117 protein-coding genes and 1 pseudogene (1 of these 118 only partly in view) are annotated in these 115,343 nt (G+C 49.0%); 78 read left to right on the top strand and 40 right to left on the bottom strand.

Annotation, left to right across the window (positions count from 1 at the left end; translation table 11 throughout):
* Positions 1-1,311: the 5' portion of a hypothetical protein gene (locus FVF72_RS00785; RefSeq protein ID WP_013295567.1), read on the bottom strand. 774 nt of this gene lie to the left of the window's left edge; only the first 1,311 of its 2,085 coding nucleotides appear in the window; the start codon lies at positions 1,309-1,311; its stop codon lies off the left edge, out of view.
* A gap of 240 nt (positions 1,312-1,551) precedes the next feature.
* Here FVF72_RS00785 and FVF72_RS00780 point away from each other — a divergent pair, with 240 nt between their 5' ends.
* Genes FVF72_RS00780 through FVF72_RS00770 form a run of 3 tightly spaced genes read left to right on the top strand, consistent with a single transcriptional unit; the run spans position 1,552 to position 5,626 of the window.
* Positions 1,552-2,226, top strand: coding sequence for a hypothetical protein (locus FVF72_RS00780; protein WP_231855317.1), 675 nt, complete (start codon positions 1,552-1,554; stop codon positions 2,224-2,226).
* Positions 2,227-2,236: 10 nt separating this feature from the next.
* Positions 2,237-3,478: a BREX system ATP-binding domain-containing protein gene (locus FVF72_RS00775; RefSeq protein WP_147670948.1), complete on the top strand. Its 1,242-nt coding sequence runs from the start codon at positions 2,237-2,239 to the stop codon at positions 3,476-3,478.
* Between the two features lie 15 nt (positions 3,479-3,493).
* The gene (locus FVF72_RS00770; RefSeq protein WP_147670947.1) at positions 3,494-5,626 is read left to right on the top strand and encodes a DEAD/DEAH box helicase; all 2,133 of its coding nucleotides are present in this window, start codon (positions 3,494-3,496) and stop codon (positions 5,624-5,626) included.
* 48 nt (positions 5,627-5,674) lie between these two features.
* On the opposite strand, the gene FVF72_RS00765 is transcribed toward FVF72_RS00770, so the two are convergent.
* Positions 5,675-5,899 (bottom strand): type II toxin-antitoxin system HicB family antitoxin, encoded by a 225-nt coding sequence (locus tag FVF72_RS00765; protein WP_147670946.1) that lies wholly within the window; start codon positions 5,897-5,899, stop codon positions 5,675-5,677.
* A gap of 134 nt (positions 5,900-6,033) precedes the next feature.
* Between FVF72_RS00765 and FVF72_RS00760 the strand changes: the two genes are divergently transcribed.
* Positions 6,034-6,480 carry a MarR family transcriptional regulator gene (locus tag FVF72_RS00760; RefSeq protein WP_147670945.1) on the top strand — a complete coding sequence of 149 codons (447 nt, stop codon included), beginning with the start codon at positions 6,034-6,036 and terminating at the stop codon, positions 6,478-6,480.
* On the top strand, positions 6,473-7,825 hold the full coding sequence (locus FVF72_RS00755; protein WP_147670944.1) for an MATE family efflux transporter: 1,353 nt from the start codon (positions 6,473-6,475) through the stop codon (positions 7,823-7,825). The genes FVF72_RS00760 and FVF72_RS00755 overlap by 8 nt, the downstream gene beginning before the upstream one ends.
* A 19-nt stretch (positions 7,826-7,844) precedes the next feature.
* On the opposite strand, the gene FVF72_RS00750 is transcribed toward FVF72_RS00755, so the two are convergent.
* The 11 genes from FVF72_RS00750 to FVF72_RS00705 form a co-directional block, all read right to left on the bottom strand.
* Entirely contained in the window at positions 7,845-8,003 is a 159-nt protein-coding gene (locus FVF72_RS00750; RefSeq protein ID WP_147670943.1) for a DUF3467 domain-containing protein, read from the bottom strand.
* Positions 8,004-8,190: 187 nt separating this feature from the next.
* Positions 8,191-8,370 (bottom strand): hypothetical protein, encoded by a 180-nt coding sequence (locus FVF72_RS00745; protein WP_147670942.1) that lies wholly within the window; start codon positions 8,368-8,370, stop codon positions 8,191-8,193.
* 177 nt (positions 8,371-8,547) lie between these two features.
* Positions 8,548-8,679, bottom strand: a complete 132-nt coding sequence (locus FVF72_RS09345; RefSeq protein ID WP_255503752.1) for a hypothetical protein — start codon at positions 8,677-8,679, stop codon at positions 8,548-8,550.
* A gap of 40 nt (positions 8,680-8,719) precedes the next feature.
* Complete coding sequence (locus tag FVF72_RS00740; protein ID WP_147670941.1) at positions 8,720-9,109, bottom strand: hypothetical protein; 390 nt, start codon at positions 9,107-9,109, stop codon at positions 8,720-8,722.
* Between the two features lie 212 nt (positions 9,110-9,321).
* On the bottom strand, positions 9,322-10,206 hold the full coding sequence (locus FVF72_RS00735; protein ID WP_255503751.1) for a hypothetical protein: 885 nt from the start codon (positions 10,204-10,206) through the stop codon (positions 9,322-9,324).
* On the bottom strand, positions 10,190-10,546 hold the full coding sequence (locus FVF72_RS00730; RefSeq protein ID WP_255503750.1) for a hypothetical protein: 357 nt from the start codon (positions 10,544-10,546) through the stop codon (positions 10,190-10,192). Before FVF72_RS00730 ends, FVF72_RS00735 begins: the two co-directional genes overlap by 17 nt.
* Positions 10,533-11,303: an RAMP superfamily CRISPR-associated protein gene (locus tag FVF72_RS00725; RefSeq protein WP_255503749.1), complete on the bottom strand. Its 771-nt coding sequence runs from the start codon at positions 11,301-11,303 to the stop codon at positions 10,533-10,535. The genes FVF72_RS00730 and FVF72_RS00725 overlap by 14 nt, the downstream gene beginning before the upstream one ends.
* Complete coding sequence (locus tag FVF72_RS00720) at positions 11,293-14,292, bottom strand: CRISPR-associated protein Csx11 (protein ID WP_147670939.1); 3,000 nt, start codon at positions 14,290-14,292, stop codon at positions 11,293-11,295. The genes FVF72_RS00725 and FVF72_RS00720 overlap by 11 nt, the downstream gene beginning before the upstream one ends.
* Positions 14,285-15,070, bottom strand: a complete 786-nt coding sequence (locus FVF72_RS00715; RefSeq protein WP_242451176.1) for an RAMP superfamily CRISPR-associated protein — start codon at positions 15,068-15,070, stop codon at positions 14,285-14,287. The genes FVF72_RS00720 and FVF72_RS00715 overlap by 8 nt, the downstream gene beginning before the upstream one ends.
* A gap of 240 nt (positions 15,071-15,310) precedes the next feature.
* On the bottom strand, positions 15,311-15,802 hold the full coding sequence (cmr1, locus tag FVF72_RS00710; RefSeq protein ID WP_187239650.1) for a type III-B CRISPR module RAMP protein Cmr1: 492 nt from the start codon (positions 15,800-15,802) through the stop codon (positions 15,311-15,313).
* Between the two features lie 109 nt (positions 15,803-15,911).
* The gene (locus FVF72_RS00705) at positions 15,912-16,403 is read right to left on the bottom strand and encodes a hypothetical protein (RefSeq protein WP_147670937.1); all 492 of its coding nucleotides are present in this window, start codon (positions 16,401-16,403) and stop codon (positions 15,912-15,914) included.
* A 178-nt stretch (positions 16,404-16,581) separates the two neighbouring features.
* Between FVF72_RS00705 and FVF72_RS09505 the strand changes: the two genes are divergently transcribed.
* The 4 genes from FVF72_RS09505 to FVF72_RS09490 all read left to right on the top strand — a co-directional run bounded on the left by FVF72_RS09505 (position 16,582) and on the right by FVF72_RS09490 (position 17,583).
* On the top strand, positions 16,582-16,752 hold the full coding sequence (locus FVF72_RS09505) for a hypothetical protein (protein WP_305054850.1): 171 nt from the start codon (positions 16,582-16,584) through the stop codon (positions 16,750-16,752).
* Positions 16,728-16,871: a hypothetical protein gene (locus tag FVF72_RS09500; RefSeq protein WP_305054849.1), complete on the top strand. Its 144-nt coding sequence runs from the start codon at positions 16,728-16,730 to the stop codon at positions 16,869-16,871. The genes FVF72_RS09505 and FVF72_RS09500 overlap by 25 nt, the downstream gene beginning before the upstream one ends.
* Positions 16,872-16,887: 16 nt before the next feature.
* The gene (locus tag FVF72_RS09495) at positions 16,888-17,292 is read left to right on the top strand and encodes an arsenic resistance protein (RefSeq protein WP_305054851.1); all 405 of its coding nucleotides are present in this window, start codon (positions 16,888-16,890) and stop codon (positions 17,290-17,292) included.
* Positions 17,293-17,364: 72 nt separating this feature from the next.
* A complete protein-coding gene (locus FVF72_RS09490; RefSeq protein ID WP_305054848.1) occupies positions 17,365-17,583 on the top strand; it encodes a hypothetical protein in 219 nt (72 codons plus the stop codon).
* Between the two features lie 43 nt (positions 17,584-17,626).
* On the opposite strand, the gene FVF72_RS00695 is transcribed toward FVF72_RS09490, so the two are convergent.
* Entirely contained in the window at positions 17,627-18,790 is a 1,164-nt protein-coding gene (locus FVF72_RS00695; RefSeq protein ID WP_255503748.1) for a D-glucuronyl C5-epimerase family protein, read from the bottom strand.
* A gap of 195 nt (positions 18,791-18,985) precedes the next feature.
* Between FVF72_RS00695 and FVF72_RS00690 the strand changes: the two genes are divergently transcribed.
* The 7 genes from FVF72_RS00690 to FVF72_RS00660 are packed head-to-tail and all read left to right on the top strand — an operon-like array spanning position 18,986 to position 27,008.
* On the top strand, positions 18,986-19,642 hold the full coding sequence (locus tag FVF72_RS00690; RefSeq protein ID WP_255503747.1) for a glycosyltransferase family 2 protein: 657 nt from the start codon (positions 18,986-18,988) through the stop codon (positions 19,640-19,642).
* Positions 19,643-19,652: 10 nt separating this feature from the next.
* On the top strand, positions 19,653-20,786 hold the full coding sequence (locus tag FVF72_RS00685; RefSeq protein WP_147670935.1) for a glycosyltransferase family 4 protein: 1,134 nt from the start codon (positions 19,653-19,655) through the stop codon (positions 20,784-20,786).
* Between the two features lie 4 nt (positions 20,787-20,790).
* Complete coding sequence (locus FVF72_RS00680) at positions 20,791-21,948, top strand: glycosyltransferase family 4 protein (protein ID WP_147670934.1); 1,158 nt, start codon at positions 20,791-20,793, stop codon at positions 21,946-21,948.
* Positions 21,949-21,960: 12 nt separating this feature from the next.
* A complete protein-coding gene (locus FVF72_RS00675; RefSeq protein ID WP_147670933.1) occupies positions 21,961-23,160 on the top strand; it encodes a glycosyltransferase family 4 protein in 1,200 nt (399 codons plus the stop codon).
* A gap of 26 nt (positions 23,161-23,186) precedes the next feature.
* The gene (locus FVF72_RS00670) at positions 23,187-25,280 is read left to right on the top strand and encodes a DUF2206 domain-containing protein (protein WP_187239649.1); all 2,094 of its coding nucleotides are present in this window, start codon (positions 23,187-23,189) and stop codon (positions 25,278-25,280) included.
* Positions 25,280-25,948, top strand: a complete 669-nt coding sequence (locus tag FVF72_RS00665; protein WP_147670931.1) for a bifunctional 2-polyprenyl-6-hydroxyphenol methylase/3-demethylubiquinol 3-O-methyltransferase UbiG — start codon at positions 25,280-25,282, stop codon at positions 25,946-25,948. Before FVF72_RS00670 ends, FVF72_RS00665 begins: the two co-directional genes overlap by 1 nt.
* Complete coding sequence (locus tag FVF72_RS00660; RefSeq protein WP_147670930.1) at positions 25,941-27,008, top strand: Gfo/Idh/MocA family protein; 1,068 nt, start codon at positions 25,941-25,943, stop codon at positions 27,006-27,008. The genes FVF72_RS00665 and FVF72_RS00660 overlap by 8 nt, the downstream gene beginning before the upstream one ends.
* On the opposite strand, the gene FVF72_RS00655 is transcribed toward FVF72_RS00660, so the two are convergent.
* From FVF72_RS00655 to FVF72_RS00630, 6 genes are read right to left on the bottom strand one after another with little or no spacing between them, the layout of a single operon-like run.
* Positions 26,995-27,933, bottom strand: coding sequence for a nucleotide-diphospho-sugar transferase (locus FVF72_RS00655; protein WP_147670929.1), 939 nt, complete (start codon positions 27,931-27,933; stop codon positions 26,995-26,997). The two genes, FVF72_RS00660 and FVF72_RS00655, sit on opposite strands and share 14 nt — an antisense overlap.
* Positions 27,934-27,981: 48 nt before the next feature.
* Entirely contained in the window at positions 27,982-29,007 is a 1,026-nt protein-coding gene (locus FVF72_RS00650) for a glycosyltransferase family 2 protein (RefSeq protein WP_255503746.1), read from the bottom strand.
* On the bottom strand, positions 29,007-30,146 hold the full coding sequence (gene glf, locus FVF72_RS00645) for a UDP-galactopyranose mutase (RefSeq protein ID WP_147670928.1): 1,140 nt from the start codon (positions 30,144-30,146) through the stop codon (positions 29,007-29,009). Before glf ends, FVF72_RS00650 begins: the two co-directional genes overlap by 1 nt.
* A 9-nt stretch (positions 30,147-30,155) precedes the next feature.
* Positions 30,156-31,016, bottom strand: coding sequence for a glycyl-radical enzyme activating protein (locus FVF72_RS00640; protein WP_147670927.1), 861 nt, complete (start codon positions 31,014-31,016; stop codon positions 30,156-30,158).
* Entirely contained in the window at positions 31,009-32,925 is a 1,917-nt protein-coding gene (locus FVF72_RS00635) for a pyruvate formate lyase family protein (RefSeq protein ID WP_147670926.1), read from the bottom strand. Before FVF72_RS00635 ends, FVF72_RS00640 begins: the two co-directional genes overlap by 8 nt.
* The gene (locus FVF72_RS00630) at positions 32,922-34,181 is read right to left on the bottom strand and encodes a flippase (protein ID WP_147670925.1); all 1,260 of its coding nucleotides are present in this window, start codon (positions 34,179-34,181) and stop codon (positions 32,922-32,924) included. Before FVF72_RS00630 ends, FVF72_RS00635 begins: the two co-directional genes overlap by 4 nt.
* 103 nt (positions 34,182-34,284) lie before the next feature.
* Here FVF72_RS00630 and FVF72_RS00625 point away from each other — a divergent pair, with 103 nt between their 5' ends.
* The 8 genes and pseudogenes from FVF72_RS00625 to FVF72_RS00590 all read left to right on the top strand — a co-directional run bounded on the left by FVF72_RS00625 (position 34,285) and on the right by FVF72_RS00590 (position 44,287).
* On the top strand, positions 34,285-34,881 hold the full coding sequence (locus FVF72_RS00625) for a hypothetical protein (protein ID WP_147670924.1): 597 nt from the start codon (positions 34,285-34,287) through the stop codon (positions 34,879-34,881).
* Positions 34,882-34,887: 6 nt separating this feature from the next.
* Positions 34,888-35,472 carry a metal-dependent hydrolase gene (locus FVF72_RS00620; protein ID WP_147670923.1) on the top strand — a complete coding sequence of 195 codons (585 nt, stop codon included), beginning with the start codon at positions 34,888-34,890 and terminating at the stop codon, positions 35,470-35,472.
* Positions 35,473-35,574: 102 nt separating this feature from the next.
* Positions 35,575-37,608, top strand: coding sequence for a cobaltochelatase subunit CobN (locus FVF72_RS00615; protein ID WP_147670922.1), 2,034 nt, complete (start codon positions 35,575-35,577; stop codon positions 37,606-37,608).
* Between the two features lies 1 nt (position 37,609).
* Positions 37,610-40,122: pseudogene (locus tag FVF72_RS00605) on the top strand (cobaltochelatase subunit CobN).
* Positions 40,119-40,247: a hypothetical protein gene (locus tag FVF72_RS09340; protein WP_255503745.1), complete on the top strand. Its 129-nt coding sequence runs from the start codon at positions 40,119-40,121 to the stop codon at positions 40,245-40,247. Before FVF72_RS00605 ends, FVF72_RS09340 begins: the two are co-directional and overlap by 4 nt.
* Positions 40,248-40,659: 412 nt before the next feature.
* Positions 40,660-41,970 carry a nitrous oxide reductase family maturation protein NosD gene (locus FVF72_RS00600; protein ID WP_147670919.1) on the top strand — a complete coding sequence of 437 codons (1,311 nt, stop codon included), beginning with the start codon at positions 40,660-40,662 and terminating at the stop codon, positions 41,968-41,970.
* 17 nt (positions 41,971-41,987) lie between these two features.
* Entirely contained in the window at positions 41,988-44,108 is a 2,121-nt protein-coding gene (locus FVF72_RS00595) for a CARDB domain-containing protein (protein WP_147670918.1), read from the top strand.
* Positions 44,087-44,287: a pseudomurein-binding repeat-containing protein gene (locus FVF72_RS00590; protein WP_147670917.1), complete on the top strand. Its 201-nt coding sequence runs from the start codon at positions 44,087-44,089 to the stop codon at positions 44,285-44,287. Before FVF72_RS00595 ends, FVF72_RS00590 begins: the two co-directional genes overlap by 22 nt.
* 72 nt (positions 44,288-44,359) lie before the next feature.
* Here the strand turns inward: FVF72_RS00590 and FVF72_RS00585 are convergent, their stop codons facing one another.
* The 4 genes from FVF72_RS00585 to FVF72_RS09230 form a co-directional block, all read right to left on the bottom strand.
* Positions 44,360-44,737, bottom strand: coding sequence for a cupin domain-containing protein (locus FVF72_RS00585; protein ID WP_147671955.1), 378 nt, complete (start codon positions 44,735-44,737; stop codon positions 44,360-44,362).
* A gap of 12 nt (positions 44,738-44,749) precedes the next feature.
* Complete coding sequence (locus FVF72_RS00580) at positions 44,750-45,367, bottom strand: hypothetical protein (protein ID WP_147670916.1); 618 nt, start codon at positions 45,365-45,367, stop codon at positions 44,750-44,752.
* Positions 45,368-45,379: 12 nt separating this feature from the next.
* Positions 45,380-46,258 (bottom strand): S9 family peptidase, encoded by an 879-nt coding sequence (locus FVF72_RS00575; protein ID WP_147670915.1) that lies wholly within the window; start codon positions 46,256-46,258, stop codon positions 45,380-45,382.
* Positions 46,259-46,398: 140 nt separating this feature from the next.
* Positions 46,399-46,536 carry a hypothetical protein gene (locus FVF72_RS09230; RefSeq protein ID WP_187239647.1) on the bottom strand — a complete coding sequence of 46 codons (138 nt, stop codon included), beginning with the start codon at positions 46,534-46,536 and terminating at the stop codon, positions 46,399-46,401.
* 239 nt (positions 46,537-46,775) lie between these two features.
* Here FVF72_RS09230 and FVF72_RS00570 point away from each other — a divergent pair, with 239 nt between their 5' ends.
* Positions 46,776-48,479 carry a sensor histidine kinase gene (locus tag FVF72_RS00570; protein WP_147670914.1) on the top strand — a complete coding sequence of 568 codons (1,704 nt, stop codon included), beginning with the start codon at positions 46,776-46,778 and terminating at the stop codon, positions 48,477-48,479.
* 126 nt (positions 48,480-48,605) lie between these two features.
* Here FVF72_RS00570 and FVF72_RS00565 read toward each other — a convergent pair whose 3' ends face one another.
* The 4 genes from FVF72_RS00565 to FVF72_RS00550 all read right to left on the bottom strand — a co-directional run bounded on the left by FVF72_RS00565 (position 48,606) and on the right by FVF72_RS00550 (position 56,997).
* Positions 48,606-50,744 (bottom strand): pseudomurein-binding repeat-containing protein, encoded by a 2,139-nt coding sequence (locus tag FVF72_RS00565; protein ID WP_147670913.1) that lies wholly within the window; start codon positions 50,742-50,744, stop codon positions 48,606-48,608.
* Between the two features lie 388 nt (positions 50,745-51,132).
* Positions 51,133-52,770 carry a cation:proton antiporter gene (locus FVF72_RS00560; protein WP_147670912.1) on the bottom strand — a complete coding sequence of 546 codons (1,638 nt, stop codon included), beginning with the start codon at positions 52,768-52,770 and terminating at the stop codon, positions 51,133-51,135.
* Between the two features lie 175 nt (positions 52,771-52,945).
* Entirely contained in the window at positions 52,946-54,604 is a 1,659-nt protein-coding gene (locus FVF72_RS00555; protein WP_255503743.1) for a pseudomurein-binding repeat-containing protein, read from the bottom strand.
* A 284-nt stretch (positions 54,605-54,888) separates the two neighbouring features.
* Positions 54,889-56,997, bottom strand: coding sequence for a histidine kinase dimerization/phosphoacceptor domain -containing protein (locus tag FVF72_RS00550; RefSeq protein WP_147670911.1), 2,109 nt, complete (start codon positions 56,995-56,997; stop codon positions 54,889-54,891).
* Between the two features lie 326 nt (positions 56,998-57,323).
* Between FVF72_RS00550 and FVF72_RS00545 the strand changes: the two genes are divergently transcribed.
* From FVF72_RS00545 to FVF72_RS00495, 11 genes are all read left to right on the top strand, one after another.
* Positions 57,324-58,421, top strand: coding sequence for a polysaccharide pyruvyl transferase family protein (locus FVF72_RS00545; RefSeq protein WP_147670910.1), 1,098 nt, complete (start codon positions 57,324-57,326; stop codon positions 58,419-58,421).
* A gap of 30 nt (positions 58,422-58,451) precedes the next feature.
* Positions 58,452-59,597 (top strand): glycosyltransferase family 4 protein, encoded by a 1,146-nt coding sequence (locus FVF72_RS00540; RefSeq protein ID WP_147670909.1) that lies wholly within the window; start codon positions 58,452-58,454, stop codon positions 59,595-59,597.
* Positions 59,598-60,109: 512 nt separating this feature from the next.
* On the top strand, positions 60,110-60,493 hold the full coding sequence (locus FVF72_RS00535) for a glycosyltransferase (RefSeq protein WP_147670908.1): 384 nt from the start codon (positions 60,110-60,112) through the stop codon (positions 60,491-60,493).
* Positions 60,490-61,041, top strand: a complete 552-nt coding sequence (locus tag FVF72_RS00530) for a glycosyltransferase (protein WP_147670907.1) — start codon at positions 60,490-60,492, stop codon at positions 61,039-61,041. The genes FVF72_RS00535 and FVF72_RS00530 overlap by 4 nt, the downstream gene beginning before the upstream one ends.
* A 308-nt stretch (positions 61,042-61,349) precedes the next feature.
* Entirely contained in the window at positions 61,350-62,963 is a 1,614-nt protein-coding gene (locus FVF72_RS00525) for a glycosyltransferase family 39 protein (protein ID WP_147670906.1), read from the top strand.
* Positions 62,964-63,151: 188 nt separating this feature from the next.
* A complete protein-coding gene (locus tag FVF72_RS00520) occupies positions 63,152-64,093 on the top strand; it encodes an NAD(P)-dependent oxidoreductase (RefSeq protein ID WP_147670905.1) in 942 nt (313 codons plus the stop codon).
* 2 nt (positions 64,094-64,095) lie between these two features.
* Positions 64,096-64,971: a glycosyltransferase family 2 protein gene (locus tag FVF72_RS00515; protein ID WP_147670904.1), complete on the top strand. Its 876-nt coding sequence runs from the start codon at positions 64,096-64,098 to the stop codon at positions 64,969-64,971.
* A 35-nt stretch (positions 64,972-65,006) separates the two neighbouring features.
* Positions 65,007-65,999, top strand: coding sequence for an NAD-dependent epimerase/dehydratase family protein (locus FVF72_RS00510; RefSeq protein WP_147670903.1), 993 nt, complete (start codon positions 65,007-65,009; stop codon positions 65,997-65,999).
* 30 nt (positions 66,000-66,029) lie between these two features.
* Entirely contained in the window at positions 66,030-67,217 is a 1,188-nt protein-coding gene (locus tag FVF72_RS00505) for a glycosyltransferase (protein WP_147670902.1), read from the top strand.
* Positions 67,218-67,247: 30 nt separating this feature from the next.
* The gene (locus tag FVF72_RS00500; RefSeq protein WP_147670901.1) at positions 67,248-67,928 is read left to right on the top strand and encodes a glycosyltransferase family 2 protein; all 681 of its coding nucleotides are present in this window, start codon (positions 67,248-67,250) and stop codon (positions 67,926-67,928) included.
* Positions 67,929-67,943: 15 nt separating this feature from the next.
* Positions 67,944-68,939: a UPF0104 family protein gene (locus tag FVF72_RS00495; RefSeq protein WP_255503741.1), complete on the top strand. Its 996-nt coding sequence runs from the start codon at positions 67,944-67,946 to the stop codon at positions 68,937-68,939.
* A 45-nt stretch (positions 68,940-68,984) separates the two neighbouring features.
* On the opposite strand, the gene FVF72_RS00490 is transcribed toward FVF72_RS00495, so the two are convergent.
* From FVF72_RS00490 to FVF72_RS00470, 5 genes are all read right to left on the bottom strand, one after another.
* Positions 68,985-70,403 carry a flippase gene (locus FVF72_RS00490; protein WP_147670899.1) on the bottom strand — a complete coding sequence of 473 codons (1,419 nt, stop codon included), beginning with the start codon at positions 70,401-70,403 and terminating at the stop codon, positions 68,985-68,987.
* Position 70,404: 1 nt separating this feature from the next.
* Positions 70,405-71,361, bottom strand: a complete 957-nt coding sequence (locus FVF72_RS00485) for an SDR family oxidoreductase (RefSeq protein WP_147670898.1) — start codon at positions 71,359-71,361, stop codon at positions 70,405-70,407.
* Between the two features lie 115 nt (positions 71,362-71,476).
* Positions 71,477-73,285, bottom strand: a complete 1,809-nt coding sequence (locus tag FVF72_RS09300) for a DUF1616 domain-containing protein (RefSeq protein WP_147670897.1) — start codon at positions 73,283-73,285, stop codon at positions 71,477-71,479.
* A 128-nt stretch (positions 73,286-73,413) separates the two neighbouring features.
* Positions 73,414-73,923 carry a hypothetical protein gene (locus tag FVF72_RS00475; RefSeq protein WP_147670896.1) on the bottom strand — a complete coding sequence of 170 codons (510 nt, stop codon included), beginning with the start codon at positions 73,921-73,923 and terminating at the stop codon, positions 73,414-73,416.
* Positions 73,924-74,152: 229 nt separating this feature from the next.
* Complete coding sequence (locus FVF72_RS00470; protein ID WP_147670895.1) at positions 74,153-74,674, bottom strand: hypothetical protein; 522 nt, start codon at positions 74,672-74,674, stop codon at positions 74,153-74,155.
* 236 nt (positions 74,675-74,910) lie between these two features.
* On the opposite strand from FVF72_RS00470, the gene FVF72_RS00465 reads away from it, so the two are divergent.
* From FVF72_RS00465 to FVF72_RS00355, 23 genes are all read left to right on the top strand, one after another.
* On the top strand, positions 74,911-75,207 hold the full coding sequence (locus FVF72_RS00465) for an energy-converting hydrogenase A subunit A EhaA (RefSeq protein ID WP_255503739.1): 297 nt from the start codon (positions 74,911-74,913) through the stop codon (positions 75,205-75,207).
* Positions 75,207-75,710, top strand: coding sequence for a hypothetical protein (locus tag FVF72_RS00460; RefSeq protein WP_147670893.1), 504 nt, complete (start codon positions 75,207-75,209; stop codon positions 75,708-75,710). Before FVF72_RS00465 ends, FVF72_RS00460 begins: the two co-directional genes overlap by 1 nt.
* A gap of 12 nt (positions 75,711-75,722) precedes the next feature.
* Complete coding sequence (locus tag FVF72_RS00455; RefSeq protein ID WP_147670892.1) at positions 75,723-75,974, top strand: DUF2109 family protein; 252 nt, start codon at positions 75,723-75,725, stop codon at positions 75,972-75,974.
* A 25-nt stretch (positions 75,975-75,999) separates the two neighbouring features.
* Entirely contained in the window at positions 76,000-76,272 is a 273-nt protein-coding gene (locus FVF72_RS00450) for a DUF2108 domain-containing protein (protein WP_147670891.1), read from the top strand.
* A gap of 32 nt (positions 76,273-76,304) precedes the next feature.
* Complete coding sequence (locus FVF72_RS00445; RefSeq protein ID WP_013295607.1) at positions 76,305-76,565, top strand: EhaE family protein; 261 nt, start codon at positions 76,305-76,307, stop codon at positions 76,563-76,565.
* Positions 76,562-77,041, top strand: coding sequence for an EhaF family protein (locus FVF72_RS00440; protein WP_147670890.1), 480 nt, complete (start codon positions 76,562-76,564; stop codon positions 77,039-77,041). The genes FVF72_RS00445 and FVF72_RS00440 overlap by 4 nt, the downstream gene beginning before the upstream one ends.
* Positions 77,038-77,700, top strand: coding sequence for an EhaG family protein (locus tag FVF72_RS00435; protein ID WP_147670889.1), 663 nt, complete (start codon positions 77,038-77,040; stop codon positions 77,698-77,700). The genes FVF72_RS00440 and FVF72_RS00435 overlap by 4 nt, the downstream gene beginning before the upstream one ends.
* Positions 77,700-78,371 (top strand): proton-conducting transporter membrane subunit, encoded by a 672-nt coding sequence (locus FVF72_RS00430; protein WP_013295610.1) that lies wholly within the window; start codon positions 77,700-77,702, stop codon positions 78,369-78,371. The genes FVF72_RS00435 and FVF72_RS00430 overlap by 1 nt, the downstream gene beginning before the upstream one ends.
* A 10-nt stretch (positions 78,372-78,381) precedes the next feature.
* Positions 78,382-78,597: a hypothetical protein gene (locus tag FVF72_RS00425; RefSeq protein ID WP_013295611.1), complete on the top strand. Its 216-nt coding sequence runs from the start codon at positions 78,382-78,384 to the stop codon at positions 78,595-78,597.
* Positions 78,598-78,628: 31 nt separating this feature from the next.
* Positions 78,629-79,492: a respiratory chain complex I subunit 1 family protein gene (locus FVF72_RS00420; protein WP_013295612.1), complete on the top strand. Its 864-nt coding sequence runs from the start codon at positions 78,629-78,631 to the stop codon at positions 79,490-79,492.
* A gap of 23 nt (positions 79,493-79,515) precedes the next feature.
* The gene (locus FVF72_RS00415; RefSeq protein ID WP_147670888.1) at positions 79,516-79,767 is read left to right on the top strand and encodes an energy-converting hydrogenase A, subunit K; all 252 of its coding nucleotides are present in this window, start codon (positions 79,516-79,518) and stop codon (positions 79,765-79,767) included.
* Between the two features lie 12 nt (positions 79,768-79,779).
* Positions 79,780-80,106, top strand: a complete 327-nt coding sequence (locus FVF72_RS00410) for an energy-converting hydrogenase subunit EhaL family protein (RefSeq protein ID WP_255503738.1) — start codon at positions 79,780-79,782, stop codon at positions 80,104-80,106.
* A gap of 2 nt (positions 80,107-80,108) precedes the next feature.
* Positions 80,109-80,489 (top strand): DUF1959 domain-containing protein, encoded by a 381-nt coding sequence (locus FVF72_RS00405; protein WP_147670886.1) that lies wholly within the window; start codon positions 80,109-80,111, stop codon positions 80,487-80,489.
* 219 nt (positions 80,490-80,708) lie between these two features.
* Complete coding sequence (locus tag FVF72_RS00400) at positions 80,709-81,155, top strand: NADH-quinone oxidoreductase subunit B family protein (RefSeq protein WP_013295616.1); 447 nt, start codon at positions 80,709-80,711, stop codon at positions 81,153-81,155.
* A complete protein-coding gene (locus FVF72_RS00395; RefSeq protein ID WP_013295617.1) occupies positions 81,152-82,264 on the top strand; it encodes a nickel-dependent hydrogenase large subunit in 1,113 nt (370 codons plus the stop codon). Before FVF72_RS00400 ends, FVF72_RS00395 begins: the two co-directional genes overlap by 4 nt.
* A 24-nt stretch (positions 82,265-82,288) precedes the next feature.
* Positions 82,289-83,311: a 4Fe-4S binding protein gene (locus tag FVF72_RS00390; protein WP_147670885.1), complete on the top strand. Its 1,023-nt coding sequence runs from the start codon at positions 82,289-82,291 to the stop codon at positions 83,309-83,311.
* 15 nt (positions 83,312-83,326) lie between these two features.
* Positions 83,327-84,673, top strand: a complete 1,347-nt coding sequence (locus FVF72_RS00385) for a 4Fe-4S dicluster domain-containing protein (RefSeq protein WP_147670884.1) — start codon at positions 83,327-83,329, stop codon at positions 84,671-84,673.
* A complete protein-coding gene (locus FVF72_RS00380; protein ID WP_147670883.1) occupies positions 84,666-85,682 on the top strand; it encodes an energy-converting hydrogenase A, subunit R in 1,017 nt (338 codons plus the stop codon). Before FVF72_RS00385 ends, FVF72_RS00380 begins: the two co-directional genes overlap by 8 nt.
* Before the next feature lie 21 nt (positions 85,683-85,703).
* Positions 85,704-86,594, top strand: a complete 891-nt coding sequence (locus tag FVF72_RS00375; RefSeq protein ID WP_147670882.1) for a formylmethanofuran--tetrahydromethanopterin N-formyltransferase — start codon at positions 85,704-85,706, stop codon at positions 86,592-86,594.
* Positions 86,594-87,532: a carbohydrate kinase family protein gene (locus tag FVF72_RS00370; RefSeq protein WP_147670881.1), complete on the top strand. Its 939-nt coding sequence runs from the start codon at positions 86,594-86,596 to the stop codon at positions 87,530-87,532. The genes FVF72_RS00375 and FVF72_RS00370 overlap by 1 nt, the downstream gene beginning before the upstream one ends.
* 79 nt (positions 87,533-87,611) lie before the next feature.
* A complete protein-coding gene (locus FVF72_RS00365) occupies positions 87,612-88,367 on the top strand; it encodes a 4Fe-4S binding protein (RefSeq protein ID WP_013295623.1) in 756 nt (251 codons plus the stop codon).
* The gene (locus FVF72_RS00360) at positions 88,357-88,992 is read left to right on the top strand and encodes an HPP family protein (RefSeq protein WP_013295624.1); all 636 of its coding nucleotides are present in this window, start codon (positions 88,357-88,359) and stop codon (positions 88,990-88,992) included. The genes FVF72_RS00365 and FVF72_RS00360 overlap by 11 nt, the downstream gene beginning before the upstream one ends.
* Before the next feature lie 143 nt (positions 88,993-89,135).
* A complete protein-coding gene (locus FVF72_RS00355; RefSeq protein WP_147670880.1) occupies positions 89,136-90,953 on the top strand; it encodes a cation-translocating P-type ATPase in 1,818 nt (605 codons plus the stop codon).
* A 79-nt stretch (positions 90,954-91,032) separates the two neighbouring features.
* On the opposite strand, the gene FVF72_RS00350 is transcribed toward FVF72_RS00355, so the two are convergent.
* Positions 91,033-92,766, bottom strand: coding sequence for a pseudomurein-binding repeat-containing protein (locus FVF72_RS00350; protein WP_147670879.1), 1,734 nt, complete (start codon positions 92,764-92,766; stop codon positions 91,033-91,035).
* 521 nt (positions 92,767-93,287) lie between these two features.
* Between FVF72_RS00350 and FVF72_RS00345 the strand changes: the two genes are divergently transcribed.
* The 7 genes from FVF72_RS00345 to pyrG all read left to right on the top strand — a co-directional run bounded on the left by FVF72_RS00345 (position 93,288) and on the right by pyrG (position 99,941).
* On the top strand, positions 93,288-93,680 hold the full coding sequence (locus FVF72_RS00345) for a pyridoxamine 5'-phosphate oxidase family protein (RefSeq protein WP_147670878.1): 393 nt from the start codon (positions 93,288-93,290) through the stop codon (positions 93,678-93,680).
* Between the two features lie 19 nt (positions 93,681-93,699).
* Positions 93,700-95,115, top strand: a complete 1,416-nt coding sequence (locus FVF72_RS00340; protein ID WP_147670877.1) for an asparagine synthase-related protein — start codon at positions 93,700-93,702, stop codon at positions 95,113-95,115.
* Positions 95,116-95,239: 124 nt separating this feature from the next.
* Complete coding sequence (gene gatC, locus FVF72_RS00335; RefSeq protein WP_147670876.1) at positions 95,240-95,455, top strand: Asp-tRNA(Asn) amidotransferase subunit GatC; 216 nt, start codon at positions 95,240-95,242, stop codon at positions 95,453-95,455.
* Between the two features lie 24 nt (positions 95,456-95,479).
* The gene (locus FVF72_RS00330; RefSeq protein WP_255503737.1) at positions 95,480-95,944 is read left to right on the top strand and encodes an allosteric regulator of homoserine dehydrogenase; all 465 of its coding nucleotides are present in this window, start codon (positions 95,480-95,482) and stop codon (positions 95,942-95,944) included.
* Positions 95,945-95,949: 5 nt separating this feature from the next.
* On the top strand, positions 95,950-96,978 hold the full coding sequence (locus FVF72_RS00325) for a homoserine dehydrogenase (protein ID WP_370511841.1): 1,029 nt from the start codon (positions 95,950-95,952) through the stop codon (positions 96,976-96,978).
* Positions 96,979-97,037: 59 nt separating this feature from the next.
* A complete protein-coding gene (locus FVF72_RS00320) occupies positions 97,038-98,219 on the top strand; it encodes a cofactor-independent phosphoglycerate mutase (RefSeq protein WP_147670873.1) in 1,182 nt (393 codons plus the stop codon).
* Between the two features lie 117 nt (positions 98,220-98,336).
* The gene (pyrG, locus tag FVF72_RS00315) at positions 98,337-99,941 is read left to right on the top strand and encodes a glutamine hydrolyzing CTP synthase (RefSeq protein WP_147670872.1); all 1,605 of its coding nucleotides are present in this window, start codon (positions 98,337-98,339) and stop codon (positions 99,939-99,941) included.
* A gap of 5 nt (positions 99,942-99,946) precedes the next feature.
* On the opposite strand, the gene FVF72_RS00310 is transcribed toward pyrG, so the two are convergent.
* Positions 99,947-102,070 carry an STT3 domain-containing protein gene (locus tag FVF72_RS00310; RefSeq protein WP_147670871.1) on the bottom strand — a complete coding sequence of 708 codons (2,124 nt, stop codon included), beginning with the start codon at positions 102,068-102,070 and terminating at the stop codon, positions 99,947-99,949.
* A 143-nt stretch (positions 102,071-102,213) separates the two neighbouring features.
* Between FVF72_RS00310 and FVF72_RS00305 the strand changes: the two genes are divergently transcribed.
* The 3 genes from FVF72_RS00305 (at position 102,214) to FVF72_RS00295 (ending at position 104,771) form a co-directional block, all read left to right on the top strand.
* Positions 102,214-103,362, top strand: coding sequence for an A24 family peptidase C-terminal domain-containing protein (locus FVF72_RS00305; protein WP_147670870.1), 1,149 nt, complete (start codon positions 102,214-102,216; stop codon positions 103,360-103,362).
* Positions 103,363-103,430: 68 nt separating this feature from the next.
* Complete coding sequence (locus FVF72_RS00300) at positions 103,431-103,862, top strand: class III signal peptide-containing protein (protein WP_147670869.1); 432 nt, start codon at positions 103,431-103,433, stop codon at positions 103,860-103,862.
* Between the two features lie 12 nt (positions 103,863-103,874).
* Entirely contained in the window at positions 103,875-104,771 is an 897-nt protein-coding gene (locus FVF72_RS00295; RefSeq protein ID WP_147670868.1) for a DUF2101 family protein, read from the top strand.
* 74 nt (positions 104,772-104,845) lie between these two features.
* Here FVF72_RS00295 and FVF72_RS00290 read toward each other — a convergent pair whose 3' ends face one another.
* Positions 104,846-105,229, bottom strand: a complete 384-nt coding sequence (locus FVF72_RS00290) for a hypothetical protein (protein ID WP_147670867.1) — start codon at positions 105,227-105,229, stop codon at positions 104,846-104,848.
* 89 nt (positions 105,230-105,318) lie between these two features.
* On the opposite strand from FVF72_RS00290, the gene FVF72_RS00285 reads away from it, so the two are divergent.
* The 7 genes from FVF72_RS00285 (at position 105,319) to FVF72_RS00255 (ending at position 111,807) form a co-directional block, all read left to right on the top strand.
* On the top strand, positions 105,319-106,203 hold the full coding sequence (locus FVF72_RS00285) for a hypothetical protein (RefSeq protein ID WP_147670866.1): 885 nt from the start codon (positions 105,319-105,321) through the stop codon (positions 106,201-106,203).
* 26 nt (positions 106,204-106,229) lie between these two features.
* Positions 106,230-108,299, top strand: a complete 2,070-nt coding sequence (locus FVF72_RS00280) for a hypothetical protein (RefSeq protein ID WP_147670865.1) — start codon at positions 106,230-106,232, stop codon at positions 108,297-108,299.
* A 2-nt stretch (positions 108,300-108,301) separates the two neighbouring features.
* Complete coding sequence (locus FVF72_RS00275; protein ID WP_147670864.1) at positions 108,302-109,351, top strand: hypothetical protein; 1,050 nt, start codon at positions 108,302-108,304, stop codon at positions 109,349-109,351.
* 9 nt (positions 109,352-109,360) lie between these two features.
* On the top strand, positions 109,361-109,756 hold the full coding sequence (locus FVF72_RS00270; protein WP_147670863.1) for a hypothetical protein: 396 nt from the start codon (positions 109,361-109,363) through the stop codon (positions 109,754-109,756).
* A gap of 27 nt (positions 109,757-109,783) precedes the next feature.
* Complete coding sequence (locus FVF72_RS00265) at positions 109,784-110,185, top strand: hypothetical protein (protein WP_147670862.1); 402 nt, start codon at positions 109,784-109,786, stop codon at positions 110,183-110,185.
* Positions 110,186-110,328: 143 nt separating this feature from the next.
* Positions 110,329-111,123 (top strand): hypothetical protein, encoded by a 795-nt coding sequence (locus FVF72_RS00260; RefSeq protein ID WP_013295645.1) that lies wholly within the window; start codon positions 110,329-110,331, stop codon positions 111,121-111,123.
* A gap of 3 nt (positions 111,124-111,126) precedes the next feature.
* On the top strand, positions 111,127-111,807 hold the full coding sequence (locus FVF72_RS00255) for a TIGR00289 family protein (RefSeq protein ID WP_147670860.1): 681 nt from the start codon (positions 111,127-111,129) through the stop codon (positions 111,805-111,807).
* A gap of 101 nt (positions 111,808-111,908) precedes the next feature.
* On the opposite strand, the gene FVF72_RS00250 is transcribed toward FVF72_RS00255, so the two are convergent.
* Genes FVF72_RS00250 through FVF72_RS00240 form a run of 3 tightly spaced genes read right to left on the bottom strand, consistent with a single transcriptional unit; the run spans position 111,909 to position 113,624 of the window.
* The gene (locus FVF72_RS00250) at positions 111,909-112,313 is read right to left on the bottom strand and encodes an RNA-binding domain-containing protein (RefSeq protein ID WP_255503736.1); all 405 of its coding nucleotides are present in this window, start codon (positions 112,311-112,313) and stop codon (positions 111,909-111,911) included.
* A complete protein-coding gene (locus tag FVF72_RS00245; RefSeq protein ID WP_147670859.1) occupies positions 112,310-112,846 on the bottom strand; it encodes an AAA family ATPase in 537 nt (178 codons plus the stop codon). Before FVF72_RS00245 ends, FVF72_RS00250 begins: the two co-directional genes overlap by 4 nt.
* 16 nt (positions 112,847-112,862) lie before the next feature.
* Complete coding sequence (locus FVF72_RS00240; protein WP_013295649.1) at positions 112,863-113,624, bottom strand: 4-phosphopantoate--beta-alanine ligase; 762 nt, start codon at positions 113,622-113,624, stop codon at positions 112,863-112,865.
* A gap of 109 nt (positions 113,625-113,733) precedes the next feature.
* On the opposite strand from FVF72_RS00240, the gene FVF72_RS00235 reads away from it, so the two are divergent.
* A complete protein-coding gene (locus FVF72_RS00235; RefSeq protein WP_013295650.1) occupies positions 113,734-113,949 on the top strand; it encodes a hypothetical protein in 216 nt (71 codons plus the stop codon).
* An 11-nt stretch (positions 113,950-113,960) separates the two neighbouring features.
* Entirely contained in the window at positions 113,961-114,983 is a 1,023-nt protein-coding gene (locus tag FVF72_RS00230) for a M42 family metallopeptidase (RefSeq protein WP_013295651.1), read from the top strand.
* A 22-nt stretch (positions 114,984-115,005) separates the two neighbouring features.
* Here the strand turns inward: FVF72_RS00230 and FVF72_RS00225 are convergent, their stop codons facing one another.
* Complete coding sequence (locus FVF72_RS00225; protein ID WP_147671952.1) at positions 115,006-115,224, bottom strand: hypothetical protein; 219 nt, start codon at positions 115,222-115,224, stop codon at positions 115,006-115,008.
* Positions 115,225-115,343: the final 119 nt, after the last annotated feature.

Genomic DNA, 115,343 nt, shown 5'->3' with positions numbered 1-115,343 from the left:
GAAGGCCGGGTTGCTCTCGATGAGGTCAAAGTCCTGCAGCAGCCAGATATGGCCAGTGATGATAAACCTCTCATCCTCATTTTCTATGATGTCGTCAACAGCAAATTCAACCCCTGGTTCAACAAGCTTTCTTATCTCAGCGAGGGCATCTGCAGCGCAGCGCCTCCTTGAGCATTCCCTGCACATGGGGGAGGTTCCATCGGATGAATTGAATTCTGTGGCGGGTTTCACCTCCCTGCACACTGAGCACTCCAGTTCACCCTCCTCAGAGGAGGCGGTGCTTTCGGTGCGGGATGGCTCCTCAAGTTCTGATCTGAGCCCTTTAAGCTCCACATTCTCTATGATGAACTTCTGGACCTCCCCTTCGGGTTTTAACCTGCAGGTACCTGATTCCCCGTCCTGCTCAAGGAGGTTGAACTCTTCGAGTATCCAGATCATGGCTGTGAATTCTGTTCTCTCCACGTCATCCATCCCGGCTGTGTAAACGTCAACTTTAATCTCATCACCGGCTTCAAAAATTGTGAGGATTCTTTCAAGGGATTCAAGGGCATAGAGTCTCCTTGAACATTCCCTGCAGATCCCCTGGGACATCTCAGTTTCGGTTTCAAGCTCTTTCTGGCAGCCAGAACAGAGTTCAAGGCCACTGACGGGTACTTTAGGTAATAAATCTTTTCGCTGATGGGATTCTGCCGCTGGAGCTTCTTTAGCTATTGTCTGATCCGTTTCCTCTGCTTTGGTGTGGTGCACGGGTTCATTCTCCAGTATCGCCCCTGTTTTCAGGGCGTTCGGGTCACCATCAGGTCCGGCTTCCTGGGTCCGGAGGTCATCATTCAGTTTTTCAGGGTGAGGTTCATCCCCGGGTGAATCATAAGGTTCATTCATGAATTCTTCAGGTCTTACTGCGGCCCTGAGAAGTGATTCGGCTGCAGATTTGAAGCCCAGGTTGAGTTCCATGAAGTCATCGCATTTTTCAGATAACACGTAAAGGGTTCTGAAGCTATTGAGTCCCTGATTCTTTATGAACCCGTTCCCTCCACCGCTGACATGCTTCTTTATGAAGCCCTCCCTTAGGAGAATCCAGAAGAGCAGGGAGCCGAGTTCCTCCTCATCCTTAAAGTCATCGAAGTTGAAGGGTTCCATTCCCTGAAGTGTTTCAATGGCCTTTAAAATTCGATATTTATCGTAGCATTCCCTGCAGACGCCCAGGTTCTCAGCGCCGCAGTTTTCACAGGATGAAGAAGATGATTTACTGCCGCAGGATAGGCATAAAAGTTTATCTGATTCTCTACAGCAGAGGACGCAGTTATTCATATGGCATACTCCCCTCAATACAGTATAATTTAATGTTTTTACAGCTACTTAAATCATTAACATTTACAGGGTTATAAAAAAATTTATCTATCAATTTTTAGAAACATTTAAATGACTTTAATGCCATAAAAAGGGGGTTTTTACATAATAAAACAGAAAAGGCTGGTCCCCAGGGGTAAGTCCAGATACTGGCTTCACAGAATAGATGATGATGTCCTTGAAGATATATCAAAGAACCTCGTGATTGGCTCCGTGAGGAAGAGGGGTAAACTTATAAATGAAATCCGATCAGGTGACAGGATATTCCTCTTCAAGCCCATCCCCCTCAATGGCCGGAGGACACTCTCATTTGTTGCATACACCATGGTTGAAAGTGTGTACAGTGACCCTGAAACCCTCTATGATTACTATGAATCACCAAGGAAGCTGAAGCTCAAGGGGATAAAGTTCTTCAACCCCCCCATACCCTTAGTTAAATTCAAGGATAAACTTGTTTCCTTTGATTCTAAAAAATGGTCATCAGCAACGAAATCTGAGTACAGAAAGATAGATGAGGCTGATTTCAGGACCATAAGGTCCAGGGCAAAGTTCATAGAGAAATTCCCCGCCTACCTTGAGGAGGTATCCTTCAGCATGGATGAATTCATTCTGAACTCCATCATGGGCCTCCACAGCATGCTCAGAAAGGCCGATGGCCGGAAGCAGATGGAGATAAAATCCTTCATAAAACTCCTTGATGAATTCATCCAGTCCTACGGGATTAACAAATCATATGATGAACTCGAGGAATTCTACTCAATCAACGCCTGGAGGACCGGTATAAAACACTACCCTTCACGGGATCCCGAGAGGATAGTAACACTCTACAACAGCAGAGGGGCTGGAAGAGACTTTGGATTGATATCCCTGGAATAGGAGGCTTAATATGAATGCAGAGAGTATCATAAATGCCCTTAAAAATGGCAACGTCCCCCCTGAGGGGGTGGGCGAGATATGTGTCGGGCGTGAGAGGGAACTGGAGGAGTTCGACAAGATATTCAGTAAGGTTAAGGATGGGGCTGCGGTAACAAGGTTCCTCAACGGTGAATTCGGGTCGGGGAAGTCCTTCTTCCTGAAACTCCTGGAGGAAAGGGCCCTTGCAGACAACTTCGTCGTCGCCAAGGTGACACTCAGCAGGGACGTCCCCTTCAACAAGTTCGAGGTCGTCTACAGGAGCATCGTTGCCTCACTCCGCTGCAAGACAGGCACATCCCTTGAGCACATAATTGAAAAGTGGACCACACAGCTCCGCATGATGGCCCTAATGGAAACTTCGGACCCCTACCAGCAGGAGAGGATAGTGATAGACAACATAAACAATGACCTCAAGGAGGTCCGTAAACACGCCACAACCTTCGCTGCTGCAATAGAGAACTACTACAAGCTCTCTGCACGGGGTGACCAGGAGACAGCAAAGTATGCAATGGCATGGCTCAGCGGTGAGAAGAACATACCCTACACCATAAAGAGACAGTTCGGTGTCAAGGGTGACATTGACCGGGAAAACGCCTTCAAGTACCTTGAGGCCCTCTCCTCATTCCTCAGGGCACTCAAGTACTCAGGGCTCATAATACTCATAGACGAGGCAGAGCACATAATGACCCTCCACACAAAGAAGCTGAGGGACACAGCCTACGACTACATGAGGTTCATATACGATGAGTGCAGCCTCGGTAGATTCCACAACACCCTCTTCATATTCGCAGGGACACCCGAGTTCTTTGAGGACCCCAAAATGGGCGTGCCATCCTACACAGCACTGAATGAGAGGATAGAGGACGTCCTCAACACGGAATTCAAGGACCTCAGGAAACCCATAATAAGGCTTGACGGCTTCAAGAAGGACAACCTCATGGAGCTGTCAGATCGCCTCATAAGTATGCACGAGGAGGTCTATGAATGGGAGGCAAAACCTGTCAGGGAGTCCCTTGATGGTATAATAGCAAGGCATGAGGCCAACGCGGAACTCACAGGTTACATTTCACCGAGAAACTTTGTTAAATCATTCATAAGTGTCCTTGATGTTGTCCAGCAGAACCCTGAACTCCGAAGCGAGGAGGAGATCCTTGACCTCTTCGAGGAGAAGGAGATGGAGTTTGAGGAGTTCGAGGACGAGGACTGGGTTTAGTCAGGGTGTAATCTGATGTCCTCCGAATCACTCAACCCCCGCCTCAGGCACTTCCTCGCCAACAGGCTGGGCTGGAGGAGCCTGAGGGACGTGCAGAAATCCGCCATTGAAGCCATAGGGAGGGGGGAGGACACCCTCATAGTTGCACCCACAGCCTCTGGTAAGACCGAGGCAGCCATGATACCGGTCTTCAACTCCATACTCACAGAGGGCCTCCCACCGGTCAGCCTCCTCTATGTCTCACCCCTCAAGGCACTCATAAATGACATGCACAGCAGACTGGAGTACTGGGGCAACCACTTCAACCTTGAGGTCATGAAGTGGCACGGGGATGTCCCGCCAGACACCAAGCGGAGGTTCATCAGGAACCCCACGGACATCCTTCTCATAACACCAGAGTCCCTTGAGGTCATCATGGTGAACAGGAGCCGGGATGAGAGGGAGAGGATCTTCAGAAACCTCCGATACATCATAGTGGATGAGATCCACTACTTCATAGAGTCAGACAGGGGTGTCCAGCTGAACTCCCTCCTTGCAAGGCTTGAAAGGTACACCTCTGTGAGGCCCCAGAGGATAGGGCTCTCTGCGACGGTTGGAAACCCCGAAGATGTCCTTGAGTGGATGAGCCCCTCGGGGGTTGTTGTAAAGGAGAGCTCTGATAGGAGACTCCAGTACAGGATATTCTCTGGTGGAGAAGCGGGGGTCATTGATGTTTTAAGGAGGTTAACCGGCAGGAAGGTCCTCATCTTCGTCCCATCAAGGAGGGAGGCCGAGAGGTACTACAACATCATAAGAAGGTGTCTGGATGTGGACGTCTTCATACACCACTCCTCCCTGAACAGGGAGTCACGGGAGGAGGCAGAGGAGAAATTCAAATCCATCTCAGCGGCCTTCATGGTGAGCACCAGTACACTGGAGCTTGGTATAGATGTGGGTGACATCGACGTGGTGGTACACCTGCGGAGCCCAACAACCGTGAACCAGTTCCTTCAGAGGACCGGGAGGAGCGGCAGGAGGAGCGGCAACCAGAGGACCATCATATTCCATGAGGGTGAGGTGCTCCTCGCCCTCTCGGTTGTCTCGCTGGCACTTTCAGGTAAACTTGAGATGCTCAGGATACCCCGCCGGCCCCTTGACATATACTTCCACCAGATCCTGAGCTCGGTGTTTGAGATTGAAAAACCGGGGCCCGCCGAGATATACAGGGGCCTGGGGAGGGCCCATGTATTCTCTGATATAAATCAAGGGGACTTCAGGCACCTCCTTGAATTCATGGGTGAGAGTGATTTTATAAGGAAACACGGGACCTACCTCTACCATGGCTTCAACTTTGAGAAGGTCTTCGGTAAGATGAACTTCCTGGAGTTCTACTCTGTTTTCTACCCCACCTATGAGTTCACTGTTAAGCACGGCACAAAGACAATAGGGACCCTTGACGCATTCTTCGCTGTAAAATACCTTGAGGAGGGTAGGGGCTTCGTGCTTGGTGGTGAAAACTGGATTGTGAGGGAGATAGACCATGAAAAATTCATCGTTAAGGTTAAGCCCTGCTCAAGGAAGGCGAATATACCTGACTGGAGTGGTGGCGGTGCCCCTGTGAGCTTTGAGGTTGCAAGGCACGCCTATGACATCCTCCTTGGAAACTTCAACCGGGACCTCCTCAGGTGGCTAGATGACGCATCAAGGGAGAGGATCCTATCTGAGATGGCAAGGGCCTCTGCCGCAGGTTTAACCAGGGATGTTATCCCTGTGAGTGTCGGGTCGGATGTGGAGATCCACACCTTTGGAGGGGAGAGGGTTAACGGCCTCATCTCCGATATATTCAGGATGGAGCATGATGCATACATGGTCAGGGATGATGCCTTCGCGGCGCGCTTCAGGGCGAAGGTAGACTACGATGACGTGGTATCTACTCTGAATGAGATCCCATCCATCATCTCTGAGGAGGACTTCCCCCTCAGGCTCCATGACAGGCTTGACAGGATGGTTAAGAACAAGTTCATAGAGCACCTCCCGGAGGATGTGGCGGCCCATATAAAATACAGCCTCCTCTACAGGCCGGATGAGCTCATGGGGCTGCTTGAGGCCAGCAGACCTGTTGAGGTGGAGGGCTTCAGTATTTGTGTTTTTCATGGTTCTGAGAAATAGAGATTCATCTGAATCAGAGTCTAATGATGTGTGACTAGCTTCCTGTTATCACATGTCCTCTTTTTCAGGTACAGTGTAACTGCTTATAAGGTCAGGATACATTTCAAGAACATCCTCGTCGCTAAGGAAGAGTTCAAGCGCCTCCCTGATGTTTTCAAGGGCAATTTCTTTGCTGATGCCCTGACTGGCTATGTTAAAGGGCTCACATATCGCCACGAACAGTTTTCCCTCTTTTTCAATCTTTACTGGAAGCTCAAGTTTAACTGAGGTCATCCCATCTCACCTGCAGTTCAAAGATGGGCATCTGATATGATTAATGCTTATGTTGCAGCTGCAACAGTTGCCATGACAACATTTATATGGTGCCATCCAGATAATTTCAGCATCAGAACATTGAGGATGAAGTGATGATCGACAGTGACATACCATTCAAGGGGCTCCTATCAATCATACTCAGAAGCCACCGTGTATTTGTGGCAAGGGAGTTATCCAGCCTGAAACTCACAGACGCCCAGGTGGCCTGCCTCTTCAGGATCCACAGGCAACCAGGGGTTACCCAGGATGAACTCTCATGGTTCTTCCAGGTGGACAAGGGCACCATAGCCAGGATCACAAGGCGCCTGGAGGAGAAGGGACTCATCATAAAAAAACAGGACCCCCAGAACAGGAGAAGATACAGGTTGAACCTCACGGATCAGGGCGAGGAACTGATACCCCTCATAAGGGAGGTTGAGAAAAGGTGGACAGACCTCCTATTTGAGAACCTCACCCAGGAAGAGCAGGATGAACTTATGAGGATGTGCAGGAGACTCGCAGAGGGTGCAATGAAAATAAGGGGTGTTGAGGATGACTGAGGGTGTTAAGATAATGAGGGGGGACCCCAGGAGGGCCCTCCTGAAACTCTCAGGGCCAATGATAATCGCGATGCTGCTCACATCCATCTACAACCTGGTGGATGCCATATGGGTGGCTGGCCTGGGCGGTGAGGCCCTCGCAGCCATAGGGTTCGTAACACCCCTCTACATGATACTGGTGGGGCTATCCAATGGCCTCGGGGCCGGGGCCGCATCATCGGTCTCAAGGTACCTGGGGGCCGGTGACACGGAGGGCGTGAACAACAGCGCAACCCACACGGTCATAATAACAGCCGCGGTTTCAGTTGTAATCACAGTGCTCCTTGAAATCCTCCTCGGTGACATACTCGTCTCCCTGGGGGCAGGGGAGGCCCTGAAGCCGGCATTCCAGTATGGTAGCGTGGTCTTTGCAGGTACAATCTTCACCCTATTCACAGGGGCAGCCTACGGGATACTCCGATCCGAGGGTGACGCTAAAAGGCCAATGTATGCCATGGGCCTCTCAGCGGTCCTCAACATGGTACTTGACCCCCTCCTCATATACACTGCAGGATGGGGTATAGCCGGGGCGGCCTGGGCCACCGTGATATCACAGCTTGCGGTTTCACTCGTTGTACTGTACTGGTTCCTTGGGGGCGGGACCTACACCTCCATCGGGATGAAACACTTCAGACCCGACAGGACTGTTGCCCTCTCAATACTCTCAGTTACCATACCTGCAAGTGCAGAGTTCTTTGTCATGTCCCTGGTAACCGCGGTACTCAACGGGATACTCACAGCAGTCGGCGATACCAGTGCAGTTGCAGTGTACTCTGCCGGGTGGAGGATAGTCATGCTGGCCATAGTGCCGGTGATATCGGTTGCAACCGCCCTTGTGAGTGTATCCGGGGTTGCGTATGGTTCAAGGAACTTCAGGAACCTTGAGGTGGTCCACGGTTACTCCATAAGGCTGGGGCTCATGATATCGGTTGCAACCGCCATCCTGACATTCATACTTGCCCCCTGGATCTCATGGGTGTTCTCTTACTCCCAGGCATCCGCGGACCTGGCACCCAGGATAACGGAGTTCCTGAGGGTCATCTGCCTGTTCTACCTCTTCCTCCCGCCGGGTATAATGTCAGGGTCCATCTTCCAGGGTGCCGGGAGGGGGCTCACATCCCTCACACTCTCGGCTATAAGGCAGGTCCTCCTTGTGGCGGTATTCGCCTACCTCCTTGGTGTGATCCTTGGATTCGGTGAGGTTGGTGTCTGGTGGGGTGTGGTTGCAGGTGACATCGGGGGAAGCCTCATAGCCTACCTCTGGGCCAGGCTCTTTATAGGGAGGCTCAGAAGGTATGGGGACTGATTCCCCCTTTATGAGCCTATCATGCTGTGTGGCCATGGGGGTCTGGCATCCCGCCTCTTCTAGGCTGCGGCCCCTTGTAGTGATGGGCCCTGATTTTCCCGAAGGTCCTCTCGTATTCCTCAACCTGCTCCATGAGCCACACTGCAAGTTCCTTCGCTGTTTCCGGTGACATCCTCACCTCATTCTCCACGACCCGGCAGGCACTGATCTCCTAGATTTCTGTTTCCTCGTCCCTGGGGAATAGCTCTTCAGAGAAGAGGAGGACGCGGAATTCATTTGATGAAAAACCCCCCAGGGGCACCTTTTATGTAGATGGTGTTGAGTTCTGAGGATATCACAATGGGGACTTCAACATATTTCCCACCCTAAAGGGGTTGGATGTGCTGAAGAATTCCCAGAGGCCGAGGCCGTAGCTGTCTCTCATGTAGATGTTGTACACATGTTCCAGTCAGATGTGATACAAGTTCAGGGTTTGTAACCTGCCACATCCATAGGTTCTCCACGAATGCGTCTATGTACCTTGCACCATCGTAACCTGCCTTCATTATCCCTCAAGCCATGAAGTACCTAGTTGTGAGATCCCTTGAAATGAACTGTTCCATCGTCTCATGAGGGGTCCGTCCCTTCCCGTGTCTGTGTACTCCGTACTCAGTATTCCCACTGTTGGGGAGCCGGCATGCTACCTTCCACTCTGGCTGTACCATCCTATGTACTCGGTGAGGTTACTGAATATCCTCGGTGCGTCCGGGTGGCATAGCCCAGAGCGGTCGCTGTTCAGGTGCCCCTGCGGTTACATTGAGATTGCAGAATGATGCTGCAAGGTAGAGTACGAGGTTTTTAAGGTTTCCTTTCACCGGTGTAGTTGAGGTATCTGAGGGCTTCGTTGAAGCGGGGTCAGGGTGTCATGGTCTGAAGGTCCATTATAGGGCCGTACCTGCTCCTTCCAGATGGTTCCACACAGATCATAATGGTTGAGCCTCTGTTCTTTGCATCTCTCAATTTATCCCTGAAGGACTCCCATACTGGTGATGCAAGGCAGCTTCTTGTGCCGAAGATTATGACGTCCCCTATTATGTTATAGGTTAAGTTGCTCTCGGTTCTGCCGCTCTCTGCCCTTACCCGTATGATGTTTCTGATGTAGGTGTCATTTGCCACCCTGTTTATGAGGGCGATTTCATTGGGACTTGAACTCACTATGAGTATCTTGGTAATGGTCTGATTTCCACTTTCCAGGGTACTGTTCTCTGCGAATGATGTTACAGTTGCTGCAAAGAGAAGTATCAAAAGTGCAGCGTATACAGCATGTTCTTCACAGACTCACATTTTCATGTTATTTTAAAATATTTCAAGTAATTTAAAAAGCAGTATATATAGTTTTCCGTTGTGAAGGTTGATACGCTTTTATTATAAAATATGATTATTGTAATACAGAATCTTGTGGAACTGGGTGTCAGGATGCAAAAATGAAACATTAGCTTAAAACAGGAAAATTAATGTTACCTTACCAGCGTACCATCCCAGAGGAGAGTGGCTTCCTTATGATCCTCTATTCGAGTGCCAGGGGTCAGATAGTACTCAGGTTTTATGATAACCCCTCCTGGTTTTTCAGAACTCCTCTGACTTTCAGGATCAAAGTAGGCCCTCCCAGAGAGTAACTCGAGATCCCCTGTGAATTTAAGGTCATGTGTGTACCTCATATGACCCCTCAGGAATTCATCTGAAATTTGGATGTCCTCAGAAACGTGAACCCTGAAGGGTGTCCTGCCAATCCTGATGGACTCGAGAACCACCTTTCCAAAGCCATACTTTGACTCGCCACCCAAGGTCAGTTCATCGAGAATGTTGATGTCACCGATGAACATCCCATCCTTCTGGATTTCAAGATCGAAGGGCCTGTTCTTTATCCATATGCAACCCATTATCCTTGTTCTCTCTACCTTTTCACTATCATGGAACATGCTGTTTATGTATTCGGTTTCATGGAGTGACCCCTTAAGGGCCACACCACCCCTCAGTGCTGTTGAGACGGTGCTTGCGATGAATCGCCCCTCAAATTCATATCTATCAAGTCCACCATACATCAAACCATCATCCCTGTACTCTGGAAGATAATATGTTCTGCCATCATGGACGTAGAAGTAGGAGAACCTGAAATCCTCTCTCAGTTTCTTGCCGGTAGATCTATAATCATCTCCTCCAGGTTGACCGTGGATTGATTCCGTTATGCTCCGTGTCAGGGCTCCCCACAGTGTCCTCCCCGGAACATAGTAGCGTGTGGGTGAGAATATGGAACTCCTGGAGGGGAGGTATCCTATGTGCAGGGGGCTCCTTAACTGGAAGGTTACGGTGAGCTCATGCCACATTTCAATCAATCCCTGCATGGTAAAGTGCATAGGTCAGTGTTCTCTGAAGGATCCTCTTAAGAAGGAGTAGTGTTTCAAGGTCAGAGGCCACTTTAAGGAGGTCCTCTGTGAATTCATCGAAATCTTCCCTGAATTTATCCACACCAAGGAGTTCTCTGAGTTCTCCATCATTGAGGAGATCGGTGAGTTCCCTTCTTATCTTCTCTTCTAGAGAATTATTTTTTTTACTCTTCTCGAGCCAGAGAAACATCGCATAGACACCATCCTCCTCAAGGACTCCCAGAGCCTTCCTCAGAACCCTTTCATTCCGTGATATCTGCTGCGCATGTTTCATGCAGATATAGTCAAGGTTCAGCATCTTCTTTCAGCTCCCTGATTTCTATTCTTCCAAATCCACGTGTCCCCATACCCCCTATACCCATGTACCTGAAGTATGGGAGGATATCCTCAACTTCAAATTCTTCCTCAAATCCCATCTCGAATGCGAGTATGGTTCCACGGGGTATTGCCTCATATGTGAACAGAGCACCGCTTTTCGCAGTCCCTGTTTCAGGGTCAATGCGCACGGAGGTCCTGACCTCAAGGTTATCATTAACTATCTGTGAGAAGAGAGTGTCAGGGACAGAAACTGCCCTTTTAACCCATTTAACGATCATGGAGGGGAGTTCCTTGGGATCCTTCCGGGATTTGAAGTAAAGCCACCCAAGGTTGATATGGTCTGAGTCAAGTTCATGAATTGCTGTGACTCCCCCTTGAGGATCCAGTTTGATGTCAAGCCAGTATTCGAGGAGTTCAGGTGTTGTCACCCAGACGGTTCCCTCCGTGGATAGCACCGGAAAGAAGAGTATCTGCCCATCATAGAACCTCACCCTTCCGCGCCGACTTTCATCTCCGAAGACATCAATAACCTCCTGTTCGTCTTTCCCCTCCTCCTGGAGGTGTATCCTGTAGTATTCTCTCATTGTCCCGGCGATGGATGTGCCTGGCAGCTTGGGCACCCCTGTTGCGGGCTCCCTCACTATGGTATTGTCGGCCCTTCCAAGCCGGTAACCACCTGCCCCCACATGGAGGGGGTCAAGTGCCAGGCAGCAGTACTTTCTGATTTCAGTTTTCATTTCCATCCTCCTTCAACATGTGTCTGAAGAGCACAAGCGTATCCAGTAAAAACCCATTCACTGCTGATCTTAAAATAAAATCCCGTGTTTCGGATCTTAGAGATTCCCATTTCCCATTGAATGCATCCATGAGTGATGCGAGAGCGAATCTTTTAAATACAATCTCTCTGGATGGGTCCCTGACAGCTCTCAGGTCCCTCAGCCTGGATGTGAGGTTCTCCTCGAGTCTGTTCATCTTGGAATTTGAGAGGTTACTCCTCAGCAACTCCCATAAACTCATCATATCGGGGATCATGTGGAGGTAAAGTGGCCTTGCAGAATATAATCTGTGTTCAGGGGTGTTTCTTCGCCCATTATCATATGTTATCAGGTACCTGTCATCTGTTGCTGATAGCATTTCAAAGTCAAAGTATCCTGGCTGGAGGTGATAAATCCCTCCAGATGTTAACACCTCAAGGTCCATGATGCTGTATTCATCCCTGCTGTATGTGGGGTAGAAGCCATAGTATGGGTCTGATTTCATGCATTGGAGTTCCCACCATGGATCCAGCATCTCTGGTTCCTGGAACTCATCGCCGTTCAGTAAACGTTCACCTGCATCCAGGAGCATGTAGAGGGGGAATTTTCTCCCTGCAACAAGGAGGTCCAGATTGAGGGGTAATTTACCTGTAACCTTCCTGAACCTTTCACTATAAAGGCACATTATGAGTTCGATGATCTTCATGGAGTCAGATGCGGGGACGATTATCTGCAGCAGAGTAGGAGCTCCCTTTATTTTTATCATGGGAGTATATTCCTCTTCTTTCAGAATATTGATGCTCAGGGCATGATCTCCATTTAAAAGGTTCATTTCAGGGTCATCCTCAGGTGAAAGCCAGGTTATACCTTCTTTTTTAAGGGCCTTCCTGACCGCATCTTTGCCCTTCTCCCCATGGAATGTGTACTTTGAGAGGGATTCAATGGTGTAGAATTCCCCATTTGACTCATGGAACGCCAGGAGATATTCTGGTTGGAGACCATCGATTTTTATTATGAATCCCTTTCTTTCATGTTCAGTATCCTTTATAACCTCCATTTTGTCATTATCCTTTGTAACCTCCGTTTTGTCATTATCCTTTATAACCTCCATTTTGGAATCCACATGGAATCTGAGGCGTTTCCATTTAGAATTATATACCCTATCCCTGATACCATCCATTAGCGAATCCAGGAATTCACCGGTTTCGTTCCATATCCTGTATAAACGGGCAGGAGATGGATTCTGGGTGAAGAGAGATGTTAAGATATGTTTGACATCGTTACTCTGCTCTCTTCTTTTAAAATTTTTCCATGCAACACCCACAAAAAGTGAATTTTTATTTTTATTTTCGCTGATTGTGATGTCCTCAAAAAATGTATCTAAGATCTTTGCCCTTAATGAGATCTTGTCCTGCGGATCCTTAAATTCAGGGTCCCTCAGAGCCTCCTTAACAAAATATTCCATTAAATATTCTGCCAGTTCTTGGGGCGAATCGACATTTAACTCCCTTTGAATTGATTTTTTTATTTTTTCCATAAACTGACGGTTTTCTTTTATTTTTTTCGCTTTACCGTACCATTCCTCAGGGGTCCGGGAGTAGATCGTCCTCAGCATTGTACCATCAAGCCATCTGGAAAGGCTGAAGCTCAGCGTGATAAGTGCGATGCGGTTATTCTCATCTGCAACCTCATCAATCCATACTGTGTCTTCCCTACCATCGAGCCACCTATCAAGTCTACCCCTACTCCTCTCATCACAGACTTCACAGGCCTCCCTATCAATGGCCTTACTCCTCAGCCTGCAGACAGGACAGATGTCTCCTTCATCAGCTGCAGCGGGTGCTGGTCCATACTCCAGGTATTTTTCATCTCCCTCACAGAATATTAGTGGACTCCTTTTTGGTATCCTCCTTTTCCTTTCCGCAAATTCCAGGCATGATTTCATGATGGTAAGTGAACGGGACCTTTCACTCAGCAGAGCAAAGGGCCATATTTCGTCATCGCTCATATCCCTGATGATCTGATAGCCCTCCATGGCACAATCCTTTATAAATTTCCAGTTTTTTTCTCTGTCAATCCCAGGGAATGTGATGTAAATGCCGTTTATATCCTCATAAATCACGTTTCCAACAGGGATTTCTTCTTCAAATTTTCTTTTAAGTGCAACCTTGATGTCCTCTATGATCCTCTCTCTTGTCAGTATGTCAGCGATCCTCTTCCCCCTGTTTATGAATTCCTCCCCGTCCCAGCAGAAACCAAGGACCCTCCATTCTGGATTCACTTCTGCAGGACTATTTTCACCACCATCCAGGATTTCATGGCACACCATGGACTTGAATAGTGATGCTGTGGAGCGGGAGTGATCCCAGAGGGTGACATCATTGGCGGGGATTCTCGTCTCACCCAGGGCATGGGTGAAGGTGTTTCTGAGAGTGGATATAAGGGAATTCCTCAGGGAGGAGAGTCCCATATCATCACCATCAACATAATGTCTCAGAAGGTCATGAAGGGTCCTCTCAAGGTCCTCGAAGCGTTTCATGAGGCACTTGAGATCTATGGCCTCCTTCGGGTAACCGAATGGTGTACTGATAACTGTATTCTCAACTGGCTGTTTTTTGGTGACTATGCCCTTATCATCGGCTGAATCGAGCCTATCACATATCCTGAGGAGCTGTAGATACTTGGAGCTTCCACTTTTAGTGTGATGCTCTCTGATGAGGGTGTAGATGTCTGTTTCACCTACCCTGAATTTTTCATCCCTGAGAAGATCAACAAGTTCTCCACTGAGGATACTCTCAATTTTGGTATGTGAATACGTTCCACCCTCAAGGGATTTGCTAACAATAAAATCCGGGTGACACTTTCCGATGTCGTGCAGCAGTGCCCCGATCTCGGCGGTGAGGATTTCATCCTTCCTCTCCATTATGATGTGAAGGGCATCCTCCTTATCATTGTTTGGACATTCACTCACCCAGAGCCCCCCCTACAAGATCCCTCAGTTCATGGAGATCTCTGAATTCATGTGACTGGTCTGAGACGTATAACCTTCCTTCTACTTTATCTCTGATTACACCAAAACCTGAGGTTTTTCTGGCTGAGAAACCATAGGTGTAAAACATCAGTTTAAGGGCCTCTGCAAGGAATTCAAGGTCCTCCACCACATCATCCTTTGTGAACCCTTTTCCACGGGGGTAAGGTGTGTAGAGGATGTGGAATTCTCCCTTACTCCCCTCCTTTATAACCTCCACTTCCAGGGCGCCCCTCCCTGGTTTTCTGGTTTTTCTGCTGATGGGGGTGATGACGTCCTTTTCCCATCTCTCAAAGAATGTGGGGAAGAAATGGAGTCTACCACGTCTACCATTTTCCTTCCTGGACCCTGAGCCAAATAAACGCCCCATGATGATGTCATTATCCCTGAATCTTGGATCATCTATGTGTGCGGCTGCGAATCTCAGGTTACCCTTCCATGTGGATGGTCTTACAATCGGGAGGCACGTGAATTTGTCCCTTATTATGGGGTTTTCATAGAGTTCATCTTCCCCCCTGCTTGTGTATGGCTTCTTGAGGATGAATTCTATGCAGATGAGAACTGAACCCCCCGGGAGGTCCTTGAGGCCCTCAGCTGATGGATAGAATCTTTTGAAATCATTATGGTTCTTTTCAAGCATCTCGATTTTGGTTTTAATCCCTTTACTTCTCTTATTGAGATAGTAGTCGTGGACCAGTTCATCCTGTGTTCTGGATCTCAAAACAATTCCTCCAGGAGATCATCCCATCTGGTAACCCTATCCCCAGGTGCATACCGGATGAGGCAGCGGTATTCGCCATCATTTAGCGCATATGCGAAAAGCCTTTTTTCTGAGGTTTTATAAAAGTATCGCTTACCTCCATTCTTTGATCCCTTCAGAAAGCTGCATTTATTTTTTAGGTTCTTCACAAGCTGAATATTCGGGTTTTCAATGAAAATGAATCGTTTTAGATTGGGATTTTCACAGCGGGAACCCCTTTTTCTTGAGGTAACCCTTGAGTTGGGATTTTTCAGGTTGGAATTCGTCAAGGTCACTTTCCATTATCCTTATGATCCCATATTTCTCATGGGCCAGTTTACCCCCCATGGCGCCGTACTTTTCTATTATCCTGAATGTGGTGTTCAGGAGGCCGAGCTCCACATCTTTCATTTTTCTAAGTTCAGTGAGACCGATTCTTATGGTCTTCCCATTGGAGCATCTCAGTATGAATTTCCGGGACCAGCCTCTGCAACCGAATAACTCGCAGGCATCGCAGTGCATCCTCCCATTACACTCAGAGTTATCTATGGGTCCGCATGCAGTCCCTCCAAGGGCCCTTATAAGGGCCTCATACCACCATCTGATACTCCCTATAAGTCCGGTTTCCCTCAGGACATTTGATTTTTTATGGTCCCCCGTCCATATTTCATTGGGCGCCTGAAGTTTGATTCTGAATACTCTGGGTCCCCCCATGGAACACCCCCCTGTATTTCTTATTATTTTTATATCAGTATTTAAGATTTTTCTTTTCACCTGTAGTTTCATGTCCTGCAGAGCAGGGTGAATGGTGAGTGTGTGGACCCTATTTATTGAGGGATGGACCTTTCATCTTCTTCCTTAGGTAGACCGCCAGGAGGCCCCCCACGAATGCTGCAAGTATTGATGATATGAGCATGAGTATCCCTGATATGAGCTGCAGGTAGTCGGCTGGCGTTTGGGAGGATTCAGGTGCCAGTCCCATGGGCTCGGCTGTACCTGTCATGTCCCCGCCGGTGTCAGGGAACATCTGTGAGATGGCTGAGAGGGCCATCATGCCACCTGTGGTTGTTGCCATGAGCCCCACCATGCCGATGGTCAGGTAGATGAGTACCAGGAACCCTGAGTTCACCAGGGATTCACTGTAGGTTTCAGCCCCCAGACCCGCAACGAAGGATTCCACAAAGAGGAAGACAAATGCCACAATGAATACAAAGAATATGGGGTCCACGGATCCACCCATGAGGGCACCGCCAAGGATTACCGCGGTGAGTGTCCCGGCAACTGCACCCACAAGTATCCCCAATAGGGAGCTCAAAACATTCAGCTTACTGTTCAGCCACTTCAATAGTGGTTCACCATTTGTATTCACATTGAGTCTCAAATTTACCACCATAAACACTTAATAATTACATTCATGTTCTTTACTTCATAAATACCTTTCCGGTTCATGGAAAACCACTAATTGAATTTACTGATATGTAACCGATGATATCATGGAAAGTGAAGAGATGGGAATATTCGAAAGGTACCTCACAGTCTGGGTGATCCTCTGCATAATCACAGGGGTTGGGATCGGACAGTTCATACCAGCCTTCCCGGCCCTCCTCAACAGGTTACAGTACGCCCAGGTATCCCCCCGGTGGCGGTGCTCATATGGCTCATGATAGACTTCTCAGGCATAATACGGGCCACCAGGGAAATCAGGGGACTCACTGTTACCTGCGGGACCAACTGGCTCATAAAGCCATTCACCATGTACATCGTGGCATCATCCTTCCTCTAGGGTTTTCTCAAATCTTATACCACCTGAACTCGGGAGGGAGTACCTTGCAGGGGCGGTACTCCTCGGGGCAGCACCATGCACAGCCAGGGTATTCGTCTGGAGCAGCCTCACAAGGGGCGACCCTGCCTGCACACTGGTGCAGGTGGCGGTGAACGACATAATACTCCTCTTCGCCTACGCCCCCACAGTGGCCTTCCTCCAGGGGATAGGTAACATCCAGGCACCCTACGACACCCTCATACTCTCGGTGGTCCTCTTCGTGGTGGTACCACTCCTTGCAGGCTACCTCACAAGGAGGAGGCTCATCACCTCAAGGGGGCCAGGGTACTTCCAGAGGGTCCTGGGGAAATTCGAGAACATAACCATCATAGGACTCCTCCTCACCCTCATCATAATATTCTCATTCCAGGGGGAGTCATAATCGAGAACCCCCTCCACATCGGCCTGATTGCGGTGCCCCTCATAATACACTGATATTCACGGTGGCCTACCTTTGGGACTCCAGATGAGGCTGAGGCATGCGGTGGCTGCACCGGCGGCCCTCATAGGTGCAAGCAACTTCTTTGAACTTGCAGTTGCGGTGGCAATATCACTCTTCGGCCTCCAGTCAGGGGCGGCCCTCGCCACGGTGGTGGGGGTCCTTGTGGAGGTCCCGGTGATGCTTGCACTTGTGAGGATAGCCAACGCAACACGGGGCATGTTTCCGGCCTGAAAAAATTAATTTTTTATGGGAAGGTTCTAAAGGATGATCTTTTTCATATCCTCTCGGGTCTGAGTCCCTTCCTTTCGAGGTAACTGTTCCACCTTAAGGCAACGCTGCGGTAGTAGCTGTCCCCTGTTGCTTTCCAGACCCTGTTTGCAAGCTGTACATGGAGTCTATGGTAGCTTTCACTTGCTAGCCATGCCGGCTTGTAGTACCTGCCGCTCACGGCGTAATATGTCCATCGTCCACTGTCAAACCTCCAGTTCATCCTCCTGAAGGTTGATACTCCAGTTCGGAAGAGGTTAAGAGCCCTTGAGTTCCCGGTGTAACTGTAGGCGGTGTGGAGTCCAAGTGTGCAGATGAGGTGGGCGTTGAGGATGTAGTGTTCCCTCATGAAGTTGTAGTGGAGGTAGAAGTTACCGTATGTTGTCGGTTTTACAAGGCCCGTAGGCGCATAAAAACTGTTTATGAGGGAGTTTGAGAGGTCAAGGTACCCCCTGTTACCTGTGAGGTTGTATGCCCTGGCGTAGTGGCCCGCGAGGTTTCCCTGGGCGAAGCTGTCAAGCCAGCCAGTACCTGATCCATGGTAGTCGAAGTACATGGGGAATACCGCGTAGCGCATACCCCTGTACGTCCTGAAGCTTACCGTGAGTTTCTGCTCATCCATCACTTCAAGGAAGTCAGAAGTGTTCCTGCAGCCACCTGCAAGGTTGGATGTTGTTACAGGGTAAATGTGCCATCCCCTGCTCTTATAGTAGACAAAGGGTAGGTTGCTCCTGAACTCCGGGACAGGCATGTTCCTGAACTGGCAGGCCCTGCTGTTGAATACAATCACTATCGTATCTGATGGTGAAAGTTTCCTGGAGTAGTAGGCGTTATTGGCCTGTATGGTCTTGATCTCTATGATCTTCTCATCACTCCTAAGGGCCCGCTTACTTTTGATCCCTGAGAAGAGTTTAACGGCATATCCTGCATCTATGTATGCCTGATAGTACCTTCTATCACCTGTGGATGTGTACCGCTTATAAAGGTGGTTCCTTATCCTCGTATTATTTTTAACGGCCCCCTTCAGGAGTTCCTGGTAACTGTCCAGGTAGTATGAGCGGTTCAGGTGGTCGGGTGTCCCGTTGCAGTCTGTGTTGTTATCCACGGCATGGGATGGACTGCATGCAATGATAAAAATCAGGCCAAGGATTACTGGAAAAAATATTTTCAATATTATCCCCCCTGTTATATAATCTTGAATGGCGCCCCATATAAAGGTGGGTGAATATTTCCTGAATGGAAACCTTTTTATAATGGAGAAGGCCATATTATAGAAAAAATTATTCACACTTATAGGAATGGTGTTGCAATGTTGATATCAGTATTACCGCCATGTGGGGTGTCCTAACTGGATGATGTAACCTTCATGATACCTGCCTACAATGAGGAGGGATCCATTGGGGAACTCCTCGACAGGATAATGATGCTCTACCCTGACGCTGAGATAATCGTGGTTGATAATAACTCCTCTGACAGGACCGCTGAGATTGCAGCATCACGTGGTGTCAGGGTCATCTTTGAGGGGAGGCAGGGTAAGACGAATGCCATGCTCGCAGCCTTCAGGAATGTGAGGACAGAGTATGCCATTATGATGGACGCCGACTGCACATACTCCCCTGAGGACTCAGCACTCCTGATAGATGTACTTAAGGGGGAGGGGGCTGATGTGGTACTCGGCTCAAGACTGAGGGGGGAAATGGAGGATGGCTCAATATCCCGTCTCAACAGGATCGGGAACCATATACTGAGCCTCACAGCCACCATACTGTACAACCCGGTGAGTGATGTCTGCACCGGACACTGGGCCTTCAGGAGGAGGGCCATAGATTACCTCCTAGAGAGGGGACTGAAGTATCCTGGATTCGAACTGGAGGCGGAGATGTTCTCAAAACTTGCAAGGTCAGACCTCAGGATAGTCGAGGTCCCCATCTCCTACAGGAGGAGGTCCGATGAACCCAAGCTTTCATCCCTCCCTGATGGTTTCAGAATCTTCAAGACGCTCATCTTTGAGAGGTTAAGATAATGGTGTTTCGATGAAAATAGTGATCATTGCTCATCATTTTTATCCTTTCATAGGTGGTCTTGAGGAGGTAGCGTTTCAACAGGCCAAGGGACTTGTTAAGAGGGGTCATGATGTCACTGTAATTACAAGCAACATTGGTAACCAGACAAAGTTGAAAAAAATAGAGAACTACGGTGGCATAACTGTTTATAGGGTCTCTGCAAGTGATTTTTTATATCGTAACTTTGATATACCCCAGCCAATTTTTAATTTATTTGAGCTCAAAAAAATTTTAAAAAAATTTATTCAGGAAGCTGATGTTGTCCATGTCCATGATAGGTATTATGTGAGTTCCCTTTTTGCCACTAAGATCGCGAAAAAATTGGGTAAACCAGTTGTTTTAACAGTACATGTTGGTTTTATTGAATATGAAAAATCGCTTTATAGAATGCTCTTTAGCATTAATGAAATGCTTTCATATTATGTAGTGAAAAATGTGGATGTAATACTTTCAGTAGGAGAAGAAATAAAGAATTATATTTCTAAAAGGTTTGCTAGGAACTCCATAGTGGTTTCAAATGCTGTAGAAATTGAAAAATTTATTCAAAATCATAATAAGAAAAAATCTGATAAAAAATTTAAAGTTTTATTCGTTGGCAGATTCACCTATAAGAAGGGTATAGATATTGTTATCGATGTTGCGAAAAATCTGAGAGATGAAGCAATTTTTATCTGTTTAGGTGATGGTCCTAAGATGGATGAAATTAAGGAAACGCTAAAAAGGGATAAAATTGAAAATGTAATCCTCACTGGAATTATCTCAAATAAAAAGAGATTAAGAGAATACTATGGGAGTGCAGATGTTCTTATATTCCCTTCGAGAAAGGGTGAAGCATCTTCCCCATTAGTAATGCTTGAGGCCCTAGCTTCTGGACTTCCTGTTATTGTGAAGGATAGTGGAGGACACGCTGATCTTATATGTGACGGTCTAAATGGATATGTAGTTGATAATACCAGTGAGATGGTTGAAAAGATAAGATTTCTTAAAGAAAACAGGGATATACTAAATGAAATGTCACAGAACGCAAGAAAACATGCTGAGAAATTTAGCTGGTCAGAGAATGTGGAAAAACTCATATCAATTTATAGTTCAGTAGTGCGGTGATTTCATGAAACTACTCATCGTAACACCATATTTTCCTCCAAAAACAGGGGGGGTTGAACATTACACCTACAATATATCACTGAAACTTCTGGAGAAGGGTCATGATGTAAACGTAATCACCACAGGTACAGATGGTGTTAAAGAAGAAATCCTGGATGGCATAATGGTCAGGAGGCTTAAAACCAAAAATTCTCTTTCAAACACGCCTCTAGACATTCATCTAGTAAATTTTATTTCACGAATTCTTAAGGAAGAAAACTTTGATATCATAAATGCGCACATGCCGGTACCATTTTACGCAGACATGTCTGCAATTGTAAGTAAGAGGGCAGGAGTCCCCTTTGTTCTAACTTACCATAATGACGTGGTTAAAAATAGAGGGCCTTTGAGTTTGATTTCATCTCTTTATAATCACACCCTCCTCCAGATCACCCTAAGGGCTGCTGATAGGATAATAACTCCATCACCATACGTTTATAATGAATCAGAGATAATGAAAGGATTTTCAAAAAAATTAGTGTTGATCCCTCCAGGCGTTGACCCTGAACTTTACAGTCCCTCCGAAGGCAGCGCAATGATTAAATATGGATTAAATAAGGAATCAAAGTCTATACTATTTGTCGGTTCAATGAATCGGGGACACACACATAAGGGGGTTGAAATCCTCTTAAAGGCCTTCAGCAGAATTGAATCAGATGAAACATACCTGATACTTGCAGGTACAGGTGACATGATTCCAGAATATAAGAAGATTGCTGAATCACTTGGAATCGGTGATAGAACAATATTCACAGGCTTTATAAATGAAGAGTCACTCATTGAACTGTACAGACTCTCATCACTTCTTGTTCTTCCAACACTCAGCGTGGCTGAAGGTTTTGGAATGGTCCTAATTGAGGCGAATGCTTGTGGCAAACCTGTTATAGGTTCAGAGGTCGGCGGAATAAAGTATGTTATAAGAGATGGTGAAACGGGCATTCTTGTACCTCCTGGAGATCCGGTGGCGCTGGCGAATGCAATAACCAGACTGCTCGATAATGAGGAACTTGCCGCTAAGATGGGATCAAATGGTAGAAAAATGGTAATGAAAAATTACACATGGGATAAGTCGGTTCGGATGACCGAGAAGGTATTTGAAGATACATTAAATCAATTACTGTGAGGACTAGTCAAAATGAAGATAGGTTTTATTTCAAGTTTATACCCTCCTCAAGTGATGGGCGGAGCAGAAATAGTTGTTAAAAAAATAGCCGATGAACTCGTCAGAAGAGGCAATGAAGTTTTTGTTATAACAACAAATAATGAAAAAGAACCTCTCAAGGAGACTCTTAATGGTGTAAGGGTCTACAGGCTACCTCTGAATCTTTACTCAATCACAAAATTTCATGAACAACATAACCTCAAGAGGATTTTATGGCACCTGATAGAACTTATAAATATTAAGGCATATATGAGGGTCAAGGAAATCCTTAGAAAAGAAGAACCTGACATTGTACATTTACATAATTATAAGGGCCTATCCCCCCTGGTTTTCAGGGCTGTAAAGGACCTTGAGGTTCCACTCATATTCACAGCACATGACTATTCCCCTATATGTGTGAGAAGTAGCCTTCTCAGTGGAAATGGAGAGATATGTTACAGGAGAAATCCTGCCTGTCAATTCTATAACACCATACAGAGTATCATCATCGGAGACGAACCAGACACTGTCACGGCGCCATCAAAATTTGTAGTTAATAAACTTGAATCAGATAGCTTATTCAGAAATTCGAAGAAAATAGTGATACCAAACCCCATAGAACATACTCCCAAACGCTGCAAAAAAACCTATGATACAATAGACATACTATTTGCAGGTTCACTTTCAAAGCACAAGGGACCCGATATTTTAATAAAAAGTTTCAGAAAGGTTGAAGGTGACAACTTAAGGCTTCACATCGCTGGCAAGGGTCCAATGGAAGGGGAACTCAAAGAACTTGCTGAGGGTGATAACAGGATAAAATTTCACGGCTTTCTTACAGGTGATGAACTGCAGAGTCTTTACAGGATGGTCAATGCGACGGTTTTACCCTCAATATGGTATGATAACTCTCCACTAGTGATTTATGAAAGCTTTATGAACTCGACACCTGTAATTGCAAGCAGGATAGGGGGAATACCTGAACTCGTAACTGATGGTTATAATGGGGTTCTCTTTGAAGCTGGTAATGTCAGTGAACTTGCAAGCTTAATTAATAAAATTGCAGAAAACCCATCAATACTTGAGGGACTTGAGCATGGAGCTTATGAATCCTGCAAACAATACCAGATAGAGGTTACATTAGAAAGGTTAATCAGTATTTATAAAGACCTTCTTCAAAAAGACGATTTTTAATTTCATGGTTAAGGTAGATGTTTAAAATGAGAAAGGATATAATTTACCTGCTGATATTACTGGCGCTCGTGGATATAACTATCCTAATGGACATCCCAATCCTAAGACAGTCCATACCGTTTATATTCTTTAATATTGTCCCTGGCTATCTACTTGTAAAGATCATGCGACTTGATCTCGAATTACTTGAAAAATCTCTACTATCGGCAGGGCTCAGTATTTCCCTTCTAATATTCACAGGATTCTTACTTAATTCCACCTACCCCTTTATTTCAAGACCAATAACCATTGGACCAGTGGTTGTTGCACTGAACATCCTTATTTTTATACTCTTAACAGGATACTACCTGAGATCAGAGCCATCTGGGGAGCATAAATTTAATTTTGAGGGCACTATCTTCTCTCCTGCCATGCTCTCATTAGCTCTTCCAGTTCTGACGGTTATTGGCTCCTATTTAATGAACACCTATCACATTAACACGGTTCTTCTGGGTGTCCTTCTCACAATACCCATTTACATGATAATTTTAACACTAGTGAGAGAGCGGCTACATCACTCAGCATACCCCATTGCTCTCTTCAATATCGGTCTTTCACTTCTTATAATGAATGGGCTTCCCTCAAGTTACCTAATAGGTAGGGATATCCATATAGAATATTACCTCTTCCGCACGGTACTCATGAATGGGCACTGGAGCGTTTCAGGTGCAATTAACAATGCATACAATGCCTGCCTCAGCATCACGATACTTCCTGCGATATACCGGTTGATTCTTGATGTGCCTGCGGTCTACATCTTTAAATTATATTATGGATTCATTGGGGCGATAATGCCACTCGCAGTTTACCTTATAAGTGAAAGGATACTGAAGGATAGAACCATGGCTTTCTATGCAGCCCTCCTCTTTATATTCCAGTTCTCATTCATATATATTCTCGGCTGGTGCAGACAGCTCATCGCCCTCGTGTTTTTCTCCCTGGCGATAATGGTTTTAACTTCAAGTTTACGGAGGAGAGATAAGAAGATCCTTTTTATAATCTTCATGGTTTCAACGGTTCTCTCACATTACACAACAGCATATGTTTTTGCAATCCTCACTATTCTCATCCCACCCGTTGCATGGCTCATTAAAAGGTTCTCCATTGGGAGACCAAAAAGGAGTTACTTCTTCGGTGTCTCAGTGGCTGTACTATTCTTTGTGGTTGTCTTTGCATGGTATGCACAGGCAACAGGGGCACCATTCAATGATGCGGTTAAATTTTTCAAGACAACTTTTTCAAGTATGGCAGATTTCTTCGCCGTGGATATGAGAAACAACGCGGAGCAGTCAGTAGTGGGGATTGGTATAGCACAGCTTCCAAACTTCATGAGTGTCATGATACATGATACAGTATTCTTACTTATAGGGGTCGGTTTCCTAAGCATTCTATTCCATCGAAGGGATGATATAAGCAGGGAGTACACAGCGGCAATATTAATTGCAATGGGTCTATTGGCATCATTTATAATACTTCCGTTCATATCAAAGGGTTATGGGGGTACAAGATTATTCACGCAGATGCTTGTGATCCTCACACCTCTTTTTATAATGGGTATCCAGGAACTTGTGAGTTTACTTAAAAGACAATCGCTGAAATTACCCATGATCCTTCTTGTTCTCGTTCTGCTCTTTTCCTGTGTCAGCTATCTCAACTATCACTTTGCAGGAATACCCTACTCCTATGCATATAACAGTGAAGGTGAGAGGAGGTATGAGGCCTTTATTTTTACGAGTGAGGTGACAGCTGCAAAATGGCTTTCAAGTAACGGTGGAAACTTCACAGTAAACACGGATACCTTTGGTTACTCAAGGATACTTCAGGGATTCTATAACCCTCCAAAATTGAATACAGAGTTCTTCACAAATGAAACAAAGAGGGAGAAGGGTTACATTTATCTAAGGTGGGCAAATGTGAATAGGGGACTCGTGTTCCTGGATTCACCTGGAAGGCCACCTAGATTCATTGGGGGTAAACTGAAAATGGATAATGTTGAACCCATTGGGGACTATAAAAATCTCATTGGAGATAAAGATAGGATTTATGACAATGGTGGTGCAGTAATTTTAGGAGGATTCTGATGGACTACTATAGATTTCATGAGGAAAGGTGGATTTATCTGTTAGATCTTCTCGGGAGCCATCTTAAACCCAGTTCAAGAGTACTTGATATTGGTAGAAGTCCACTTACAGCCCTATTATATAAGAAATATAAGAATTTAACAACCCTTGGATTTCCATTAGAAAATACTAAACTTGATAAGATAGTCGAAATCTCTCAGGATATCCCCCATATTGAATTTGATCTAAATAATTCCAGATATCCTGAAAAATGGGTGAAACTACCTAAATTCGACGCCATAATATTTGCAGAGGTCCTTGAACATTTATATGTGGCACCAGAATATGTTTTCAATTTTCTTAAAAGTGGTTTGAGAAGGGGGGGGTATCTGGTGTTACAGACCCCCAATGCCACAGCTATAGGCAAGAGACTTAAAATGATAGTGGGAATACACCCCTTTGAACGTATAAGGAAAGGAGAAGATCCTGGTCACTTTAGGGAGTATACAAAAAATGAACTTTTGGATTACTCAAGGAAGACGGGCTTTGAGGTTATAATGCACCAGTACAAAAATTACTTTAAACTGGAGGGTCCAGCAAAAGCACTTTATTTAATCACTTCGCCTTACCCACCATTCAGACAGGGACAGACACTCATATTAAGAAAACTGGAGGATTCCGATGACTAAGAAAATTGATGTTGCAATTGTTGGAGCGGGAGAAGTAGCAAATACGATACATCTACCATCTTGGAAGAACATTCCTGAAGCTGACGTTAAAGTCTTATGTGACATAAACATGGAACTGGCCTCAAATACTGCTGAAAAATGGGGTATCGGAAAATTCACAACTGAATTTGATGAAATACTGGACTCAGACGACAAGATGATGATAGATATCTGCACACCCCCAATGACCCATAAAGACCTCGTCATACAGGCAATGGAGGCAGGGCATGATGTTATACTAGAAAAGCCCATGGTAATGAATGGGGATGATGCAGATGCGATCCTCAGGACATATAAAAAATTTGAGGATGAGGTTAATCTCTGTATAATTCACAACTTTTTATTTGAATGGCCAATCATGAAGTTAAGGTCAATAATTGAAAAAAATAATGTTGATGTCCTTGGTGTGGACATAAGGATGCTTCACACATCCAATGATGAAATGATTGCGGATAGGAATCACTGGGTCCATGATCTTCCGGGGGGAAGATTTGGGGAGAATCTTATTCACCCTGTATATGTTCTCACTAATCTTATAGGTGAACTCAGTATACGTGACGTTTACACTTCAAAGAGAGGCGTATATGAATGGGTTGATTTTGATGAGCTGTTTTCTACATTCAATAGTGGAGATAAGTTTGGTAGCATTCATGTTTCGTTTAACAGTCCAAGGTGGACTTTTCCAATGTCCATAAGGGTTTATGGAAAGAATCTGATAGTAAATTTTGATGGATCAAACCAGACATTCACGGTGCAGGGTAGATGCGTTGATGGATATCTTCCCCACCAGCCACTCCCAGAGTTCAGGATACTCAGGGATGCTATTTCAAATTCATCCCAGATACTTTCATCGACATTCAGAAACTTCACTGACTTCATAACAGGTAAAAGAAAACGTGCACATGAACTACTATTCAGGTCATTCATTGAATACTTACTGAATGACGTTGATATGCCCTATACTGTGGAGGAGGCATACTCATCGACGAGAACGTTCCTTGAAATAATTAATACTCTCTAAAGAATTTATCATGAACATTCACTAAAAAATTATATAGAAATTTAAATTTTCTGTTTTTACCAACTGAACTTTGTATATACATTTTCAAAATAGTTAGAAAATTTGTATTATATATATAGTTTTCAACAAATGCGTCCCATTGTGGATATGTACAGTGATTTTTAGGATATTTTAGGGGAAATTTTAAGTACATTATATTAGCCTTTTGTACATAAGGTGGCGCTGTGCCTTTACAGTGGACAGAAAACTCTGAATTATACCCTATATTTTTGATCAAATTTACAGAAGGAACAATTGATGATAAACTATTTTTATAAAGAATATAGGAGAATTGAGAATCCCAGCTTTGATCGTGTATTTTATAAAAGTGTATATCAAATGAAAGCTCCTTTTGTTTTCTCACTAACCATTTATCACTGAAATCCTTTAAAATATTTTCTTTTCTTAGTTCACCCCACTCTTTCATGTCAACATCGTAATCTTTCCATACACGTCTCCAGGTTGCCCATCCCCAGCACAAATTGTATTTCGAAAAGAAAAATGATGAACTTACATCTATTTCTTTATAAAAGGGGTTGAAGCCACTTATCATACCAACTTTTTTGTCATTTTTATAATGTTCGAGTAGTTCTGAGCAAAACCTAAAAAAATCTGGTGAGGGAAGAGTGTCATGTTCAAGGATAATTCCCATTTTTTCATTCTCAAAGAACCAATTTATGGCATCAGCCACACCATAACGAGGACCTTTATTTTCGTCTCTAAAAAGTGTTTTTACTTCACAATTCCAATCAATATTTGACATTACATATTTTCTAACTTTCATTACCCTTTCTGTTTCACCTTTTTCAGTAATTCGAGGTCCATCTGATGCAACATATAATTTAGAAGGTTTTGAATTTTTTATTCGTTCAAAAACTCTCTTCACGGTATCTAATCTATTGAAAATTATAAATAAAATGGGACAATCCATAAGCTACACCTTTTCATATAGTATCTTCTTTGGTTTTTCATTATCAAATTCACCATTAAAACCATCTATGTAAGCACTTAAGATAAAAAAAATCCTCCTTGTTATTTTTTCACCATTTACAAGTTGTGCTCCTAAGGAGAGTAAAATTGACCTTAAAAAGTATAAATAGAATTTCCATTTTGTCATATTATTTTTAAGAATCCAAACCTTATTTCTCATACCATAATAATTTAACCAGAGATTTTTATATGGTGTAATTGGAATTTTAATCCAAAGGATTTTTTTGATGACTCTGTTTTTTCTTGCTTGATCCTTATGTAAAATTAGACTAGATGGTACAAGGAGGATCTTCCCCCCCATTCTCAGCCTTGTGCAATATTCAAAGTCATCAAAGTGTAAAAAAAACTTCTTTTTAGGAAACCCGACAATTTTAATCGCCTGATAACTTATCATTATTCCTACAAATGATGAATGATCAATTTCTAAGTAATCTTTTTTAAGGTCTTTTTGGGTTATAGGAATAACAAGAGTTGAATTTTTAAAGTTAAAAAAACCTCGATGACCATATTGTGGTGTTCCATCAGGGGCTATTTTGAGATTTGCAAGGGCAAAAACCCCATCTGAGGCATAGGGCAGCAACTTCTCAAGACTATCCTTCAGTGGTTCTGCATCGTCGTCCATTAGCCATATCCAGTCGTATCCGTCATGGTAGGCTCTTTTGACTCCCTCGTGGAATCCTCCTGCTCCGCCGGTGTTTTCTGGTAGTCTTATGTGGATGATCCTGATTTCCTCCTGATTGTGGAGGTTTTTTCTGGTTAGTGTTCCTCCCTCCAGGCTGGGGGTGTAGCCCTCTCTGTGTAGTAATTCTGGTGTTCCGTCGGTGGAGGCATTGTCTATGATGTATATCGCCTGGAGGGGTCTTGTCTGCCTCAGGAGGGCCTCCAGGCATTCCATGAGTAATTCCTTCCGGTTATAGGTCACCACAACTGCAGCCACCCTCAAATCATCAACAGCATCCCTGGAGGTCATCACCTCACCTCCCCTTCAAATACCTCAAGGGCCCTCTTCACCACATCATCCATATCATAGTAGCGGTACTCTGCAAGCCTACCAAGGAGTGTGAGGTCCCCGATCTCCTCTGCAATTTTCCTGTACTCCCTGTACATCTTCCGGGACTCCTCTGTGAATACAGGGTAGTAGGGATCGTTTCTTTCATCATGGCTGCAGGGGTACTCCCTGAGTGTAACTGTAACATCGGCCTTCACGGGGTGAAGGTGCTTGAACTCGGTTATCCTTGTAAAATCATAATCATTGGGGTAGTTCACGGTTGCAACCTCCTGGAACCACTCCATATCCAGCCTATCAAAGTGGAGGTCAAGTGAACGGTATGGTAGCCTCCCAAAGGTGTAATTGAAGAGTTCATCTATCTTACCAGTGAATATAACCCTCCCATGGAACTCCCTACCCATGAAGTTGAACCCATCATCCCTCAGCTCCAGGACCTCACTGTGCTTCGTATTTAAGAGGAGCTTTATGTTCCTGTGATTGAGCATCCTCCTTATCATCTGCGTGTAGCCTTCCCGGGGCACAGCCTGGTACTTATCATGGAAGTACCTGTCATCCCTGGATAGGACCACAGGGACCCTCTCTGTGACTGCCGGGTCGATCTCCTCTGGTCTTAAACCCCACTGCTTCATGGTGTAGTTGAGGAAGACCTTCCTGTAGACGTAGTCCGCCAGGAACCTCACATCAGGGTCATCCTCCCCTGAAAGTTCAAGTATGGGGACCCTTGAACCGTAGGCGTAGCGTTCAAGGAGCTTCTCCTGAATACGGTGAAAGAGGCTGGGGGGGAAGAGCTTCTCCATGCTGTTGAAGTTGAAGGGCAGGGGAACCTTCACACCGTCGATGAACCCAAGGACACGGTGCTGGTACTCCCTCCACTCCGTGAACCGTGAGAGGTACCTGAAGACGTCCTCATGGTCCGTGTGGAATATGTGGGGGCCGTAGCGGTGGACGAGTACGCCGTTCTCATCCCTTTCATCGTAGCAGTTACCTGCGATGTGGTTTCTCTCCTCAATGATCAGTACTTTCTCATCGAGTTCACTGGCTATCCTCTCAGCCATAACAGAACCGGCAAGACCTGCCCCTACTATGATATAATCGAACATCTCTAACCCTCAGATCTTCATGTAAACCATTTTAATGGATTCATTTTCCAGTAGACCCATTAAATCATCTATCTCGACATCATCTGGGGCCTCAAAATCTCCCATTTCAAGGTTGAGGCTGCTATACTTTTCTTTGGCGAGTCTATGGACACCGAGCACCTCTATCTCATCTATACTGTTATCCCTCATGAAATCAATCAACTTATCTATGTTTTCACGGTTAAATGTGTATGGTTTAACAGCAGGAAACCGGAGGATGACATCACACCCTGAGAGCATCCTGAAGTTCCTCTGGAAGAGCACTCTATCCCCGCCTATAATGGCGGCGTCCCCTGTCAGTATCTTAACGTCAACGATGAAGAGGTCCACCCTGTCCAGGAGAACCCCCAGATTCTCAGGTGGAGCATGGAGGGATGTTTCAACCGCCACGTGGATACCATCAAGTTTCTCAAGCAACGCAAGTATACCATCTGCCTGCAGCAGCGGCTCCCCCCCCGAGAAGGTCACGCCACCCCCCGTCGCCTCATAGTAGTCCAGGTCCCTCAGTATGAGATCTGCAAGTTCCTCCGGTGATAGATCATCACCATAGACACCCATGGCACCTGATGGACAGTTCTCGGCACACTCCAGATGTTCAGGATACATGAATATGTCCTCGGGTCTTTCAAGGAATTCACACCCCTTTAAACACTCCAGGCACCCTGTGCACCTTGAGGCCCTGAAGTAGACCTCCCTTTCAGGTTTTATGTTTTCAGGGTTGCAGCACCATGGACACCTTAGGCTGCAGCCCTTCAGGAATACCGTGGTCCTTATCCCGGGTCCATCATGGACACTGAAACGCTGAACACCTGTTACCCTCAGCCTAGCCATGCCAACCCCCGTGCTCTGAGTATTCAAGGGCCCTCCTCACTATGAGCTCACGGTACTCCTCAGGCAGGTCCCTGAAGTAGGCGCTGAATCCCCAGACCCTCACTATGAGGTCAGGGTGGAGTTCAGGGTCCCTCGCGGCCTCCAGGATTACCTGGGGGTCAAGGACATTCACCTGAAGCTGCATGACACCCTTCATCAGCCCTGTCCTCAGGAGCCCTGTGAACTCACACCTTATACGTTCAAGGAGGGTCCTGTCGATCATTATGTCCACCACTCCACCATTGCACGCCTTACTGTAGTCAAGGCTGGATGCGAAGTTCAGTATCCCGGTATAGGACATCCCCTCCAGGAGCTTCACAGGGGATATGTGGACGCCCATGGGCTCCCCGGCGCGCCTGCCATCAAAGGAGGCCCCTGTATCCTCCCCCGCCCAGATGTATGAGGGTGAGCTGAGTCCAAACTTGTACCTTCCCTGGAGTTCACCATGGATCATATCAATGATCCGGTTCGTCAGATCCACCACCAGGGGTTCGTCCATCCCGTATACAGGTCCATGGTTTTCCAGTTCAGATCGAAGTGCCCCGCTGGAGCGGAAGTTGTCATCGAGCACATCAATCACATCATCAAGGGTCATCCTTTTTTCATCAAAACAGAGCCTCTTAATGTTGATGAGTGAGTTCACAAGGTTACCCATACCCACACTCAGAACACCATTGTAACTGTAGGCAGCACCCCCATAGGCTATATCCCTGCACTTCTCAATGCAGTCAGGGAATAGGAGTGAGAGTGGAGGGGATGGCTCAAATTCCAGTGCCTCAATCTCCCTGATAACACCCTCCACGTACACCCCGAGGGCAGAACGGTAGGCCTCAAGCAGTTCATCGAAGCTCTCACATCCAGATCTGAGGGCTTCCTCCAGGGGTATGAGGAGGTTCAGGTTTGCAAGGTTGTTCTGATCCATGGATCTGCCAGGGATGAGGGGCTCCCAGCATGCTGAGGTCCCGTAGTTCTCTGCGTCATCACCATAGTACTCTCTGAGGGCATCCACAATCACCTCATCATTTGCAATTAGAGGATAACCGAGTCCCCTTTCAATACAGTCAAGGGCAAGCTCCCATACATCCTCAGGTGTATTCCTGTCCACCCGGAGCACAACCTTAGGGTCGGGGAGGCCCAGCTCCATCATGACCTCCAGGAAGGTCCGGGTGAGGTCATTGCACTCACCCCCAAGGACTATGACCTGCCCTGTATCGCCTGGGAGTGTGTTGCTCTTGAATTCCGGGTAGAGTGAAAGTGCCCTTATGAGGTCGCCGATGATGCTGTGGGTGTCCTCACTGGATGGGTAGCCCTCAAGGGTCCTGTCAAGTCTTCCAAGACCTAGCAGTGGATGACCATAGTTCCAGAGCAGTGAATTGAAGGTTAAAAGTAGCTGGATGGCATCCTCGAGGGTTTCAGGTGCCCCTGATGATATATCCACCCCTGCTTCAGAACTGCACCTTTCAAGGTAACCCCTCACCGCCCTTAGGGTCCTCATGAGTACCCTGGCATATCCTGTGGAGTCATCCCTTAACTTCACCTCCAGAATCCTCCCGATTCCATCAACCCCCTTTTCAAGCAGGAAGCCATAGTCGGGGGTGAGGTTCCCGAGCCGCCTGTAACCAGGGTACTCCATAACATGCAGAGTCGTATCTATACTGTAGAGGAATCTCCCCTTCGGTGGGTTTATGCGGGCCCTTCTGCATAAATCCTCGAACTGCTGGATTCTCCTCTCAAGGATATCACCACTCCCCCCTATGGTCCTGGTTTTCAGGAGGGAGCTGAGACCCGTTCTCTGGTAGACTGTATAGTATGCTCTGATGTAGGGGAAGAGCGGCGTCCTCCTCATAACATTTATAACGTGCTTCTTCATAGGATACCCATCCTCCTCAGAATAATATATTCAATCACCCCGATAACAATTTCTGTGAGTACAACCGCGATGGCGGCCCCTGCTGATCCCATGAGAAAGACAAGGCCCACGAGTAGACCCAGGTGAAGCACCCCTGCAACAAGGACTATCCAGGTGAACTTCTCCTTGTAGCCGAATGAGACAAGGCCCTGAATACCCAGGATGTTGTTGACCCCCACCGCAAATATTATGAAGACGAGTATCTGGAGGAGGTGTACACTCTCAGCATATTTTGGACCTGCAAGGATACCAACTATCATGGGGGCGAGTAATGCAATTACCAGGGATGCAATGAAGGTCAGAACACCCATTACAAGGAGCATCTTCCTGAGTTCAAGACGGGCACGTTTCTTATCCTCACTGTGGACCTTTGCAAAGTAGGGGTATATGGCCTGGCTTATGGGTGATACGAGCCCCTGAAGGGCCTTTGTGATATCCTCGGCCACAGCATAGTAACCCACAACAGCTGGTCCCATGAGGAGTCCCAGTATGAACCTGTTGGATGTTGTGTAGAGGCTGATTGCAAGTGTTGATATGAAGAGGTGCCAGCCCTCCCTGAGCTGCCTCATTATATCACCGATCCCGGGTAGGGTGAATTTAACATCGAACTCCCTGGTAACTATCCTCTGGCTGTAGACCCCCACAGCTATGTACCCTGCGGATGTTATGAGTGGAACGTAGAGGTAATCTGCTGGTGATCTCACGACGATGAATATGAGGGCAGTGTAGATCAGGGAACTCACAATTCGGAGTATGCTTATGTAGCGCATCCTCTCAACGCCCTGGAAGAACCAGACCGGGAAGAGGAGGTTCCCCAGGACGAGGCCGTAGGTGAAGAGGTATAGGAGGAGGTCCGATCTGAACCCCCCAAATGAGAGGACCACAGTGAGCATGAGGACGAATGTGATGCACATTAGTATGGTCTTGGTTACCATCACCGAACTGTATATGCAGGACACCTTCCTGGGATCCTCACGGTTTATGGAGATCTCCCTTGTTGCTGAGAGGTTGAAGCCGTAGTCTGTGAGGAGCTGGAAGTAGGTTATGAATGCCACTGCAAAGGCCACCTTCCCGAACTTCTCAGGACCCAGGATCCTTGTGAGGTAGGGGAACGTTACAAGGGGGAGGAGGTACTGCACCATCTGTATCCCGGTGAGCGACACTATGTTGTCCAGCACCCTCCGGTATTCACTGTTATCAAGTATCCGCCGGATCATCCATTCACCATCAAATCCGTTATTTCATATTCTCTCTGTAAACCCACAGTATAAAACCATCTCATACGAAAAATTTAAATAGTATTAATTAATACTTTATTGTATGAAACTCATAAATATTGTCTCCTGCCTTGAGGATGGCAATGTGATTGAGTGCGGTGGAAACGCCCTCGAAGCCTACCAGGGGATACTGGAGGCCATTGAGGCGGGTGAAATCACCCCTGAGGCCACCCTCGTCTACCTGGTAACACCCATGCCCCTCAAGGCGGGGCTCCTCCAGATACTCAGGGCCCATAAACCAGGGGCCAGTGAAAAGCTAACCATAACCGGGATAATGAATGAGATAGCATCAGTTAAAGGGGAAACATGGGTCTTCATGGACCACTTCGAGGACCTCACAGAGAAGGCCGCACTGAAGTACCTCTGGCTCCACGAGAACGGCAACGTGAACTACATGGCAGCCATCAACGGTACCATGAGGGCTGAGGTGGGGTCATTCTACTCAACCTTCCAGAGGCTCAACCCCCATGAGTGCCTGGATGACGAAGCCATTGACGTCACATGGGCGTTCATGGCATTCATGTCCATACTCATGGCACTGGCATACTTCAAGGTTGGCCTGGACTACGGGATCCTCATAACAGGTGCGCTCTGGTTTGCACTGATAGCCTTCAGGACCATGAACTACATCTTAAGGTGATAACCTTTGAGGTTCAGGACACACATAACAGCTGCAGTGGCACTCTTCCTCATAGTAAACCTCCTCCACCCTGTAAATTCCCTCATCAACGGGGCCCTACTCGCCGGTGCTGGATCAGTGCTCCCTGACCTCCTCGACTTCCTTGCCGGGAGGCACAGGGGCATCGGACACACACTTCTAATTCTACCACCCCTTCTGCTCCTATCACTGGGGAGTCCAGGGATCGGGGTGCCCCTACTTGTCGGGGCGTCATCCCACCTGGCCCTGGACCTCTTCACGGTCCACGGATGCCCCCTACTATACCCCCTCAATGACACACCCTACCATTGCCTCCGCAGGAACCGGAGGATAAAGACAGGGACAGCCGGCGAGTGGGCCATCCTCTCATTCCTACTGGTCATTGTCTCGGTACTCTCCCTTGTATCGGTGGGTGCCCTGGACAGGTTCAATGAAACCGATACTGAAAGGTGCGCCGTGAATGATACGGTGATCAGTGTCAGTGTAGACGTGGATGCTGACAGGGACGTTAACGTTACAAGGGTCACTCAGAATGGATCCGAGAGCGTCCATGTTGATTTCAAGGACGATTGATATTACTATTTTCTGATATACCCTGAATTTAGTAATAATTAATTTTAAATTAACACATAAATAATACTTATTCTGCAGTTAAAACATGGAGGTGATAAAATAATGGATTCAAGGGTAATAGTGATTGCAGTGTTACTCGTATTCATGTTCCAGGGTACAGCTGATGCAGCAGACAACAGCACAGTGGATGTCCTCGTCATACACTCCATAGAGGGGACGAGGGTTGTGAATGAGGCAGCCCACAGGGTCCTCCAGGAGTACCCTGATAGGAACATCAGCATAAGGGTCAGAAGTTCACCCCAGATAGTCAACTCCACACCCGAGGAGGTGGAGGCACTCCTAAACTCATCGGACGTCATAATCTGCAACTACCTGGGGACAGAGGATTACACAAGGATACTAAGGGTCGTAACAGCGAAACCCGAAATCCTGAACGGGAAATTCTTCGCAGTCTTCGATGGTGCAAGTGGACTTGAACTCGTTAAGATGAGCCGCATAAACGATGAACTGGTCTTCACCGGCGTCCCGGACACGGTGGTGAGCACTGTGAGCAGGGCCCTCAGGGTGCTCCAGCCCCTCCCCCTACTTGAGACCTACGTTAACCAGTACCCCCAGATAGCCCTCTGGGCCCAGGGTGAGGGGTACTACTGCTACAGGAACGTCCCCAGCTACAGGAATCAGATACTCTGGGCCGCGGACGTATGGGCCAGGGGAAGGAACATGACACTCAACGTCACCTACGACCCCCCGGTCGCGGTTCCAAGGGAGCTACTCTACCGCGACGGGAAACTCTATGGGAACCTCACAGATTACCTCAGGGACTACCCAATAGACCCTGCAAAGCCCACCATAGGATTCATAGAATCAGAGAGCAACATGCTCGGCGGCGGAACAGCGCATATGGACAGCCTCATAGCGAGGCTCAGGGACACCTACAACATAATACCCGTGGTTGCAAGGTACGGCGAAAACACATACTCGGCGATGGTGAGGTTCTTCACAACAGCACCCGACCTGGCATCATTTGAGGCCAACAGCACACTTTACAGTCCAAGGATCCAGGCAATGGTATCCTTCAGCACCTACCTCCTCGGCGGTTCAGCCTCAGAGAAGGTGAAGGCACTCCTGAGGTTCCTCAACGTCCCGGTTCTCAGGGGTGTTATAGTTAACACGAGGACCGTGGATGACTGGCTCCTATCCAGTGACGGTGTCACACCATGGAGCCAGGATGACATCATGGGACAGGCAGGCTTTCCTGAGACCCAGGGACTCATAGAACCCATAATAATAGCCGCGGCGGAGTTCCACTCTGACCCGGTGACAGGCGCCTACACCTACTCCTACTCACCCATACCCGAGAGGGTGGAGAAACTGGCATCAAGGCTCACAAACTGGGTCAGCCTCAGGTTAACACCGGCAGGGGAGAAGAGGATAGCCATCATATACTACAACTACCCGCCGGGCAAATCAGAGATCGGGGCAAGCTACCTCAACGTACCAGAGAGCATCCATGAGATACTCCTCAACCTCAAGAAGGAGGGATACAGGACCGGTAACATAACAGGAGCAGGTGAACTCGTAACCCTCATGATAGAGAGGGGGATAAACATTGCAGACTGGGCACCCGGTGAACTCGAGAGACTCGCAAACACCACAGGAGTCATACTCTGGGATGCAGAGGAATACCTCAGATGGTTCCAGGGCCTCAACCCCATAGCAAGAAGATACGTCACAGAGGGCCCCACGGCATACATGGAGGAACTCCTGAAAATGGGCCTCCAGAGGAATGTTAAGGCGGAGACCCTCATGAAGGCCCTGAACTCATGGTACGCTGAGATGAAGGACAACATAAAGTCCTCAGACAAAGCTTCAGAGGGGCTGCAATTACTTGAAGTCATGTACACGGCACTCAGGGGAGTTATAGGTGGCAACTCAAGCCTGTGGAGCACATTCCAGGCTGCAAGGAACTCCTTCATGCTCCTTGCAATACCCGGCCTCTGCGGCTGGGGAGAAGCCCCCGGGAATGTGATGACCGTAACAAGGAATGGCAGGAAATACATTGTTATACCAGGTATACTGGAGGGGAACGTCTTCATAGGACCCCAGCCCCAGAGGGGATGGGGAGGCCAACCCTGAGATGATCTACAACGTGGGTGTACTCCCACCACACCACCAGTACCTGGCCTACTATGCATGGATAAACATGGTATTCAATGCCAGCGCAATGATACACATGGGTACCATGGGAAGCTACGAGTGGCTCCCGGGTAAGGAGGTCATGCTCGCAGGCTTCGACTTCCCTGATATAGTGGTGGATGAGACACCATCAATCTACATCTACCGCGTGGATAATGCAGCGGATGGACTGGCAGCCAAGAGACGTGGACTCGCAGTCATCATCGACCACCTGACACCGGCAATGAAATCAACAGGACTCTACGGCGAACTCCTCACACTCAAGGAGTTAATATCAAACTACAAGAAGCTGATGAACAGCTCAAAAACCAGTACCTGGCAGAGATACGGAACACGGCACTTAAACTGAAACTTGGAGACGAACTCGGCATCAGCATCCAGAATTCAGCTCCAGGTGAACTCATAGCCACCATATCAGGGTACCTCATGAGGATCGAGTCCACACTGATACCGGCTGGACTCCACACCTTCGGGAGGGAGTGGAGCAGCGATGCAATAGCATACATGGTATCCTCAATGATCTCAACAGGAGACAGCTCCATATACAGGCTCCTGGCAGCAGAATACGGCTGGATCTACGAGGAACTCACACTGGACCAGCGTGCAGTGATCGAAAACAGGACGTTCACCATGGTAAGGGCGCTTGTAGACGGTTCAAGGCCAGAGAACCTCACAGATTCACCTGACATACTCAGCAAACTCCAGGTAGCAGCAGATTACATAGCACTCATCAGGAAGAGCACAGCGGGAGAGATGTCATCACTCCTAAATGCACTCAAAGGCGGCTACGTTGAACCGGGACTCGGAAGGGAGCCCCTCATGAACCCCTCAAGTCTCCCCACAGGCAGGAACTTCTACACCATAGACCCCAGCACCGTCCCAACACAGGCAGCCTACACTATGGGGGCTGAGATAGTTAGGAGGGTCCTCGCCACCTACACAGAACCACCAGAGAAACTCGCAGTGGTAATCTGGGGCGTGGACACAGCCAGGGACGACGGTGCCATGGTATCCTTTGTCCTGAACCTCCTGGGTGTGAAGCCGGTATGGAGCAGCTCAGGTACAGTTACAGGGGTGAAACTCATACCACTCAGTGAACTTGGAAGGCCACGTATAGACGCGGTGGTCACGGTAAGCGGACTCTTCAGGGACGTCTACGGTCAGGTCGCTGTTACAATGGACAGGGCATTCAGGCTGGCCCTCGCAGCATCATACACCACCATACTTGAAGGGTACCCACAGGTTTCAGAGGCCCTTGAGGCGGCCGTTAAACCCCTCAGGACACTTAAACTCTTCACACCAGGAAGTGACCCCCTTGAGATGAACAGGGTGGCAGTGCACTGGCTTGAACTGGTCCAGAAGTACCTTGGGGCCGGTATGAACGCCTCAGAGGCAGGTAACCTGGCCATCTACAGGATATTCGCACCACCCCTAGGATCCTACGGCACAGGAGTCAAGGAGGCGGGTGAGATGTCCTGGACCTACAACAGCACAGATGAATTAGCAGACCTCTTCATGAGCCGCATGGGGACATCCTACTCAGAGACAGGGTGGGGTGTTAAGAACGTTGACCTCCTGGCGGACCTCCTCAGGGGAGTATCAGCGGTCTACCAGGGAAGGAGCACCTACCTTGTGGGTGTCACAGAGAACGATGACATGGCAGACTACCTTGGCGGCCTTTCACTGGCGATAAGGAAACTCACAGGAAGCACACCTGCGGTTAACGTAATAACAGTGGCCACAGGCACACCTGAGGTCCTCTCACTCCAGCAGACAATTGCCCTTGATATGAGGACACGCTACCTCAACCCGGACTATGTGAGGGGGCTCATGTCTGAGGGGTACGCCGGTGCCAACAGGCTCTCATCGGCGGTGAGGTCCCTCTGGCTCTGGCAGGTCACATCACCCTCAGCTGTGCCTTCATGGGCATGGGATGAACTTGCAGATACCTATATAATGGACGTTAATGGCCTCGGTGTCAGGGAGTGGCTCTCAGGTAAGAACTCCTATGCACTGATATCCATCACAGGTACCATGCTCCAGGCAGCCTTTGAGGGGCACTGGAGGAGTGATGAGGCAACACTCAGGCTCCTTGCATCCACATGGGCACAGGCGATGGCAGAGAATGGTGTTGCCTGCTGTGACTGCAGCTGCGGCAATATCGCAATGATGGAGTGGGCCATGCAGTACCTCAACCTGACCTCCTTGCAAGGGTTAAGGAGAAACTGTATGCGGCCACAGGGAGCTCAGCATTCGCCCCAGCAGGCGGATCCACATCTGATATACCCTCAACCCCGAACCAGGGGGATTCAGGTAAAGCGTCACCCTCAGCAGGGCGAACCCCATCACCAGGGAGTGGCACTGGAAGATCAGGTGATGCTGGAACTGCAGTTTCTGAGGTTAAAAGTGCCCAGGAGTCACCAGGGACTGAGGCTGGGAAGGCATATGAGGTGAACAGGGCAGCAGCATCACAGGGTTCCAGTACAGGGATGCCAGTCTATGCCATAATCGGTGTTATTGCACTGGTTGCCCTTGCTGGCGTTGGATACTTCATGGGAAGTGGAAGAAGCAGGATATAACCATTCATTTTTTTATTTTTTTTAAGATCGTGGCAGATTATGGGTACTGGATTTTCATCTCCTGTTCAGTAGGGTCTGTTTATCTCAGGAATTGTGATTTAATCGGGTGATGATCACCGGCTGGGATTCGGGTTATATAATCAATTTTTAGATTATAAATCAGAATTTTAAAGCATTTAAAATAAATTGGGAATTATATGATCTATTTTTATTTGCCCGCGAAAATTTTATATATTGTTAAAATGCATAAGAATGGGTAAAGGGGGGTTTGTCGCTAGTTCTGTGATCGAATTCCTTTTCAAGCACATTGGGGGAGATCTTAGGTGATTTCAAAGTCGTTCCCGTCAATTAAGGTGTTTTTGCTGGTGTTATTCGTTGTTTTAGTTTCCATTTCATCTTCATCTGCCGCTGAATGGACTGTAGGTCCAGCGGAGGCTACAACTTCACATCGATTCAGGCTGCAATTGATAATGGGTCCACCGTCAGTGGAGATACAATAATCGTCCACGACGATGGTGGGAACCCCTACACATATCATGAGAGCGTCACTGTAAACAAGACCAACCTCACCATAAGGAGTGCGGGTCTTGTAACCGTTAACGGGTCACTTAATCCATCAAGCCCGGTCTTCAGGGTTCAATCCACGGGTTCAGGAGCCACCATCCAGGGATTCAGACTCGTTGGTGCAACAGCCGCTGCGGGTGTATCCATGGATGGGGCAGAGAATGTTACCCTCACGAACCTTAACATAACCGGCTCCAGCCTTGGTGTGCTTATTCGCGGAGAATCATCCAATGTGACTGTTTCCGGCGTCACTGTGAACAGGACTTCCCAGCAAGGCTTATATGTTGATGGCGGTGCCAGTGTTTCCGGTTTGGTTGTGCGTGATTCCGTTTTTGACTCCACCGGGGCCAGTGGTATTGGGAAGGATTACAGTTCAAGTGTGGATGTTTTGAGGCTTGAGAATGTTACTGTGGTTAACGCCACCGGTTATGGTGTCCTCTTAAATGCTCGGAGTTATTATGGTTATTTTGTGCGTAATGTGGTTGTGAATAACACCACCATCAGGGACTGCTCACAGGATGGTTTAAGGATAACCATGGAGACAAACAGTGAAAATGCCACAATAATCAATGTCACTTCAACCAACAATCGGGGAAGCGGATTATACGCAGAGCTCAGAGGAAACAACACCCTTGAAAACAGCACATTCAGTAACAATACTAACTGGGGAATATGGTTAACAGGCCAGAATAATCCCAAATTAACCTTCCAGAGGAACAATGCCTACAATAACTCCGCTGGCGGTATCTACCTGCGAAACATCAATAATGTTACCATCAATGGTTCTGAGAGTATTATAAAGGATAATGGTGGTACTTGTTTGGAGCTTCAGAATGCTGATGGTGTGACTGTTGAGGGTCTGGTGTTTGGTAATGGTGTGAGGCAGTTTAATTATGGTGTTGTGGCTGTTGACTGTGATGATCTGATCCTTAGGGGTCTTAGTATCGGTAACTCTACCTTGCAGGGTGTGCGTGTTGGTGGCATGGCTTCCAATGTGACTCTTGTGGGTGTTAATGTTACTGGTAGTGGTCAGCAGGGTCTTTTACTGGTTGAGAGTTCCACGTTGAGGAATGTGACTGTGGATGATTCCTGGTTTGTGAATTGCAGTGAGGGTATCAGGAGGGTTAGCTGGAGCTGGGATGGTTTCCTGATGGTCTGACCATCCGCAACTCTCATGTGGTTGATAGTAGGGGGTATGGTGTCTTCCTGGATGGTGGTAACACCCTGAGGAATGTGGTGCTTGATAATGTGACTGTTACTGGTTCCAGTGGTCATGGTGTCTACGTGTCCATGTCTGCTGCTGATGGTGGTAACCTGACGGTGAAGAACACGACGATATCCGGTAGTAATGGTGTTGGGCTTCGCCTGGTGGATGTCCGTGGAGTTGTGACCCTGGGGGATAATACTGTATCCGCTAGTACAGACTGGGGTTTATGGTTACGTGGGGCTGGTAACCCTGAACTAACAATCCAGAACAACACAATAACCTCCAACAGCAAAGGCATGTACCTCCAGGGCGTAACCGGCTCTGAATTCATCGACAACACCATCACCAGCACCACGGGCCCTGACCTCCAGGCTGACCCAGACAAATCAAACACCTTCACACGCCTCAGGGTGGGCCTACTCCACCCCACACTAGTGAGCTCCAGGTACACCGCCGGGATCATCCTGAGGGGAGTTGAATCACCACCAGCAGACCCGGCAGGATGGGTTAACATCACGAAATATGTGGACATATCATCAGCAGGAGCAACAATCCTGGACTACCTCAGGTTCCACTACACACCAGGGGACGTTGCAGATAAAAATGAGACAGGCCTCCGGGTGTTCCACCACACCTCAGGAACCTGGAACCAGCTTCCAGAGACAGGGGTGAACACCACCGAAAGGTACGTCTACGCAGACAACATCAACACCTTCAGCACATTCGCACCCCTCACAGAGAAGTACCCCACCACCACAACCCTCCAGGGGGCACAGGCAGTGGCCGGGGAGATAGCCGAACTCGTGGCGACACTCACATCACAGGGAGGACCAGTTGAGGGAAGGGAGATCAGATTCTACCTTGAGGGCGTACTCCTGGGATCAGCCCTCACAGATAACACAGGAACAGCCAGGTTCACCACCACTGCAGGGGCACCTGGCACATACGCCACCAGGGCAGAATTCCCAGGTGATGACACCCACCTCCCATCAGAGGACACATCCACACTCCACATACTTAAACCAGCCACCTTCAACCTTGATAACCTGACCGTTACACCCGCTACCGGTGTGGCGCCCCTCAGGATAAACGTCACGGTGAATGTCACAAATACCGGGGAGGTTGCAGGTGTATGCAGGGTTAACCTCACTGTAGATGGTGTGGTGGTGGCCTTCAGGGATATCACACTTAACCCTGCATCATCAGCTGAGCTGAGCTTCCTCAGGGACCTCACAGATCCCGGTGTGTACATGGTGGGTGTTGATGGTCTTGCTCCGGTGGCTGTTACTGTCCTCAAACCGGCGACCTTTGTACTGGATAACCTCGAGGTTGATCCGGTGACGGGTCTTGAGCCCCTGAATGTTAACGTCGCCGTGGATGTCACAAATACCGGGGAGGTTGCAGGTGACTACACCGCCAGCCTCCTGGTCAATGGTGCAGTGGTCTCTCAAAGGACACTGACAGTCAATGCCGGTGAGACCATCAGGGTTACCTTCACCAGGGTACTCTCAAGGGGAACCTACAATGTCACCGTTGATGGTCTTGCTCCGGTGGCTGTTACCGTCCTCAAACCGGCAACCTTCCAGCTAAGTAACCTGAGGGTTTCACCGCTATCAGGACCCGCACCACTCGGTATCACCGTGACGGTCAGTATCACAAATGCTGGGGACCTGGCAGGTTCATACACAGCGGATCTCATGGTAAACGGCATAAAGGTGGATTCAAGGACAGTTAACCTCAATGGCGGAGAATCAACCACAGTAACATATACCAGGACACTCAGCACTGGAACATACAGGGTCACAGTCGACGGCCTACCACCCATCACAGTAACGGTAACGTCCAGTGGCATAACCGTTGACCAGGTTATCTCAGCCGCAAGATACATGACATGGTACTACGGCAAATACAGGAGGCTACCAGTTACGGTTAGAATAGCAGGCAGGAACTACTCACCACCCGAGGTCCTTGACATCCTTGTGAGGACAGCCATCAACCTTCTGCCGGCAGTAAGAGACCTGTCACACCCAGAGCCGTGGGCTACCCCACCGCACCTAACGGTGTATACATGCCAGGTAAACTTTACATGAGCGCATACCTGAGGTACGCTGTAAACATAAGGGACTTCATAACCAGGAATAGAAGGGCCCCCAACTATGCTGTGACATCCCGTGGAAGGGTCCCCTACTCACGACTCGTCTACATGTACAGCAGGATACTCGGATTCCACGGTGCAAGCGGAAGGTTACCACAGTACGTGGTAATCTAAAATTTTTTTTAATTGAATAAAAATTGAAGTTATGGGGATTCTTTGCTTAAAAATGAGGGTTTTGGTGTGCTGTCAATCCATGACAAGTTCCTCGTCTTCACCCCGCCAGGGTGGGGATACGATGCACAGGAATGAGAGGTCCCCCTCACCACTGTTCTCAATGTACTGCACACAGCCAGGGGGAATATAGACTGCGTCGCCCGCACTTACTTCCCTCACCTCCTCCCCTATGTGCATGACCCCTTCACCCTCGAGGATGTAGTAGACCTCCACGGCCTCCCCCAGGCGGTGGGGAAGTGAGGCCTCACCTTCCCTGAGCATGGCATGGGCGAGGCTGAAGTTCATCCCCACAGGGTCATTCCTGGGGTGGAGGATCTCAGAGAGCAGGGTACCATCCAGGACCCTGCCGTATTCGCGGTCATCAGGTTTCTTAACAAGCAGATGAACCATCCCCAATCATAATTACATGTAGAAGTCCTTCTTAACCCTCCTGGCCTCCTGTGGCTTTCCCTGGGGGTAGTATATGTAGTCTGCTCTCAGGACGATGCGCCCACCTTCAGGTTTCAGGGTGAAGTTACCGCCGAAGAAGGTCTCAACACCGTTTATCCTGAAGTCTCCCCTGAAGTTTGTCCCGTCGTTGGTGAAGTTACCACCCCCATTCCAGGCGGCGCAGGTCATATTATAGTGGCCGCTGAGGGGTGTTCTGAACATGGCAGACTTCAGGTCGCCCCTCAGGAGTGATAGCAGGGTATCCCAGGTTACGTCGACGTGGTCTATGTGACCCACCCCACTAAGACCGCTCTCATTGTAGCATATCCTGGTACCGTTAACCTCATGGGTGTCAAGGTTCTCTGCCCCGGGGAGCACTATCTGGAACCTGAAATCCCTACCCCTACCATTTATTGAGTAGTAGCCCCCCAGGGAGCCCTCACCCGGCTTATTAGCTGGGATTGATGTGTATGAGGTGTAACTGTAGGGTATCTGTGCGAATATGGCCTCATCGAAGACCTCAACCGCGAGTACCGTGACGATTATGAGTCCAGCTATAACACCTGCAACTATCAGAATCCTCCTATCCATGGGAAACCTCCATCAGTATTTAACAATCTCCATCCTCCTCACAGGTCTTCCATCACCCCAGCTGCCCATGCCAAGGAGCCTGCCGGTATCGGCATCCGCAAGGGTTTTATTTTCACGTGCAAGTTCCATCATCATATCCAGTACCTTCCAGTAGCCACTGTAGTCCAGGTTGTCAACCAGTAACCCGAATTCATCTGAAACTGCAAGTGGTGAGATGTGGTCAGCCACCAGGTTGTGGTCTGAGCGCACAAGGAGGAACAGCTTCCTGTCCCCGGGCATCTGGGGTGTGGACCTCATTATCCTGTAGGAGTCCGCCGTCCCTGTTATATTATCCCTGTCCCCGGCCATAACCACAAGCAGTGTGTCTGGGGGGACACCGCTGAGGTTCTCGAATTTCCTGCCCCCCTCAGAGTCCCCTGTCTGCACCGCCAGGATACCATCAGGGTCCGGTATATCCTCCCGGGATGCCAGGTTGAGGGCTATTATGCCCCCGGCTGAGTGGCCTGCAAGGAAGAGTTCACCGTTCCATTCACCCCCCACTCTCCTGAGGGCCTCCCCAACCGCATCCGCGGCATTATCGGTGAAGGCATCTGATGCTGTATCCAGAAGGGTCTGGTAGCGCGGGTAGATTACGATGTTCCCCTCCCTCACAAGGTGCCTTATCCAGGCCATGTAGAAGAGGGGCTCCGTGGCGGCCCAGCCATGGATGAATACCACGACAGGGTAACTCCCTGGTTCTGATGGTTTGAAGATCCAGTACCTCTGGCTTCCCTCACCGTGACTCTCGGTTATCATCCCGTAACCCGGTTCATCAGTGACCCCGTCGCTGAGGGCTGTGCTTGAGGGGATCATCAGGATCATGGAGAGGAGGATAGCTGTCCATATTTTCATGGATCTTCACCGGTTGACCTTCTGTTACTCATTGGTTAAATAACTGCATGGGTTCCCTTCACATGTTCTCCTGCCCATGACAGTTTTTCACGGACTGGATCTCAAACCGCATCTAACTTTTCAGTCCCTTTCATCAGACCTCAGAGGATCCTTTCACCGTCCAGGCACACCCTTGCACCGCATGATGGGCATACAAGATAGTAAAACCGTTCCCGGTGGCTCCCATGAAGTTCGGATGATACATTGGCCCTGAAGAGAGGGCAGAGGAAACGTTTCATACATCAACCCCCAACCGCATAAAGTGCTGGAAAACTCATTGAATATAACTTTCTGAGTGAATGTTAATAAATGCTTACCCCCACTGTAATTCACTTTGAAGTATAATTTTCTGAGTGAATGTTAATAAATGCCCGTCTCAATTAGTAATTCACTTCGAACCAGAACCTTTTCACTGATACTCAACCCAGTTAATAACTCATTTCGAAGATTTTATTAATAATGGGGGATATAAAGTTCCATGGGATTGAAGATGGAGTGGTCTGATTCTGTTCTTTTTGCAAGGAGGATCTCAGTTTCTGCCTCAGCAACCGTGATTGTGATATCATCACTTATACTTGCAGGCTGGGCAGCCGGTAACCAGCATCTCATGGGCAGTGTCCTGGGATCCCCACCCACACAGCCGGTGACCGCCATCCTCTTCATACCCCTGGCAACTTCCCTCATAGCCCTCGCAAGGGGTTTCAGGGGTCCTGCGATACTTACAGGGACATTTCTCCTGGTATTCTACCTCCTGACAATTTCCACTTACATCCAGGGTGCTGAATACGGGTATAACTCGAGGCTCATAACATCCGTTCTCTTCCTGATATACGCCGCTGTCCTGTTTCTCTTCTCAACATCAAGGTTCAGCGTGGCCCAGATAATCACCTTCCCGGCTGGTGTGATCTCCTACTGCGTCCTGGTGGGCTACGTGGCGGGTATCGGTGTCTATGGAGAATACTTCCTCATGGCACTCTACACTGCGGTGCTCCACATACTCATAGCCGTATCCATACTCTCCCTCTTTCCCGAGAGGGGGGTTATGGCGCCCATCCACGCATCATTTGTTGGTGGCCACATAGTCAGGCTCATACTTCCAGTGATGATAGCCAGTATAACCGTCCTGGGCCTTCTGACGCTTAAGATGAGGTATCACGTGTTCCCGGGTTTCGGTGAGGTCTTCCTCATGGGCATGACAGTATCCATCATAATAGTCTCCGTCATAATCGTCGCGGCGGAACTCAACAGGATTGATCTTAAAAGGAAAACCTACAGGAGGGATCTCAGGAGGACCCAGCGATTCTTCAGGGACGTCCTTGAGAACCTGGCAGAGGCCGTTGCAGTGTTCGACGCTGAGGGGAACATCTTATACCAGAACACGGCAATGAAGAGGCTGGGAGTTGTGGATTTTCCTGAGTACAGCGGCGAAAGGAGGCCGGTGATAATTGACAGGACGGACCCCAAGGGTAGGCACTACACCGGCTGGATGGTCCCGAGGTTTCAGGGTGATGAATATGCCGGGTTCATAGTCTCACTAACAGACATAACAGACCTCATACTGGCCAAGAGGTCCCTTGAGGATACACTCATGGAGAGGGATGCCCTTCTTGCTGAGGTCCATCACAGGGTCAAGAATAACCTCCAGATCATAATAAGCCTCCTTAACATCCAGGCCATGAATGCAGATGATGATACCCGGAGGATCCTGATGGATACCCAGAGCAGGGTGAGGGCAATGGCAATCATCCACGAGACCCTCTATGACAGCGGGGACTTTTCAGGTGTTCTGATGGATTCATTCATAACCAGGCTAATGGAGAGACTGATAACGGTGCACTCAGCCCACGGGGTGCACTTCAGGGTGGATGCTGATGTCCGCCTGAACCTTGAAACAGCCATACCCCTGGCACTCTTCATCAACGAGGCCCTCACAAACTCCATAAGACACGCCTTCCCTGAGGGAGAGGGCATGATTGATGTTCGCATCACCTCCAATGACCATCTTCACCTGACAGTTGCAGATGATGGTGTCGGTATCGAAAACCCACCCTCCGGTACCGTGGGCATTTCACTAATGCGTGCACTGGCAGATCAGCTCGATGGAGAATTTGAGCTGATCTCTGATAATGGTACTGTGGTGTCCCTGCATTTCAGGGAACTTGAATATAAAAGCAGGTTCTAGGTCTTGGTTTTATTCAGGGGCAGTTTCTGCTGCTTGGGTGGATTGTTAGGGTTGCTCTTACTCAAAGCATGTCCCACTTTTCTGTAGGATGCCCTTCACAAATAATAAAAAAAATAAAAAATGGATTTAGAATGGTAAACTTTCGTAGTAGCCCTTTATGGTTGCACTCTTCCAGTTTTTTATGACTCCAAGGGAGTTCATGCTGCTTGATGCATCGGCATTTACCCATGAACCATTGAGGTAGAACTGGGCCCATACATGTCCATAGACGTTGCCTGAGATGAATGTACATGTGGCATGCACATACCTTGCCTTTATCCCGGCTGCCCTTGAGAGAGCAACAAGGAGGTGCGTCATGTCCACACAGTTACCTGTCCTGTTTTTAAGCGTCCCCAGAGCCCCGTACCTGGTGTTGTAGTAGAAGCTGTAGTCTATATGGTCACGCACCCAGTTGAAAATCGCTGTTGCCTTTGATAGCGCTGATGTGAGACCCCTTGTTATGCTTGCTGCGAGGGACTGTATTTCAGGGGCGCTGACCTGGCAGTTGGCTGTTGATGAAAGGTAACCTCCTGAGAATACCGAACTCTCCACTGTAACATAATTTGGAAGTCTGCCGTTAACCTCTTTGAATGCAGCGATCTTTGAGAGGATATAGGTCAGGACGTTGAAGCTCAGGCTCCCTGCACTGGACGGTACACTGGTTGGTGGGCGGCCATTCACTGACATATAGCTTATAACCTGGGATGCTATTCTCAGGTACTCGTCCTTCTGGATTGTCCCTGATGCTGATAGTGTTGTGTTTGATCCCTCACTGAATGACCCGGTTTTCAGGTCACCTCCTGTGAGCAACTCTGCCAGCAGGTAGAGGAATTCTGCAGGTGTAACCTGTCTTTCCCCCACGGTGACATAGGAGGGGAGCCTGTAGTTTGACTCCACAAATGCCTTGAACCTGCTGGCGGCGTCCATTATGAGCTCTGCAGTTATTGAATTGGCAGCAGATGGCTTTGTTGTTGCGGATGGTATTCCAGCTATAAAGTCAGTGTCAATCAGGCCGTACCTGAAGAGTGCGTACCCATCTGCCCCTCCACTGAGGGCGGCGTTTATATCCCCCATCAGTTCATCTTCAGGGATGGGTGTCACATTGGAGTCTGACCGGTATGTCTGAAGTCCTGTCCAGACCTCTGCGTTGAGACTCTTAGCCTTAATGTAAGATGTTACATTCTGTATCCATGCACTGTCTTCCCTGTAGTTGCCCTTGTAGGCCATTGGTATGAGGACGTCCAGGTATTCGGCTAGCTGAGTGTAGTTCTGTCCGTAGTAGTGGGCATTCGATGACTTCTCTGGCATCAGTGCTGCTGATAGAAGTAGTCCAGGATTAACTGCCCTGACGGCTTCACTTATCCTTTTGACGATTTCTGTTATGGTATTTGTTGCATTGGGGGCCTGGTATGCGTTTCCAGGGTACCTGATGTAGTCCAGGTGAACCCCACCCACACCCGATATGTTCGTGTAGGAGAGTATCCTCTGGGTTAGATTCTCAAGGAACCTTTCTGAGTAGGTGGTGTTGTATCCATAAACAGTCTCTGTGGTTGTAACTGTCTTTGTCACCGTACGGTACTTGATGGTGTAGCGTGTCTCCTTCACGTATTTGTAGTAGGTCTTTTTGACGTACCGGTACTTCCAGGTGTACCTCCATTTTCCATTTTTCCTGTACCATGATTTGTACCACTTTTTCACGTACCTGGTGTAGGCCTTCTTCACGGTAACGGTGTAGTAGTACCTGTATGGCTCCTTCACAGTCACCTTACTTGTTTTTGTAACGTTGTAGGCGTATCTACCGGTGGGGTCAACCCATTTTCCGCTGGAATCCTTGAGACAGATCACCCAGGCGCTCACCCGTATTCCCTGCTCTGATGCATTGCCAAGGAACGAGGTGAGGTTCCTGCTGAACCTTGCGTCATTGAAGGCCAGCTGCTCAAGGAATATATCGGTTATACCCTTCTCTCTGAGTTCTGTGAGGTTGACCCTTCCCATATCGTAGGCCTTAACCCAGATGGCCCCGTGGGGAGGTTCAGATGTTTCCTCTGTCTGGGCGGATGTCCGTCCACCTTCATCATCTGATGTCTGGTTTTCACTTTCAGTTAATGTCTGGTTTTCACTTTCAGTTAATGTCTGGTTATCGCTGATTTCTGTCCCACTGCTTGTCCCGTTATCTGATATCTCAAGGGCAACTGCTGCATTTGAGCCCAGAAATAATAGCACCATAACTAGGGCTATCAGTAGATTCAGTTTTCCCGAAATTTTACCGCCTCCACTGGGGGTTTTGGAAACCCCACATACACTCTTAAAAAGTGCATTGTATATAAATATTGTGGTTTAAAATCAGAAAAAAGACAATATTAGAGCCTTTTAAATCAAAATAGACACTATGGGACCTTTTTTTACTGGCCATGCACAGGTATGGTATGAGCACGACGTCATTAACTGAATGACAGATATGAGGGTCCCTATTCAGCTTTAGAGCTTTAAAGAGGGTTTATTTTCAGGTTCATGAATCCATTATCCACATGGAAACGTCAGCATATCCCACATGAAGCCACCGTGGCGCCTCCAGCGGGTCCATGGATTGATCTGGACACCTTCAAATGGGGGATCACTCCTCAAGTTCACAGACACCACTGTAACAGCTGAATATCTCCCCGGATATCCTCTCTGTTGCTTCACGTTTCTCTGAGACAACAACATCTGCCCCTGCAGTGTATAAATTCTCTGTATTCTCAAATCCCCTTATACGGGCAATTATCTTCATTCTCTCATTCAGTGCCCTGGCCTCATGGATTGCATGGACCGTTGAACGGTAGTCTGCAATGGCCACCACCATGACCGCGGCTTCCGGAACATTGAAGTGTCTGAGAACACCCACATGGGTGCCGTCCCCATAGTATACATTGAGGCCCTCATCCCGGGCCCTCCTAACGGTTTCAGGGTTAACATCAAGGCCTATGTAGGGTATGCCGTGTTCCTCGGAGATCTCTGCAAGCCTCCTCCCGGTTATGCCCATACCAACTATTATCAGGTGGTCCTCAAGGTTAACCTCAGGTTTGAGGTACCTCCTCCCGTTCTTTATCCGCGGATGGATATCCGCCTGGATGATCCTCTCTGAGATCCTGGGTGAAAGTGATATGAGGAATGGTGTGAGGGCCATGGTTATGAGTGAAACCGACAGGAAGGCCTGGAATGTGAAGCGGTCCATCAGACCGTACCTGAGACCTGACTCAGAGAGTATGAATGAGAACTCACCTATCTGTGCCAGCACAACCCCTGTTAGCACCACGACCCTTGCTGAGAAGCCCATGATGAAGCCCACGAAGCTGTTGAGGGCCAGCTTTATCATCATAACACCAATGAGTGCAAGGATGATGAGGGGCAGATGCCGCATAAAGAACCCGACGTCAAGGAGCATCCCCAGGGATACAAAGAAGAAACTCAGAAAGACCTCCTGGAATGGTAGTATGGACCCCTGGGCCCTGTGGGCATAGTCTGTATTTGCAACGATGAGACCTGCAAGGAAGGCCCCCAGTGCCGGGGATAGCCCCGCACTTCCGGTGAGCCAGGTTACAGATGCACATACAAGTATCACTGTGAGGAGGAATATCTCCCTGCTCCTTGTATCTGCTACAACATCAAAGAGCCTCGGGACGATCCACCTGGCAGAGAGGAGGGTCCCGATGAGCACAGCGCCACCTGTAAGCAGGGTGTGAAGCGGTGTCGAACCACCGGCCCCTGCAAGGAATGGTATGGTGAGTATCATGGGCACCGCAGCAACATCCTGAAATATGAGGATGGCAAGGGAGGCCTGGCCGTGGGGTGTTTCTGTCTCATGGAGGTCCTGGAGGACCTTCAGCACAACCGCGGTACTGCTCAGTGCGATCAGGAAACCCATGAAGACAGCCTTTCCAGGGTTCAATCCAAGTATCAGTGTGAAGAATGCCACGATCAGGACTGTGAGTCCTATCTGCAGTGTACCCCCAATGAGGGCAGTCTTTCTGAAATCACCGAATCTCTCAGGGGACATTTCAAGTCCAATTGTGAACAGGAGGAGTATGACACCGAGTTCCGCAAGGCTCTCTATGCTGCCTGAGGATATGAGGCCAAGGCCCGATGGACCCGCTATTACCCCCGTTACAAAGAAGCCCAGTATGGTTGGGAGTTTAGCCCGGTTAAATACAATGAGGACAATCAGCGCAAGGCTGAATATGATAACTATCTCCCTGATGAGCGGAACCTCCATTATAACACCCGGATTTACGATCCAATGCTCTTATCTATATAGTGTGTATTTAACTATAAGTCTTAATTAAAAGAGAAAAGAGGATGTTCTTAAATTTTCTATCTTTTATTTGATGAGAGATTTCCCCTTTAATGGTAATGCCATGTTAAAAAAAGAAATAAGGGTTTTTCACCCTTTAAAATGGTAAACTCGCGTATATGCCCTTTATCACTGCGCTGGAAGTGTTCCAGTTGTTCACAATTCCAAGGCTGTTTCTTGAGCTCGTGGCATCTGCAGCGTACCAGGTGTCACCCACAAGTACCTGGGCCCACACATGACCGTAGGTGTTACCTGAGGTGAAGGTGCATGTACCATGCACGTACCTTGCAGGTATCCCTGAAGCCCTTGCAAGGGCCACAAGGAGGTGTGAATGGTCCACACAGTTGGCTGTCCTGTTCTGAAGTGTCCCCAGGGCACCGTACCTTGTGTTGTAGTAGAAGCTGTAGTTCACGTTGTCACGCACCCAGCAGAAGATGGCCGATGCCCTTGCAAATGTTGATGTGAGTCCACTGGTAATGCTCGCTGCAAGGGACCTTATCTTCTCGTTATCCACAGGACAGTTGGCCGATGATGCAAGGTACTTCCAGGTACTCTCGCCCATGTAGGGGTCGTTCTCTGGCCGGTTTTTCAGTGAGGACGCCAGCTTTGTCACGGTCACAGTATTTGGAAGTCTCCTGTTGCTGCTATAGAAGCTCAGAATCCTTGAAACTGAGTATACAAGGCTCTCATACGAGATTCTACCTTTACCTGAACCTGCATAGTTTGGGGCTCTCTGGTTCCTTTCCATGAACCCCTGAACCACGGATGCGATCTTCAGGTACTCATCCCTTTTTATGGTACCTGTAGCATCCCCTGCAGGGTTTGCTGCCTCACCGGCGTTAACCGGTGTTATAGGGGTGTTCTTCCCCAGATTTATCTGGTTGAGGCATTTAACCATTAGATGCAGGAACTGGGCTATACCAAGCCTCTGGTTTGACACCTGCACATACCCGGGTAGGCTCTGATTCTGGTCAATGTATATCTTCAGTGATTTTGCCGCGGAAAGTATCTGTTCCCTTGTGAACCCTGAGTTGCCACTGGCAGCATCGCTGCTGCCGGAATTGTTACTGGCAGGGGTGGATGACTTTACAGAATTCAGTGTGTCGAGTCTGATATAATTTGGAAGGCGTTGATTTGTCACTTTAAAATTAATTGCCCTTGCAAATAGCCACACAAGTGATTGGAATCCTATCCTCTGGTCCCTGAAGCTGATGTATCCAGGGGAGACTCCACTCTGGAGTACCCTACCTGCAACTTCAAGGTAGTCCTTCAGGTAAATTGAGCCTTTGAGCACGGTTCCGGATGTTTCTGACGGTACCTGTACCTGGTTCACTGAGGGTGTCCTGTTGAGGACGTACTGTGATTCTAGCTGCAGGAACTGTGCCAGATTCACCTTCACGTCCCCCACCTCCACGGTGAGGGGCAGACGCCTGTTCTTTGCAATGAAGGCATTGACACGAACTGCAGCGTCCTCAACATCGGCCCGTGAGACTGATGGGCCCGCTGCAGCGGCTGGAGTTTTACTCGTATTCTCCAGGCTGCCCCTGATCTCTGCCGCTGTGGAGTTCTTCTCCATAACTGTACTGCAGGTTTTCGGTGTCATGTTATCAGGAAGCAGTGCTTCTTCACCTTGTGTGTTCTGGGCATAGATTTCTCCGGTATTGAGTAACACCATGCATGCGAAGAGCACGCACAGGAGTTGCATACCACGGGATATACTATCGCCTCCAGATGCAGGAAGGAATCCTGCAACCATATCTCTGTCCCTGATTTTATTTATAAATTGTGATCCTTTCGCGTATGATCAGCTGTGATTTCAATGAATTTGATCCCTCTATTTTATAACATTCCCTTTGGAGTCTGGGAGGCGTCTGCGTCTGCAGGTGATCCATGAATTTTTGATCCCTCTATTTTCAGGCTAAGCAGGTTAAGCCTATACTCTGCTTTCAGGTTATGAGTTAAGAAAAGCGATCGGGACCCCCTTGGGCTCATGTAGTAAGAAAAACCGTCAATGTATCCTGAGGATCCCTTTCCTGAACATTAGAATCTCTTCCGGTACTGTATCTCTGAGAACCTCACCCTGAACTCGGTTCCACTGTCTGAACTGTAATCCAGCTCACCATTAAGCTGATCAGTCAGATTCCTCACGAGGAGCATTCCAAGGCTCTTGAGATCATCCAGATTGAAGTCATCAGGGAGGCCCACACCGTTATCGGCAACCGTAAGGAGGAATCCTTCGCCTTCACGGCTCAGTGAAACACGCACCTCACCTTCACCATCAGGGAATGCATACTTCAAGGCGTTTGTCACAAGCTCATTCACGATGAGGCCCAGGGGCATTATGGTGTCAACGTTGAGGTTGATGTCATCAATCTCAAATATTAGATCCACACTCTGCTCCGGTTTCATGTAGGAGAACATAATGTTCCTTACAAGACCCTCAATGTAACTCCTCACATCGATATCTATGAGGTTTCCTGAACGGTAGAGCTTTTCATGTATCATTGACATGCTCATGATACGCCCCTGGCTGTCCCTCAGCACACCCCTGATTTCAGGGTCATCAATGTAACTGCTCTGAAGGTTCAGGAGACTTGATATCACCTGAAGGTTGTTCTTGACCCTGTGGTGTATCTCCCGGAGGAGCAGCTCCTTCTCCTCAATGGACTCAATGAGCCTCCTCTCATAGAATATCCTCTTCAGTGTTGAGGCGGCCTCACCACCCAGGGTCTCAAGAAACCTCAGCTCATACTCATCAGGTTCATGGCCGTTCATGATGGCAAGGAAACCCAGGTTTCTATCATCGTGCCTCAGTGGAACAGCTATCATATCATCCCTCACAGCCACACCATCCTCAAGGTCCGCCAGGATACCCTCAGGGTCATCAACCCTGAAACCATCACCCATGGGCCATGGGACCCCATCCCTCAGGAGGTAGATAGAACCCTTTGAGAGGCCAAGGTGCTCGTTTACAAGGCTCATGATATTCCTGAAGAGTTCCTCGGGGCTGTTACTGTGGTTTATCATGACTATAGCCTCGTTGAGTGTCCTGAACTCATGCAGGCGCATCCTGGTAAGTTTCTCGGATTTCTCTGTTTCCTCTATCCGGTCCCTCAACCTGATGGTGTGGCGGAGGTCCTGGGCCACCAGGGAATAACCAACGGTATCTGCGCCCTCCCTTATGAGTGAGATGAACAGTTTCACAGGGAGCCGATCACCATCCCGCCTCATGTAATTGATGGATAATGGCCTGTGATGGTAGTCTCCACTGGAGTATGAGGCCCTCGCAGTTATGTCCCTGAATTCTACCTCAATGGTCTCATGGTGTTCGGGTGCAACGATCTCCCTCCAGTCCACTGCAGAGTCCATCCCCAGTTCCTTCTTCGCCCGGTGGTTGAGGCAGATCACCCTTCCATCAGCATCCAGGAGGATGACCAGGTCTGTGACCTTATCTATTATGCTCTCCCCTGCAAGGGATGGGCTCATGGTAACCGGCCGGTAATTGATTATTGCGTGGCATATACCAGCGGATCCCATCATCCCCACAATCTGGCCCAGGGCATTGGTGGTCTGTGGACTGGTGGAGGTGATGAATGAGCTCAGGATCCAACCTGCAATGATGCTGAAGGATGATGAGAGGAATATAAGAGTTGACATCTGCCTCTCACGTTGGGAGGGCGCCCTCCTTGCATGGTTCCATATCATGGAGACGGCGACGGTGAAGTAGCTGACCATGTATATTTCAGGGAATATTCGGATGCTCCCTGCCCATGATAGGGGGCCATGGATGTTCAGGGGTTTGATGAGGGATCCCATGAGGAGTATGTAAATTAATATAAGGGGCGGGATTACTGTCAGCACCGTGAACTTATGGATCCTTTCCTCATCCGCAGAGAGCACAAGGGCAAAGTTCAGGAAAAGGGCGGGCATGAGGATCCAGGCAATACCTGAGAGCATGTAAAGAATGGTTGCATGCATGATGGATTTGGTGGCGTAGATGAGGGCGGATGTGATGGACCATATTGCCATTGTAATGGCTATGAGAAGAAAGATCCACTCAAGATTACTCCTTCTTTCAGTGAGGGGATAGATTCCCACGGTAAGGTACAATACCGATGCCAGTACAGATAGGGTTATGTAGATGTTCATCCTCCCACATCACTCAAGGTATACATAAAATGAGGTGGTATACTGGTATATCATGGTTACCTAACAATAGCTTTACGCTTTTCAGTTAGGTATACTGGTATATCATGGTTACCTAACAATAGCTCTGGGCTTTTCAGTTAATTAAATATTGGTGCCGGCAATACAGTTCAATGAAGTCGCTGAAAGTATCAGGTGAGAGCCCTGACCACAGCACAGGGAGCCCTGATTTCAACCGACCTCAAGGTTAATGCACATTAACACCTACAGCCAAGGTAATATCGTTGATATAGATCGGGTCCCGCTTCTGATTTGGAGGATGGATTGATATGGATGTACTTGTGATGGGATACTATGGATGGAATAACACGGGAGACGATGCGATGCTTTATTCACTCCTCGATGGACTCAAGGAGACACTCAGCGATGTGAGATTCAATATAACAGCAGCATCAGAACCCTTTCTGCCCGGCGACCTGGATGTGAGGATCGTACCACCGGGAATATCACCAGCACTTCTGATGGCATTTTTGAGGTCCTCCATGGTTATACTTGGAGGGGGGACACACTTCTTTGATTATGGAAAGACATCCTCAAGGATCATGAGGCTGGCTCAGATATTGATCATGACACTGACTGCAAGATTAACGCGTAAAAGAGTTTACTTCATGGGAGTTGGTATTGAGAGACCCGTTCACCGGTGGAGCAAATTTCTAATTAAGAACACCTGTAGACTTGCCAGTAAAATAGTTGTAAGGGATTCAAATTCCATGAGGGTGCTCTCTGAAATGGGAGTTAATGAGAGGGCTGAACTCTCTCATGATCTGTCATTCTTTCTTAAATATGAAAAAAGGAGGAGAAAGAGGGGATTGCTTGGAGTCTCAGCCATGCCCTACTTCAGGATATATGGGGGGGATGAAAAGAAGGATGAACTCCTGGTGAGGGCCTTTGCCGATGCAATACGCAGCTGGCTGGCACTGGACGATGAAAACACCGCCAGGCTCTTCATATTCAATGGGAGGGAACCCAATGATGATAGGAGGATATCAATGAGGATAGCCAGGGAGGTTAACGATGATAGGGTCCGTGTGGAGGACTACAGACCTGATCCACGCGAAACCATTGCTGCTGTGGCATCATGTGATGCATTCGTGGCCATGAAGTTCCATGCAGCCCTCTTTGCATATCTGAATGATGTGCCTGAAATTATAGTTGAGTATGCAGCTAAAAACAGGGCGCTTGTGGAGGATGCGGGTTTCGGGAGGAATGCAATCATAGATCTGGATGACGTTTGCAACGGGGAACTCTCAGGGAGGGTGGAGGATCTTTACAGAAATCCTGAGGATTACATGGCAGCCAGGAGGGCTTCAGAGATCAGAGGGGAATTCCCGTCATTATCTGATGATTTGCCCTTGGAGGGTCGCTGATGCTACCATTCAGATATCTGAGGTGCTCCGATGAGGGTTATTAACGTTGTTATGCAGAATTATATCGGCGGACCCCAGGTTAGGGTTGTTTCGGTTGCTGAGAAACTTCTTGCTAGGGGAGTGGAGACTGTGGTATGCGCACCATCAGGGCATGATAATCCCCTGGAGGAATACGTAAGGACTCATGGTCTTGAATTTGAGGGGTTCTTCATGCCGGGCCTCAGGGAGTTCAGGGGATTTGGTGATGTAATTAAGAATTTGATATGGGTCCTGAGCGTTCCACTAACTGTCATTCAGATGATAATGATAATAAGGAGGACCCGTGCAGATGTGGTTCATGTGAATGGTGTTCTGAACTTCCAGGCTGCTGTGGCAGGATTCATCTGCAGAAGGAAGGTTGTGTGGCACCTTATGAGTTCCCTCTACCCTCCAGTGGTTCTGGGGATCATGATGCCCATTGTGAGGTTCATCGCCGACGAAATTGTTGTGATTGCCGAGGGACTTGCCACATACTATCTCTCGGAGGGTGATAGGTACACAGTCATATATGAACCAGTTGACCTTGAAAGATTCAGACCGTCACTTTACAGTGATAGACGTGATCATATCAGAGAATCCATTGGACTGTCTCCATCAGATACTGTAGCAGTCTGCATTGCCAATATAAATCCCATCAAGGGGTATGAGTACCTCCTGAAGGCTGTTCCATCGGTTTTGAAATCTGTGAGGGATTTCAGATTACTTGTGGTGGGTGATGTTCCTGAAAGCCAGGGGGAATATTACCGCAAACTCAGGGAGATGGTGAGTTCACTTGAAATTAAGGATGCGGTGAAATTCCTGGGTAGGAGGGAGGACATACCTGAGTTGCTCGCAGCCTCTGACATCTTTGTGCTTCCTTCAATTGCTGAGGGAACTCCCATATCAATTCTGGAGGCCATGGCCATGGGTAAACCGGTAATCGCGACAGATGTGGGTGCAGTGGATGAACAGGTCATTGAGGGTGAGAATGGATTCCTGGTGTCCCCGGCTTCTCAGGATCAACTGGCTGAGAGGATAATTGAACTCTCCCTTAACCAGGACCTGAGGGCATCCATGGGGAGGGCCTCAAGGAGGCTCGTGGAAAAATTTTCACTTGAACGCTGCGTGGAGGAACACATGCGCATCTATGAATCATGAAATGCTATTAATAGCCCTTGCCATGTTGGAAACACGACCTCCTGCCAGTAAATGGAGTGCATATCCATCAGTTCACAGGTCACTTTTAGGGTACAGAGCCTTTAATCTGAATGGATGGGGATCAGCGGGATATGAATCCCCCATGGCTGTTTATTTCAGTGTCATCCTGTCATTTATAGACAATGACTGTTAGATGATCTGGTTTGGATTAAATGTGCCGTCCACCCAGGTTTCTGTAAACTTTATTAACCCCTTTGGCTTATGTTTGATTGATCATCAAGCTAATACATCTCTGATGTATGTGACTCCCTACCAGTAAAAGGTTAGAACTGTGATATAATGAGGATTTTAAGTGTTATCATCGGAACACCTGATGAAAATTCTTCAATGTGGATGCGGATAAAGAGGCAGGCGGAAATTCTGTCTTCGCTGGGGCATGAAGTTGAATTATGCTTTTACAGTTTCTACAGCAGACATGAGCTGTCATTTGAACCACCTTTAAGTACTCGGTCATGAGGGTTTCTCCCATCACTGTTCATCTCAAGCACCTTATTAATATTTCACGCGATAGTTACGATCTGCTTTTCTGTAACCTGGCGCCTTCAGCCTTCATATCATCCCTATCGAGGATAAGGGGGATTCCCATTGTACTGGATAATCATGGGGATCTTATAAGTGAAAGGGAATTGTATGAGCCGGGTATTCTGAGTAAAATTTATTATAGCATCGTTTCTTCACTGAGCTTCCGGGCTGCTGACAGGATAATCTGTGTCTCCAGTTCAATGATGGAGGATCTAAGGGAAAGGGGGATTCCAGGTAGAAAGCTGTACTATGTAACCAACGCCACGGATCTGGATCTCTTCAGCCCCCTGGATAGGAGGAAACAGATAGGGTGAAGTCAGATCTGGGTCTGGAGAACAGGTTAACATTTGGATACATCGGTGCTGATAGTAAATGGCAGGGTGTGGATAATCTCATTGAAACAGGCAGGCGTATTGATGATGATGACCTTCAGTTTCTTTATGTGGGGTTCTCAAGAAACACGGTGAGATCCCATAATGAATTATACCTGCCAAGGGTCCCCTTTGATGAGGTTAAATATTACTATGGGGCCTGTGATGTCCTGGTTCTTCCAAGGCCACCACATAAATCTGCTGAAGTCGCTGCTCCAACAAAATTCGCTGAATATGCAGCCATGGGCAGACCCATATTAACAACTGACGTGGGGGATGCTGCAGATCTGGTTAGAAAATATGAATGTGGCATTGTCGTTGATGACAACAGACCTGAAAACCTTTTGAGGGGTATAGAAACGTTTAAATCCCTACCAGAGGATGAACTTGTAAGGATGGGTGAAAATGCCAGGAGGATGGCTGAAGAGGAGTTCAGCATGGAAAAAATGAAGCAGGATTTAAAAAATGTGATTGAATCTCTGGGGGTTTGAATGATATTTAGCATTTATATGTTCTTAGCTGTGTTTACACCAAATCTCTGGGGGTTTGAATGATATTTAGCATTTATATGTTCTTAGCTGTGTTTACACCAAATCTCTGGGGGTTTGAATGATATTTAGCATTTATATGTTCTTAGCTGTGTTTACACCAAATCTCTGGGGGTTTGAATGATATTTATTTATACCTATGACAGATCTATAGAGGGTAGCAATGAAGTTTATGAAGGACGGTTCTCAGGACATGATCCTATAAAATTTACAGGACATCTGATACACAGGGTCCATATGGGGCGTTTCACATGATATCAAAGACTAAAAAGATGGATATCATAATATACACGGTTTTACTGGCCTTTACATTGTTCATGGCCCTTAAATTGTTCCAGCTACAGACAGGCATAGGAATCTACTACATGGACATATTCCTCTATGTTAACAATGCCATGAAGATGGCTCATCTGGGCCCCGGGGATGCCCTCTACCTTCCCCCATTCTTCCCTGCCATCCTGTCAATCCTGTTCAGGCTGGGCTTCACCGGTGAGAGAACAGTATTTGCAGCTGCAGCAGCATTCTATGTTCTTGGAATCAGCGGCATGTACCTTCTGCTGCGCCTGAGGTTCAGTGAAATGGAGAGCCTGGCAGGCGCCATCTCACTGGCATCCTTCAGTCTGATCCTGGCATGGGCAGCAACCGGAGCCCTGGATGTTCCTGCAATGGCACTGTCCATATGGGCGGTTTATCTTGCACTCCTTGCAAGGAGGCATGACAGCCGGTTCTACTACCTTGCCTTTCCGGTTTCAATGGCTGCATTCCTCACAAGGTACACATCTGGTCTCATGCTCCTCCCCCTGGCAGTCATAATACTGACTGATCCATCCCTCAGATCAAAGCTGCCGGATATAGGTAAGGGGATCGTGCTGGGAGTCCTACTCTACATCCCATTCGGCTACTTATTCTACAGTTACACCAGAACACCCCTGCCCTTCACGAAACAGTTATCATCCACAGTCACAGGTTCAGCCACCTCCCTAAACCCTGGCTACAGTACCGACACCCTTTACTACCTCAGGCACCTTCCAGAGTACATCTCAGCCATACCCTCACCATCCTATTACCTGGGAGTGATAAATCCGTCCTATTCCGGACCGACAGTCACAGGATTCATAATACTGGCCATCATAGCAGCAGGACTGATCGCACTCATATGGAGGAACAGGGACCTGATATCCATTCATAACTCTGAAAGGAAGATATTATTCATTTTAATATCCGCAGTACTCATAGTAGCCTTTGGAAGACTATCATTTGCACTGAGTGAGGTCCTCATACTCATATGGGCGCTTTCAATCCTGTGGATGAGGGGGGAGACTGATAACATCGACCTGAACCTTGCAATGGCGGTCTGGTTCCTGGCCTACCTCTACATGCACAGCTTCCATCCGGTAAAGGTTGACAGGTACATCATAACTGTCCTGCCACCCCTCGCCTACTCAATATCCCTCTCAGTGAACCAGCTGTCAGCTTCAATCAGATCCATGAGGGCTTCAACCATTCTCTCTGCCGCCATCGCAATACTGATGGTCTCATCGGCACTCCATTACACTGCGGGGATGCCCCATAAGGATGGTACAGTTAAGGCTGAGAAGGAGGCAGCCGCCTGGCTCATGGACCATGACCCATCATACAGGGACAGGGTTATAGCCTCCGACAGGGGTCCTGCCTTCACATGGTACATGAATCACTACGTCTTCACAAGGATAATCCACCATCAGATGCGGGAAATGAGCCTCAGGTACTTCTATGAACTTAAACCATACTACTACATATTCTCGACCGGTAAAACAGAGATCCCCTCAGGGTACAGGGTCATCTATTCAAGGGATGGGGTCTCCATTGCTGAGAGGATCTCATAGGACATGGTGGGAGCACATCCACATTGAAATATTTATATGCTGCGAATTAATATTAGTTTGAGTTAAAAAGGAGGGCATGGATGTTTGAGGCCTGAAGAAGATCCATGTCATTGGTTCATCAGGACATCATGTTAGGTTGAACCTTATTCTAAAAGGTGATTACTGAGATAATATGGAGTGATGCTGATATGGAAACTCAGAGAATACTCGTAACCGGTGGCGCCGGATTCATAGGCACAAACCTTGTCAATGAACTCAGGAACAGGGGCCACGAGGTCCTGGCGGTTGACCTCATGCACACAGAACGCGAGGACTACATGAGGGCCGATGTGAGGGAGTACAGGCAGGTTGAAAGGATCTTTGAGGATGACAGATTCGACTACGTCTACCACCTGGCGGCTGAGTATGGCCGCTGGAACGGCGAGGACTACTATGAGAACCTCTGGAAGACCAACGTGATAGGTACAAAGCACATGCTGCGGATGCAGGAGAAACTGGGCTTCAGAATGATATTCTTCTCCTCTGCAGAGGTCTATGGGGACTACAGTGGAGTGATGAGTGAGGATGTCATGGTCAAAAACCCCATCAGCGATACCTACCAGATGAACGACTATGCCATAACCAAGTGGGCCGGTGAACTCATGTGCATGAACTCTGCAGAGATGTTCGGCACAGAGACAGTCCGTGTGAGACCCGTGAACTGCTACGGTCCCCATGAGAAGTACTCACCCTACAAGGGATTCATACCCATATTCATCTATCATGCACTGCACAGAAAGCCCTACACGGTCTATAAGGGTCATAAAAGGATAATAGACTACGTGGAGGACTCTGTGAGGACCTTCGCAAATATCGTGGACAACTTCATCCCGGGGGAGGTCTACAATGTTGGTGGGCGTACCGAATGGGAACATGATATCAAGGAGTACTCCGACATGGTCCTTGAGGCCGTTGGGATAGATGATTCCATAGTTACCTACAGAGATTCAGAGCCATTCACAACAAAGGTGAAGACCATGGATTTCTCAAAGGCCATCAGGGACCTCAAACACGACCCCAGGGTGCCCCCTGAGGAGGGTATCAGGCGCACCGTTGAATGGATGAAGTGGTACTACAGGATAGAGGACTGAAAATGAGGATAGTCGCAGTCATCCCTGCCTTCAATGAGGAGGTGGCCATCGGCTCGGTTGTGCTGCTAACAGGGGAGCATGTTGATGAGGTTATAGTGGTTGATGACGGATCCTCCGACAGAACAGCCCACGTGGCTGAGATGGCGGGTGCAAGGGTCATAAGGCACCACAGGAATATGGGCAAAGGAGCAGCCCTCAAAACAGGATTTGAGGCGGCAGATGCAGATATAATAGTCACCCTCGACGCTGACGCCCAGCACAACCCGGCCGAGATACCCAAACTCGTTGAACCCATACTGAGGGGGGAGGCCGACGTTGTTAATGGAAGCCGCTACCTCCATGGGAGGGACCGGAACACCCCCAGATACCGGAGGGTCGGCCAGAGGATACTTGACAGGGCCACCAACATATCAACTGGCCTGGATATAACCGATACCCAGAGCGGTTTCAGGGCATTCTCATCAAGCAGCATACCCCACTTCAGGTTCAGGGACCCGGGTTTCGTGGTTGAAAGTGAGATGCTTGCAGACGCTGCAGAGGCCGGCCTTAGGATAGTTGAGGTTGAGGTCGGCGTGAGGTATGATGTGGATGGATCCACAAGGAACCCCATAAGCCACGGTGTCTCGGTGCTCCTCAAGATCATAGGGGACCTTGAACTCAAGCGCCCCCTCTACTACTTCACACTCCCCGGCCTCATAATAGGGGTTGCAGGGGCAATACTCAGTTTGATGTTCATAAGGGACTACATAAACGGTGCAAGTGTGAATATGGGTCCCACAATAGTGGCTGTGATGCTTACCCTCTTCGGGACATTCTTCATCTTCACCGGCATAATCCTGGATTCCATGAGGCGGATGATAATCCACTATGGAAGGTGACTGAAGACAGATAATGTTAATGGAAGGTGATTATTATGGATGAATTCAGAGCTTATGATGGTAGATGTATTCTTGTAACGGGTGGAGCAGGATGTGTTGGAAGCAACCTCTCAGCGCGCCTTGCAGAGGCAGGAGCCCGTGTGATCATACTCGACAACCTCTCATCGAGCTATGAATGGAACATTCCTGAACATGATAACATAGAATTCGTTAGAGGAGACATACTGGACGATGAGGTCCTGAAACGTGTATTCAAGGAGAGGCCAGAGCACGTCTTCCACCTCGCCGCCCACTTCGCCAACCAGAACAGTGTCGACAACCCTGAAAAGGACCTGCTGGTCAATGGACTCGGCATACTGAAGGTACTTGAGTATGCACAGCTTGTGGGTGTTGAGCGGTTCGTTTACTCATCATCAGGATGCGGTGTCTATGGCCTTGACTCAAGGATACCCTTTGAGGAACATGACATCTCAATATCACTCCACACACCCTACCAGGTTACCAAGCTCCTGGGAGAGCTCTACACCAACTACTTCCACAACCTCTATGATATGCCCATCGTCAATGCAAGGTTCTTCAATGTCTTCGGGCCCGGTGAGGTGCCAGGAAGGTACCGCAACGTGATACCCAACTTCTTCTACTGGGCCATGAACCAGCAGCCATTACCCATAACAGGGGACGGCTCAGAGACCAGGGACTGGACATTCGTGGAGGACATAGTCAGGGGACTCATGGCCATGGGTGTGAGGAGGAAGGCCATAGGCGAGGCCATTAACCTGGGATCAGGTACCGAGCACCAGGTTATTGAGATGGCGAGCATCATAAACGAGCTAACAGAAAACCCTGCGGGTGTTGTCTACAGGCCGCGGAGGGACTGGGACGCCAAGACAAGACTCCTATCATCAATAGACAAGGCCAGAAGACTCCTGGACTATGAGCCCCAGGTGTCCTTCAGGGAGGGACTTGAGCGGACCCACCGGTGGTTCACCGATAACTGGGACCTCATAGTGAAGAGCGCGGAGTTCTGATTTACCAAACTTCTCTTAACGGATGATCACATGAGGATACTGGTCGTACAGGAATCAGACTGGCTGGAGAGGAATCCTCACCAGCAGCACCACCTCTTTGACAGGTTATCTGCAAGGGGCCATGATGTGAGGGTCATAGATTACCCCATCGACTGGAGGAAGGATGACCCTGATGGCCTGATGAACCCCCGGAGGGTCTACAGGGGGGTCCACAAGGTCAGAGAGGATGCCGGTGTGGATGTGATAAGACCCGCTCACATCAAGGCCCCGTTACTGGACTACCTCTCAATACCATTCAGCCATGGCAGGGAGATACGGAGGCAGATAAAGGAGTTCAAACCTGATATCATAGTGGGATTTGGTCTCATAAACTCCTTCATAGCATCCATTGAGGCCAGGAGAAGGGGGATACCCTTCGTCTATTACCTCATCGACGTGCTATACACCCTGATACCCGAGAGGGCCTTCCAGGGTCTTGGCAGGATGCTCATGAGGAAGACCATCCAGAGGTCTGACCTTGTCCTCACCATAAACCGGAAGCTCGACCAGCTGGCACTGGAGTTGGGGGCAGGGAGGACAGAGGTCATAGACGCTGGCATAGACCTTGCAGAATTCGACCCTGACCTTGACGGTTCACGCATAAGGGATAGGTACGGTGTGGGGGATGATGACATCCTCCTCTTCTTCATGGGTTTCCTCTACAACTTTTCAGGTCTCAGGGAGCTTGCAGCTGCAATGGCTGAGAGGCGCGAGGAATACCCCAACGTGAAGCTGATGGTCGTTGGGGATGGGGATGCATATGATGACCTCAAAGGTATAAGGGATGAGAACAACCTCGATAGCCTCATACTGACTGGCAGACAGCCCTACAGTGATATACCCGAATTTTTGGCGGCCTCTGACATCTGCATACTCCCGGCCCACATTGATGAGGAGATAATGCAGGACATAGTCCCCATAAAGCTCTACGAGTACCTTGCAATGGCAAAGCCCGTCATAGCCACAAGGCTCCCAGGCATATACATGGAGTTCGGGGAGGGCAACGGAATCCACTACATAGAGAGGCCTGAGGAGACCCTTGAGGTTGCAGTGGAACTTGCAGACAGGCTCAGGGAGGAGGGCCAGATGGGAAGGCGCTTTGTAGAGTCCAATGACTGGGAGACCATAACCGACAGATTTGAGGTTATACTCCAGGAACTTCTGGAGAATGATAATTAGAATCTGATTGTCACAATGCAGGGATGCTTTATGAGGATAGTTACGGTGATACCCGCCTTCAATGAGGAGAGGGCCGTTGAGTCAGTTGTGAGGGGCGCCCTTGAACATGGTGATGTGATCCTCGTTGATGATGGCAGCACAGACGGAACAGCAGAACTGGGTGAGGCTGCAGGTGCAAGGGTCATAAGGCACCCTGAAAACCTCGGGAAGGGGGCGGCCCTGAAGACAGGTATAAGGGCGGCACTTGAAGGTGACTATGACGTCATTGTCTTCATGGATGCCGACGGCCAGCATGACCCCTCCCTGATACCTCAACTCGCATCTGCGGTCAATGGTGGCGACTTCATAATAGGATCAAGGTTCCTTGGGAATAAACATGACAGCATGCCCCTCCACAGGCAGCTATCAAACAGGATAACAACGTGGATACTGAGGATGGCCACCGGGTATGAAATAACAGATAGCCAGAGCGGCTTCAGGGCCATATCAGCCAGATGCGCCCACCTGATACTTAACATACCTCACAACGACTACGTTTATGAATCAGAGGCGATATGTAAGACCTCAAGGCACAGATTGAGGATAGCTGAGGTCCCGATAAACTGCACCTACGGTGATGAGAAGTCCTACATAGGAGCTGGGGATGTGCTGAGGTACATCAGATTCATTTTGAGGCTCTTCCTCAGGAGATTCTCTGCTGTTAGAACATGACATGCGGTGTATCCAATGAAGAGGATTTACATCCTTGCACTGAGCATCCTCCTCATAATTTGCCTGATAATATGGATTGGACCCTTCAGGATCATCAGGGCAGCCTCCATGGCTGACTGGAGGATCATAGCCATTGCTCTACTCATCCACCTGGCAGTTGTGGCTGTCAGAAGCCTCAGGTGGGGCTTCATAATAGGTCAGCCCCGCAGAATGGGTGTCAATTTCAAGGTAAAGACCATAGGTCTCTTTGCAGGTAACCTCAGTCCCATGAGAAGCGCCGGTGAGGTTATGAATGCAGTTGCAGGTAAAAAGTTGAATGGCATAGAGCTCTCTGAGGGTTTATCAGCAGGGTTAACCGAGAGATTCTTTGATCTCGGGATAGGGGGGGCTCTGCTTCTCATGGCTGCCGTGATGGTCCCTGTGATAAGGATACTGGCCCTTTTCGGCGCTTTCCTCTCGGTCCTTATAACCTATCTTATCTACATTTTTAACTGGAGGGAGGAGAAGGGATTGAGGATATACCGCAGGATGCACAGGGTCATGGAGAGACTGCCCATCTCTGAGGAGATACTTGAAAACCTCTACACGCGTCTGACAGCAGGTATCAGGGGGATGATAGGTTACACGAGGTCCTACTCAAATTTCAGATCCATGGGTTTAATATTCATCCTCTCACTCCTCTCCTGGCTCATGGAGTGCCTCAGGCTCTACCTGGTCTTCATGGCCTTCAGGGTGGAGATTGCCTTCTCAGCGGTTATAATAATATTTCTCCTGGCAAACCTTGTTGGTATACTCTCCGCCCTCCCCGGAGGTATGGGCTCCATGGAGGTCTCTATGACAGGTTTATTTGTAATATTCGGTGTTTCAGAGGTCATGGCAGGCAGTGTAGCCCTTTTGGACCGTATAATATCATTCTGGACAGTCACAGTACTTGGAGCTATATTCTCATCATTCTATGCAGGGGAGATATTTGATGAGGTGAGGTCATATGTCCTTGACATCAGGTCATGATCTTTATTGTGGTTTTGGTCTATATTGACTTTGGTCTGGACTTTCCTATTCCCTCTCCCTGATGATTGACCTCAATATATCCCTGTCCACAGAGTCCAGGGCCCCGGTAATGAGTATCCCTGCGATATATGCACCCAGGGCCAGGGGGGCCATGATTGTTATGCTGATGGGTGTTAGAAGCAGGACGATTGAAACTGAGGCCGGCAGGAGGATCCTCCAGGCAGCATGGAGGTCCCTCCATGATGGGCCGAAACCGAGTTTCCGCACTGCGATGAGGAAGAGTATGGTCATGAAGACCTCCGTGATCACCGTGGCGGCACTAGCACCCATGAAGTCGAATCTGGGGATCAGTATGAGGTTCAGAATCACGTTGAATATGGCAGCAGTCCCTGTGATCTTTGTGACGGTTGTCTGCCTGTTGACTGACCCAAGGAGGCTGGAGGTCACACCGTTTACAAACATGAAGGCGGTTGCGGTTATGAGTACCCTGAGGGCCGCTACAGATTCAAGGTACTTGGCAGAGAAGATCAGCTCTATAATAGGCACTGCAAGGGCGAATACCATGAATATTATGGGTACTGCGATGATTACGAGGTACTTGATGGATCTCCTGTAGGTGAAGCGCAGCGAATCCTCACTTTCAACGTGGAACCGGGACATCACAGGAAATACCGCCGCAGTGTAGACACTGTAGAGTGATACGATCACCGTGAGTAGCCTGTAGGGTGCATTGTAGAGACCCACCGAGACATCACCCTTAATGAGTGAGAGCATCACAGAGTCTATCCAGAAGTATATCATGGAGAAGACACTTGTTATGCCAAAGGGAATGGCCTCCATGATCATTTCACGGCTGAAACTTAAACCCGGTGTGAAGAAACGCCTGGTGAAGATGGTAATGGAGTACAGCAGCGAAAGGATGGCTGCAACCAGGTAGGCCACTGCAACATGGACCACATTACCCCCGAGCCAGACAACGGCGAGGACACCCATAAGTATAAAGAGGCTGTTGAGGATGTTCCATATGGTCTGATACTCCATCCTCTGGAGGCCCTGGAATAAGCTGTTGAAGAATGAGCTAAAGGAGCTCATAAGCATGTAACATGCTATGATGATGATTACAGCGACTGAGGTGCCGTGGTAGAGGCCTGTGAGTGGCAGGAGCAGTATCATCAGAAATACGATGCATGATAAGATGATACGGTTACCAAGACCTGCAGCCACAAGCTCCCCCGCCCCTGTGGGGTCCCTGGCAATCTCACGGGTGAGGTAGGTCCCGATGCCCAGATCAGCCAGTATACTGAATATTCCTGTAAGTGCGAGGGCGGTTGAGAGTATACCGAAACCGGCGGTTCCAAGGTATCTTGCAAGGTAGACATTCCATACAAAGGCCGCCACGTTTGTGAAGACCGTTGCCAGGAGAAGGAAAAGGGTGTTCCTTGCAAGGGTTCTCACCTGGCTCATTTCAATCCCTGATCACCTTATTCCCGCTCTGAAGTCTTTCCCTGAACCACTCAACGGTCCTCATGAGACCATCCTTAAGTCCAACTTCCGGTCTGAAACCGGCTGAGACGAGCCTTGATGTGTCTGCAAGGGAGTGGCGCACATCCCCGGGCCTCTCATCAAGGTACTCTGGCTCTACATCTGCCTCAAGGATTCCGGAGATTATATCAAAGAGTCTGTTAACTGTAACTGAAGTTCCACCGGCCACATTGTAGATCCCTGATTCAGGGGACTCTGCAAGGTGGATGTTGACCCTTACAACATCCCCAACGTATATGAAGTCACGGCTCTGCTCCCCATCACCGTAGATTTCAGGTGACCTCCCCCTTAGGAGGGAGTCGATGAACCTTGGGATGACAGCGGCGTACTGTGAGTCAGGCCTCTGACGGGGGCCATAGACATTGAAGTACCTCAGTGAAACCGTGCTGAGACCGTAATCCTCAAAGACCTGGCAGTAGTACTCCCCCGCGACCTTTGACACAGCATAGGGTGATAGGGGCATGGGCCTGGAATCCTCCCTCAGGGGCATCTCAGGATTGTTCCCATAAACCGCGGAGGTTGAGGCGTTCACAACCTTCCTGACCCCTGCCCTGCAGGATGCCATGAGTACCCTGAGGGTCCCGGTGGCATTTACCCGGTGACACCTGAGGGGGTCCCTCACACTTTCAGGGACACTGGCGAGGGCCGCCTGGTGGAAGACGTAGTCCTTACCCTGAAATATCGCCTCAAGGTCCAGTTCATTGATGCTTCCCCTGATGATTTCAAGGTCATCATGGTGGGGATTACTCAGGTTATCAATTCTCCCTGTTGAGAGGTCATCGATTACAGTGACCCGGTTCCCCCTATCAAGGAGTTCGTCTGTGAGGTGTGAACCTATGAATCCAAGTCCTCCTGTTACAGCTACATCCATATCTCTCATATTTTATCCCTGTCCAGTACTATTAAGTCAACTTTTACATTCATCCATGTTATGATCATTGTCAGATTATGATAGATAAGACTCATAATTTAGGTGTTCGGTGGATTTGAGGGGGTCATGTTACGTTTATGAATAAATGGAGGGACCTGTAGGGTTTTCCTGTTTCAGGTAACCTGTAAAGAAGGAATTCAAGCTTCTGGTCCTCTCCAGCCTCTGTGACAGTGAAATTCACCCTCCTCTCCCACTTCTCACCATTACCCAGTTTTATGGTTTCATTCCTTAAAACATCTCCGCCAAGACGCACCACCATGAGGTAGGTCTCGTTGCGGTACTCATGGTTAACCACACCCACAATTACACTGGCATTGGCACCTGCTGTAAGGTTCTCGGGGTACCCGTAGGCCTTCCCCCCGGGCCCCAGAATGTAGAACTCTGTGAACCTCTCAGAGGGCGCCGGATTGAGGGTTATGTAAACCGTCACCGCAATTAGCACCAAAAGTATGATTGAGAGGAGGAGTGAGATCTTACCGTCCCTTGAGAGTTTACGGGGTGATGGTATCCTCCTTATGTCAGCAGAGTAGGCTAGTTCCCCGCACCTCCACCTCCTTATGAAGGCTGCGGGGGCGAGTGCAAGGCTGAGTCCCGCTATTGTCCTTGCAAGGAATGGTTTGAATGTCACCTCACCTCCCATGAGGAGTGCAACGACCGATGAAATGATTATGCTGGTGGAAAATGCAAGAAAAAGCCTCTCAGGGATGCTGAGCTGGACCTTTTCAGGCGCGATGGCTGAAATCAGCATGTATCCGGGGATGAAGAGCACCTGGAGGTAGAAAAGCGCCTCACCTATGCCCCCCCTGAAAATTATGATGGTCAGAATGCTCAGGATGGATAGAACCGCAAGGTCACTGAAACCGCCGGTGGAAGTGGTTTTTTCAGGTTCTGAGGAGAATTCATGTTCTGAAAAGGCCCTTTTGAGTTCTCCTTCAACATCATCCCCTCTGATTTTTCCAGTTTCAGGCGCCATTCTTATTTTCCTCATTTTAAGGGCCCTTCTCTTTATGAGGGATGGGTCACCCACCCTGAGGTCGTTCTCTGAAATTTCAGGTATCTCAAGGGTGACTTCATCCTCAATGAGCCCGTATTTCTCCAGTATATCCATTTCTGTCTGCTGGAGGGACTCTATGATTTTTATCCTCTGCCTGGACCTTCTGATGTAGGCTGCAAGGGCTGCCAGTATACCTGTGACCCCCAGGAATATGTGACCATAACCTCTGGGTACAGTTACGCATGCTATGGGTGTTAGGATGGAGGCGAAGAGTGCTATCAGTCCTGCTCGTGCGGCTCTCCCCCTCTCCTGCAGCCCCGTCAGGAAGGCTGATGCCACCAGATATGAAGTGCTTGCTATGAGGATGACTGCAAGGATGAACCTCACATGCCTGAGGTGTGTGAGGTTTATGAGGATGGGTGTTAGGGATGATATGATACCTGCAATCAGGAGGTCCCTTGAGGAGAGTCCAAGCCTGATAACCTCAGGTTCTTCCTTTCCTTTGCCCCGCCTTTTGCCGGAACTTCTTGCAAGTTCCCTTGCGGTTCTTGCCCGGGTATCTTCCTCAGGGGTATCTTTCTTTCTAAGGCGGATTATAAGAGCAATGAGGGGTATAATTATGGCCGGGAGCGCATAAAGTGATCTTGAGTTCCTGAGGGGTGTGTAATTAAGGATGAGGGCGTTGAGTGTGATCAGGAGCATTCCTGCCATGGGGGTGATCAGAATGCTGTCGAAGCCCGTGATGATGAGTACGGTGTAACCTGACACGACCATGGATGATGCTATTCCAAGAACCCTTAGATGGAATGATGGCATGTTTATGAGGATCGCTGATATTATGCCTGTAAATAATAATATAATCTCCCGCCTGAAATTCACCTGAAATTCTCCTGTCTGCTGATTGAACTATTTATTGGGGTCGTCGACTGATAAATATTTTCATGTCCCTCAGATGTGCGCTTAAGCGGAACTTTTTCAGTTCAGATGGTAGTACAGATTAGAAGAGGTTATGCGGGTGATTTTATAGCCAGGTGGTATATTCTGACCCTGTATTCCCCTGGTGCGGTGAAAGGTGGGATGGTGAGGTAAATGTCAACCGGGACAACAGCGTTTCTCTCAACCTTTGCAGTCCAGTTTTTCCTTACAGGTGTGTAGGTTGTTGTTAGTGGTGTTTGTGGGAGGTTTGTGCCGTAGTTGGCGTATTTGAGGTTCTGTATGGGTATGGTTTCTGGTCCCTGGAGGTCTCCTTCTGCTTTTATGTAGAGGTCGATGGGTACGTTGGATAGGTCCTTTATCTGGAGTCCCTGGGGTCCTCCGGGCCAGGTGTATTCTCTTCCGGGTTCCACCGTTGCTGTGAGGGTGAATGAGTTCCCGACCTCCTCTCCCTTCCAGAGGACCATTATTTCCACACTCTCAGGTACGGTTACCCGGACCTCCTGCACTGCTCCCATTGCTGTGAAGGGGGTGGGTAGAAGCAGCAGTATAAAAAGAACACCCATCCAGCTGTAATCTGACATCAGAATACCCCCACTACCAGATCACTGTCAGATAATAATATATCTGTAACTGCTTATTAAATTTCCTAAGAATTTATTATTGCTGCAGCTGTGGTTCATGAACTACTCAATTTTGGATCTGAGTCCAAGGGGGTATCGTCATCAATCGGTGGTTGATTGATATATCATGAAGGGGTTCATCTGTTGACTTATGGGCTATAAATGGTTTAATTAATAAAAGTAAGTGATTTCAGGGTTCTCCAGGTGATTTAACGGCTATGTGGTATATCCTCACAGAGTAGACACCGGCGGCTGTTCCCGGTGGCACTGTGAGGTGAAGGTCCACGGGTATCAATGATTCCTCATCGGATTTAACCACCCAGCCCCTCCTTACAGGTGTGTAGGTTGTTGTTAGTGGTGTTTGTGGGAGGTTTGTGCCGTAGTTGGCGTATTTGAGGTTCTGTATGGGTATGGTTTCTGGTCCCTGGAGGTCTCCTTCTGCTTTTATGTAGAGGTCGATGGGTACGTTGGATAGGTCCTTTATCTGGAGTCCCTGGGGTCCTCCGGGCCAGGTGTATTCTCTTCCGGGTTCCACCGTTGCTGTGAGGGTGAATGAGTTCCCGACCTCCTCTCCCTTCCAGAGGACCATTATTTCCACACTCTCAGGTACGGTTACCCGGACCTCCTGCACTGCTGAAGCCCCACTCACGGGATTTGTGAGAAGGATTAGGAGCAGTGCAGCAACAGCAAGGGTCCTGAGCTGAAAACCCATACATAACACCCCTGTTCCTTCTCTGGATGTTTCTCTTGTTTCACATGGACTTACAGTTTTTTGTGAAATTTATCACTAAAGTGACTATTATTCAAGCAAATAGTTATTACATAATCTGGAGGTGTAGGGATGTATTCTTCTCCTAAAAATGGCAAAAATCGTATTAAAATTCCTCTTCAATACCCGAAATCGTTTTTTAAAAAGATTTATATATGTTGGATTATTATTCTTTTATCATGATTATTCATGTTACATATCTTTCAGGTTACATAACAGGCATTATTTCCTCAATAATCATTTCAGCGATACTGGGGCTGCCTCTGGCACCTGAAAGACCGGCCAGACATTCCTGGACCCCATCAGCCATCTTCCCGGCGCCTGTAATTGCCATGGGTCTTGTGGCGATATGCATAAAGCTTGGTTTCACGGGTATGTACGGTGGGGTCGATCTTGGTGTGGTTTCAGGATTTCTGGCAGCTCTAATGACGGCCTACTTCCTTGAGGATATATTCCCCAGACCGGAGGACTTGTGATGAATGAACTTGTTGGAGTTGCAGTCACAGCAGTGGTATCCTGGCTGAACTTTGTTATAATAGATACATGGATGGGCCTTCCTGAAAAACCAGGTGTCAGGGGGGCCGATTACATTGGAAGGGATATAATGAAAAGGGGGGGAGACCTCGCAGGGGGTTTCTTCCAGGGAAACATAGTCTGCTCCCCCGACGCATCTGCAGGCACACTCCTGGGGGCAATCGGCTGTTACCTCATGGGTGTACCTGAGGGCGGCATTATAGCTGCGCTTCTGGTGTTCATAGGGAACAGGCTCTGCGCAGACCCGGGATATGCAGGCACGACCGGCGCACTCTCAATCACTTTCATAATAGCAATCTCATCACTTGCAGGATTGAAACCTGAAATGTTTATTGCCGGAATGGTTATTGCAATAACCACAATACAGGGCTTAAACCACAGTAGATCATCAAGGCTCCTTGGCGCCATAGCCCGGAGGATGAACAGGTACACAGACCTTGAATAGAAGGTGTTGATCATGCTAATCCAGATAACAGGAATAATAGTTGTTCTCATGGCATTGAGGGCGCTTCTAGCACAGGACAGGGCAGAGAGGCTCCTTTACCTCAATGCAATGAGTTTCGGGATATCTGCAATGATTGCACTCTACATTGGAACGGCATTCGGGGCTGTCCTTGCAGCTGTTTACTTCGTGGCATCAACCATAACATCGAATGCTATTGCACATACCCTTGACCGTGTCGGGGAGGAAATATTAATCGAGGATTAGGTAAAGATTTTGGCTGGTGATGGTTATGAATCCGCTTGACCTCATTAACCTTACAAACACAGGAATTTTCGTGATATTCACAGGTGCCGCTGGCATCATACTCCTTCAAAGGCCCCTTGATAAGATAATAATGTTCTCTCTGCTCCAGGGGGGCTTTGTGATGGTCCTCGCAGCGGCCAGATACCTTGACGTGGCCACGGCAGCGGCCCTTTTTGATCCCATATCCACTGTGATACTGCTCATGGCTGTTATGAGAATAAATGATGTGAGGACAGCGAGGGGTGAGGATCTTGTCTGATGTTTATGTATCATCTCCGAGAGGTGGGAAAGTTGCTTGAAACCCAGATATGGTTCTATGCAGGGGCCGCACTTGTAATAATAGGTTCCATTGCAACCGTCGCAGGTCCCGGTGTAAGGGACCCTATCGTCAGGATACTGAACACCGAGATACCGGCGGTTGGTGTTTCACTGATATTCCTCACCTACAACCACACACTGGCACTCCTCACCTTCATCGCGGCCACCACAATCATGACACTGGTACTGCTCAGGGCCGTTATAAGGCTCGAGGAGATGGGGGTGGAAGTATGAGCCTCGGAAGAATCCTCAACGAACTGGCAAACCCCAAGAGGATACCGCGTCTATTCGCATTCTCACTTGGACTCGTGCTCCTTGTGGGTTTCCTGGTACCATTAACACTGAATGAGAACCAGCTCTACCCGAGGCCACTCCCACAGGAACAGATTAACAGCAAGGATCCCCTGGCACCCTACGACCGTGGTGGGGTTCCTCTTAAGGAACCAGGCAACGTGAAGTCCCAGTACCCCCAGTTTGAGGTTAACCTGGGTAAGATCACAGCTTACCTGTCACCGATAGCGATAGCGGTCAAGGACCTTACCTACTACTTCGGAACCTCAATATACTCATCCCCGGGGGGTCTCATAGATGAGATACTGTACTACACAAGGGGTCTTGACACGGTCCTTGAGTCAAGCATACTCATGATGGCATTCACCATAGCATCATGGGTCGCCCTTAACTTCACTGTGAGGAGGCGTAAACCATGATGGTACCTGAATTCACAGTTTCACTCTTCGTCCCGGCTGTCTACACGGGACTTGTAGCGGGATTCATAGCGCTCCTTGGGATATCATTCCAGAAGAACGACCTCAGCGCACTCATAATCACCGATATAGTGGGAATAGCAATGCTTGTGATCGTTGCAGCGGTCGGAACCGACCTTGCAGAGGCCCTCATACTCCCCGGGCTGGTGGTTGAACTGGCGGAGATAATGGCCATCTCGGAGATACTCATTTCAAGGGAGATGAGGATCCGTGGCGAGGTGGAGGAGATTGAACACGTCCCGATGGAACTCGAGGTCTTCAGGACAGCCCCCAACTTCCTGGCACTTGTACTCATAGCCTACGGCGTGTTCCTCACAGGTTTCACAGGGGGTGCGGTTGCAGGTGCAGGTGTTCTGTTCTACGCTGCAACCAGGAAGGCCCGTGGCCTGCCGGTGGCTGAATGGAATGGTATAGCGGGTGTCTCAGGTATAACCTGGTGCCTCTGGCTTGCAGGTTTCCTGATATTCTTCACAGCACCACAGCTCTGGCTCCCGGCCCTGTTCCTTTCAGGTTGCGGTATACTGATCAAGGTGGCCAGCAAGATGGGCCTCATCGGGGTCCTTGCAAGGGAGGAGATCAGGGAAGCAGGGGGTGATGAATGATGGATATAGCGTCCCTTGGTGGTGAGCTACTGGGTCAGATACCCTTCGGGGACATAGTGCTCTACCTCACACCATTCAACCTGTTCATGTTCGCATCTGTACTCATATTCACGTTCCTCATAGCCATAAGCCGGACAGAGACCCAGGTTGAGACAGAGTTCGGGTCACTGGGTAACCGGAGGGTTGAGGTTGACACAGCCGAGTTCAGGATCAGGAGGTTCCTTGCAATAGTCTGTGGACTTGCAACTGCAGGCGCGATGGTTACAGGTGACCTGTTCAACTTCACACTCTTTGTGGCACTCATAGGAATAGTTAACATCGGTATAGTCTCAGCGGTGAGACAGGTGGATGTGCTTGATGCGGCCTTCCAGTATGGACTCATAGCCATGATGGCTTCACTTCCCCTCTTCGGGGGCGCGGCCATGGTGCTGGGCTCATCAGGTACACTGAGTCTCCTTGAGCTATCCCATATCGGGGGAAACCCCATGATAAGCTTTGCAACCATCCTCCTTCTGATGGGGGTTATAGGTGAGACCGGTGTTGCACCGTTCTATGCAACCAAGGCAGAGATGTTCCGGACACCCGGCTCACCCTTCATACTCATAATACACCTCAGCTCCCTCCTGGTGATTGTGAGGGCCATTGAGGTTTTACTGATAGTTGCACTCTGAAGGTGAGATCATGAATAAACTTAAAGCAGGAAGCCTTACTGCCCTGATACTATCAGCAACCGGGATAATCTATGCCCTCCTCTTCAACCCACCTGCGTGGGTGGTGTATGGCGTGGCCATATTCCTCATCCCGGTCTTCATACTCTCGCTGGGGATACTCTCCATGGCGACACCAGAGAAGGATGAGGCTGACGAGAGGGTTAACGAACCATTCATAGGGTACTGATGATCATGGAACCATACTTTGCGGTGATGAAATGAATCTGATGGGAAACATCATAGTTAACGTTACAATAGCATTTCTGGTGGGGAGCCTGCTTCTGGGGTTCCAGAGGAAGGTGATGGCGAGGATACAGAGGAGACCAGGACCCCCTGTTATACAGCACCTCCTCCACACCCTTAAGTTCTACATAAAGGAGTCATCGTTCCCCAGGACGGCTGCCATGCCATTCTATGTGGCTATAGCGGCGACACTCTGTGGTATCTGGATTAGCGCGGTTATCGTGGGACCTGTTCTTGAGGGCTCACTCCTGCTCTTCTTCGGGATATACGCCCTCCACAAGATCGTTGAGCACAACGCAGGATCATCATCCGGTTCACCGTATGGTAAGCTCAGCTGTGTCCGCGCGGTTTTCTCTGCTGCAGCCGAACTGCCACTCTTTGCGGTGCTCGCCATCATATACCTGCAGACCAGGACGATGATGATATCCGACATCATAGGCTACCAGAGCATCCACGGGCCACTCATACTGAAGCTCCCCCTGGCGGCCATGATGTTCTTTGTCCTCATACTCTCAAAGGCACCGTACTCACCATTCTCCATAACCAAGGGTAAGGACATAATATCCGGGTATGAGACAGAGCACTTCGGGGTCCTCAGGGGCTACCTGATGATCTCAGAGTCCATTGCATGGTACATGCTCCTCTGGATATTCCTCACGGTATTCATAGGCGGCCTGAGCCTGCCGCTATACATCCTGGGAATGGTGATTATCACGGCGGTAACGGCATTCATAAACGCAACAACACCAATGCTGAACCCCAACCACTCTGTGGCCATACAGGTTATCCTGGCATTCGCCGGTATAGCAGGGTCCATCATTCTTATGCTTGTAATGTGATAGTAATTTAGAGAGGGGATTTAATGGAGAAAGGTCTAACGGTACTCACGGCACTTGTTGCGGGCGGAGTAATAATCGTGAGCCTGCTTGCAGCCATCATGCAGAGGATATCTGTAATACCGGTCACATTCCTTGCAGCCATATTCGTGGTTCTACTGCTCATGGCGGGCAGTGAAAGGGTCTCTGAACTCTCAGAGGAACTTGAAAGGGCTGCGTTCTTCGCGGTACTGGCATTCTTCATAATTTCATTCCTGGTCCTCTACAGACCGGTATAATCAAATTCACTGGTGATAGTATTGTATGAAATATACCTTGTATACACGGTTTCCTTTATCGCTGGCTCGGTAACCGGTTTACTCTTAAGCTACCGGAAGTACAGGGAGCCATTTGTGGAGGAAAAAATAGACCCACTGGCACTTATAGTAGCCCTCGTGGGGTGGGTGGTGCTTGTGAATGCGGCCCTGGCACCCTTCACCCCTCTTTTAAGGACCGGGGGGTTCTTCATGGTCGCCCTGGTTGCCGGTATGAGGCCAGGGTATGGTAGATACGAGACGGTCCTGGGGGCTGCGGTGGCTTTTATCATATGGCTCCTGGCCGGGAACCCGGGGTGGTAGTTATGGATGAAGGAGAACTCATGAGGCTCATGAAGAGGAGGATAATTGAAAGTTACCGGTGGCAGGAGGATGTTGTGAAACCACTCTCCAGGGAACTTGAAATTGACCTGGAGGAGTTCCAGGAGATACTCATGGATAAACTGGACATGTCCAGCCTTGAGGCCCTCCACCCCAGATTCGAGTCTGCAAGGCCAAGGTGCATAAAGGAGAAGCTGCACAGTGACCTCCAGCTCTGCTGGCTCGTTGATGTGATGGAAATCGTGGATGCTGGGGATGCAGAGGCACTCAAGGATGAGATAACAGGGATGATCCTGGATGGAGCCGAATACGGAGATGCCCTTGCTGAGGGGAAGAGGAGGCTCCATGAGATACTCCGGTCTTAAGCTTAAGATTGATCATGAAGGAGTGGATGTAGAGGTAAAGAAATGTTGGATGCTCTTAAGCTTAAGATTGATCATTAAAGAGTAGATGTAGAGGTAAAGAAATGTTGGATGCTCTTAAGCTTAAGATTGATCATTAAAGAGTAGATGTAGAGGTAAAGAAATGTTGGATGCTCTTAAGCTTAAGATTGATCATTAAAGAGTAGATGTAGAGGTAAAGAAATGTTGGATGCTCTTAAAAGTATTCTGAGGAAAACATCAATCCACGTGTGTCTTGTGAACACCGGAGGGTGCAACGGCTGCGACATAGAGGTCCTTGCACTCCTCTCACCCAGATATGACCTTGAACAGTACGGTATATACGTCCACCAGAACCCCAGGGAGGCTGATGTGATACTGGTGACCGGTGCCGTTACAGAGCAGTGGAGAGAGAAGCTTCAGAGGATATACAGCAAGGCACCTGAGCCAAAGATAGTGGTGGCCCTGGGCAACTGCCCCATCTCAGGGGACGTGTTCAACCAGGAGGGTGGGAGCGTCTATGCACCGGTCTCTGACTTCATACCGGTGGACGCTGAGGTCCCTGGTTGTCCGCCAAGGCCATCTGAGATACTTGAAGCGATACTGTCTGTGGCACCCGGTGCAATAGCAGAGAGGGGGAGAAAGAGATGATACTGCCACTTGGACCCATGCACCCCGGCTACAAGGAGCCCATAAGGCTCAAGGTTAAGACAAGGGGTGAGAAGGTTCTCAAGGCCGAGATAGAGTATGGATACGTTCACAGGGGAATAGAGAGGGTGATGAGGAACAAGACCTGGCAGAAGGCCATATACCTCTCTGAGCGGGTCTGCGGGATATGCTCATATATACACACACAGACCTTTGCAGAGGCATTCGAGGCCATATCTGAGGTGGAGGCCCCACCGAGGGCCCAGTTCCTCCGCGCACTGACCAACGAACTTGACAGGATACAGAGTCACCTCATTGCAAATTCAACCTACTTCAAGGCCCTTGACCATGAGACAATGTTCATGTACATGCTGGCCCTGAGGGAGCCTGTCATGGATGCCATCGAGTTACTCACAGGTAACCGTGTCAACATGGGCTGGAACGTTGTGGGGGGTGTGAGGATGGACGCCTCAGAGGATCACCTCTCAAGGATAAGGGAGATCATAGTGGACCTTGAAAGGGAATTCGACCGTTACGTTGAAATGTTCGAGCACGGGCCACTCATAGGACTCAGGTCAAGGGACGTGGGTTACATGAGCCGTGAGGAGGCAGAGAAGGCCCGGGCAGTGGGACCCATCGGAAGGGCCTCGGGTATACGGTATGACTTCAGGGAGGATCACCCCACCTACCGGGACCACCTGGATTTCAGGACAATCTGGAGGGATGAGGGTGACAACTTTGCAAGGGTCATGAACCGCTTCGATGAGATAAGGGTCTCAATTGACCTCATAAAGCAGGTGATAGACAGTATCCCCTCCGGCCCTGTGAGGAGGAAGGTGGATGTGAAGGCAGGCTACGGTGAGTGGAGAAACGAGGCACCCCGCGGCGAGGTGGCCTACATGATTGAGACCAACGGAAACCTCATAAAGAACATCTCCATAAGGACCCCCAGCATCATGAACATCGATGCCTGTGCAAAGTACATGCTGCGTGACGTTGCAACCGTTGCAGATGCCGTTGCAACCTATGCCAGTGCAGACCCATGCATAGCATGTGCAGAGAGGGTCGTGGTCCTGGACGAGAATGAGGGAAAGAGGGAGATACTCCTTTAAAAGAATTGATCATGTTGATGTCCTATGTCCTCTGTAATATGGTACCTCTACGAGTTTGCCCGCAAATCATGGGCAGAGAAATTTGCAAATGCACATACAGAACACGAGATCCTTGAAAAACCCGAAAGGTTCAGGGATTTCCCCACAGTACATAGGGAGTACTGCATAGGCTGCGGGGCCTGCACCACAGCATGCCCTGCCCCCGGCGCGATAAAACTGGTCCGCGATACCGACACCTCCGAGGAGGAGGGCCTGACCTACCCGGTGATAGTGAGGGGGGCCTGTATCAGGTGCGGATTCTGCGCCGAGGTCTGCCCCACCGATCCCAAGACTATAGAATGCGGTGAGAACCACCTCATAAGGGAAGAGTTCACAATCGTACCCTCAGAGAAGCTCTACGTGATAGATGATTACCTCTGCATACGCTGCAGGAAATGCATGAAGGCCTGCCCGGTTGATGCCATCGTTGAGGAGGACGGCAGGGTCGAGATTGACCAGAGCAGGTGCATAGCATGCGGTGACTGCCTTGAGAAGTGCCCTGTCAAGGGTGCGCTCAAGAGGATACACGTGGCATATGTTGAGGAACAGAAGATGGTTATAAACCTGGCTGTCAATGAACTGGAGGCGGCCATCGAGGAGCGCAGTGATGATATAAAGAAACTTGGGGCGGGTGAGGTCTACAGGATGAACCACCCCCTGCGACCCCTCCTTGAAAGGGCCCTTGAGATTCTGCCCGATGAGGATATAACCAGGGACATCCTTGAGATGATAACAGACCGCCTGAAGATGAGGATCATAACATGGAGCCCTGAGAAGTGTGTTCAGTGCAGGTTATGCGTAGATGAGTGCCCATCGGGTGCCATAACCTACTCGGAGGATGAGGGAGTCGTGAGGGACCCTGAAAAGTGTCTCAGGTGCAGCACATGCTACCAGACCTGCCCGTTCGGTGTTGCCGGGTACTACGTTGCAAGGTTCCTCATTGACGAGTCCAACGGTGAGGAAGTGATCAGGATCACCATAAAACCGGCGGCGCTTCCTGTAAAGTGATGAGGAGATGATAACATTCCAGCTGCAGCAAAACCCGTAAAGCCCCTGAGGGAAGTTGACGTTGACTATGAAATCCACCATGAGAAATGCAGGAACTGCCCTGATAAGCCCTGCCTGAATGCATGCCCTGTTGATGCCGTGCACATCGACCCGGACACAGGGGAGGTTGAGATAGATGACCGTTGCTTTGGCTGCGTCCTCTGCAGGGAGGCCTGCCCCTACGATGCCATAAGAATGAAGGCAATCCTAGGGGAGCCAGTGAGGGAGAATGTCCCTGTGATAAACCCCAGGATCTGCCGTGGCTGCGGTGCCTGTGTATCTGCCTGCAGGACAGGGGCCATACACCTGACATCATCAGGGGAGACAGGTGTTCACAGTGAGATAGACGAGGATAAATGCGTCAGGTGCGGCTACTGTGCAAGGGCATGCCCCACAGAGGCCATAAAATACGGTGAAATCCTCCCAAGATCCGTGGTGGGTGGAAAGGCTGTTGTGGTTAACCAGAAGGACTGCATAGGCTGCATGACCTGCACCAGGGTCTGCCCATCCAGGGGCGCCATAAAGGTGGGTAAGATCAACAGGCTCCCCTACATAGACCCATCATACTGTGCAAGGTGTGAGGAGTGCATGGATGTCTGCCCATCAGCAGCCATAAAGTACTCGTCCAGAAAGAGGGCCTACGAGAACTTCTCAAAACTCAATAACATGGAGATAGCAGGGGAGATCCTTGAGAGGGAATCAGAGAAACTCGTGAGGAACCTTGGAAGGATAGACTCGGTTCTGAGGAGTGTGAAGCGGAGGTTCACCAGGGATGAACCTGAGTTCAGGGTGGATGTCACAGATGAGATAAGGGACGGCATAGAGGAACTCGTTGACTCGGATCTCGAAATCCTTGAACTCAACCATATAGTGGACTTCACAAAGCCAAAGAGAAGCATAAGGGTCCTTGAGGATAGGTGCATCGGGTGCGGACTGTGCGTCACCGAGTGCCCGGTTGGAGTTATAGAACCGGTAACACCAGCCCCTGTTGAGATAAAGGATGGCTGCGTCTTCTGCGGCCGCTGCAGGGGGGTCTGCCCTGTTGATGCAGTTGAAATAACAGAGGAGGACTTCAGGGCATCTGATGGCAGGATATACCTTGAGCGCAGAATCCTCAGGGGACCAAGAAGCGGTTCAGTGGAGGTGGATCATGTGATCTGCCAGAGGTGCGGCGTCTGTGTCAACCACTGCCCTGTTGATGCCATGGCACTGGATGGTGAGGTGGAGGTTGATAATGAGACCTGCATACTCTGCGGTGAATGCCAGGACATATGCCCGGTCACCGCAGTGAAACTTAACCTGGAGGATGATAACCTTGAATAGGGTCTTTGTGACAGACTGCGAGGGTCCGGTTTCACTGAACGACAACGCATTCGAGGCCGCGGCCCACTTCATGCCCGAAGGTGACAGGTTCTTCAGGAAGGTCAGTGAATTTGATGACATACTGGCAGATGAGATAAAGAGGCCAGGCTACAATGCCGGGGACACCCTGAAACTCATAGTACCCTTCCTGTTGGCCTATGGCGTCACCGATGAGAAGCTCATTGAGTTCTCAGAGGAAACCCTCAAACTTGTACCAGGGGCGGAGGAGACCCTCGAGCTTGCCATGCAGCTCATGCCATCCTACATCATAAGCACAAGTTACAGGCACTACATAGAGGCCCTCTGCAGGCGCACAGGCTTCCCCATTGAGAACACCCGCCACACAACCCTCACCCTCAACGTCCCGATAGGGGATGATGAAAGGGAGATGCTCATGAAACTCAGGGAGGAAGTCATTGATGGGGACTTCCAGGACCTGGATGAGATATTCTTCCAGAAAATACCACAGATGAGGATAGGGAGGCTCCTTGATGAGGTCAGGACTGTTGGTGGGGACGGTAAGAGGGTCGCCCTAAGGGGGATACTATCTGAACTTGGTTTAACAGAGAAGGCGGCCATGTACGTGGGTGACAGCATAACAGATGTCGAGCCCCTCAGGGAACTCAGGGGAAAGGGCATACCCATCTCATTCAACGGCAACAGCTACGCCCTCAGGGAGGCCGAGGTTGCCGTCATATCCCAGGACGCAAGGGCCCTCCTGCCACTCGTGGACCTCCACTCAAGGTTCGGGAGGAACTACGTAATGGAATTCGTTAAGGCGTACTCAGATGACCCTGAAAGGGCCCTTGAATCCTTCAGGGTGGACTTCAGGGTTGCCGAGAGATTCGAGAACATATTCCGGGACGCCTACCCCACCATCACACCCGTGGATGATACCGATGAACTCGTTGAGGAGAGCCTCGCAGTCAGAAAGAAGATCAGAGGGGAGGATGTGGGGTCCCTGGGCTGAATGGATCGTCAGGTGTTGATTATGGAGATTAACGGAACGGTGATCGAGGATACATTTTCAGAGGCCTTCACCGGAAGGTGTGTGAGGGCCACCATAACGGCCCGTGACATGGAAACCGTAAGGAGGGCGGCCTACGATTCAACTGCAACCCCAGGTGCGGTTATAGGGAGAGTTGAGGGTGGCGTTGAATCATTCCTTTCCGCTGATGAAACACCAGATGGGAGGCCAGGGGCCACTGTACAGTTCTACTACGCCCTCCCCGACCTGGAGAAGTTCCAGGTTGAACTCTCCTACAGGATCAGGCAGGACATACTTGTGAAGCCATTCACAGCCCTCTACGATTCCACACCCGACCCTGAGGGGTACATGGATATGATGAAGCATGTGGGCCACTGTGGGGACGGTTATGAGTGGATTGAGGAGTTTGATGGGCGTGAAATGATAAACATCCCAATAGCGGTCCCGGACTTTAAGATCGAATCAAAGCTGGGTTACAGGGATGCGATCATGGGGGCCAACTTCTGGTACATGTGCAGGGACCCTGAAACCGTCCTTGAGGCCGGAAGGGCAGCCATAAATGCTATAGGTGAGGTTGAGGGTGTTGTGACACCCTTTGATATCTGCTCGGCCGCCTCCAAGCCTGAGACCAATTACCCCTGGATAGGCCCCACAACCAACCACCCCTACTGTCCAAGCCTGAGGGACCTGCTGGGTGATGAGTCAAGGGTCCCTGAGGGCGTCGGGTACATACCCGAGATAGTCATAAATGGCCTGTCCCTTGAGGCCCTTGAGGAGGCCATGAGGGCGGGTATAGAGGCTGTCTGCCGCTACGACGGCGTCCTGATGGTGTCAGCAGGTAACTATGATGGTAAACTTGGGGACCACAGGATAGACCTTCATGGTGTTCTCTGATGTTATTCGATGCCGTGGGCCTCGGGGCCCTTAACATGGACCAGCTCCACATGGTTGAGAGGATAGCAGGACCCGATGAGGAGGTATTTGTCCGCGATACAGTGGAGTCCTGCGGTGGATCAGCAGCCAACACCATAATAGGCCTTGCAAGGCTCGGCCTGAGAACAGCCTTCATAGGCAAGGTCGCAGCTGACAGGGAGGGTTCCATCCTCAGGGAGAACCTGCAGGGGGAGGGTGTCGCCGATTACGTTGCCGTTTCAGATGAGGGAAGAAGCGGCAGGGTCATGGGATTCGTTGACCCCCAGGGAAACAGGGCACTCTATGTGGACCCCGGGGTTAACGACACCCTCAGCATGGATGAGGTCCAGGAGGAAGCACTGAAAACCAGGCTACTGCACCTCACATCCTTTGCAGGATCAGGTATCAGGGTCCAGAGGGAGGTCCTGGGGGTCATCGATGACTCTGTGACAGTGAGCCTCGACCCCGGCCACCTATATGCGGAGCGGGGCGCATCTGAACTTGAGGGTATCCTTGAGAGGACAGACATTCTCCTGGTCAACCGGAGGGAACTGGAGATCCTGACAGGATCCCCTGACCCTGCCATGGCATCGGCAGAACTGGGGGTTGACGTGGTTGTCATGAAGATGGGCTCTGAGGGTGTCAGGGCCTTCGATGGCTCCGAGGTGATGGTTGAGGCACTCGAGACCAGCTGCAGGGATACAACGGGCGCCGGGGATGCATTCAATGCAGGTTTCCTCTATGCATGGCTTTCAGGACATGGGCTTGAGGTGTCATGCCTCTTTGGAAACTACATGGCATCAAGGTGCATAGAGGGCTACGGTGCCACATCGTCCCTCCCAGGGAGGGAGGCCCTTGAGGTTCTGGAGGGGTACCTCAGGGATACCTATCAGGAAAAGCGCGGTGATTCTGGAAAATAATTTAAGTGAACATGTTTAAACTAATAGAGGAGGATCATGTTAATCTCTTTAAGGATTGAACAAATACCGGGGTTGTATCATGGATATTGTCTTTAAAAAGAAACTTGATGATCTCCAGAGGGACGTTGCACTGAAGTCGATGGACCTTGAGGAGAGCCCTGAGGAAGTCGGGGTGGAACTTGGAAGGTGCAGTGTTCGCGATAAATTCATAGACATAACACCAAAGTGCGTCAGGTGCAACCTCTGCGTTGAGGAGTGCCCTGTTGACGCCATATCAGATTCATCTGCCTCACGGGCCGCCAGGATACTCGATAACTGTGTTAAATGTGAGATATGTGCCCAGACCTGTCCCGTGAGATGTATAAATGTTGTTGAGAGCACAGCCACAATTGATGAGGATGTCACATACAACCTTGAATACCTGAGGATTCCCCACAGAACACTCCGCATGAGGGATATTCAGGTTACAGATAAATGCACCGCCTGCGGCACCTGCGAGAGGTTCTGCCCCACAGGCGCAATAAGGGTGGGGGAAACTGCAGCGGTTGATAGATCCATATGCATTGGATGCGGTGCCTGCGTCAACGTGTGCCCCTCAGATGCCATAAAACTTGAAAGGGAACTCGGACCTGTCATTGAGACCCGTAGACTCATGGTTGATCAGGATGCATGTGTTGAGTGCCTTGTATGTGAGGAGAACTGCCCCACCGGAGCCATAAGGATTGAGGATGGGGAAGTTGTTGTTGATGGAGATAAATGTATCCTCTGTGAGGTCTGTTCGTCTAAGTGTCCTGTGGCAGCACTTAAACTGGAGAGGTTGTCAGATGAAAGTTAAGGAGATAATGGATAAGGAGTTTATAGCCGTCTCCCCTGGGGACCGGGTTGTTGATGTATCCCTGAAGATGGAGAAGACAAGGAAATTCACAACACCTGTTGTTGATGATGAGGGGAAGCTTGTTGGATGGGTTACAAGCTTTGATGTTATGAGGGGACTCAGGGATGGAGTTGAACTTGTATCCGATGTCATGCAGCCCCCTGAGAGGATAGTCCACGTCAATGAGAACGACCCGGCGCGGCTGGCGGTCCTTGAAACAGCCCACCACAAACTTGTTAGTGTCCCTGTACTGGATGATGAGGGAAGGGTTGTCGGTGTTGTGAGGTCCTTTGACATCGTTGAGACCCTCTCACAGCTCTATGAGATCAAGGTCTACAAGATATTTGAGGCCATGAACAGTGAACTCAAGGGTGTTAGCTGGGACGAACTCATGGAGGCAGCCGCAATCATCACAAGGAGGCGCACTGGTAAGAGGATCAAGCCGAAGGAATACGAGGAGAGGATCAGGAACTCCACATTTGGCGAGGCCATATGGGCTACAGGTGGCCTTGAAAAGTTCTTTGTGGGTCTGATAGCCATAGGTGAACTTGTGATTGCAAGAAAGATTGCGAGGGCAAGGAAGTAATCCCCTTCTTTTTTTTATTTCACTAATTCCCTTCTGGACTTTTGAGGGTTTTTTACTGGCGCCTTCTACAATTACTGATATTAAGGAAAACTTATATAATATGACTACATATGAATGTGTATTCATATGTTCAGGTGAATTGTATGGGATGTGAATGCAGCTCATGCTCCCCTGAGGAGGGGGATAAAGATATACAGGTCATCGCAGCATCAGGCGCACTCCTCACAGCAGGAATCATCCTCAGCTTCACAGGCAGTGTGATCTCAATTCCACTGCTACTTGCCGCAGTGGCAGCTGCCGGCTACAGGATATTCCCAGCAGCAATCAGATCAGTCCTCAGGGGACGCTTCACAGTGAACTTCCTCATACTCATAGCAGTCGCCGGTGCCCTTGCACTCGGTGACTACACAGAGGCGGCCCTGGTAACGGTCCTGTATAACATTGCAGAGTACCTTGAGGAGTACGCCCACAGAAGATCCCACAGATCAGTGGAATCACTCATAAAGCTCAGACCTCGAACCGCAAGGGTCCTTGGTGATGGGGAGAACATAATTAAGGTCGAAGAGGTTAGATCAGGGTCCATAATCGGTATAAAACCCGGCGAAACCATCCCACTCGACGGAACAGTCACCAGGGGCAGGTCAAAGGTGGACCAGTCAAATATAACAGGGGAATCCCTTCCCATAACTGTCCAGGAGGGCAGTGATGTATTTGCAGGTACCCAGAACCTTGACGGATACCTGGAGGTTCGGGTTACAAGGGAAGCAGATAACACGGTGCTTGCAGGTGTTATTGAAACCGTTAAAAGGGCTGCCACCAGAAGGTCCCGCAGGGAGAGGTTCATAGAACGCTTCGCATCAGTCTACACTCCAGCTGTTATAGCCCTTGCGGTTCTAACGGCAGCAGTCCCTATCATAATGGGTGGATCCATCGGGACATGGGTGTACAGGGCCCTTGTCCTTCTTGTAATCTCATGTCCATGCGCACTCCTCATATCGACACCGGTTGCAATGGTCTCAGGGATGACCGCCGCTGCAAGAAGGGGTATACTCATCAAGGGCTCGGAGTTCCTGGAGGCCATGGCCTCGGTGAGAAACATAATCTTCGATAAAACAGGAACCCTCACAGAGGGATCCCCCAGGGTCACCTCAGTTGAACCCGTCGAGAGGAAGGATGAGATTCTAAGGATTGCAGCCTCCCTTGAGAGGAGGTCAGGTCACCCCATCGCAGAGGCCATAGTGGACTCCTACCATGGAGAAACAGATGAGGTCAGTGAATTTGAGTCCATGCCAGGGAAGGGTGTTTCAGGCCACATCAACGGGGTGAAGTACACCATTGGAAGCCCTGAGCTTGTCGGTGCCAGCCCAGGTAAGGGGACCACAGTCTACCTTCAGGGGCCAGAGGGAATAGCAGGAAAGATAACCCTCTCAGATACCATCAGGGATTCAGCTAGTAGGACAATCTCAGAACTCAGGGATAGGGGACTTGAGATTATGATGCTGACAGGGGACACCGAGGAGGTTGCAGCTGAGGTTGCAGGGGAGCTTGGAGTTGAAAACTACCAGGGAGGTCTCCTCCCTGAGGATAAGATGAAGGTTATTGATGAGGTCAGAAAGAGGGGACCCGTTGCAATGGTGGGTGATGGTGTTAACGATGCACCGGCCCTTGCAGCTGCAGACGTGGGGATAGCAATGGGTGTCCGGGGATCGGATGTGGCACTTGAAACAGCCGATATAACCCTTGTGGAGGATGACCTTGAGAGGATAGATGAACTCATGGATCTAAGCCGGAGGACCATCCGCACCGTGAGAATCAACACGGCTTTAACGGTTACAGTTAAACTATCCCTTGCAGTGCTCTCTGTCACAGGTTCCGTACCCCTGTGGGTAGCGGTTGCTGTGGGTGATATGGGCCTGTCGCTCTTTGTTATAGTGAACAGTCTGCTCATTGCAAGGTACTGATGCTATTGAGAACCATTATTCTTAAATTTAGGACTCAATTCATCACTAAAAAAAGAATAAAATAGTGGTTTAAAAACCACTAGAAGGGAAGACTTGCGTATATTCCCTTAATCTTTGCTGTAGCAGTGTTCCAGCTTGATACAGCGCCGAGACTGTTTCGTGAACTCGTGGCATCTGCAGCGTACCAGGTGTCACCCACAAGTACCTGGACCCAGACATGGCCGTAGGTGTTACCTGAGGTGAAGGTGCATGTACCATGCACGTACCTGGCAGGTAACCCTGCAGCCCTGAAGAGGGCCACCAGGAGGTGTGAATGATCCACGCAGTTACCTGTCCTTGTTTTTAGCGTGCCAGTGGCACCGTATCTTGTGTTGTAGTAGAAGCTGTAGCTGATGCTGTCGCGTACCCACTTGAATATCGCTGTTGCCTTATCCCATGCACTGGTGAGGCCTGAGGTTAGGCTGGCTGCCAGTGACCTGATTGCCGTGTCATTCACCTGGCAGTTTGCTGTTGCCGAAAGGTACCGGGAGGTGCCCTCACCGTTGTAGGGGTCATTCTCAGGTCTCTTCTTAAGCGATGATGATGGGGTTGTTGATGTAGCACTGATCTTCTTCACCGTGACGTAGTTGGGGAGTCTGCCACTATCAGCATGGAATGCAAGGATCCTTGAAACCGCGTATATGAGGTTATCAAAGGATATTCTGCCGATACTGGAACTCACATAGTTGGGTGCCCTGCCGTTACTGTTTATGAACTTCAGCACATTCTCTGCAAGTTCGATGTAGGCTGACTTTGAGAGCTGCCCCGTCGCTGACCCTGATGGGTTCGGCGCGGCTTTCACTGAACGCACTGTGAGTGAAGCTGATTTTCCTGCACTTTTAAGGAGGTCCTTTAACATCAGGTCAAGGAACTGTGCAACTGTCAGCTTCTGGCTTCCCACTGATACTGTTGATGGCAGCTTACCGTAGGTTTCTATGTACTTTTTGAGGTCAACTGCAGCGCTCTTAAGCGATGATGATGGGGTTGTTGATGTAGCACTGATCTTCTTCACCGTGACGTAGTTGGGGAGTCTGCCACTATCAGCATGGAATGCAAGGATCCTTGAAACCGCGTATATGAGGTTATCAAAGGATATTCTGCCGATACTGGAACTCACATAGTTGGGTGCCCTGCCGTTACTGTTTATGAACTTCAGCACATTCTCTGCAAGTTCGATGTAGGCTGACTTTGAGAGCTGCCCCGTCGCTGACCCTGATGGGTTCGGCGCGGCTTTCACTGAACGCACTGTGAGTGAAGCTGATTTTCCTGCACTTTTAAGGAGGTCCTTTAACATCAGGTCAAGGAACTGTGCAACTGTCAGCTTCTGGCTTCCCACTGATACTGTTGATGGCAGCTTACCGTAGGTTTCTATGTACTTTTTGAGGTCAACTGCAGCGCTAAGTGTGTTTGCATGGTTCACACCCGAATTATCACCTGCAGCCTGAAATTGGCTGCCTGAATTGCCACTGACGTTCTCCATGTCTGCATCTGCCACTGCAGGTTCTGTGGTGTTATCAGGTGTATCCACTTCTCTGTCCACTGAAACAGGGGGCTCGATGTTATCTGCACTCAGATGATCGGCCCCACTATACAACGTGCCGTCGCTGTCACTGTCCACCATGTCTTCACTGTAACTTTCATTTAAACTTGAACACTGATCCAGTGACTTCTCACATTCCACTTCACTCTCGAAAGCTGTATCATCAGCTGCCACTGCATATCCTGCTGTGTTCATGAGGAGCATGCATGCAGTGAGCATGCACACCAGTCTCATGTTTACCGAAATTTTACCGCCTCCAATCCACAGTGCCCGGTAGGGTCACTGTGACATTAAAAACTTGAATTTAAGGTTATATATAAATATTTTGGTTTATTTGACCTAAAAAAGCCTTATATGAACCTTTTAAATCAAAATAGGCTTTATGAAATCTTTTTATTTTCATGATAGATGAATATGCTCTTTCCATCTCCAGAATGGGCTGAATGACAATTTTCAATCCTTTATCCAGCTGAAAGGCACATATAGAACCTAATATTGCAGCCGGATTTTAATGGGATTCCATTTTAAGTATATGGGCTCTCCAGAGGTGATTCATCGTGCCATGGCGTCTGGCCCATATAATCCTCAGGGGGCACACTCAATTCAGGGGACATTAGAAAGGAGCTTGATGCTTTATAGGCCTATATAACGTCTCATAACGGTTTAAAACGTATTCAGGGGCACAATAGCAATCCTGAAGAACGGGGTTAACTTTATCTACTGATCATTGAGTAATAGGTAAATGGTGATATTATATGATGAGTCGTGAGATGATGGATGCCATCGAAAAGGAACTCGTTTTTGTTGCAACCGCCGATGAGGAGGGCACACCAAACGTGGTCCCCATAGGATTCGCAAGGCCACTTGATGAGAAGACCATCCTCATTGCAGACAACTACATGAAGAAGACAATAAGAAACCTCCATGAAAACCCAAAGATGGCACTGATACCACAGAACGCCAGGGAATGCCCATACCAGTTCAAGGGAACAGTTGAAATCTTCAAATCAGGCAAATACTTTGACATGGTCGTTGAATGGGCCCAGAACGTCATGACAGAACTTGAACCAAAATCCGCCATACTCATGACCGTTGAGGAAATATACTCAGTAAAGCCGGGACCAGAGGCCGGTGAAAAGGTGGCCTGAAGCCCCCAGAGTGACATGGATGTGTGGTATAGCAGGGTTCAGGGGAGCGGGCGCCAGGGACAAGGTCGCCGCGATGCTCAGAACAATTGGACACAGGGGCCCCGATGCAAGAGGCCTCTACCATGACGGCAGGATCACCATAAAAACCAGTGAGGGGGAGGATGTGCTTGAGGCCCCTCCATCAGAGGACATTGCACTTGGCCACAACCTCCTCTCAATAGTGGGCGGACCCCAGCCGGTTGCAGGTGATGGTGTTCTGGTCTTCAACGGTGAAATCTACAGTCATGACATCCCAGCTGGTGGTGATGCCCACATCATACTGGACCTCATAGAGGGCCACGGCGGCGACCTTGAGGATGCAATCCGCTTTACAGTCAGTGAACTTGACGGGGACTACGCCTTCATCTACACCGATGGAAAGAACCTTGCGGCGGTGAGGGACCCTGTGGGTGTTAAGCCCCTCTATTATGCAGGGGAGGCATTTGCCTCGGAGAGAAAGGCCCTATGGAGTATAGGTCTGCGGAACGTGGAAAGCCTTCCACCGGGTCATGCCATCATAAATGGGAGGATGGTGAAGCTACGGGGACTCCCCCAGCCAAGAAAATGCACCGAAAGCCCCCATGAACTTAAAGGTCTCCTGAAATCTGCCATCAGGGGATCGGTAAAAAAGAGGACCCGCGGACTTAAGAAGGCTGCACTTGTATTCTCAGGTGGTGTGGACAGCACCCTCCTTGCGGCGCTCCTCAGTGAATACCTGAACATCACCCTCTACACCGTGGGCACACAGGGATCGGCGGATGTTGAATTCGCATCAAGGGCAGCAGAGGACCTTGGCATGGACCTCCAGGTAATTGAGGTTACAGAGGAGGCTGTGAGGGATGCACTCCCCCATGTCCTCGCTGCGATTGAGGTTTACAATCCCATGCAGATCGCCATTGCCATGCCCCTCTACCTTGCATCCCGGGAGGCGTCGGCTGCAGGCTTCAGGGTCATGTTTTCAGGGCAGGGAGCCGATGAGCTCTTCGCAGGATACCACCGCTACAGGAGGCTCCTTGAGGATGGAAACCTTGAAGAGGCACTGAGACATGATGTGGAGAACATCTACCATGTCAACCTTGAACGGGATGACGCTGTTACAATGGCAAACTCGGTGGAACTCAGGGTCCCCTTCCTTGACCTGGAGGTTATAGAGTTAGCCCTCAGGGTCCCCACCTGCTTCAAGATAACGGGCCCCGATGATGAGATGAGAAAGCACATTCTCAGGGAGGTGGCGGCTGAGATGGGGGTCCCTGAGTACATTGCAAAGAGGCCCAAGAAGGCAGCCCAGTACGGTTCAGGGGTTGATAGGATACTTAGAAGGAGGGTGCTTCCTGGATTCGACCATGAGGCCTTCCTGAGGAGACTCATGAATGAAGGTGGGGTCGTTCAGAGATGATCCCATGAGGGGTTCGCCTCTCCGGATTTGGTGTTTCTCTAATCTAAGCATTTATATCACTGCACATCAATAGTAGACTCATATGTTCACATTCAAGATTACCCATCACTAGGAGGAATCCTTCATGAAGATAGAGAAAGAGGCTGAGAAGATCCTCGAGGAATTCTCAAGGGCACTTGAAGATGTCCCTGAACTTGAGGAAACATATTACATCGTTGATAACCTTAACAGGACGAGTGAAGATGAGGTTGAGAAGACCGACCCTGAGAAGATCCTCAGAAACGCCCCGGTTGATGAGGACGGCAACATAGTTGTTGAGAGGGGTGAATGGACCCAGTAGGTGTTAAGGATGCGGTTAAACCTGGTGATTGAACTCCGGGATGCCCCCGGCCAGCTTTTATCTGTACTGGAGCCTCTGGGAAGCTCTGGAGCCAATATAGTGACGGTTATACATGAGAGGGACCGTGAATACGGGCCTATGGTACCTGTACAGCTCACGGTGGAGGGTGACAGGGAAACCCTTGACGCGGCCATCAGCAAACTCCAGGAGCGGGGTGTTAACATAATCGAGATGGACGGCGCCCCCATCAGGGAGAAATTCACAAGCATACTCATAGGCGAAATCTCAGAGGGAGACCTCCACGAGGCTGTGGAGGCAATAAACAGCGTCAGAGGCGCCTCTGTATCTGACCTTTCACTCAGAATGTCCGGGGAAAGACAGTCAGCCAGGATAACCGTTGAGGCCGAACATGGGACCAGGGAGAGGGTCCTTGAGAGGATCCAGGAGGCCGCCAGGAGGCATGACCTCCTCCTCATAACAGAGGTCTAGGGGTGATTAGAGTGAGGATATGTCTGGTTGGTCTTGGAGCGGTGGGTCAGGGATTCCTCAGGGCGGCCCAGCTCAAGGGTGAATACCTCAAAAAAAGGTATGGTCTGGAGCTGACCTTTACCGGGATTGCTGATTCATCTGGGGCAATTCATGATGGAAACGGTCTTGATATAGCTGAAATCCTCAGACACAAGAAGATGGATGGTGTCGGCAGACACCCCATGGGAGTTGAGGGTATGAGCGGCCTTGAACTCCTGGATGAGGTTGAATATGATTGCCTGGTTGAGGCAACCCCCACCAGCATAACAGATGGTGAACCCGGCAGGTCACTCCTCATGAAGGCCCTCGGGGATGGTAAACACGTTGTAACATCCAATAAGGGGCACCTGGCACTCTTCTACTCTGAACTCATGGAGCTATCCTCAGAGGCCGGCGCCGAGCTCATGTTCGAGGCATCGGTTGGAGGGGCAATGCCCATAATAAACCTTGCAAGGGAGACCCTCACATCCTGCAGCATAGAATCGGTTATAGGGATACTGAACGGCACCACAAACTTCATACTATCAAGGATGACCTCAGAGGGTTCATCCTATGAGCAGGCCCTCCTTGAGGCACAGGAGCTTGGTATAGCAGAGACCAACCCTGCACAGGATGTTGAGGGTACAGACGCCGCATGCAAGGCGGTTATACTCGCCAATGCAATCCTTGGAAGGCCATGCACCCTCAGGGATGTCAGTGTGGAGGGTATCACAGGCATAACCCAGGGGGCCATTGAACTGGCGGCCCAGGAGGGTTACCTCATAAAGCTCATCGCTGAGATATCAGATGATACACTGGAGGTGGGCCCGAGGCTCGTGAGGATGGGGTCCCCCTACGCTGTTGACGGGACACTCAACATGGCAACCCTCAGGACAGACCTTGCAGGTGAAGTCACAGCCGTTGGAAGGGGTGCCGGGTCCCTGGAGACAGCCTCGGCAATGCTAACAGACACCCTCACCATATGGCGAAGGCAGAGAGATCAGATAATATTTTAATGTTTTTTTAATCCCAGCAGAATGATAATGGATTACGTTTTAATCTCACAGTGATTATCATGAAGTATGTTATTCTTGTTGGAGACGGAATGGCAGATTATCCCCTTGATGAACTTGATGGCAAAACACCGCTCCAGGTTGCGGATACGCCCAACATGGACCAGCTTGCAGAGAAAGGCGCATGTGGACTCCTCAGGACAGTGCCAGAGGGCATGGAGGCGGGCTCAGATGTGGCAAACCTCAGCATAATGGGTTACAGCCCCAGGAGTTACTACACAGGGAGGGGACCCCTCGAAGCTGCAAGTATAGGTGTGGAGCTCTCCCCCGAGGACGTCGCATTCAGGTGCAACCTTATAAACGCAGATGAGAGGATAGTGGACTTTAACGCCGACCACATTGAAACAGATGATGCCGCAGAGCTCATAGATGCCCTCAACACCCACCTTGGAACCCCCGGAAGATTCTATGCTGGAGTGAGCTACAGGAACCTCTTTGTCATCACGGGACCCAGCTACGCCGATGTGCGAGTCGAACCCCCCCATGACATCGTGGGTGAACCCGTGGACCAGCACCTCCCACACGGGTCACCGGAGGCCGATCATATAAGGGATCTCATGCTCAGCTCAAGGGGGATCCTTGAGTCACACAGGGTCAACCATGAAAGGATGGCCAGGGGAAAGAGACCGGCAAACATGATCTGGCTCTGGGGCCAGGGCACCAGGCCATCAATGGAACCATTCAGTGAAAAATATGGTCTGAGGGGCGCCACAATAACAGCCGTTGACCTCATAAAGGGTCTTGGTGTATACGCGGGCCTTGAGAACATCCATGTCCCCGGTGCAACAGGCTACCTTGACACCGACTACAGGGCCAAGGGCAGGTACGCAGCAGATGCCCTTGAGGAATACGACTTCCTCTTTGTCCATGTGGAGGCACCTGACGAGGCCGGACACGCAGGTGACGTTGAGGAGAAGATAAAGGCGATAGAGAGCATAGACCGTTTCGTACTGGGAAGGATACTTGATGCCATGACAGAATATGATTGCAGGATATCCGTGCTCCCGGACCACCCGACACCCGTCGAGGTGAAAACCCATGTACCTGACCCTGTACCCTATGTAATTGCAGGTGATGGTGTTGAACCTGATGGTGTAAAATCATACGATGAATTCTCCGTCAGGGAGGGTTCACTGGGTCTCGGGGAGGGCCACAGACTTATAGAGGTCATGAAAACCCTTTAGGTTCCGGTTTCGGGGTACGAATTTTTAATACCGATGAGGCACATACACTATTCCATTAATCTTATTCACTCAAAGACACATAGACTATTCCATTAATCTTATTCAACCAGTCAGGAGTTGGTTCATCTGGCCAAGTACATTGTTGTAACAGGAGGAGTTGTAAGTTCTATAGGAAAGGGGATAACAGCAGCATCAATTGGGAGGATACTGAGATCATACGGGCTTTCCGTGACAGCCATCAAGATAGACCCCTATCTCAACTGGGACTCGGGGACCCTCAACCCCTACCAGCACGGTGAGGTCTTTGTTACCGATGACGGTATGGAGACGGACCTTGACCTGGGCCACTATGAGCGCTTCCTGGACGCGGACCTCCCCGGCGAGGCCAACATAACCACAGGTAAGGTTTACCTCTCTGTCATAAACAAGGAGAGGTCAGGCGACTACCTGGGCTCATGTGTGCAGATAATACCCCACATCACCGATGAGATCAAGGCAATGATAAGGAAGATTGCAGATAAAAGTGGGGCCGACGTCGTCCTGGTGGAGGTTGGCGGAACCGTTGGTGACATAGAGGGACAGCCATTCCTGGAGGCCCTCAGGCAGTTGAGGAATGAAGAGGGCCACGAGAATGTCATGTTCGTCCATGTAACCTATGTACCCTATCTGCGGGCTGCAGGGGAATTCAAGACAAAGCCAACACAGCACAGCACAAAGGAGCTCAGGAGTACGGGTATAAACCCTGATATGATAATCTGCCGCAGTGAGATGCCCATAGACTCATCACTCAAAAAGAAGATAGCCCACTTCTGTGACGTTGAGGAGGAGGCAGTAGTAAACGCACCAGACGCATCATCCATATACGAGGTCCCCCTGGTCCTTGACAGTGAAAATGTCGGCGAATACATAGTGAGAAGGATAGAACTGGATGTTGAGGGAAGGGCGGATCTTAAGGAGTGGAAGGGAATCGTGGAATCCCTCATGATAGATGAGCCTGTGGTGACAGTGGGGATAGTGGGCAAGTATGTGGAACTTGAGGACTCCTATATAAGCATAAGGGAGGCCCTGAAGCACGCCGCAGCCCACCTGGGGATCCGCGTTGAAATTGAATGGATAAGTGCAGATGATGACGTCAGTGTGGATGACCTCAGACACCTTGACTCCATACTTATCCCGGGCGGCTTCGGTGAGAGGGGTATCTCAGGGAAACTCGATGCTGTGAGATTCGCCCTTCAGGAGAAGATTCCCATCTTCGGCATATGCCTGGGAATGCAGTGCATGGTGATAGAATTTGCAAGGCTCAATGGAATGGAGGGCGCCAACAGTACAGAGTTCGACCCGGACACACCTTACCCCGTGATTGACATGATGGAGGAGCAGAAGAGGATAAGGAAGATGGGTGGAACCATGCGGCTCGGCTCCTATGAGTGCAGGGTCAGGGAGGGTACCCTTGCATATGAGGCCTACGGGGAGGAACTTGTAACCGAGAGGCACAGGCACCGGTTTGAGGTGAACAATGAATTCAGGGAGGAAATTGAGGAGAAGGGCCTTGTGATTTCAGGGACATCACCCGATGAGTTTCTGGTTGAGATGGTTGAGATCAGGGACCACCCATGGTTCCTTGGATGCCAGTTCCACCCTGAGTTCAAATCAAGGCCAAACAGGGCACATCCACTCTTTGTATCATTCCTGAAGGCGGCATTTGAAAATAGGGAGTTCTGATTCCTTTACTTTGTTTTTTCCTCATGGATGGGCTCCCATACTGTGACGTCCCCACTCCTCATAACAGCCCTGAACACACCACCACCATCACCCAGAAGCACGAGCCTCACAAACATTGACCCCTCATACTTCCTCTGGAGTATCACGGTCCGGTTTCTCTGAAGGAGTGCGAATGCAACGATATCTGAATCGGGGTCACCCTCAATAATCCTTGGGGTCCCATTCACAAGGTAAAGCCTCGAAACATTCACACCATTGAATTTCACACTTCCACCATCATATACAAGACCGTCGCTACTTCTTAGTGGTGCAAGTGAGGTGATGGTACCCGTGGAGTAGAGTGGTCCCTCTGTTTTTCCTGTGAAGTTCCAGCTTCCATAGTAGAGTATCCAGTAACCCTTGTCTATGAGGCGATCGTAGGTTACGAGGACATAATCTGATTTCCGGTTGAGTATGGATTCAACCTTTTTTGCAGTGCCATCATGGAAGCCATACCTCTCAATGAGGTAATCAGCACGTTCACCCCTTTTAACACCCAGAACGTCCCCCAGGATGATGGCTGAAGTTGCAGGGTCATTTTCATTTTTCAGGACCTCAAGGTAGGCATCATCCCCAGAGGATGCAAGCATTGAGAGGATCTCAGCTGAAAGCACAGGGTCTGATGTTGCAAGTGCCCTGTCCTGCCAGTACTCCCTGTAAACCCCCGGAACCCGGGGATCAAGGGGATAATCAGCACCCCGCCAGGGGGTGGTTTCAATGTAGGCAAGTCTACCATCAAAATTCACAGGCCTCTCAGCCATGAAGGCAAAGAAGTGCCCGTGGACCCAGTTACAGATCACCACCGTACCAGTGGATGTATTCTCCCTTATGTAATCTGCAGCGGCCATGAGGTCATCATTAACCCTCGGGTGCAGTGCACTGTAACTCTCAATACATATGATGAACGAGGGAAGGACCACCATGGCAGCCACAGCCACATGGAGGGCTTTTCTGAATGTTGGGTCAGAGGAATTCATGAACCCAACTCTGATTTCATTCCTCCGGATGCAACTGAGAAACAGTGCAGATGTAACAAGGAGGGGAACGGCAGTTATTTCAGAAAACCTTATACCCCAGAGCATTAAAACGGCCCCCGTCACCGTCCAGAGGGATAGTAGAGGCAGCAGCACACTTTCCCTCTGATACCTTATGAGGGCCCTGAAACCGGCGAGGCCTGCCAGAAGGAGGCCCGGGCCAAGGGCGATCACCGCATCTGCCAGTCCAGGCCTCTGTAACTCCGTTATGTTGGCGTATGGATTCGGGAAGGGGTATGCGGAACTCACACCTCCAGGTATCTTGAGGGCCCCGAAGAAGATTGATAGGATACTTCCAGGTGCAAGGACCTCAATGAGAGCCGTGCTTACCAGTAGGAGTATGATGGGCTCCCTGCGCCTTAACTTAAATGAGACGATCATGCTGGCTGCAAGTAGAATGTACAGTATCTGCCAGCCATTCCATGCAGTTGAATAGATGACCATGAGAACCCCTCCAAGGACTGCATACCTCCAGCTACTCTCCTTAAGAGAGAGCTGGAGTGAGAGTACCACGGCCAGTGGAAGGACAAGGTTGAACATGTCTGTGTCATAGAATCCAGGTACAGTCCTCATGAAGTAGAAGGGTACAGAAACCGCCAGAAGCCCCGCGGCCGCCGATGATAGTTCATCGCAGTCAAGTGACCTTGCAAGGGCGAATACCAGGACACCTGCAAGGGGGGCTATGAATGCTGGAAGCCAGAATGCCAGGTCAGTTAAACCTGTTAATGGTGAAAGGATCATGTAAACAAGGATCGTGAGGTAGGCGAGAAGTGGCGGGTAATCAAGGGGCACACCTGGCGGGTAATATGAGTACCTGTCCCAGCCATCTTCTGAGAGGGTCCCGTGTTCAAGGAGGTTGGATGCGAGCCTGAGGTTATAATAGGAGTCCATATCATACATGTAAGGCTGGCTGTAGCTCTCACTGTATATACCCGGCACTGTGGCAACCGCACCGGCCCTCAGGGCAAATCCAGCGGAGAATATTACAAGCATGAGAACAAGTGTTCTCCTATCAGCTCTTATCAGTCCACAGGTTGATTTTTTATCCCGCCTCAATATGCATCCACTCTTTAGTTTATAAGCTGGATATACATTCTGAGATCTGTTCACAAAAACTTAAATATCCTCACTCTGAGAATTAATTAAAAACGAGTCCTGAAATATGAGATTACGATGTTTACCATTAGAGGAGTGATTTTATGGTCATGGAACTGATCTCTGTTTTCATAGCACTTATCGTATGTTTCTATGCCTCATACAGTGATATAAAGAGGGGTTTAATACCCAACCGCCTCACATTCCCTGTTATTGGTCTTGGTCTTGCCTTTAACGCCCTGAGGGCCTACACCGAGGCGGACCCCTGGATATTCATATACACCGCCATCTTCACTGCGGGTATATTTGCCCTCGGCTACATCCTCTGGAGGATGGGTGCCTGGGCCGGTGGTGACGTCAAGCTATTCACGGCTATCACGGCTCTTCTACCATTCCAGCCATCCATTGTGGGTTATACCCTTGGAGGGGTGGCTTTTCCTGTAACAGCAGCTTACCCGTTTCCATTAACACTTATAATAAACAGCATACTGTCTCTATTGCCATTCCTCCTGGTATACGTCTTCTTCATAATCTACACATCAAGGAGGGACCTCATGGATGAATTCATGGAGCCCCTGAAACACTACAAGACCAACATGGTTCTCGCCCTTGTGATCACATCGGCGGTGACGCTTACGTTCATTGTAACGGACTTCCTCCCCTTCCAGATAATAGTGCTCTCACTCATACTCATCTACCTCCTCACCATGGTCATATCACGCCTACCCAACAGGGTGAAGGCTGTGATAGTATCTGTGATAATTGTCTACTCCCTCTACAGGAACTTCGAGTTAACCGTGAGCGGCGTTGTTGTACTCTGGGTCTCAATAACCGCCATACAGCTCATAAGAAAGCTCCTGACATCCATCACAAGGGAGGCCCTGCAGGATACCATGCACCTGGATGAACTCAGGGAGGGCATGATACTCGCCCACACACTCTACAGGAAGGGTGATGAGTACTACTTTGATGACACCTCATTCACCGACAGGTTCAGGACCGCTGCAAGGACAGGTGATGTATCCGCTCTGACCTACAGGGGCGAACCTGTAATTTCGGCGATGGCCGCCGGCCTGAGGGAGGAGGAGATCCAGACACTCAGGGACCTTGTAGATGAGGGAAAGATCCGTGATGAGTTCCGTGTAAGGAGGGGTCTGCCCTTCGCCCCAGCAATATTTATTGGACTTGTGATATCGCTGCTTGTGGGTGACCTTGCAGTCATACTCTTTAAGGTATTTGACCTGGTATTTTAGCCAAGTATTTAAGAGGGCCTCCACATAAACAATATCAGTTGAGATATTAAATGTTGAAGGTGATCTGCATGGATAGCAGGGGACAGGTTTCCCTGGAGTACCTCCTACTCATACTAGTGGTCCTCCTTGTGCTGGGTGGTGTGACCATACCCCTCATAGGGAGCTCAATAGAGGCGAGTACAGATGTATCCCGGGCATCGGATGCGAAGGTGGCTGTTCAGACATTATCAGATGCAGCTGATATAGTCTATTCCAATGGTCCAGGGGCAAAGAGGACCGTGAGTTTCTACATACCCGTTGACGGTACACTCATCTTTGCCAATAACAGCGTGATATTCACGGTTACCTACAGTAACGGTACAAGGTCAAATATAACAGCCCCCACACAGTACAACCTCACATCACAGTCACTGAATGTTCAGAGGGGATGGTACCGCGCGGTGGTTCAGTGGCCACTTAACTCCACAACTGTACTCATAACAAACGTAACAAGGACCTAGGAGGGATTTCATATGAGTTTCTTCTCAAGACTCGGCAGTGCAGTGATAACTCTATTCACACTCATTGGATCAGCAATCTTTGGAATAATAAGGCTTCCATCTAAGATAAAAAGCGTGACATCTGGTCTTCGGAAGGGAATCTCAGAGGTTGATGTTGAGGATGTGAGAAGAAGGATCAGAGACAGGGCTGAGTCAATAGGGGAGCGTATTCCAGCCCAGCAGGATGAGGAGGTTCAGGAAATCCTCGAGGAGGCAAGGAACCATGACATCAAGATACCTGAGGACAACGCCCCAATAATCATCAGGGCAGGGAACTTTGACTCAGCAGAGAAGGAAAACGCGGTCCTCAAACTTCAGCTAACAGCGTCTGGGTTCATTGTGCTCTCGATAATATACGTCTTCAATTTCATATCGTTCATTGTATTCATGCCGGCTGCACTTATTCTGCTTGGGCTTCTCCTGTACATACTCTATCGCCAGATAAGGGTCATGTACCCAGGGGACTTTGAGGCCTACAGGGACTTCTTCCTCATGTACGTGGCTGTTGGTGTTGTTATAATCTTCGTATCAGGTAATTCTGCCCTCACAATGGCCTTCCCATTTGTATTTTTCCCGGCGCTCACAACACTCCTCTTTGCTGTGCTGGCTGTGGCTGTGGTTTTCCTAATATTCAGAATAAGATATGTGCGCGACTACACCTTTGGTGAGGTTATAGAGACAGGTGAAAACACGTCCTATGTCAGGGTTGACTATGATATAAGGAGCAACGTTAAACCAGACGTCTACATCGTTGAGAATGGGGGCTTTGATGTGAAGGTTGGGGATACAGTGAAGCTTGCAGTTGAGGGGTCCGTCATGAGCATGAGGGGTAACAGGCCTGTTAGAATAACCGGTGTGGAAGGGACGTAATCGAATAATAAATAAAAATTAATTTTTTCTAGACATGTACCTGGATGTAACTGGGAAAAGTGGGGAATAGTTTTCTAGACCTGTACAGTGTAGGTCCTATCCCCCAGCCTGACGGTGGTGCTGTTAACCGGCTTTACCCCATTGAGACCTAAGAGGGACTCAACGGTCCTGTTTATCACAAATGCCCTGTAATTTGAGGGAATGGGCGTGTCAAAGTACACAGTTATAGTTCTGTTGCTTCCACCTGTTATGCTTGTCTTCGTGACCTTTACTGGCTTCATGGATATATTGGTGTATGCAATCTCAGCGACCGCAGATGAGGCACCCTCCCTTGCAGCGGCGGCTATACTGTTCTCCTGGGACTGGGGACCTGCAATTGACGAGAATACAAGCACGATTATCACTATGAATGAAACGATCAAGAGAAATTCTGCCGAGACCTGACCCCTGAAGTCCATCTATATCATCCTCCTACTCATATATGAATGATCAAGTATATATAACATTCCTGGCATAAATAATCACATATAAAGAGAAGGGGATAAAATTGAGGGGTATACTGTCTGATAAGAGGGGTTTTGCATTTTCGCTTGACATACTTCTGGCTCTCATACCATTAACCATAATGCTGGGAATGCTTGCTGCTGATATGGATAACATAATGTATTTAACACAGAGCACCATTTATCAGAGCGCCCTTGACCGTCAGGCATCTGACATAGCAGACGCCCTGGTTGAAACTTCAGGAGTACCTGTGGACTGGGAGCAGAGGGGCGATCCCCAGAGTATAGGTCTTGCAAGATATGATCCGATACGGAACATGCCCCAGAAGAACTACCTCTCCCCTGCAAAGATCGCGGGGATAAACACAACCAACATGGAGGAACTTGTGGGCCCCGAGTATGGCTACTACATCAACATAAGTACCACTGAGGGTCTGACTGTTAGAACCCTTGGAACCCTTAACACAAGCGCCCCTGACATTGCAAGGGTTGAGCGTTATGTCCTCACCACCAAGGTGGAGCGTGTGGGTTCAATAGAGGGTCTCATAAGGGATGCTGGGCAGCCAAGGACCTACACAACCAACTTCCCAACCAATGATGCATATCTTAGAATCTACGACTACTGGGTTCTTGTAATTAACAGGGGATACGATTCAGCATTTGTTGATGTTAACAATAACCGTGTTGTGCCCCCAAACGAGATAAACAGGCACATCACAGAGATCAAGGAACAGATAAATGAGACCTACCTCTACAATAACACAACATTCAGGGATAACATACTGAGTGTGAGAACCCAGAGTAACCCGGGGGCATCAATGGATGTCTACATCCTTGCAGCACCCAAGGGCACCCCTGCAGATCAGATAACACTCGATAATGTGAGGTTAAGGCCCGCAAAATTCGTCCTGTACCTCTGGTTAAAATGATAAAATTATGATTCGGGTGATCCGTTATGATCCGTGATTTCGGTGATGATGAGGGAGGATTCATATTCACAACCGATGCCGTCCTGGCACTGGTTGTTGTATTTATATTCACAGCATCGATTGTGACATACTTTGCGCTTCCAAATTATATGGGGGCCGACCACCAGCACCTTGAGGCGCTGGCAGCGGACGCCCTGGATGTCATGAGACAGGACGGCACACTGTACTCTGCAGCCGCCATGTACTCCAGGAACAACACGGCAGGTGCCGAGAACGTGATAAGGTCTGAACTGAGATCGCTACTACCACCTGGAGTTGGGTATGAGTTCAAGATGGGCCCGTATCCGACTCTAAGGAATGACAGCGGGATAGTCGTATCAAGGGACACCGCATCCAGGGCCATAGTCATTTCAGGTCCTGAGGAGGGCTGGCTTGGACGTGCATGGTATAAAATGGAGGAGGTCACACTGGAGGACCAGGAGATAAACTCCACCACAACCTTGTGGAACTTCCACAACTGGCTTACCAATTTCTGGAACAGTCTTTACTCAAGACCATACTGGGGATACCAGACTGCACCCCAGAACATTACCTTCTCGGTCCCATCAAGCAACATCCACTGGGGGAGGTTCCTTATTGGTTCATGTAACCGGCGGAACAAGGCATCATACGGGGCAAGGGTGGTGATAAACAACGTCCCCCATGTTGTCAGGAACAATAGCTTCACCTTCCTTAACCTCAGACCCGGAACAACAGAACTCATGTACAATTATCAGGGAAACATAACCTCACTTTTGGGTGGCTCAAACAGGTTCTATGTCCAGTTCACCAACATGACCACAAAGGGAACCCGGGATTACGATTTGCCATGGTTTTCAATAATAGCAAACTATACAAACACAATAAAGGTGCCAAGGGGTATCATTACCCGTACATACCCCTTCAATGACGTTGCCGGTCTCGCAGTACCCAGCTTAACAAGGCTGGACAAAAATGGGACAATGGGTTATGGTCGTATATATGACATCAATACGGGTACAGTTGCCAACCTCAACACTAGGCGGGTGATAGACTGGAGCAGCATGGTGAGACAGAATCATATATACTCTGATGGTCTACCATTTGTTATTTCCCGTGTTAATGGTTGGAGTTCCAACGGATCTGCCATTAGCGTCACTCAGGACGTCCCCATACCCCCAGGTTCAAGGATACTCGATGCCTACACAGTTGTTAACCCATACGGTGGTGTTGACGATGCCCTTGTGGAGGTCTGGAATGGTACCGCGTGGAACGTGGCATTCTGTTCATTCAACTATGATGGGGTAACCTACAGTTCTGTGAAGGACGGTTACGGTAACGTGCCGGGTATAATATACATCAGGGACTACTTAAGATCCGGGCAGACCAATAAGGTCAGGGTCACAATATGGGACAATGCAAGTGGGAGGGACTACGACCTTGTGGGTCTTGTCGACTGCTACTCCACGGTCTCCTACACATCACTACCCATCCAGTGGAACAACTACCCCTTTGCAAGCTACCAGAACTCAACCAATGTATCAGCACCTGTAAGGCAGTTTACCATCGGGTCAGATGCCAAGAAGGTCCTGCTCTTCGTGGGGGCCGGACTTGACACCAAAACCATTAAGGTTGAGGTTAAAAACTCAACCAGCGCCTGGACCCAGCTCTACAATGGCCCTGTGCCCTTCTCACTGGATATAGGGGCCATTGATGTTGCAGGAAGTAAGATATTCACAACGGGCGGGACCCCTGGGAACTACAGTGCAAGGCCTGGAACCTATAATATACGTGTCACCATAAATTCAGGGCAGGGCTGGGAGTCAGGGGACTCCAATGCTGAGATATATTCAGGTACACGTGTTGCTGTCATATACCCGAAATTCCTTGCAAACATGTGGGCCACAGAATATGCCAACGACGCGTACACGGCCCAGGCCCTTGCAAGGCAGGAGCTCATAGAGATGCTCCAGGCATCAGGTTACAACATAGACCCATCACTTATAAGGACCGAGGCCCTCTACACGGGGGACATGCCCAATTCATTACCTGTTAGACTAACGCTGTGGAGGAGTTAGATATGAGCATAATCCGTGACGAGGATGGATACGCATTCACACCACTTGCAGTACTCCTCTTTATACCAGTAATTGTAATCGCCATATCCTATGGAAGCATAGCCAATGAGGCCAACATGCTGGCAGCCCTTACAATGGGTGGAGATGTCACCGTAACGGTGGTTGGCTCAATATACACGACAGTTGAGAAGGCCGCGGCGGATGCAGGGCGTAACGCGGCATACAATGCATCAAGGAACGTTATAGATAATGCCGAGTTCTTCCCGGCCGGCACAAGTAAGGCAAACATAACAAGGAACATTGTTGACGCCATAAACGACAACGTCATAAACACCTCACAGGAGCTTGAAAGACAGACAGGCCGCCAGATCTACATCAACAATATACCCATAACCAATTACACCAACGCCACATTCACCACCTCAGATGTTACAATAACGCAGAGTGACCCCTTCGGGTTCTCAGTGGAGATACGCGGCGGCATACCTGTGAAGGTTGTCCAGAAGGACCAGGTCTATGAGTTCCGGTTGCCGCAGGTGTCATCCTATGTGAGCCTTGAGGGTATAGAGGACCCCTACATATGGATAAACACCAAGTTCCGTGCAAGTAACGTGATCTACAAGTACCCCTACTATGCAAGTAACGGTACATATGCAGACTACAGGCTCAATGAGAGCGTCGACAGTAACGGGAGGCTTCAGAACCTCTGGTACTGCCTCAACGGGACCGACAACCCCAGCAACATAACACCAAGACCCTACTACTTCGTGGACCCATATGGCCTTTCATTCTTTGACCGCCTCGAGAACAGGTCATCATCTGCGGATCCTCAGTACACCAGGATGAGCACCTTCATAATAGGTGACCCCCTACTTGAGGACCACGACGGCAACCAGTACATCTCAAAGGTTGACAGGGAGTACTTCCTTGGAATTGCCGGGACAACCATCAAGGTGAGGAACAATGTCATGTACGACCCCCTTGGATGCCCATTCTGCCTTTCAGCAACCTACAAGAACCTCCTGGGGCTTGCTGCAAGCAATTACAGTTAAGGTGATTTAATGGATGACGCGGGTGTTTTAAGCATAGACTTTATCTTTGCAACACTGATAGCCCTCATCATAATCGCGGGGATGGTAAGCATAGTGGACAGTGAACTCTCAAGGACACAGGCTGGTGAACTTGGGGAGGCCAGGATGATGGGTGAGCGTGTTGTGGGTGCAGTGAATGCAGCCTACACCAATGGCCCAGGGTATGCTGTTAACCTCACATTAACCTCTGATTTTCCATACACCATTGAGGTGAGGAATGGCAGGGTCACCGTGTTCTACAATTCAAACACCATCAGACTCAACATTATACCCAAGGTCAACGTGACCACCACCAACATGACCCCTGGGTTCACATACACTGTGAGGAACCAGAACGGCACAATAACCATAACTAAACTCACCTGATAAATCAAAAAGCCTGGAGGATCTCTCTTGTTCAGTGACCTAAGATGGGAGTATAAGGCCCTTGCAATCATTGCCATCATAGCGGTTATTGTAACGGTGTACTCATACAACTCGTTCAATCAGGGGGAGAGGGTGAGGCTCTCTGATTCCACACAAATCCAACCACAGCCACAGCCGATACCTGTGAGCGTACCGAACATGACAGATAACAGAACAAACACAACTGAGAATGTTACGGCCGAGGAGGCCAGACAGATAGCCGCAGAGTCCGGTTACACAGCAGGACAGCCCACAAGGGGCTCAATAAACCTGAACGGCACCAATGTGGAGGTATGGATTGTCCCCCTCCAGAGGAGTGGAAGGACAGTTAAGGAGGTCTATGTGAGTATGGAGGGCGGACAGATTGTGGGAAGCAGGGAATTCACCTGATTAAGCAGTTCCGCGGAATCCTTATTTCATCTCTCGGGGCAGGGAATTCACCTGCAAGCAATAATCACAACATATTTAAGGCCAGCTGAGATATTATTGGTAAGTGATTAAAGCGCCCCTCAAAAGGATTCACGGTGAATAAAATGGATGTTCTGAGTGTAATCGTAATGCTGGCCCTATTTTTGCTTCTACTTGCATTCATATTCTCCGCTGGCCTCATGACGCCTGTAATTGGCAGCAAGAACATTATATTCGTGATATTCATAGGCTTCATTGCAGGGACCATTGGCGGTGCATTCCTTATCTCACCGGTTTACGATGAGATCCCTGAAATTGCAAGGAGCATATACCTCTCAACATCTGGAGCCACAGAAACCGTAACCGCGGATGTCTCAACAGATACCGATATAGAGAGGCTCAAAGAGGATCTTGCCTCCCAGGAGGGGGTTGTGGATGTCCACTCTGAGGGGATCGTGATAAAGACAGATAAATTCACAGAGGAACGTAAAAGAATAATAGAGGATAAAATAGCGGTTATAGACTCCAATATAACCTCATGGAATGTTTACACGAATGGCACCATAATCCTGCAGGTTAAAAGGGGATACAACCCTGTGAATGCCCTTGAGAACCTTGCGAAGTGGCTCATGTACACCGGAGGTATAAACACAAGGTACAGCACGGTTAAGCTGGTGGTGGAGGTGAAGCCAGCAAATGTCGATGCAGTCGTCTCCTACCTTGAGGCGAGGGACATCGTTGTAACAGGTGTCAGGGGCCCTTCAGAGGATAAGGTGGCTGAACTCAGGAGGTTTTTACCGGCTAAATCCAATATAGTACTCTTCTGTGGTGTTCTTGGAGTGATAACGGGTCTTGCAGGTGTTTTCATAGATTCCATCATGGGTTCTTTCAGGAAGATTTACAGGAAGTACAGGGGGTGAAGCATGAGGTCCGCGGTTCTATATTCAGGGGGTAAGGACAGTACAATGGCCCTCTACCATGCACTCCAGGAGTCGGAGGTTCGATTTCTTGTTTCAATGGTATCAGATAACCCCGAGTCCCACATGTACCATGTGCCAAACATCCAACTCACATCCCTCCTTGCAGAGGCCCTTGGAATACCCCTCATTGAATCCAGGACTGAGGGTGTTGAGGAGGAGGAGGTTGAGGACCTTGCAGAGACTCTTTCCATGCTGAAGGAGAGGGGTGTGGATGCTGTTTACTCAGGGGCACTTTACTCTGAGTATCAGAGGTCAAGGATAGATGAGGTCTGCAGGGGCCTTGGCCTTAAGTCCGTGGCACCACTCTGGCACAGGGACCCCATTGATTATATGGAGGAGGTTGTTGACCTTGGATTCAGGGTCATGGTGACCGCGGTTGCAGCTGAGGGCCTGGATGAGTCATGGCTCGGGAGGATTGTTGACAGGAGGATGATCTCTGAACTTGCTGATCTCAGTGAGAGGTACGGTATAAACCCTGCCTTTGAGGGGGGTGAGGCAGAGACCCTCGTCCTTGATGGCCCAATATTTAAGAAGAGACTCGAGATACTTGAATATGAAAAGAAGTGGTTCTTTGATAACGGATTCCTGGATATAAAGAGGGCCGTGCTTGTTGATAAGGATTAGTTTTTATTTTTCTAATATCATTAAAGGGCCGTGCTTATAGTTAGTTTTTATTTTTTTATAGTTCATCCAGCCGTGCTTGTTGATAAGGACTGGTTTTATTTTTAATCCAAACTTTCGTCTATCTCTCCTGATACATCAGGTGCAAGCCAGTCAATGATCCCCAGCAAATCATCTGATTCAATCTCGACCATTATATCTCCAAGGGGTGTGATGGGTTCCTCAAGAACATTGACACGTCCTATGAGGGCCGCCTGCTTGTTTATATAAATACGGGTTGATTTGCCCCTCATGTTCTTAATTAGGATTCCCCGGGCGGTTAACCGTATCCTCCGCCTTTCAAGGGCCTCCCTGAGTTCACTGAGACTCTCAGTATTGCCTTCACCCTTCAGGAAATCTCCATAACCTTCAATTTCAAGGTCTGGAAATACGTTCATAACGGCCTCCCTGACCTTTTCAGGGTCCTCTGTTGCTCGCACCGGAACCTCAACCCTCACAGTATCCATCATCTTCCCTCCTCGCATAGTTTCCTCAGTATCTTTTTCGCCTGCTTCTTTATCTTCCAGATGGGGCCCTCATTGACTATCATGTAATCTGAGGTTGCTATTACATTCCCTATTCCGAATCCAAGTTCCCTTTCATCCCTTTCAATGAATTCACTGTAACTTGATGAATCATCCTCTCTTCTGCGCTTTTTGAGGCGTTTGAATCTTGTCTTTCGCGTTGAGAATACAGATATCACCCTGAATCTAGGGAAGTTCTCCCTGAATATCTCGACCTCGTGGGGGCTCCTTATTCCCTCTATGAGGAACCTCTCAGATTTTGCCTTCTGTATCCTTTCAACACACTTCTCGGCAACAACGTATTCGCCGTATTCCTCTCTGAGGCGGACAGCCGTTACACCTGGTTCCTCACCGCGTTTTCTGGCTTCATCCCTTATAACGTCACCCATCCTTATAACCTGAAATCCCATGGACTCGGCGACCCTTGATACGACACCCTTACCTGCTCCTGGCATCCCTGAAACTCCAATAACCACCATACTTACACACTCTGATTTATTCTTGTGAAGACTCGATCTCTGGATTGTAACGCCTTATATCAAGCAATTTTATGGTTTCCCTCAGGTTTTCTGTGTTGTCAAATTTCCTGAGGATCCCCTCAAGTTCCTCCCTTGGGGCATCCCTGAGTTCCCTTACAGTATCTATCAGGGCAGGCACAGCCCTTACAATGTTATCTGTTATACTTATACTGGCCATTCTCGATGTACGCGAGAGGGGGTTGAGGTCCACCGTTATGACGGTTTTCCCGGATTTTCTCAGTATCTCGGTCCTATCACCATCTTCGAGGGGTACAAGGACTGTATCGGCGCTGTATATACCATCAGGACTTGCTGTTGCCCTTGGGCTCATTATACCATCTATGTGCATGAGTTTACCTGTTCCAAGGACCTCTGATGCCCCATGTTCCCTCAGAACCTCCTCGATGAGTTTCACCCTTTTCTCTGTCCTGTGGAAAAGGTTTATCTCGATTTTTCCTCCAATCTCCCCTGCAAGTTCCACAACCTCTGCAGGGACAAGGGCTGCAGTGTTCCCGTTAACTGAAATTACAGGGTTCTCTGCAAGGATAAGAGCTGCTGCCGCCGCTTTTATGGCCTTTCTGGCAGGTTCTGTTGTCTCTTCACCCAGCAGGTAGTCAAAGGCTTCACCCCTTCCATGGGCGATCATCCCTGAGTCTGCAAGTATGCCCTTTCGCCAGGCATCTGTTATTTTTTCTCTCTGCATAAGTGAATGGTAGCGTGGATGGTCCCTTGAAATCATGGTACTCTATTGTACCGGACATTTAATAAGTTTATTTCATGTAGTTAAGTGGGTGTCAGCCAAATATTTTATACCAGCTTGAAGATAGAATTAGGAGGAGGAATCCATAATGGAAGAGGAAGTTGAGATCAAACGAAAACCCAGAAAGCCAGAGTATGGGAAAAGCCTCTGGGGGATCTACCTTGGGTCAATCCTGGTGATAATAGGTGTTATATGGTTTGCCTTTGCATCAGGCCTTATACCACCCCAGTACTCAAGGTTCTGGCCCCAGGCCCTGCTGGTTATTATCGGGGTTCTTATAATCATAAAATCCATCAGGAACTGAGCGGTGATTGTATGAAGGAACTCATGAAGCGTCTCTCACTTGCCAGCGGAGTCTCTGGATTTGAGGGAGAGGTAAGGGATATCATAGCATCTGAACTTGAAGGTCATGTTGATAAGATAGAGGAGGACAGGCTTGGTAACATCATCGCAACCAGGAGTGGGTCCGGTCCATCGGTCATGCTTGCAGCCCACATGGATGAAATAGGCCTCATGGTGAGGCACATTGATAAGAAGGGCTTCATAAGGTTTTCAAAGATCGGGGGAATCAGTGACCAGATGATACTCAACCAGGCTGTCTGGATCCACGGGGAGAATGGCCCTGTGATGGGCGTCATTGGATCCAAGCCCCCCCACCGGATGAAGGCCGCTGAGAGGAAGAAGGTAACAACCCATGATAACATGTTCATCGATATAGGGGCAGAGTCCCGTGAGGATGCAGAGGAACTTGTCTCTGTGGGGGATCCCATTACATTCCATGCACCCTACAGTGAACTTCCCAATTCCCGATTCACAGGAAAGGCCCTTGACAACCGTATAGGGTGCCTTGTGATGGTTGAGGTCCTTAAAAGGGTTGATACTGATGCAACAGTTTACGGTGTTGGAACGGTCCAGGAGGAGGTCGGGCTGAAGGGTGCCAAGACCTCGGCCTTCAAGCTCAACCCTGACATGGCCCTTGCCCTTGACGTCACAATAGCCGGGGATCACCCCGGTATGAAGGAGGAGGAGGCACCTGCGAAGCTTGACGGTGGCCCTGCTGTCATCCTCACAGATGCGAGTGGTAGGGGTATAATAACCCATCCAAGGGTTAAGGACTGGCTCCTTGAGACCGCAGGGGAGGAGGATATACCGGTGCAGATAGAGGTGAGTGAGGGGGGCACGACCGATGCAACAGCCATTCACCTCACACGGGAGGGTATACCCGCGGGTGTGGTCTCTGTACCCACAAGGTACATCCACACAACGGTGAGTATGGCAAGCATGAAGGACATCGAGATGACCGTTGACCTTCTTGTTAAGGCAATCGAAAGACTGTAAACCCCCCACACCTCTTTTACTATTATTTAACGTTCATTTTTCCGTCAACATAGAATATGTATGGGCTGTCACACCAGTTTTCATATACCTCCACCACATATTTGCTGTCCATAACCACATCGCTGGTCATGATTTTATTCAGAAACTGGCTGACCGTTTCCTCTGAAATTTTCACCAGGCAAGGAAATTCGCACTGTTTTTTCATTTCAAAGACCTTTATTATGACCTTTCTCTTCAACATGCAAACCTCCTTTTGAATAACTTTGATCAATTATGTAATAATGTAATATATAAATTTATCTAATTATTATGTCATGAATTCAGTACAGAAAATTGGTAAACAATGCGAAGGCTTAAGGC

The sequence above is a fragment of the Methanothermobacter sp. KEPCO-1 genome, assembly GCF_008033705.1.
Lineage (GTDB): Archaea > Methanobacteriota > Methanobacteria > Methanobacteriales > Methanothermobacteraceae > Methanothermobacter > Methanothermobacter marburgensis.
The sequence above is the reverse complement of the archived record's forward strand: the minus strand, read 5'-3'. Positions and strand labels throughout refer to the sequence as shown.

Excerpts from the sequence above, each read along its gene's own strand:
- FVF72_RS00775 (WP_147670948.1), top strand. The coding sequence starts at position 2,237 with ATGAATGCAGAGAGTATCATAAATGCCCTTAAAAATGGCAACGTCCCC.
- FVF72_RS00770 (WP_147670947.1), top strand. The coding sequence starts at position 3,494 with ATGTCCTCCGAATCACTCAACCCCCGCCTCAGGCACTTCCTCGCCAAC.
- FVF72_RS00765 (WP_147670946.1), bottom strand. The coding sequence starts at position 5,899 with ATGACCTCAGTTAAACTTGAGCTTCCAGTAAAGATTGAAAAAGAGGGA.
- FVF72_RS00760 (WP_147670945.1), top strand. The coding sequence starts at position 6,034 with ATGATCGACAGTGACATACCATTCAAGGGGCTCCTATCAATCATACTC.
- FVF72_RS00755 (WP_147670944.1), top strand. The coding sequence starts at position 6,473 with ATGACTGAGGGTGTTAAGATAATGAGGGGGGACCCCAGGAGGGCCCTC.
- FVF72_RS00745 (WP_147670942.1), bottom strand. The coding sequence starts at position 8,370 with ATGAAGGCAGGTTACGATGGTGCAAGGTACATAGACGCATTCGTGGAG.
- FVF72_RS00735 (WP_255503751.1), bottom strand. The coding sequence starts at position 10,206 with ATGCAGGGATTGATTGAAATGTGGCATGAGCTCACCGTAACCTTCCAG.
- FVF72_RS00730 (WP_255503750.1), bottom strand. The coding sequence starts at position 10,546 with ATGCTGAACCTTGACTATATCTGCATGAAACATGCGCAGCAGATATCA.
- FVF72_RS00725 (WP_255503749.1), bottom strand. The coding sequence starts at position 11,303 with ATGAAAACTGAAATCAGAAAGTACTGCTGCCTGGCACTTGACCCCCTC.
- cmr1 (WP_187239650.1), bottom strand. The coding sequence starts at position 15,802 with ATGGGGGGACCCAGAGTATTCAGAATCAAACTTCAGGCGCCCAATGAA.
- FVF72_RS09505 (WP_305054850.1), top strand. The coding sequence starts at position 16,582 with ATGGAAAGTGAAGAGATGGGAATATTCGAAAGGTACCTCACAGTCTGG.
- FVF72_RS00690 (WP_255503747.1), top strand. The coding sequence starts at position 18,986 with ATGATACCTGCCTACAATGAGGAGGGATCCATTGGGGAACTCCTCGAC.
- FVF72_RS00685 (WP_147670935.1), top strand. The coding sequence starts at position 19,653 with ATGAAAATAGTGATCATTGCTCATCATTTTTATCCTTTCATAGGTGGT.
- FVF72_RS00680 (WP_147670934.1), top strand. The coding sequence starts at position 20,791 with ATGAAACTACTCATCGTAACACCATATTTTCCTCCAAAAACAGGGGGG.
- FVF72_RS00675 (WP_147670933.1), top strand. The coding sequence starts at position 21,961 with ATGAAGATAGGTTTTATTTCAAGTTTATACCCTCCTCAAGTGATGGGC.
- FVF72_RS00670 (WP_187239649.1), top strand. The coding sequence starts at position 23,187 with ATGAGAAAGGATATAATTTACCTGCTGATATTACTGGCGCTCGTGGAT.
- FVF72_RS00665 (WP_147670931.1), top strand. The coding sequence starts at position 25,280 with ATGGACTACTATAGATTTCATGAGGAAAGGTGGATTTATCTGTTAGAT.
- FVF72_RS00660 (WP_147670930.1), top strand. The coding sequence starts at position 25,941 with ATGACTAAGAAAATTGATGTTGCAATTGTTGGAGCGGGAGAAGTAGCA.
- FVF72_RS00650 (WP_255503746.1), bottom strand. The coding sequence starts at position 29,007 with ATGACCTCCAGGGATGCTGTTGATGATTTGAGGGTGGCTGCAGTTGTG.
- glf (WP_147670928.1), bottom strand. The coding sequence starts at position 30,146 with ATGTTCGATTATATCATAGTAGGGGCAGGTCTTGCCGGTTCTGTTATG.
- FVF72_RS00640 (WP_147670927.1), bottom strand. The coding sequence starts at position 31,016 with ATGGCTAGGCTGAGGGTAACAGGTGTTCAGCGTTTCAGTGTCCATGAT.
- FVF72_RS00635 (WP_147670926.1), bottom strand. The coding sequence starts at position 32,925 with ATGAAGAAGCACGTTATAAATGTTATGAGGAGGACGCCGCTCTTCCCC.
- FVF72_RS00630 (WP_147670925.1), bottom strand. The coding sequence starts at position 34,181 with ATGATCCGGCGGATACTTGATAACAGTGAATACCGGAGGGTGCTGGAC.
- FVF72_RS00625 (WP_147670924.1), top strand. The coding sequence starts at position 34,285 with ATGAAACTCATAAATATTGTCTCCTGCCTTGAGGATGGCAATGTGATT.
- FVF72_RS00615 (WP_147670922.1), top strand. The coding sequence starts at position 35,575 with ATGGATTCAAGGGTAATAGTGATTGCAGTGTTACTCGTATTCATGTTC.
- FVF72_RS00600 (WP_147670919.1), top strand. The coding sequence starts at position 40,660 with ATGGACTGTAGGTCCAGCGGAGGCTACAACTTCACATCGATTCAGGCT.
- FVF72_RS00590 (WP_147670917.1), top strand. The coding sequence starts at position 44,087 with ATGCCAGGTAAACTTTACATGAGCGCATACCTGAGGTACGCTGTAAAC.
- FVF72_RS00585 (WP_147671955.1), bottom strand. The coding sequence starts at position 44,737 with ATGGTTCATCTGCTTGTTAAGAAACCTGATGACCGCGAATACGGCAGG.
- FVF72_RS00580 (WP_147670916.1), bottom strand. The coding sequence starts at position 45,367 with ATGGATAGGAGGATTCTGATAGTTGCAGGTGTTATAGCTGGACTCATA.
- FVF72_RS00575 (WP_147670915.1), bottom strand. The coding sequence starts at position 46,258 with ATGAAAATATGGACAGCTATCCTCCTCTCCATGATCCTGATGATCCCC.
- FVF72_RS09230 (WP_187239647.1), bottom strand. The coding sequence starts at position 46,536 with ATGAAACGTTTCCTCTGCCCTCTCTTCAGGGCCAATGTATCATCCGAA.
- FVF72_RS00570 (WP_147670914.1), top strand. The coding sequence starts at position 46,776 with ATGGGATTGAAGATGGAGTGGTCTGATTCTGTTCTTTTTGCAAGGAGG.
- FVF72_RS00565 (WP_147670913.1), bottom strand. The coding sequence starts at position 50,744 with ATGGTGCTATTATTTCTGGGCTCAAATGCAGCAGTTGCCCTTGAGATA.
- FVF72_RS00560 (WP_147670912.1), bottom strand. The coding sequence starts at position 52,770 with ATGGAGGTTCCGCTCATCAGGGAGATAGTTATCATATTCAGCCTTGCG.
- FVF72_RS00555 (WP_255503743.1), bottom strand. The coding sequence starts at position 54,604 with ATGGTTGCAGGATTCCTTCCTGCATCTGGAGGCGATAGTATATCCCGT.
- FVF72_RS00550 (WP_147670911.1), bottom strand. The coding sequence starts at position 56,997 with ATGAACATCTACATAACCCTATCTGTACTGGCATCGGTATTGTACCTT.
- FVF72_RS00545 (WP_147670910.1), top strand. The coding sequence starts at position 57,324 with ATGGATGTACTTGTGATGGGATACTATGGATGGAATAACACGGGAGAC.
- FVF72_RS00540 (WP_147670909.1), top strand. The coding sequence starts at position 58,452 with ATGAGGGTTATTAACGTTGTTATGCAGAATTATATCGGCGGACCCCAG.
- FVF72_RS00535 (WP_147670908.1), top strand. The coding sequence starts at position 60,110 with ATGAGGGTTTCTCCCATCACTGTTCATCTCAAGCACCTTATTAATATT.
- FVF72_RS00525 (WP_147670906.1), top strand. The coding sequence starts at position 61,350 with ATGATATCAAAGACTAAAAAGATGGATATCATAATATACACGGTTTTA.
- FVF72_RS00520 (WP_147670905.1), top strand. The coding sequence starts at position 63,152 with ATGGAAACTCAGAGAATACTCGTAACCGGTGGCGCCGGATTCATAGGC.
- FVF72_RS00515 (WP_147670904.1), top strand. The coding sequence starts at position 64,096 with ATGAGGATAGTCGCAGTCATCCCTGCCTTCAATGAGGAGGTGGCCATC.
- FVF72_RS00510 (WP_147670903.1), top strand. The coding sequence starts at position 65,007 with ATGGATGAATTCAGAGCTTATGATGGTAGATGTATTCTTGTAACGGGT.
- FVF72_RS00505 (WP_147670902.1), top strand. The coding sequence starts at position 66,030 with ATGAGGATACTGGTCGTACAGGAATCAGACTGGCTGGAGAGGAATCCT.
- FVF72_RS00500 (WP_147670901.1), top strand. The coding sequence starts at position 67,248 with ATGAGGATAGTTACGGTGATACCCGCCTTCAATGAGGAGAGGGCCGTT.
- FVF72_RS00495 (WP_255503741.1), top strand. The coding sequence starts at position 67,944 with ATGAAGAGGATTTACATCCTTGCACTGAGCATCCTCCTCATAATTTGC.
- FVF72_RS00490 (WP_147670899.1), bottom strand. The coding sequence starts at position 70,403 with ATGAGCCAGGTGAGAACCCTTGCAAGGAACACCCTTTTCCTTCTCCTG.
- FVF72_RS00485 (WP_147670898.1), bottom strand. The coding sequence starts at position 71,361 with ATGAGAGATATGGATGTAGCTGTAACAGGAGGACTTGGATTCATAGGT.
- FVF72_RS00475 (WP_147670896.1), bottom strand. The coding sequence starts at position 73,923 with ATGTCAGATTACAGCTGGATGGGTGTTCTTTTTATACTGCTGCTTCTA.
- FVF72_RS00470 (WP_147670895.1), bottom strand. The coding sequence starts at position 74,674 with ATGGGTTTTCAGCTCAGGACCCTTGCTGTTGCTGCACTGCTCCTAATC.
- FVF72_RS00465 (WP_255503739.1), top strand. The coding sequence starts at position 74,911 with ATGATTATTCATGTTACATATCTTTCAGGTTACATAACAGGCATTATT.
- FVF72_RS00460 (WP_147670893.1), top strand. The coding sequence starts at position 75,207 with ATGAATGAACTTGTTGGAGTTGCAGTCACAGCAGTGGTATCCTGGCTG.
- FVF72_RS00455 (WP_147670892.1), top strand. The coding sequence starts at position 75,723 with ATGCTAATCCAGATAACAGGAATAATAGTTGTTCTCATGGCATTGAGG.
- FVF72_RS00450 (WP_147670891.1), top strand. The coding sequence starts at position 76,000 with ATGAATCCGCTTGACCTCATTAACCTTACAAACACAGGAATTTTCGTG.
- FVF72_RS00440 (WP_147670890.1), top strand. The coding sequence starts at position 76,562 with ATGAGCCTCGGAAGAATCCTCAACGAACTGGCAAACCCCAAGAGGATA.
- FVF72_RS00435 (WP_147670889.1), top strand. The coding sequence starts at position 77,038 with ATGATGGTACCTGAATTCACAGTTTCACTCTTCGTCCCGGCTGTCTAC.
- FVF72_RS00430 (WP_013295610.1), top strand. The coding sequence starts at position 77,700 with ATGGATATAGCGTCCCTTGGTGGTGAGCTACTGGGTCAGATACCCTTC.
- FVF72_RS00425 (WP_013295611.1), top strand. The coding sequence starts at position 78,382 with ATGAATAAACTTAAAGCAGGAAGCCTTACTGCCCTGATACTATCAGCA.
- FVF72_RS00420 (WP_013295612.1), top strand. The coding sequence starts at position 78,629 with ATGAATCTGATGGGAAACATCATAGTTAACGTTACAATAGCATTTCTG.
- FVF72_RS00415 (WP_147670888.1), top strand. The coding sequence starts at position 79,516 with ATGGAGAAAGGTCTAACGGTACTCACGGCACTTGTTGCGGGCGGAGTA.
- FVF72_RS00405 (WP_147670886.1), top strand. The coding sequence starts at position 80,109 with ATGGATGAAGGAGAACTCATGAGGCTCATGAAGAGGAGGATAATTGAA.
- FVF72_RS00400 (WP_013295616.1), top strand. The coding sequence starts at position 80,709 with ATGTTGGATGCTCTTAAAAGTATTCTGAGGAAAACATCAATCCACGTG.
- FVF72_RS00395 (WP_013295617.1), top strand. The coding sequence starts at position 81,152 with ATGATACTGCCACTTGGACCCATGCACCCCGGCTACAAGGAGCCCATA.
- FVF72_RS00390 (WP_147670885.1), top strand. The coding sequence starts at position 82,289 with ATGTCCTCTGTAATATGGTACCTCTACGAGTTTGCCCGCAAATCATGG.
- FVF72_RS00375 (WP_147670882.1), top strand. The coding sequence starts at position 85,704 with ATGGAGATTAACGGAACGGTGATCGAGGATACATTTTCAGAGGCCTTC.
- FVF72_RS00370 (WP_147670881.1), top strand. The coding sequence starts at position 86,594 with ATGTTATTCGATGCCGTGGGCCTCGGGGCCCTTAACATGGACCAGCTC.
- FVF72_RS00365 (WP_013295623.1), top strand. The coding sequence starts at position 87,612 with ATGGATATTGTCTTTAAAAAGAAACTTGATGATCTCCAGAGGGACGTT.
- FVF72_RS00360 (WP_013295624.1), top strand. The coding sequence starts at position 88,357 with ATGAAAGTTAAGGAGATAATGGATAAGGAGTTTATAGCCGTCTCCCCT.
- FVF72_RS00355 (WP_147670880.1), top strand. The coding sequence starts at position 89,136 with ATGGGATGTGAATGCAGCTCATGCTCCCCTGAGGAGGGGGATAAAGAT.
- FVF72_RS00350 (WP_147670879.1), bottom strand. The coding sequence starts at position 92,766 with ATGAGACTGGTGTGCATGCTCACTGCATGCATGCTCCTCATGAACACA.
- FVF72_RS00345 (WP_147670878.1), top strand. The coding sequence starts at position 93,288 with ATGATGAGTCGTGAGATGATGGATGCCATCGAAAAGGAACTCGTTTTT.
- FVF72_RS00340 (WP_147670877.1), top strand. The coding sequence starts at position 93,700 with ATGTGTGGTATAGCAGGGTTCAGGGGAGCGGGCGCCAGGGACAAGGTC.
- gatC (WP_147670876.1), top strand. The coding sequence starts at position 95,240 with ATGAAGATAGAGAAAGAGGCTGAGAAGATCCTCGAGGAATTCTCAAGG.
- FVF72_RS00320 (WP_147670873.1), top strand. The coding sequence starts at position 97,038 with ATGAAGTATGTTATTCTTGTTGGAGACGGAATGGCAGATTATCCCCTT.
- FVF72_RS00305 (WP_147670870.1), top strand. The coding sequence starts at position 102,214 with ATGGTCATGGAACTGATCTCTGTTTTCATAGCACTTATCGTATGTTTC.
- FVF72_RS00300 (WP_147670869.1), top strand. The coding sequence starts at position 103,431 with ATGGATAGCAGGGGACAGGTTTCCCTGGAGTACCTCCTACTCATACTA.
- FVF72_RS00295 (WP_147670868.1), top strand. The coding sequence starts at position 103,875 with ATGAGTTTCTTCTCAAGACTCGGCAGTGCAGTGATAACTCTATTCACA.
- FVF72_RS00290 (WP_147670867.1), bottom strand. The coding sequence starts at position 105,229 with ATGGACTTCAGGGGTCAGGTCTCGGCAGAATTTCTCTTGATCGTTTCA.
- FVF72_RS00280 (WP_147670865.1), top strand. The coding sequence starts at position 106,230 with ATGATCCGTGATTTCGGTGATGATGAGGGAGGATTCATATTCACAACC.
- FVF72_RS00275 (WP_147670864.1), top strand. The coding sequence starts at position 108,302 with ATGAGCATAATCCGTGACGAGGATGGATACGCATTCACACCACTTGCA.
- FVF72_RS00270 (WP_147670863.1), top strand. The coding sequence starts at position 109,361 with ATGGATGACGCGGGTGTTTTAAGCATAGACTTTATCTTTGCAACACTG.
- FVF72_RS00260 (WP_013295645.1), top strand. The coding sequence starts at position 110,329 with ATGGATGTTCTGAGTGTAATCGTAATGCTGGCCCTATTTTTGCTTCTA.
- FVF72_RS00255 (WP_147670860.1), top strand. The coding sequence starts at position 111,127 with ATGAGGTCCGCGGTTCTATATTCAGGGGGTAAGGACAGTACAATGGCC.
- FVF72_RS00250 (WP_255503736.1), bottom strand. The coding sequence starts at position 112,313 with ATGATGGATACTGTGAGGGTTGAGGTTCCGGTGCGAGCAACAGAGGAC.
- FVF72_RS00245 (WP_147670859.1), bottom strand. The coding sequence starts at position 112,846 with ATGGTGGTTATTGGAGTTTCAGGGATGCCAGGAGCAGGTAAGGGTGTC.
- FVF72_RS00240 (WP_013295649.1), bottom strand. The coding sequence starts at position 113,624 with ATGATTTCAAGGGACCATCCACGCTACCATTCACTTATGCAGAGAGAA.
- FVF72_RS00235 (WP_013295650.1), top strand. The coding sequence starts at position 113,734 with ATGGAAGAGGAAGTTGAGATCAAACGAAAACCCAGAAAGCCAGAGTAT.
- FVF72_RS00230 (WP_013295651.1), top strand. The coding sequence starts at position 113,961 with ATGAAGGAACTCATGAAGCGTCTCTCACTTGCCAGCGGAGTCTCTGGA.
- FVF72_RS00225 (WP_147671952.1), bottom strand. The coding sequence starts at position 115,224 with ATGTTGAAGAGAAAGGTCATAATAAAGGTCTTTGAAATGAAAAAACAG.